Origin of the sequence: Oceanobacillus piezotolerans, from assembly GCF_003665065.1 — a bacterium.
Taxonomy (GTDB): Bacteria; Bacillota; Bacilli; order Bacillales; family Amphibacillaceae; genus Oceanobacillus; species Oceanobacillus piezotolerans.
This window is the reverse complement of sequence record NZ_RCHR01000003.1, coordinates 576,401-691,743: the sequence shown is the minus strand read 5'-3', so window position 1 is coordinate 691,743 and position 115,343 is coordinate 576,401. Positions and strand designations below refer to the sequence as shown.

Below are 115,343 nucleotides of genomic sequence, written 5' to 3'. Positions count from 1 at the left end.
GTTTTTTTCTTTTTGCTTTGTATAAAACAGAACAACAAAAAATAGCAGAAGTAAATTCATGTAGAATTCTTCTGCTATTATTATGGTAAATCATTATTATATTTGTATTGTAGAATAACCTTTTAAAAATATAAAAAGTAAATCACTGCCACTAGCACGATACGATAAATGGCAAATGGAATCAGTTTAATTCGATTAATCAATTTCAAGAAGAATCGAATCGATATCAGTGCAAAGATAAATGCACTAATAAATCCTACAATAAAGAAAGGCAAGGCATCTAATGTAAAGTACTGCCAGTTTTTAATAAGTGACAATCCACTTGCTCCGGCCATAATCGGAACAGCCATAATAAATGTAAAATCCGAAGCCGCACGGTGACTCATTCCAGTTAATACCCCACCTGAGATGGTAGCTCCTGAGCGAGAAAATCCTGGCCAAAGTGATAAGCACTGAATCAATCCCACTGTAAATGCCTGTTTATAACCGATTTGGTCAACCGACTCAATTCGTGGCGTTTTCGGACGAGCTAAATCAGCAAAGATCATAAACAGCGCGCCAATCAATAGTCCGATTAATACGGTTTTTGTTGTAAATAAATGCTCATCGATAAAATCCTCAAACAACAACCCAAGGACCCCTGCAGGAATCAATCCTACAATAACATGTGACAGTTTCAGATGGTTGTTTTTCTTCACGACATAGGTTCTTTTTTTACTAAGTCGATACAATCCCAGTAATTCTATAAATCTGTCTTTAAAAACAATAGTTACCGCAAGAATCGAACCAAGTTGTATCACAATTTTAAACGTGTTTGCTGTGTATTGTCCGAGAAATTCAGTGGATCTGAGCCACATATCGTCAACTAAAATCATATGACCAGTTGATGAAACTGGGGCAAATTCCGTTAAACCCTCAACCAGGCCAAGGATCACTGCTTTCAATAATTCAATAATTTCCATTCGTATACTCCCCATATAAAATCTTTTTACTTATATATCATATATGAAGGAAGCTGATTGGACAATCATAAATTCCGTCGAATCATATTAAACTTTCTTTTCAGAGCGACTTTCTATTTTGCTTTCTTTTTACATCTATTGCATATCTAATAGTCAAAACTAAAATGCTAGAGGCTGGAAAATGTGTTTGCTTTAAAGAAAAAAACGAAATAGCGGAGACACCCGCTACGGAAATATACTTCGCTTTCCACGGGCGGCTGCTGAGCCTCCTCGTGCTAACGCACTGCGGGGTCTCACCTAGGCCTATCCTCCCGTAGGACAAGGAATGCTTCGGCAGCAATACATCGCACGAAGAAAAAGTGTTTTTCTTTTTCGAGGAGTCTACGTATATTTCCTCCGCTAAATTAGTACATTGTTCATCTTTTGGTTAAGCATTTTAGTTATGTCTAACCCCCTAGCATTTCTAACATACCCTATACTTTTTGAGCATCATGGAGTAGAGCGTTGCGGATGGAGCGTGGGATAAACCTGCGAATTTGGTGTTCATTGTATCCTACTAGAAAATGCTTTTCATCATGAATAATTGGAAATTTTAATAGTGTCGGTTTCTTTAAGATAAAACGGTATAATTCCTTTAGACCAAGCTGTTCCAGGTCAACATCTATGCTTTGAAAAACTTTTGAATTCGTAGAAAGAATATCATCCGTACCATCATCCGATAGCCGTAAGATTTCTTTAAACTCCTTAAAAGTTAATATATCACTCGATACATTTCTTTCTATAAATGGAATATCATGTTCCAGAAACCAGCTTTTTGCTTTTTTGCAGGATGTACAGCCTGCTGTTACATATAGTATGACCATAATGATTTCCCTACGCTTTCTGCTCCATTTTTATTATTTAACAGAGTGTTGGTTTGCTGCAGCTACTAGCTGGTGGACTTTATTTTCTATGTTCTCATACGTCGTATCTAAAGATGTAGCTAATTCTTTAAATAATATCGATTGAATGGTAGTTAGAAGCTTGCGGTCCTGATCATAAAGACGTTTATTGGATGCTTTTGCCTCTGCCTCTCTTTGCATAAGGGTGCTCGCTACTTTGGAGATTTCTTTACGGTCTCCCGATTTAATTAATTGTTTATAATTTTTATTCCGTTTCTTAACATCTTCAATCCAAGCAATTCCTGGATCTTTGAAGGATTCCAATACAATAGTTGCTTCTTCTTCCGTCATCATCTTCAACATTAAGACCTTATCATTATCTACCGGCGTAGAAATCGTTAACCTCTCATCATTCATAGGATGCAACACGTAATAGGTTTTAGTCTCACCGTGATATGGTTTTTCACAAATATCGTCGATTTTACACAAACCATGAACCGAATAAATAATGGTATCACCAATATTAAACATGACATTACTCCTTTTATCATCGTCAACTAAGTTTACATTATAATTATACGCTTCAAAACAAAATTTGTCAACTTAGTTGACAATGGTGGAACGCTTATGTATAGTAGAGGCGACTTTATATTGGGAGTTGAAAAGATTGGATTCTGAATGGCGTGACTTAGATTTAATCGATCTTCTGAGTGAGAGACATCTTTACCTTCGTCGCATCGCTGAAAAAAAATGGAACGATAACAGTAATATCTATTTAGCCAATTCTGAGTGGTTTATCCTGGCAAGGGTTTATAAAAAGCAGCCTACCATTGCGCATGTAGCAAAGCAGGTTGATATTTCCAGACAGGCGACACATAAATTTATTAAACAACTGCAAGCAAAAGGATTGGTTGAAGTATTTAATGTAGAAAATAACAAAAAGCACAAGTACTTACGATTAACCAAATTCGGCGAAGAATGCTATGAGAAGAATATGTCATTAAAAGCCGAACTGGAGAATAAAATCATGGAACATATTGGAGAAGACAACGTAAAAAAAATAAAATCCGTCCTGCAAATGGATTGGGGAATATGACGTTATATGAAGTAGAATCATCTGCACCTGCTGTCTTGTAATTTATTTTTTGTGCATCTGTCATCCGTTGACACAAGCCAATTTTCTCCAGAGAGCACTCAATAAGGATAGCCGTACAGGAAAGGTCCTATTCCTCTTAATACTATAGAATATAGGAGGAAAAAAAGGAGGAAATGGAATGCATGAAGCATTTTACATGGCAGAATTAGTTGGAAGTCAAGAGGTTCCCCCAGTCCATACCAACGCTGAAGGTGTAGCATTATTCTATATAGAGAAGAACTCAGATAAAATGAGATACCGAATTGATCTCGAAGGAATAAGAAATATTACACAAGCAACCATACAGGTTGGCAGAAGGAATATTATTGGGCCAACCGTAGTGGAATTAATAAATAATCAAGAACTAACAGAAGATGGAAAAGAAGGGTTTATTACAAATGCTGATTTAGCTGGACCTTTAAAAGGAAAGACTATTTCGGAATTAACGGATTTGATGTTAACTGGTAAGGCTTATGTTAATATCCATACTAAGAATCACCCAAATGGAGAAATACGTGGAAAAATCAACTACTAAAGTAATTATTATCTTCCCTTCTTTATAAAGAAGGAATCAAATATAATGAAAAAGGTTAAAGTAGAGGGACAACCTCTCTTTAACCTTTTTTGATGAAAATTAGACCAGCAGTTCAAACTAAAATTACACTCTATTTACAAAAATATATAATTATAGATTAAAGTCTTTATATATTGCAATATAAAAGAGGTTGTTATAAGATATAGTTTGCGAATGCTTAACAGCACAATATTGGACTAACAGTATAGAGGGGGAAACAAAGTGAGTCATTCCATTGATCAGACCAATCGTCCACCATATGGCATTCTTGCTATATTGATGATTGGTGCTTTTATTTCATTTTTAAATAATACTTTATTGAACGTTGCTTTACCTTCCATCATGGCTGATTTACATGTTGACACGGCAACCGTTCAATGGCTGACAACAGGATTTATGCTGGTAAATGGAATTCTCATACCTACGACCGCATTTCTCATTCAGAAATTTTCTGTTCGTCGTTTATTTTTAGTTTCATTGGGATTATTTACGATCGGAACTATCCTGGCCGGATTTGCCCCTGCCTTTTCTATTTTATTAACAGGAAGAATGATTCAGGCATCCGGTTCAGCGATAATGATGCCGCTTTTAATGAACGTTATCCTTGTTGCCTTCCCTATCGCTAAGCGCGGAACAGCAATGGGGATGCTGGGACTGATCCTAATGTTCGCACCTGCAATTGGTCCGACATTGTCTGGCTGGATTATCGAGCATTATGACTGGAGAATGCTTTTCCACTTTATCGGTCCCGTTGCAGTGATTATCTTCTTCATCGGATTCTTCTTATTAAAAGATAAAAAAGAAAAAGTAAATATCCGTTTGGATAGCTTCTCTGTCGTATTATCAACGATTGGATTTGGTGGACTATTATATGGATTCAGTATGGCTGGTTCGGTCGGCTGGAGCAGTCCACAAGTATATTTAACAATTGTTATCGGTGCACTTTCAATATTTTGGTTTGTTCGCCGTCAATCTACATTACAGCAACCTATGCTGAACTTTAAAGTCTTTGGATATCCGATGTTTACACTGGCAGCGATTATTATGATTGTTATTAATATCGCAATGTTTTCAGGCTTTATGCTCCTGCCAATCTATGTCCAGACACTTTTAGGCATTTCTCCAATGAATGCAGGATTAATGCTTCTGCCAGGTGCCCTTGTCAATGCCGCTATGTCACCGATAACTGGGAAGCTGTTTGACAGATACGGTGGAAAAATCCTAGCTATAAGTGGACTGACGATTGTTCTTGTAACCACCTACTTACTTAGTAATTTAACCTTTGAAACAGGTTATTATTATTTAATGACGGTCCATGCTGTTCGTATGTTTGGTTTATCCATGGTTATGATGCCGGTTCAAACAAATGGCTTAAACCAATTGCCGGCAAGCTTCTATCCACATGGTACAGCAATGAACAATACATTAAACCAGGTTTCCGCAGCGATTGGTACGGCAGTTATTATTACGATCATGTCGACCCGCGAGAAACTGTACACAAATCAATTGATTGCAGAAGCGGGAGGACAACCTTCCGCTGAAATGCAGCAGCAAATCTCCATGGAAGCCTTACTTGGTGGGATAAATGATGCATTCCTGATTTCGACCTTTGTTATAGTCATTGCTCTTATTCTCGCTTTCTTTATGAAACGGGCGACCCCTTCAGATGATAACATTAAGATCGGAACAGGAAAGCCAATTAAATCAAAAAGCCTAGAGACTAGATAGAATAATTTATCTGGCCAGAAATACAGCACACTTATTTATGAAAAAACAAGACTTAGGAGGTTTCGTCTCTAAGTCTTGTTTTTTTCACTTTCATAAAATGCATTATCATTAGGAACATCTATTTCGGACCGATATGTACTTTATAAGTTCCTTATTACTGTTTTTTTCGGGATTTATAAGAATTTAATTATGGATGAGTTCTCTCCTATACCTCAGTGAAACTTGTTCTTCTCCTGTATGTACGGTTGTGACTTTTTTCTTTTCATATATAAATCCCCTTGATTCGTAAAAAGGGATCCCTCGCTGGTTACCTTCTTGAACCGATACCCATTGCTCCTTGGCACCTTTCTCCATCTGCTCTTCAGTAAGCGCATCTAGCAGTTTTCTCCCTACGCCATGATAACGGTGCTCCTCTTTCACATATAATACATATATCTCTCCAATGCCAGCTGTAGTAATCCCACCGCCAATGACACCAACCACCACATCATCTATCCTTGCAATATAGGTATAGGATTCCCTTTTAATGTCTTCCTTTACTTTCTGATTGCTATACCATTTTAAGATATTATCCGCTATATACGCTTCACTTAATACTCCTTCAACTGTTTGTCTCCACCCTGCTGCACAAATAGCTGCAATAGCCTCGGTGTGTGTTATATCCGGTTTTTCAATGTTTACTTTCAACCTTATCCCCCATTCTCCCTGTCTAACTTTGGCCATATTAAATTAATAGAGATAGCTTGGCATTTAATCTCCGTTTTTTCTATAGTCTAACATAAAGATTGAAAAATTTAAGAAATTATCTAATAATGAAATGGAGATGATAGATATATAGAGGAGGAAATAAGTTGAAGGATCTTACAAAAAAGCGTACTAAGGCTGTTATGATAGATGGCGTTGTGTCTGGTATTCTTTCTTTAGGTGTGGAATACTTCCTGCGCAAAAAGGTAAAAAACGAATTTGTACATACGGTAGTTACTCCTACAGTAGTAATGTGGTCGCTCGAGTATGCGCAGATGCGTACTTGTGGACAAACAGTAGGTTACAAGGCAATGGGACTTGCACTGGAAAGTAAGGATGGCAAAGATCTAAACTCTTGTCAAATTGTGAAAAGGATAGCATATCGTGATACACTAAGCACGTTGGATTATTTTAAGGATCGAGAAGCTTTTGAAGGTGAAAACGGCGCTGCTATGCCTCATGATCGCTATACAGGTACAGTTGTAAGAGAAAAATAAAGTCTAATTTGACTCAGTGGGGGAGTCTCCGCTCCCACTGAGTGTCTGTACTACAAGAAAAGAGCTCTAAAAATGGAATGGAAGCCAGGTCTTCCCCACTCCATCAGGATGTACTTTCCAATTTCTTAGACGATTTCTGTGAATTAACCGCTACATAAGCGATTTGCCTTTCCCCATTTTTTTCGAATATCTTATATTCTTGCATCCCTATTTTTTTTGCTACCTTCTGTGATGGGACATTATTTATGTTAGTATAAGAAAACACCTTGGGAAATTGTAAAACGTGAAAGGCATAATCCTTACATGCCAATGCAGCCTCTGTTGCATATCCTCTATTCCAATAGCTTTTAATAATATGAAAACCAATCTCTGGCACGGTTTCCCTATCTACAACTTGCATAGTTATACCACAATCCCCAATGAATATATCCCTATCTTTCAAAATAACTGCCCATAAGCCATGGTGATACCTTTTATAATGATCCATATTCAAATGAATCCATCTCTCTACCCTTTCCGAATCAAATGGTTCAGGATAATATTGCATGGATTCTGGATCGGAAAGCACTTTCGATAGCTCTTTTGCATCACTGAGTGCCAGTTCTCTTAAATATAATCTCTCTGTTTCTAGTATTTTCAGCATTTGCCACCCTCTTTTCCCATTTATGTAAAGAAGTGCTTCTTTTTTCTAAACTACCCTACGTGCATGTAAACATTTATTTATCCTAACATAGATCATCCCTTTTACAAAGCACTATTCGGAACAATCGGAATTTTCAGTTTCAATTAACCTCAAACAAGAAACTAGGTAAACAGGCTACATTTCCCATTCTCCTTAATACAATGTATGGAACTTAACAATAAGGTTAATTTTTATGAAAAGAGGTTTATAAAATGAGTGAAAACAACTATACGAATAAAGAATCTCAAGAGTATACTCAAATACCAGGGCATGAAATGAATTATACGAATGAACAATATCGCCAGTACCCCGTAATGCATGAGCAAGAAATGGAATCCATAGATGATGAAAGTTTACTTCGCAGGCCATTTTTCGGGCCGAGACCTTTCTTTGGAAGACCATTTTTTGGTAGACCCTTCTTTGGTAGACCCTTCTTTGGTGGTCCCTTCTTTGGTGGTCCCTTCTTTGGCGGCCCTTTTATTGGTGGGGTATTAGGAGGACTGCTAGGCAGTGCCTTATTATATCCAGCTCTTGGATATGGAGGTTATGGGTTTGGTTATCCAGGCTATGGGTTTGGTTATCCGGGCTATGGGTTTGGTTATCCAGGTTATGGGTTTGGCTTTGGAGGATTTTATTAATCATCATAAACAGCCTACTTACGGTAGGCTGTTTTTCATAAATCATTGGAGCAGTTATGCAAATGTTTCTTCAAGATTACCAGTGAGCTTAAAAACGATGATTCTTTCTCCTGTCTTAGTACTGATATCCGTATAAAAGCTGCACACTTCAAAATTCGTTAAGCTTAATATAATTTCCTTTAATTCATCGACACCTGACTCCACTAAACCGTTTCGATATTCTTTCACCGGAATCATTCCTTCTGTGTCTTTACATAGGGCATATTCTGCGGGGGTTAGGATTCCACGCAAGGAGACAATAATCATATCCCGTAAAATATCTGACTTAACGGAAAGCGAACCACGTCCGAGATAATTTTTCTCCCATTGTGTTAATGCCCGACTAACCTCCGCTTCTAACGCGCCTTTTGATTTGTCCATCTCGTACTCTCCTTCAATTTCTAACTACAACTGATATTTTACTCTTTTTTTCTATCCTCTGTAAAATGACATGATTTTAAGCAAGAAGTTAAGCTTGAGACGAGGACCATTCTATCCAATTTCCGTCTGCATCCATACTCACAAGGTGAATCCAGTTATTATCTACTTTTTTCCTAAATGCAGGATGATTGGATAACAAACGTTTTACGTAACTGGATGGTGCTTGGATTACAATGAGCAGGCGCAGTGGCTGATGGTATAAAGCACGATCTGACTCCATCACAGATTGCCATGGAAGACCGGTTAATAAATCACTTCCATTGCCTTGCATCACACCAATGCCAGAAGTAACGGATTGCGTTGTTTTGTTTCCACTTCCATAATAATGCGGAGCAACAGTCGATGCATAGTACTGAAGATTAATCCACTGTGTTACTGTTGCAGGACCGGAAATAATGCTATGAAGAATCGCCCCGTCTGTATCCTTTTGCCAATCATAATTATGCAAGAATACCCTGCCATGTAAGTTGGAATGTTTACTAATCGATCTGCTTCCAATAATAAAGGCCGCGTTTTTAGCTAACCCCCATTCAGGCCGTGTTTCACTCCAATCTTCTGCACGTCTCATGGTTTCCTTTATTGGATTCGAGGAAGTGATGCTTGGTAATTCCATTGTTCTTCTCATATTCACTTCTTCTCTGACATCTGGTAATATAGTTTGAATATTTTCAAACACAATCTTAGCTTTTCCAGAGAGTTCCGGTATATCCATAAACTTTAGCTCATCTGTTGTTGTGATATGCTCGGCAGCAATAAATACGGTTTCTTCTGGGATAACGATTCCTTCTTCACGCAAGACTGCTCTTACTTCAGGAAGATTACATAGGTTTGCAAGAACTCGTGCATTAAATCCACTCGATGCACCTCCACAAGCACCACAATCAAGTGAAGAGGCATACGGATTATTGGTACTATGACTAGCATGTCCGCAAATAACTACTAAACTGGAAAAATTCTCTGTTAGCCCCATTGTTTGTAACGCCTGGCGTGCATAGAATACCTTCTCTTCTTCGGTAAAACCAGTTGGAAGCTCTCCGTCTGCATAAGAAACGCGATCAAGTGAAAGCTTTGTCACTGGTTTGTTTGTCAAACGGCTCGCTACCTTTCGTATCCCAACGCCAGTTTTACTAGGCAGAAAGCTCCGTGCCATCGTCTTAAAAGCCAACCACGGTCCACTTATATCTGGCAGCATAACACTTGACATTAAGTTTAGCTTCATCGATTTGAAAGTATGATACGGCGAAAGGGCCGCTGCTAAACGACTCTGATAATCTTTTTGCGCTTCTTCTGCAGCCGTTTCTTTTATACGATACGATGGCTTGTTCATCACTGGTAAGGAAGGATGCGTTTTTGCTTCACCAAGCTTACAAGTTTCGATTGGAAGACCAAAAAAGCCTGCAGTACCAAACGTTTCAAATGGGCCAGCTTTTTCAAGTGCTCTCCGGAATGGTTCAGAACGTACATCAATACAAAATGCAAACTGTGCTTCTGGCATTGCTTCTTCTTTCTTCGTTCTGAAGCCTTTTTGTAAATGAGTCTTCAGTTTATCTGCATATGTCCTCTCCCATGCTTCTAACCAAATACTCTGTTTCGTTACTGAATCAAACGCATATGCAAGCTTTATCCGTTCCTGTTGTTCTTTTTCTGATAGAGCTAACCAATCATGAGAATTCAGCCAATTCTCCCACGAACGAACAATATTCTCCAATTCCGCGGTGTCATTGTCCTTTATTAAATCAATTGGAAGATATGGCATCATAAAGGCCACCTCGAGAGTAATCCGTACAGCTAGATACTCCTTCAATAAAGAAGCATCTTTAGCAGACTGCTCCGAACGCCATAGCATCATCCCAGACCAGCCAGGTAATGCCAATAAATGAGCTTCCAAGTAACCTTGTACCAGGTTTTGCGGGATTTCCAGAATTCTTATTGCTTCGTATAATGCCAATTCAGCTTCCTCGGGCAAATCCTTTAGTTGCATTTGGACGTACGCTGGAATATCCGGATCATGCACGATAAGCTGCTTCCACGCCTTATAAAAACCTTCTTCCTTTCCTGGAAGTCTCCATACAGCTTGTGAATCATCCAAATAGAGCTTAGACCATTTGATCATTTGCTTGTCCAGGTTTTTCGCTATCTTTCCTTTTCCTAGCCGTTCCAGCTGTTTGCTTGCCGTATTTACAACTGTCTCTTTCATAGAAGAAAGATAGGGTTTAAGCGTTTGTGTGAGTTCCTTCTGTATAGGTAATGCCTTTTCGCTTGAAGTGCTTCTATCCAACTGATGAAAGCAATAAGCCTGTTGAAGTTCGAAAGGCAAATCAATCTTCTGCTGCCTGATCCATAGATTAAGCAGCTTTTCTACATGTCCAGTATCAATATCACCACGTGCTAATGCATCCTGAATAACCGTCTCGCTGGGAAGTATATCCACATCCACTACTTCCTTAAAACGGCGTGCTACATTCGCAAATGTTTCTTCTTCTAATTTCTCCCAAGGATGGCGAGCAGCAAATGCAGTGATTGGTCCATAAGGCACGATAACTTTACTAGCCTCTTGGATCGTTTCATTTATTTCAAAAGGAACTTCCCTTGTCCAATATTGATGTATTAGAGCACTGCTCATCGATAATCCCCTCCTTTAGACAGTAATTGAGATAAATATTTTGGATGTTTTTCAATAGAAGCGGTTTTTGGCTCTCCTATTTTCACTAGCCAGAGATACATCATCCGATATACTTTAGATGATGTATGATTGGCGATATACCAACCAACAAGACTCCCTATAATTAAGACGAACAAAATAATAAATACAGAAAAGGATGATGGAGCATCAGCATGATACGTCTCTTCCAACAGCCATTGGAATCCATAATGAGTAATGATAAACAGGCTTGCTGATGCAATCATAATGATGGTGCTTAGAACGAATCCCATTTTTCCGTTTCGAATGGAGAATAACTGAGCAAAAGCAAGTGTAAATGACCAGCCGACAATTAGCGAACTCACTATGGAATAACCAGCTCCTGGTGATGTGAACCAAAAACCAAATCCAACGAGCATTCCGAGTGTCAGTGCCATTAGTTTACAAAGTGAGGAAGGTACCTCCTGTTTATGATTTGTACTCGCTTGTTTAATCGCAAACCCAGATTCTAAGAATAATGTTGCTTTAAATAATCCGTGAAGAATGGCATGCGTGATGGCAGCAACATAAGCTCCCAGAGCACATTGAACAAGCATAAATCCCATTTGCGCCATGGTGGAACCGACTAGCTGGCGCTTATAATCAACTTGGACAAGCATGATTCCTGTACCAATTAAAACGGAGACACTTGCAACCATTACTAACAGAAGCTGGACGACCCAGCCGTCAAACAGAGGTCCAAATCGGGTTAGCATCATTGCTCCCACATTGACAATTCCTGCATGCATGACAGCAGACACTGGAGTTGGTGTTACTACTGAATTTAACAGCCAACGTTGAAAAGGAACTTGAGCTGCAGGAATTAACATCGCAATAACGATGCATAGCGTTATCACTGTTTCCTCCCCACCTGTCAAATCTTCCTCCAGGATTGAAGTTAACTGCCAGTGTCCTGTTATTTCTGCTAAACCTATAAATGCGCCGACTAGCAGCAGCCAGCTTATCAAAAACATTCCACCTGTTAGAGCAGCGACATTTCTAGCAATCTGCCATTCTTTTCGCAACCGAATTAAGCCGATAAGTCCAACTATTGTTAACCCCCAGAACAAGGCAATTAATCGAATATTCTCACTAAACCATATAAAAGAATTTGCTATGGTTGTTAAGGATAGCAATGCGAAATACTTTCGATAAGCGTTATCGCCTAACATATAGTGAATGGAGAATTTCTGGACGATGACACCTACCGTGAGTACAAAGCAAGACAGTAACCACGATAAAGAATCCATACGAAACATCCCGTTTATGATTGGACCATGGTTAAACAACAATTCCAGGAAAGCTAATATTGGCGGAAACAACATAATAGCGACATGAATTGGAATATACTGCAAAGGCGTTTTCGGTAATATTAATAGAAATGCACTAATTACACTGATTCCTATTACGATAAAATATAAAGTTGGTAAAAGTCCTATACTAAAAAGATCTGCCATAAAAATTCCTCCAAACAACAAAAAACCGACAATTTAACAGCTTAGACATACTCTATGTCCAAGTCATGGAAAATTGTCGGTTTACGATTAACGCACCAAGAATGGGTTTTACTCGTCTACCTACCTATTATCTTAATCCGTTCGATATACATTTACTTTTTCATATAGTCAAATGCAAAGATTTAACTAGATGCTAAAGCAATCTATAACTCTTTTTTTATATGATACATAGCATTTTATTTTCTGTCAAGTGACGTTATCCATTTAATTTACAGTGCACCCTGTTTTCAGACTAGTCTAAATTTTACTGTAGAATAAATGGATTATATGGTAAAATGCAAGTAAAGATGTGCTGTTAGGTCCCTTTTCACTGTTTTTCTTTATCACCAAATGAAAAGGAGGTGGAAGAAAATGAAGAAAGGATGGATGCACGCCAGCAGGATATTCCTTGGAATTGTATTTTTTGTTGCAGGGATTAATGGGTATTTCGTTTACTTTGGTTTAGATCCCTTTATAGCAACAAGTCCAGAAGCAATGGCCTTATTTATATTTGATTATTTATTACTGGCAGAGAAAAGTTTAGAAGTAATTGGTGGAGTGTTACTGCTATGGAATCTTTTTATCCCATTAACTCTTGCTGTTCTTGCACCGATCATTGTTAATATCTTGCTGCTTCATGTGTTTGTTGATCATTCATTACTTCTTCTTGCTGTTCTAATGACCACTGCATACAGCTATTTAATCTATGGCTATTTCCATTATTACAAGGGATTGTTTGTCAAAAAGGCGAAGTGGAAAGAGTAAGGCAGATTTACAGGTTGGAACATAACTAAATGTACAATTCAAAGGCTTTGTTAAATAGTATTGTTGTTTTTCAGGCAAAAAATATGAGGCTGGGACATAACTAAACAGTTTGAATCAAAAGACGAATAATGTACTAAATTAGCGGAGGAAATACACGGAGACTCCTGCGGGATGAAAAGCCTAGGTGAGACCCCGCAGTGCGTAAGCACGAGGAGGCTCAGCAGCGCCCGCGGAAAGCGTAGTGTATTTCCGGAGCGGTGTTTCTCCGCTAGTTAAAGTTCGGGTTTTGCTTTTGAGAAAAACTATTGCCCCATCCTCGTTCTTATTCCGTTAAAGCACCTGTTAATAAAATAAAGTAATTTATTTCAGGATAATCTTACCAGTGTACTTGAAGTTTATTACCATTTGGGTCATAAAAGTGGAAAAAGGTATGACCATTATCTTCTTTTATATCCTCGACCTTAACTTGATTATCCATTAAGTGTTGATGGAATTTAGATAATTCTGGACTTGTAAAGCCAATGCTAAATTCTTGTCTATCATCAATTGTAAAATGTGCAAATGTTTCATCTTCGGTTGGAACTAAGATAAGTAAGAAAGGTCCTTCATTTACTTTTAAAATCGCAAGTTCCTCAGTATTGTTTAGTAACTCGAGCCCTAATACATCTCTATACCATTGTGTAGACAGTTCTAAATCTTTTACAGGAATTCTAATATAATGTACTTGTTCAATAAATGATTTACTCATATCCTTCTCCCCTTTATTTAATCCGGCATTTCAAATAGTTCCCTTTCTATATACCTTTTTCCTTTCGATTATGGAATTAACCTGCCCTTTAACGGAACAAAAGCTTCTTATTATCCAGAAAATTCGTGCATAACAATAACAATAACAATATTTACTTGAGCTATTTCTCCATTAGGCAACGTGCTGATTTATCTTTTGATTAAACACTTTTGTCCCAACCTCTTCCTTCTTCCCCAAGGTGTAGCAGTGCCATCAACCAATGTATTGCTTCAATAGCTCATTGAACTTTCCACGTTCTTCCCAGAACGGACCATGACCACTGTAATGAAATGGAACAAGCTGTGAATTTCTGATTTGTTGGTTAAGCTCCTCAGCCTGTGCAAACGGGATTACTCTATCGTGAACACCGTGAATGATTAAAGTTGGAGCAATGATATGCTGCAAATCCTGATAAAGTGTCTCATCTCTTAGCGTCTTGATTATTGCTGCTGTTGACCAACCCGCTGCTTGTAATCCCAGTTGCATAAACCAATTAGAAAATGGAGGTGTTATATATTGAAAGAAAAACGTTTCAGTTACTTCTCGCATCATCTTTGGACGGTCATTTAATGCAAGAGCAAGAAAACTAGTCGCCGTTTCTGCAGTAAATCCTACAGGAGCTGCAGCGTCTACAAGCACCAGTTTGGACACTCCGTAGCCGTTAAACTTTGACATATACCGAATTGCAATCGCCCCACCTGTTGAATGACCTACAAGAATAAAGTTATGTAATTGAAGTGCATGAACGATTACTCGAATATCTTCTGCTAATCGATCATAATTGTAGCCATCGATTGGTTTGTCAGACTTCCCAAAGCCTCTCCAGTCAATGCCGATACAACGATACCCCATTTCAGGGAGAACATCAAACTGATACTCAAATTGCTCATGGTTTAATGGCCAGCCATGTAAAAAGACAATTGCCTTTTTACCATTTGGATTTATATCTTCTACATATAAATGTACATCCAATTCCACCTTAACATAATAGCCCATCCCTATTCCCCCATATAAATATGACGTCTATAAGAATAAACATATTCACCTAAGGAAACAGAGATGAGTGTCTATTTATATTACAGTGAAAAAGGACCATTATCTTTTCTGTTTGTTATTGAAGAGGCAGCTTAGGACCTAGCCTTTAAGAAGTGGATAAGAAAAGACACTGGGACAAATGCGTTTGCTGAAAAGAAAAACCGAAGGAAATAGCAGAGACAACCGCTGCGGAAATATACTTCGCTAAATTAGCACATCGTTCGATTTTTTTGTTAAGCAGTTTAGATATGTCCCAGCCTCAATTACTTAAAGAGATGTCTATATATCTTTCATATCTCTGCATTTCGATGTTTAATTCATACACTCTAATAAAATTCACTTCAAAATGAGGATATGGTGTTAACTCTTTATCTGCTAATCTTTCCATTTCTTTTAGCTCTTTTTTAGAAAGACCAGTAGAAATGTTTCCGCCGTATTGTTCTTTCCCCAGAGTTAAGTGAGGTACAAAGGCTTCGAGTTCAAAATAATGTTCTATTAAGTCTTCTGACGGTGAAATCACTTGCACTATTTCTTGATGCAATTTGTGTAAATGATGTGAGACAACACTCAAATATAAAATGTGATCACCAAAATACTTTGGCTTATCTAACGAGACCTGGAATGGTTTGAAAGTATCACACACTTTTTGTACTTTGTCTATCCATTTTTTATCTGGAGTTAGTCCGCCTTGCGCCTTTAAAGTTATGTGAGGCTCTACACCTGATCGTTTAATCCATTTATTTTGAAAATGCTCAATTCGTTCTAAATATTCTTCAGGTGGGACAATTCCTATAAAATATTCCACTTTTATTCTTCTTCTCCCCTTTATTTTCAGTTTTAATCCTGAAAAATATCTTGAGGTGCGTTAAAAATTTTTCTTGACCCGTTTTGATAAGCGGCACGAATTCGACTATCTCTCTCCGATGTGGAGAATTTATGCGTTCATTTCTTGAAAGCATCTCATACTCTCCTCTATAAATACTTTTCTTTAAATTCCTGACTCAGTTCACTCCATACATCAAATAGGTTGCCATCTATATCCGAAAACACAAAATTTCTCCCTGCATGTCCTCTGTTTTCAATGTGGCCTACTACTACTTCTCTTGCTGATAATTCTCTATGTAAGCTTTCTAGCGCGTCTAAACCATTGACTTCAAATGTTAAGGAGAAGTGCTTTTCTCCATCTCTATCATAGAAATTTGCACTTTCTCCCTCTTTTGCTTTCACTAAAAAGAAACTTTGGTTTGCTAGGTTCATAATCGCTTTATCTTCATCCTTAAAACTTAATTTTGCTTCCAGTTTGGATTGATACCACTCAGAAGAACGTTCCACATTCGCTACTGGAATATATGTTGTACCTACTCTCCATAACTTTACCAAAATCCTCGCCACCTTATAATGTTTTTAATTTTCACTCTATTAGTATACGGCTATCTGCAAGCAAAAAGCAAGGAAGCATCTTAATCTCGATGCTTCCTTGCTTTTTTAATCCACTATTGTTACATTGACTGTGCGTCTTCCCCACTGATATGCTTCATCTTTCGTTGGAACATGAACATCTATTTTATTCCCACGAATAGCACCGCCGGTATCGCCTGCTACTGCATAGCCATAGCCTTCTACATATACTTTAGAGCCAAGCGGGATGACATTCGGATCCACAGCAATTAACTTCATATTAGGGTTTGCACGTAAATCAATTCCAGTCGCCGTAACACCTGAGCATCCAGCACAATGAGCGGTATAGGCTGTTGATTCGACAGCGATTGTTCTTCCCTCAGGTTCTGAATCTTGTGCTACAGTTTCTTTCGCCTCTTCCACTTCCTCAACCTCTTCTACCTTCTCCTCAGTCACAGCCACACTTTCTTCGGATGTATGTACTTCCTCATTCTCTGTAGCTTCTACCGATTGTGTTTCTAACTCTGCCGTATTTTCAACTGGAGTTGCACCATTTACAGTCAACTGTTGACCTACCACAATGAAATCTGAGGCTAAGTTATTCCATGCCATCAAATTCGAAACCGTCACGTTTCCCCCGTATTTTTTACTGATCTCGGACAATGTATCTCCTGGTTGAACTTTGTAATACGCTGCTTCCGCTGTTTCCACTGCTTCCTCTTTGGTAATCTTTAAAACTTGTTTCGGATAAATGGTTGTGGAATGCATGTCGTTTATATCCATCAACACCTCAACACTAGTGTTATTATTTCTGGCTATCGCCCAAAGGCTGTCTCCTTTTTTCACTTCGTAATCTGCAGCTGCTGAAACAGTCGTTGCAGAAACCCCAATAACAATGAAGCCTACAATCAATGTAACTAACTTTTTCATATTGTAGTTCCCCCTTATATTTACTGACAAGGAAAGTTTACCATATGAAAAGCCTTAGTGCGTTTACAGCATGTTTAAGAGTATATTTCCTATATTACAAATAAGATATAGTTAGGTGAATTGGTTCTACTTGGTCTATACTTTGCATAGTCATGTTTCTAGACGCTAAAAAATCAATATCTTGGAAATTAAAGTAAGTATAAAGAAACTCAAGTGGCTAACGTTGCTGTAATAGTTACTCTTAAACCAACTTTTCAAACCAATTGGATTGTATTATATAGGGCCTATTGGTATAGGGAGATAGTTTTATTCAGTCTATTATTTAAGAAGAAGACTTGATGAGTATGAATTCTATGTATGAAATGAAGATGACGCATTATGCAAAGTACGTTTACGAAAGAGAAAAAGAATAATTATAAAAAATGTCAAAGCTACACCAACGATTTATCGGTAAATGGAGGTGGATATTTTTTAAAGTTCTCCATTTACCGATAACTCTTTACTTATAACACGAGGCGATAACAACACTACTCATTATATTTCAATGATAATGGGTACGATCATTGGCTTTTTCTTATGCTTAGCTCCGATATATTCGCGAACTGCTTTTTTAATATTCTTTTTCATCGTGTTCCTTGATGTTCGGCTCGCCAATAATAGTTCATTTACCGTTTCTATTGTTATTTTGTTTACTTCTTTACGTATTCCCGAGAAGTCCCGGTCAATAAAGCCACGAGATATCGTTTCTGGCTCGGACAGCATCCTCTCGTCACTCTTGCTCAAGGTGACAATTATCATCAGCATACCATCCTCAGACAGTTTCTTACGATCACGTAAGACAAATTCCCCAATTCCAACGTCGCCATGATCTACGTAAGAGTCCCCAATCGGTATATTGCGTGTTTGACGTGCCATACCTTCTTCAATATCCACGATGTCACCGTTTTTCAAAATAAACGTATTCTCCCGTTCAACACCAACGGTTTCTGCCAACAATCGATGATGATGCAGCATTCGATATTCACCATGAATGGGAATAAAGTATTTCGGTTTCATTATTGTCAGCATAAACTTCAAATCTTCCTGGTATCCATGACCAGAAACATGCATTCCCGAAGTGCTTCCTGACCCGTAAATCACTTTTGCTCCCAGTGCATATAAATTGTCTACGATCGTGGTGACTGCTTTTTCATTTCCTGGTATTGGACCAGCAGCAAAAATAATCGTATCCCCGGGTAAAACTTCCACTCCGCGGAAATTCCCAGTTGACAGTCTAGCTAGTGCTGCCATTGGTTCTCCCTGACTACCTGTACACAGAATGACAACTTTTTCTGGAGGAAAATCATGGATCTCATCCCGGTCGATTAACATTCCATCTGGAACGGTAAGATAACCACGTTCCATTGCAATTCTAACGACATTGACCATGCTTCGTCCTAGCAGCGCCAGTTTTCGATTTGTTTTATATGCTGCATGTACCACCTGCTGAACACGACTTACATTGGAAGCAAAAGTAGAAATAATAATTTTCCGGTCTGCTTTCATAAACACCGCGTCCACATGCTCTCCAACTCTTTGTTCTGTTGGAGTCCACCCTGGCCGCTCCACATTAGTGGATTCAGATAACAGAAGCAAGACTCCCTCCGATCCAATTGAAGCCATCTTATGTATTTCTGAATGCTGGTTATTTACAGGGGTTAAATCAAATTTAAAATCTCCAGTATGCACAATATTCCCTTCCGGTGTCTGAAAGACGATTCCTAAACAATCTGGAATACTGTGAGTCACTTTGAAAAATTGAACACCAATAGCTCCAACTGAAAAATGCGACTCACTATTGATTTCAATGAGCTGACTTTCTCTCAGAATTCTATGCTCTTTTAATTTAAGTTCGATTAGACCTAACGTAAATCGTGTGGCATATACAGGGATTCTAAGCTGTTTTAATAAAAATGGAATTCCGCCAATGTGATCTTCATGACCATGCGTCACAATTAACGCTTTCACCTTTTCTTTGTTTTCGATTAAATAGGATATATCCGGGATAATTAAGTCAATTCCCAATAAGCTCTCATCTGGAAATTTATTCCCGCAATCGATGATGATCATATCCTCACCATATTCTATTACATACATATTTTTTCCAATTTCATTTAAGCCGCCTAAAGCGAAAATGGATAAATGGTTCGCCACGTTGGTATCCTCCTAGGGTTAAGTTAATGATATTATGTCCTGTGATCCTTATTTTTATTAGATATAAGGTTGTGTTGACTGGAAAAGGAGGAATCTGGACCCTTCATCTAGAATGGAAAAGAATAGGCAGGTAAAGTGAAACTTCACTGAGTTTTAACACCACAATGGGTTTGACTATGAGGCGAGTATTAGGCGTTTGACAAGAACCACTCCCCTACTCACTTTTCATCTATTCTAATCGGATTCTTCTCATTATGAGTCTTACAGCCAGCTAACCTGCAATAAAGGAAGGAGAATGTATATGTTTAAAATTGGCGGCATATTTATTCCTGTTACAAATGTAAAGAAGTCTATCGAATGGTATGAGAAGAACTTGGGTGCAAAGTTGATTGACAGCTGGGAAGATGGGGCAGGGTTTTACCTCCCAAATGGTTCTACACAACTTGCCCTTGTGGAAGTTGATACCAAGCAACCAACAGAGTTTGTCATTAAGGGTAATAAGAAAAATTCTTATTATAATTTTGTAGTGGATGACATTAACCTTGCATATAAGCACTTTCATGAAAATAATGTGACTACTACACCAATTAAAGACTTTGGGGGAATGAAGTACTTTGATTTCTACGATTTAGATCAGAACCCATTTAGTGTAGTAGATGAACAAGTGGATTCCCCGTTTCACTCTAATAATGTTAGAAAGCTTCAGAACATGGACTAAAGTGTCAGGGAGGAATCTTCTAACTAACAAAGCCTCCCTCTCCTAACTTCACTGAGCTGGAGATGCTTCGATGACATAAAGCATCCCCTTCCATTGCCGATCGACGTTGATAACGTTTATATTCGCTTTCTTAAGAAGGTTTAATATATCTCGATTACAATGGCATCCAGAGATTATCTTGTACAGCGGATCGATTGCATGTTGAGCCATTTTTAGAAAGGCATGGGGACTTATACCATGCTCCAGCAATAGAATCCTCCCGTCTTTCTTACACCAGTGACTAAATCGTTGAAGTGTCGAAACCGGATCTGGGTAGGCACATACTGTTAAACTGGAAACAATACAGTCAAAAGACTCGGCTTTAAAGTGTAGTTCATCGACATCTTTTTGGAGAAAAGTTGTCTGGAGATTATATTGGGCTGCTCTTCTTTTCGCCCGTTTTATCATTTCTATGCTCATGTCAACTGCTGTAATGTGTTCGGTCGCCTCTTGGTAAAAAGGAAAGTTAGCTCCTGCACCTACCCCTACTTCTAATACGCTGCCAGAAGCTTTCGCTAATAGTTTATTTCTCCATTTATGGAGGTACTCATTACGATGATTGTCATACATTCTGGCTTGTTTATCATACTTCTTTTGAAGCTTTTCTTTCTTCATCACTTCAACTCCTGTTTTTTTACTGCCTATTATTTGGCTCCCCGTTCTCATATGGCTTTAATAACCCATATAGCGTTTCAATGACAGGTAACTGTAAATCATGCTTTGCTGCCATTCGCAATGCTCCCCCATGTAAATGCTCTACTTCTATCGGTAAACCCTTTCGCAAATCCTGATGCATCGAGGAAGTCGCCTCTTTCGCAAGACCTCTCATGCTGGAAACGATTTTATCCACTTCTTCTTCTGAAAAAGAGATCCCCTCCTTACCGGCTAACTGGGACATCTCCAACACGACATTTCTTGCTACTCTATATGTTGCTTCTATATTTGCAATAAATCCTGCTGGGAGCTTTGTTGCCGAGGTCACACCAGAAAATGCTGTTATAAAAATGTACTTTTTCCACATATGTTTTAAAATATCATCTTCACGCAAAATAGCTGCCTGGATATCATGATTTATCTCTTCCAATTTTTCACAGATGCCGACTTGTGCCTCGTGAAGGGCTCCAAACTTGATGGCACTTCCTTTATTGGAATGGATTACATGGCCTTTGTCGTTCAATGTTGCAATAATCGATGCAAATCCGCCTAGCACCTTTTCGATACCAACCGCTTCCCTTAATTGCTGAATATGCTCCATGCCATTTAATAAAGGGAGGACAAATGCTCCTGTTCGCTGGGCAATCACTTTAATCTGTGGGATTGCCTGTTGGAGGTGATAGCCTTTAACTGCGAGAATGATCAGATCCATCTCTTCTATTTCCTCAGTGGAAGTATATAGCTTCACTTCTTTATTTTCATAATCACCTGCCGGACTATGAATCTTCAAACCTTCCTTCCGCAGTTGCTCTGCTCTTCTTTCCCTCACCAAATAGGAAACGTTATATCCAGCCTCTAGCATCCTGCCACCGAAATATCCCCCTAATGCACCTGCTCCATGAAATAATACTTTCATATAACCATCCCTTCTCACGTTACTTTTCTTAATGTTCTAACATATTTTATCATACTGCAAAAAGATGCCCAAGAAATCCCTTGAGCATCTTCTTATGTTTCGTATATTTTTAGTTTCCTGCTACATCACGTTTTGTAAACACACTCCATGCTGCCACAACAAAGACGATAAAGTAGATAATGAGCATCGTTACAGAGAATGAGAGACTCATCCCCTCAATCCAGGGTTCGGCTCCATTGGCATATTGGCTTAAATCTGTATTTGCAAACAGGATATACTTCGCCCATTCTTTATCGGCAAAGAAGGAAACAATCGAACTTCCTGCCATCATTAGAAATACGGCTAATCCAATAGCAAGTGCACTATTTCGGAAAATACTTGAGATCATAAACGCAAACGTAGCCATCATGACAAGATTGATTAGCTTGAAGCCATAGCCTGAAGCAACCTGCCCGAGAACAGATACATATTCTAATCCATTCGCACCTTCTATCACAATAGATGGATTAAGACCTTCAATGCCAAAGAAAAGAGCACCTATAATAAACGATAAAACAATAACGAAAACAAGGGTAACGAGCGCAAATAACAATACAGCGATGAACTTGGACAGTAAAATCTTAGACCTTGAAATCGGACGGATTAATAAAAGCTTTATCGTCCCCCAGCGGAATTCATTAGCAATAATTCCCCCAGCTACAACTATGGTAAATAAACTTACAATCGAAAGGAAAAGCTGATTCTCCATGACAAATTGCCATGCTCCATAACCTACAGGCTGAATGTCATTCTCTAAGTAGTAATTGTTCTTCGCGATCACCGAAGAATTATATCCTTGCATGAATTCATCTTGTTCCATTTCTTCTGTCAGCTTTTCATTTTCCGCTTGTAATTCCGTGCGCCAATTCTCTTCCGTATAATCCGTATAGTCTCCCATCGTATTACTAAGAATTCCTAAACCAATTAACAGTATCGCAAGGAGAATATACATCGCCCAGGTTGATTTCTGTATATAAATTTTAAAAATTTCATTGTACGTAAGCTTAAATAGATTACCCATTCACACTCTCTCCTATCACATCAAAGAACTTATCTTCCAGCGTAGATTTCGGAATTTCTACTTGATAAACGGAAACATCATGCTCGACAAATGTTTTAATGATGTTTGGTATTTGTTCCCTGCCAATTTGCAATGTTACAAGCCCGCGTGTTAGGGTTGCATCGATTTGATGATTTGTTTTTAATAGTTCAATGGCTTTATTTGCAGGTCGCACCTCTAATTGAACAGTAATGGCTTCCGGTTCCATTTGTTCATTATCATTTACCGATTGAATCGCAATGAGTTCCCCATTCTTAATGATTCCAATTCGGTCACACATGAGTTCCACTTCGGATAAAAGGTGGCTGGAAATAATAACCGCTACATTTTTTTCCGTGGCTAAACGGCGAACATAGTGACGAATTTCACGAATACCCGCTGGGTCCAGTCCATTTGTCGGTTCATCAAGGATTAATACAGATGGATGATGCAGGAGAGCTTGCGCGATACCCAATCGCTGTCTCATTCCTAAAGAGTACTTTCCAACCTTGTCATGAATCGCCTTTTCCAAATTGACTAAGGAAACAACCTCTTTGATGTTCTCCATCGTTACGCCTGGAATCATTCGAGCAAAATGCTTTAAATTCTGCATACCGGTCATAAAGGGATACATTTCCGGATTTTCTACAATTGCCCCGACCTCTTTGATTGCTTCTTTATAATCCTGTTTGATACTTTTACCAAGAATATGTACGTCTCCATCTGTTATTTTCATCAAACCTACCATCATTCGAATGGTTGTTGTTTTCCCCGCACCATTCGGTCCGATAAAACCAAATACTTCCCCTTTATGGATTTCAAAATCCAATCCCTTAATAATTTCCTTCTTTCCAATAGATTTCTTTAAATTGATAATTTTCATTGCGGCTTCTGACAAATAAATCTCCCCCTAAGGTATATAAAGTTCCACTCCAATTCATGTAGCCTTATCCTAGCTCTTTTTTGCCAACGGCACCAGACACTTGAACTGTAATCTGATCTAAGCCTAAAGACGTAGAGGAGTTATGTTACATGATTTCTTCTCTAAGTAATACGGAGGAATTCAAAAATGGTTTCACATAATTTTATTATTTTTCCAATATATGGGTATTTTGTTTAAAATTTTAGGTTTTGTAGTCTATTTACTATACCGTTCCTCTTTTACCTTCCTTTCACGTGGTAAGTCATCTTGCAAATAGATTGAAATGAGAGATAAAAGATGTTACTATTGCAAACAATATATAATTTTCGATTATAAATAGGAGGAGATATCATGAAGCGTAACGTGACATTAGAGAAGTTATTTATTCATCCGATTGTACAGAAATACGTTGGTCGTTCTGGTATGGCACATGCGATTTCTGTTGCAGAAATGGCATATGATATAGCTTTAAAAACAAATGTAAATCCTGATTTAGCAGCTAAAGCTGGATTTCTCCATGATATCGGTCACTATGAATGGTATTCTAAAGACGGAGAATGGAACTATGAGATGTACAAGGAAAATGATATTCATGCCATCAAAGGTGCTGCCAGAGCACATAAGCTCCTCGTTCGGTGTGGGGAGAATTTACATGATGCGAAAGAGATTGCCCTTGCAGTCCTGTTACACACAGATTCCTATCTTCCAGAAGGAAAGTTGCACTTGAACTCATTACAAACGGTCGTAGCAGAAGCAGATGAGAAGGACGAGGAGCCAGGCGGAGGCCATCATTACAGGGAAATTGATTATTTCTCTGCGCTTGAGCGGATTCAAGTTCTTGATGAAAGGATTCAGCAAACCTTACAATCTAATTCTTTAGAACAAACAAGTTAAAGATTCACTGCCAAAAAATCATTGAATCATGAAAATGAACAAAGGAGTTTTTCAAATTGGTTTCGTTCAAATCACACAATTATCCCCAGTAAAAATGCTCGTTATAACAAACGAGCTATTTTACTGGGGATATTTTGCCTATGCAGATTTGCTGTAACAATTAGTCTTTATATGCTTTCTATAACTCTGTAAGATTAAGTATCTTTATGTTAAGTTTTCCCTTGCAATCATGATCCAAACTCATTTTAAAGTGCGTTTTTATTCCATTTTCTCAGGTTCAGGAAAATTCTCGCCCTTTGTATCCACTTCAACTTTCTTCATCACCTGATCCTCTAACGGCTTGTCCATTCCATCTCGTTCAACGGAAACAATCTGATCGACCGTTTCCATTCCTTCTGTCACGCGTCCAAAAGCGGCATATTCTCCGTCTAAGTGAGGAGAGTCTTGATGCATAATAAAGAATTGAGAGCCGGCGGAATCAGGGTCCATGGAACGCGCCATCGAGATAACCCCTCTTTCATGTGCCAAGTCATTTTCAAAACCGTTAGAACTAAATTCCCCTTTTATCGCGTAACCCGGTCCACCTGTGCCATCTCCTTTTGGATCCCCACCTTGAATCATAAAGTCAGGGATAACTCTATGAAACGTTAAACCATCATAGTAACCCTCTTCCACTAGTGATACAAAGTTTGCTACCGTATTAGGCGCAACATCTGGATACAGTTCCAGCACAATTTGCTCATCATTTTCCATCGTTATTGTCACAACAGGATTTTCTCCAGTATGTTCTTCCGGTGAGGTATTTCCCTCGTTCTCTTGTCCGCATGCAGATAGGATAAAAATCATCATGATACCTAAAAATAAAAAAAGCCACTTTTTGTTCATTTTTTCACTCTTTCCTGTTTTTTCGATTATTATAGCATATAGTTCGTATTCATTTCTTTTTTCTATTGTATCTTATATACTTCAATCACAGTAGCAACAAGAGAGGTGCAAAAGAATGATTCAAGTATATAGCGATATGTTCACCTTTCGGGGGAATCATTATCAGTTTGGATATAAACAAGGGGAATGGCTTAGGACATCCCCTATTCTACCGAATCGCAGAAAGCAATCAGGCAGGAATAAAAAGAATTATACAATAGATGTCACAAAGGCAATGGATGCTTTTCAGACCTTTCATCCAAGTATATTAGAAGAGCTGGAAGGATTAGGTGATGCTCTGCAAATGCCTTGGGAAGAGGCCTTAAAAGAGTTTGGGGGATATTACTTAGAGTATGGCAGAAGTGGCTGCTCGATCATAACAACCTCTAATTCTCTCGTTCGCAATTATGATAATGCTCCAGAAACCTATGAAGGCAGATATATGCTTTACCAGCCAACTGATCAAGGCTATGCAAGTCTAGGGCCAACGATGCAAATCACTGGCAGAACCGATGGTTTGAATGAAAAAGGCCTTGTAGTGGGCTATAATTTTGTTCATCGAAAAAAAGGGATGGATGGATTTGTTTGTAATATGGTTGCTCGCCTTGTGTTAGAAACCTGTGCAACTATAGAAGAAGCAGTCCATTTATTAACAGAACTTCCCCACCGCCATTCCTTTAATTATGTCATAATGGATCAGACTGGAAAATCGATTATTGTAGAAGCGTCACCCAGAAGCGTTGTAACCCGAAGTGATAATGCCTGTACCAATCATTTTGATACATTAACAGATGAAAATCGTTATAAAATGGACGAATCCATTAGCCGCCTAAGTGTAATTAAACAACAGCAACAGGGAATCACTGATGGATATAGTGCCTATAGATTAATGAACGATACAGACAAGGGAGTATTCTCTAAAAAATACGGTGCATGGGCGGGAACCCTGCATACCTCTGCCTATTTCCCTCGTGAAATGAAGGCTTGGTATTCCCTTGGCGGAGACCGTCCTCCATTCATTATTGATTTACAAAAATGGCTTAAAGGAGAAGAACTGCGAGTGAAAAAAGTAAAAGGAGAGCTCGACACGAATTCCCCTTTTGTTAATATGTAGTATTTGTAAGTAAGACGTGTTTACCTTGCACGTCTTATTATATTATGTGCTGAACCGTGTTCATACTTCAGACTTTTATTTCACTAATGATTTATAAAATCCTGTCGCTTTTCCCTCAAAACCTTTATTGGTATAAAACCGGTGCGCATCTTCGCGTTCATTCCTATTCCCGCTATTTAAAACAAGGGTGATGGCATCGTGCTCTAATCCCCATTGCTCTGCTGCATCTAATAGCTGTGCACCTATACCTTGTTTACGGTAACTATTTTCGACGATGAGTGCAACGACTCTGACATAATTGGCATTCTTTTCATAATGCATACCAAGCATCATTCCAATCATCCCAACCACTTTTCCATCCCTTTCTGCCACTAATGTGTTATACCAGCCACTTCCTTCTATATTATAAAAGCGCCTGCTCATTTCTTTCTTCGTTGTCGGATAGCCTAATTCCCCCATAAGAAATGTGAGTGCATCCATATCTTCGGCTGTTGCTTTGCGTATCATTCTTTTTCCCCCTTCCCCCTCTACTTAATTTACCATATTTGGAAAATAAAGAAAATATATCTTAATAAAAAAACTCGCTGTATTAGCGAGTTTTTTAGTCTTATATATATTTAGAACCTTCTCGTACACTCAATGCAGCAAGTTGACTTTCATTTATAAAACAACGCACCGAGTTTGGATTGGTCTTTGAATATTCTCTTAGTGCCCAGCCTATTGCTTTTTGGATGAAAAATTCCTTACTGGTGTTATGGATGCCTATGTAACGATAGAGCAATGCTTCATCCGTGGTCTCTTTGTATTTTAATTGAAAGAGAATCGCTGTTCGATTAAGCCACATATTGCTGCTCGTTGCCCACTTTTCTATATAGTCTGGAATTACTTCTGGATTGGTTCCAGCAATATGGCCAATTGACTTTGAGGCTAAGGCATCTACAGTGTCCCACCAGGATTTAGTAGTAATGAGTTTCTCCATCAGCGGCATGTGGGTTGGTTCTAACTTCTTACGCATCCGATCCATGTAATCTAGAGCAGCTTGTTGATATTCCCGCTCCTCCAGTTCCCATAATGCCCATACAAATTCCGGGAGAAAGGCTTGTTTCAAAATATTGGTCTCTTTGTAAAATTGCCTCATGAGATTTCTTCTTTGTGGTGTTTTAATCCCTAAAAAGGGATAACGGTTGCGCATATATTTAGCCATCGGTACCGCATTTTCTTCGTTTCTATTTGACTCAAAGAGGGAAAGTATTATGTCAACGTAAGTTTCAGATATGGTCATCCACTTACTCCTCATCAAATAGATTCATACTTAAGTAGCGCTCTCCAGAATCAGGTGCCAAGCAAACTACCTTCTTGCCTTTTCCTAGCTTTCTTGCTACCTGTATCGCAGCAAACACAGCGGCAGCCCCTGAAGGTCCAATGAAAATGCCTTCTGTACGTGCGAGTTTACGCAGCATATCAATCGCATCTTCATCCGCAATTTGAATGATTTCATCGTATACATCCGTGTTTAGTATGTCAGGAACAAAGCCCGGACTCGTTCCAACAAGCATATGCTTTCCTGGTTTACCGCCAGATAATACTGGTGAACCCTTTGGTTCTACAACAGCTACATGCAGGTTTGGCAACTTCTCTTTCAGTGTTTCCCCCGTACCAGTAACTGTTCCACCCGTTCCAGCAGTACATACAAAGGCGTCTAAGTCATGATCCATTTGTTCCAAAATTTCTGGTGCTGTTGTCGTCCTGTGAATATCTGGATTCGCTTTATTTTCAAACTGCTGAGGAATAAAGCTGCCTGGAATTTGCTCTTGCAGCTGGAGTGCTTTTCTAATACATCCTGGCATCTTTTCCTCTGCTGGTGTAAGCACCACTTCCGCACCATATGCCTGTACAATATTTCTTCTTTCCATCGTGCTGTTATCTGGCATTACTAAAATCGCCTTATAGCCACGTGCTGCCGCATTCATCGCAAGTCCAATTCCCGTATTGCCACTTGTGGGTTCGATAATTGTCGCTCCTGGTTTTAATTCTCCTTGTTGCTCAGCTTCCAGAATCATATTAAATGCCGCACGGTCTTTCACACTTTTACTTGGATTAAACAGTTCCAGTTTTACATAGACCTCTGCTGCATCTTCCGGGACCACTTTATTCAGTTTCACGATCGGAGTTTCCCCAATTAAATCGGATATATTGTCTACAACTTTCATTCTTATACCTACTTTCTAACACATTCTCTGATTAATCATATAGAAATGCTATATCATTATCGCTTCTACTATTATACCCCTTTGATCATGATGTTTCTATTAATTAGAAGTACCCAGTCTATCGATGCGTTCCTGCAATTTCTGTCTATAAGTATCGCTGAGAATGTTGCTTGCTCCTCGGAAAATCTCCTCTGCATAATGTTTTGTTGGAGGTGTTTCTTGTGATTTTTCCACTCCTGTAAAAGTAATTACTCGTAACCTCTTTTCATCTTTCAGAGTTACTTCCACTACAATCGGACGATAACTTTGAAAGAATACTCCCTCTCTCTTGTATAAATAATCCAGTGCTTCCTTTGGAACATTGTAAATAACCCCTTCCACGATTTCCTTTGGAGATGAAATAATATCCGCTTTTCCTCCATCAAGCGATTCCCGTGAAAAACGAAATCCATAATCCCGCAGTATTCCTTTTCCAATAATGGATTGAAAATAAGCGTCTACACCATGTTCCTTAAAGCGTTCATGATCCATACAAGATCCATATGCAAAATAGTAGTAGGTACTCTTTTGTAAATATTTATATACACTCCAATTTCCATGAGGAATTTCTATTGTAGAATTCATTAACCGCTCTCCAGCGGCATAGATATAACAATCTATGTGATCATCTCTATCGTTATAAGCCGTTATTTTTATTCTTTCAAATAAATTATGGTCTCTGCCTTCCCTGTAATCTTCCAATTGATCTAATTCTTTTAGTATAGAACTGTCCACCTCGTAGACCTCTCCATAAGTAAATGTATCCTTATCGTAAACCCAAGCAGGATAGCCAAATCCTGTATCCAATAATTTCCCAAAAACATAAGCTTCACGATAGACACAGGTCGCCGACTTTAGCAAATGGTGATTCCGTTCCCCTTGCATTAATGTCCCATATACAAATACATGAATCATATGCTTCCCCCTTATCCTTTTTGTATCTGCAAAATAGTATATGGATGAAACAGGAAAAAGTCTAACCAAATACATAAATTTGCAGTTAAAAGCAATTCTAAAGACAACGAACAATAGGAGGCGAAAATTAGGTGAAAGCAGTAACTTACCAAGGAAAATACCAGGTAGAGGTTTCTAATGTAGCAGATCCAGTCATCAAAGCAGCAGATGATATCATTATAAAAATAACTTCAACAGCCATCTGCGGCTCTGATTTACATTTATACCAAGGAAATATGCCGATTCCAAAGGACTATATTATTGGACATGAGCCAATGGGCATTGTGGAGGAAGTTGGTCCCGATGTAACGAAGGTAAAAAAAGGCGACAGGGTCGTTATCCCATTTACTGTCGCTTGTGGCAACTGTCCGTATTGTCATAATCATATTGAAAGCCAATGCGATAATGCCAACCCTCACTATGACTCTGGAGGATACTTTGGCTATACAGAGAAGTTCGGAAATTACCCTGGAGGACAAGCAGAATACTTGCGGGTCCCATTTGGCAATTATACGCCATTTGTCATTCCAGAGGATTGTGAACTAGAGGATGAAAAGCTGTTATTTTTATCCGATGTACTGCCAACCGCTTATTGGAGTGTCGAACATGCGGGAGTAAAAGAAGGCGATACGGTTATCGTTTTAGGCTGTGGACCAGTAGGTTTGATGGCTCAGAAATTCGCCTGGCGAAAGGGAGCAGTACGTGTGATTGCCATCGATTATTTTGACTATCGATTAGAGCATGCCAGAAAGGTTAATCAATCTGAGGTTTATGATTTCACCAAATACGATGACATGGGGGAAACGTTAAAGGAATTGACCAAAGGTGGAGCTGATGTTGTTATTGATTGTGTAGGTATGGACGGGAAGAAGTCACCACTTGAATTCGTGGAGCAAAAGTTAAAACTTCAGGGAGGTACCATTGGACCTATTCAAATCGCAACCAAAGCCGTGAAAAAAGCTGGAACTGTACAAATTACTGGTGTTTACGGTGGCCTGTACAACATGTTTCCACTTGGTCCCTTTTTCGCTAGAAACATTACCCTGAAAATGGGACAAGCTCCAGCACGTGCTTACATGCCAGAGCTTTATCAGCAAATCGTTCAGGAGAAATTTGACCCGACAGATATTATTACACATACCTTACCACTTCATGAAGCGGAAAAAGGCTATAATCTATTTCAGAAGAAAAAGGATAACTGTATTAAAGTGGTCCTTAAACCGTAGTTCTTATCAATTTGGCGAGATGATTAAATTCCATCTCGTCAAATTTCTTTAATAGCTTCTCTTCATTATAATTCCAAAGAGCATCATCAATGGCACATTGAACAGGAACGTCGCATTTAATTTCAGCCAGAGTCCTCGACATATGGAGCATATCAAGATTATTTTTAATCTTCGTTTGTACTCCTTTTGGCAAGTTATCGAGGTTTTCAAGCAGCTGGTCAATGGACTCGTGCTCTTGAATAAGCTTAATAGCCGTCTTCTCCCCGATTCCTTTTACTCCAGGGTAATTATCAGCAGAGTCGCCCATTAAGCCTTTCACATCAATGACCTGTCTTGGAGTGATTCCTTTTTTCTCAAGGAAATTGTCTACTGTAAAGACATCATAATTCCCCGTGCCCTTTTTCATTATAGCAACCTTAATTCCATCATCCACAAGCTGAAGCATATCCTGATCACCTGTCAAGATAAGCACATCATGCTCTTCTCGGTAAGCTTTCGCCAATGTTCCAATGCAATCATCGGCTTCGAAATTCTCCAGACCAATATTCGGCATATCAAAGGCTTCGACTACTTCTTTAACCAGATCAAATTGTGGTATTAATTCGATAGGCGGTTCTCCTCTGTTCCCTTTATAATCCTGATAAAGTTCCGTACGAAATGTCTTGCTCCCCATATCCCAACAGCAAATCGTATGTGTTGGTTCAAAGGTTTCCACTGCATCTAAAAAGTAACGCATAAACTGATAGATTCCATTTGTCGGAACACCAGATTTTGTCAGCATAAAATTTCCACGAAAAGAAGTGGCAAAAAATCCTCTAAATAAAAGCGCCATTCCGTCTACCAGTAATACTCTATTTTTTTCCATAACTTACACTTCCTCTATTCCAAGCTCTCTTATTATAGAGCGAATCATTGTTTGCTTCTCAAGTAAAGCGCCCTTATCTAAATTCGTTCCCATCATTTCAATGTTGTTTGCTACCAGCTTATTAATCGCATTTGCCGAGAACCCTTTAAGTCCAGTAACTAAAGATTCCCATGCCTCGCCATATTCACTGGTAAAATGCACTCTGTTAGTTTCTATATATTCTTTTGCTAAAGGCTTCAGCGCCTCAAAGAACAACTCCTTTGTTTTTTCTTTTTCATTTTTCTCAAAGAAGGATTTTGTTCCTTTAAATGTCACCACAGCCTTGTCAAAAATCGAAAAATCAAGCTTATCAAATGCTCGTGCAACGTCAGGTGTCTGTATTTCAGGAGCACTCCAATTTGACAGTTCAAAAATTTCGTCGGTTTGCTTGCTTTCCGTAACAAACAGTTGATAAAAACGTTGCGCCTCCTCTTGCATAAACGTCTCGACGCGAATAGCAACAGCCTGTAATTCTTGCAGGAGCTCATAACCAATATAATCGGTTAATTCTTCCATCGCTTTTCTCACCTGGACCTTGCCCATTGAGCCGGATTCTGTAATAGTTGCAGGATTGAAAAAGTCCTTAAACATATCATGATATCGAATCGAAAGGCGTTCTAATACATAAAAGAGTTGCTTTTCTATTTTATCATGAATCCGGTCAAGAAAGATAGAGGATCTTGCAGTTTTAATAAACTCCTCCAATCTTCTCTGCTTCAGAAGCAGGTCCTGCTTTCTATCTTCTTTTGCCTTTTCATCGAGATTCAGAGATTCTATTAATCGTACCAATGCATGATAGGTTCGGCTTATATCCCACATCGCTGCTTGTTGTGTCAGTGCAATTAAGTCTTGATGGATAAATTGGTAAAAGCGATCTTCGAATGCCTGCATTTGTGCATTTAACGTACTGCTATCCAGTTTTTCTTGGAGAGACCGCTTACTGGATAATGGATACAGCCTTGGTAATCGAATACCAAGTTTCACTAATTGCTCCTGTACATAGGATACAACCAATTGAAGCTCTTCCTCATTTTTAGCCAAATCAGCTGCATTCACGATGAAGAACATTTTATCTAATTGAAAAGATTCCTTTACCCTTCCAAGCTGCGTAAGAAAGTCACGGTCCGCTCGTGATAAAGCATGATTGTAATAAGTAACATATAGAATCGCATCAGCGTGCTTAATATACTCAAAGGCAACATTCGTATGTCTCGCATTAACCGAATCCGCTCCAGGCGTATCCACTAGTGTAATTCCTTGCCTTGTTAACGCAGAATCGTAATATAAATCCATGGAAGCAATATAACAAGCCCTCGTTTCGTCGGTTACATACGTTGCAAAATCAGTTAATTCAATCGTGATGGATGCACCGATATGCTCTTCCATCACTGGATAACCAGTAATCATAGCTGTTAAATATGCGCGGTACATCTGATTAAGGGATTTCTCTCTTGTTAATTCCTGCTTCACGACCCAGTCTAGCAATCCTTTTAGATCAGCTTGTGGCGGAGAGAAATGCTTTGTGATCTGCATAACATCCTCTGCTAAAGACTTCTCATCCTTTAATGTAACAACCACTGTGCCATGTGGCTGTTTCTTAGTTACCGGACAAATACGATTCACGGTAGCTGTCGTAGGATTAGGTGATACAGGTAACACATTTTCTCCTATTAAAGCATTTGCAAAAGATGACTTTCCAGCACTAAATGCACCAAATAACGCAATCGTATAATTGCGGTTGGACAGGCGTGTTTTCTTCTCCTTTAAATCTTCTATTAAAGAATCAAACCCTAATAAGCCTTCTACTTCCTGGATCGTTTTATCGAGCACTTTCAGAGTTGATTCTGATGAAGTAGTTGCAGTGTTCTGTTGCTGTTCCGTCCATTCTTCCCGCTGTTGATTATTTTCTTTCTTGTCCCAGTTCAATGTGGAAACGTCGATCTCTTTGATTTTTGCATTCCTCTCGGCAATATGCTGCTGGATTTCGATTACACCAGTGTTATCAAAATCGCTTGAAATAAGAATTTCATTCATTTGTTCGATTTGCTGCTGTAAACGTTCATGGCCCTCATTTCTCTTTTGCTTTTCTGCCAGCTTCTCATGGAAGCTTTCTTTTAACCTCATATACTCCTGCTTTTTACCCGCGTTTTCTTTATTTATTGCCTGTAGTAATTCATCCACAATCTTTCTAGCTTCCCGCTTAAACTGCAGCTTAATATCGTTTGCAATTTCATCGGTGTAATGTAAGACATAGTCTCCATTAAGGTTTGCACCGGGTTTTACTAATTTCAGCAGCTGCTCTTTCGTATAGCGGATTTCCAATTCTTGAATGTGCTGCTTTGATGCTTCATCTTTTATTTCATATTTTTCAGCGACTTCTGCCAGCCTTTCACGTAACTTCCATTGAACGGTTGACTCAATACTTTCTTGGAGAGGCGTCAAAAATGCCTCTATTCGTCTATCTATTTCTTCCTCCGTCTTTTTCTTTGCCCCCAATAATCCGACCTTAAAGCCTTTTTGCTGTGATTCTAAGAACTGTTCTGCTCTCTCCCGTAATGCTGCAGGCATAAGATAAGCATTCCTTAGGGTCTGATTGAGCTCCTGAAGGAATTCCTCTTCCAATAATCTCGGCAGCTGCTCCAGCCGTTCTAATTCGGAAGCAATATCATGGTATTCGTTATCGATAGCTGCAGATTCATCACTGTCATCGGTTTCTCCGAATTGTTCTTGGTATTGCTGGATAAGATAGTGCTTATGTTCTTTCATCACCTGATGTAAAGGGGTGGCAATCTCTACCTCTCGCACGCCAGTCATCAAAGATTTCAGTTTACTCTTTACTTTTTCCAGCTGATTGTGAGCGATATTCGGGTCCTTCAAGGAAGTATAATAAATCTTTTCAGGTTGAATGTTCCACTGCTCAAAGGTTCGGTTAATACTTGACTCGAACGCCTCAAAGGATAATTCATTCTCATCATGTTTATCCATTTGATTGATAATTATTGCATACGGAATCGCTTTCTCCTGAACCGCACGCAAGAATTGCAGATTGACTTCAGACTGGACATGATTATAATCCATAATGTAAAAAAGATAATCTACCGTATGCAGTGCCCCTTCTGTCATAATGCGGTCGGCATCATCCGCTGCATCGATTCCTGGAGTATCCATTAATGCGTAACCGGCGGGAATAAGTGGTTTACTTGTATTTAATTCAATCCTTTTAATGGCATCTTTATCTTTTGAATACGCTTTAATAATTTCCATATCATATGGCTCATGAAATTCAATGGTTTCCCCAGTTGTTAAATAGGCACGCGCCAGTCCTTTACCTGAATTAATCTTCACTACATTCGCACTAGTAGGAATTGGACTTTTTGGTAATATTTCTTCCCCCAGCACAGCATTAATCATCGAAGATTTCCCGGCTGAGAAATGTCCCGCAAAGCTGATGACAAATTCATTTTTATGTAATTTTTCATATAGATCAATCAGTTTCAATGCATTTTTATTATGATGTTGCTTCATAAGTTGATACATTGCTGCTATTTGCTCTTTTGTTACTGCCTTATTGATTGTTTTTTGTGTCATTCCCTATTCTCCTAATTCCCCAATTTAAACCTATTATACGTAAATTGGCGGCATAATTCTATACATTCATTAAAATTAAGAAAATACACCATGACTGTAGTTAACATAATATAATTATTGTACATTAAAAAACCTCAACGAGTAACGTCAAGGTTTAAACAGGATAAACACCATGCTTTCTTTCCGTGAAGGTAATGTTTTTCATTTCGTAAGCGGCATATCGCTTCACCAATTGTTCTCTCAGTTGATCTGGGTCAATAATATCATCGACAATCATCTCGGAGGCCAAACGATATATATCGATTTCCTCCTGATATTCACGGTGCTTTTCTTCGATAAATCGAATTCTCTCATCCTCTGGCAGTGCAGCTATTCTATTGGCATAGACAGCATTTACCGCAGCCTCCGGTCCCATTACAGCAATCTGTGCATTCGGAAATGCTAATACACAATCTGGCTCAAATGCTGGTCCAGCCATCGCATAAAGCCCTGCACCATAAGCTTTCCTAACAATAACGGAAATCTTCGGAACAGTTGCTTCTGTCATCGCTGAAAGCATCTTGGCTCCATGACGAATGATTCCTTGCCTTTCCACTTTGGTTCCAATCATAAAACCTGGTACATCGGTTAGGAACAACAGCGGGATATGGAAAGCATCACACAACTGAATAAACTTAGCCGCTTTATCAGCGGAATCTGTGAATAAAACTCCGCCTTTTACCAGTGGCTGATTGGCAATGATCCCAATCACCTTTCCATCGATCCGTGCAAGCCCTGTAATCAACTCCTGGGCAAAGTATTTCTTAATTTCGCAAAAAGAATTTTCATCAATCACCTTATCAATTAATGCATACATATTAAAAGGAGTATTCGGACTTTCAGGAATGATTTCCCGAATGGTTCGCCCACTTGCTTTTACCGCTTTCGAAGCTTGTGCAGGAGCTTTACCACGGAAATTAGCTGGAAAATAACTTAAGTAGTGCTGGGCATAAGATATTGCTTCCTGTTCGTTATTTGCCAATACATCCCCCACACCTGAGACGCTGCAATGCATCTTAGCTCCACCCATTTCTTCTAAACTAACCTTTTCGCCAATCACCTTCTCCGCCATTCTTGGTGAACCCAAGTACATGGAGGCATTGCCTTCCACCATGATGACTACATCGCAAAATGCCGGAATATAAGCCCCACCTGCGGCAGATGGACCGAATAGCAGGCAGACTTGCGGTACGCGACCAGACATTTTAATCTGATTATAGAAGATCCTTCCTGCCCCGCGGCGATTAGGAAACATCTCAATCTGGTCCGTAATCCTTGCACCTGCCGAATCAACAAGATAGATAAAAGGCACTTCCAGCTTTATAGCAGTCTCTTGGATCCGTAATATTTTCTCTACCGTTCGTTTCCCCCATGATCCAGCCTTCACTGTAGAATCATTGGCCATCACGCAAACGGTTTGACCATTGATTTTTCCAATCCCTGTCACAACACCATCTGCCGGTAAATCCTCTGCCATACAGTTGGCAAAAAAAGCATCCTCTACGTCTACACCATCATCCAATAATAGTTGAAGACGCTCCCGAACAAATAACTTGCCCTTTGATTTATTACTTTCATGATATTTTTCTTGGCCACCTTGTTTAATTTTATCTACTCTATTCTGAAAAACATCCCTAAAAGTCATGTCATCCACCTCTACATTCCCTTATACGTTGGTTTTCGCTTTTCACTAAATGCCAGTAACCCCTCAGTACGGTCTTTTGTAGAAATCGTTTCCTTATATGCCTGATGCTCGACTAATAGCCCTGCTGCTAGATTCATATCACTTCCTTTGTTAATTGCTAGCTTTGCTTGTCTCAAAGCTAATGGGCCATTACCTGCAATCTTCTCTGCAACAGAAAGAGCTCTTTCTACAAGATGCTCTTGTTCCACTAAGACTTCTACTAGCCCAATCGCGTAAGCTTCCTCTGCGGTAATTGGCTGGGCTGTATAAATGAGCCGTTTTGCCTGTCCTGCCCCAATAAGACGTGGGAGCCGCTGTGTGCCTCCTGCCCCTGGTATAATTGCTAGCGACGTTTCCGTTAATCCTAACATGGCTGTTCGGGAAGCAATTCGCATATCACACGCAAGAGCAAGCTCTAATCCTCCTCCAAATGCTGCTCCATTGATGGCAGCAATCACTGGAATCTCTAATTTTTCTATACTATCCACCGTATTTCCAATATATTGAACCGCTCGTATTACTTCCTTATCACTCATTCTTTTACGTTCCTTAAGGTCGGCACCAGCACAAAATGCCTTTACTCCTTCACCATGTATAATTGCACAATAAAAGGAAGGATCTTGCTTAATGATAAGAATCTTATCATTGAGTTGTTCCAGTAATGCTTGGGACATGGCATTTGCTTTCTCCTCACGACATAACTTCAGAATAGCAATATGATCTTTTACTCGCTGTAAAGTAACCAATTCTGCCATGGTATCCCCTCCTTACTAGGTTAGTGATTAGCTGCTAATGTTTAGGTCTATTCTATGGTTACAAGCAAATCCCCTTCATCAATAAAGTCACCAGCTGCCACATGTAGTGCTTTTATACGGCCAGCTTTTTCTGTCAAAATGGGGATTTCCATTTTCATCGATTCGATAACTACAACCTCTTGGTCTATCTCTACTGTATCCCCGACCTTCACCTCTACTCGCCATACACTGCCCGCCATTGTTGCTCTAACTTCATGCATGTAAGAAGCCCTCCTTTTATAAAGAATAGTTTAGGAGAATAACAAATAAAGTCGTTGTTACTTTTTTCAATTGGCATCAATACTTTTATTTCCACGAAAATCGAACTAAGTTTTTTAACAGCCTAAATGCCTTGCTATAACAAGTCTTTGAATCTCTGATGTCCCTTCCCCAATTTCAAGTAATTTGGCATCCCGTAAATACCGCTCTACCTCATATTCCTGCATATAGCCATAGCCACCGTGAATCTGAATGGCCTGATTTGCAGATCGAAATGCTGTCTCTGTGGCAAAAAGCTTCGCAAAAGCCGCTTCCTTTCCAAATGGTTTCCTCTGGTCCTTTAACCATGCAGCTTTATACACCATATTTCTAGCAAGCTCTACTTCCATTGCCATGTCTGCCAGCTTAAATTGTATGGCCTGAAAATTGGAAATGGATTTGCCAAACTGATTTCTTTCTTTTGCATAATTTAATGCTTTATCCAAAGCGGCTTGAGCGATGCCAACACCTAAGGCAGCAATGGAAATTCTCCCGCCATCTAAAGTTTTTAGGAATTGCTTGAAACCCTTATTTGGGCTTCCTAATATATTTTCCTTAGGCACCCTCACATCTTGAAAAATAATTTCGGCTGTGTTTGAAGCACGTACTCCCATCTTTTCATAAGGCTCCGTGATTTTTAGCCCTTTCGTGTCAGCAGGAACAATAATAGAAGAAATGGTATTTCTGCCCTTGGCATCTTTGCCCGTTACTGCTGTGACAATTAACACCTTCGCATAGCTCGCGTTCGTAATAAAACACTTTTCTCCATTGATAACGTATTCATTTCCTTCCAGGACGGCAGTTGTCTTTGTTCCTCCGGCATCTGAACCAGCATTCGGTTCGGTTAAGCAAAATGCGGCAAGCTCCCTTCCTTCTGCAAGCGGAAGCAGATAGGATTGTTTCTGCTCTTCTGTTCCAAAATAGTAGAATGGGCTTGCCCCCAATGAGACAGCTGCTGCATAACTAAGGCCGGTCCCTCCGCATGCACGGCCTATTTCCATAACAGCAATAGCATAAGCTACTGTGTCTCCACCTGAACCTCCATATTGCTCTGGGAATGGAATGCCAAGGAAGCCGAGCTTACCCATTTGTTCAAATATATCTGCTGGAAATATAGCCTCTTTATCTAGTTCTATCGCTCTTGGCTTAATTTCTTGCTCTGCAAAATCATGAACCAAAGTTTGTACCATCTGCTGTTCTTTCGTTAATTCAAAGTTCATAATTTGCACCTCTCTCGGGTTTGTATACAGAATATTCGGAATAAAATCCGCATGAAGGAGGGGCTCCATTATATGGAAAGCCCCAGTTTTATGGAAATAAATTCCCTCTCTATATCCTATTACATAGTTATTCATTCTATTCATCAAATGGTTTTTTATATTCCGCTTCTTTCCAAACCACTTCTACTTCGCCATGCGTATCGGTATCGACTACAAATGAGCCATTGCTGTACCGATCGCTATGTTTTAACTCTAATGGAAAGACATGCTCCGTGGTTCCATCAGCAGTTCGTAAATAAATGCTCTCATTTTTTTGTAAAGCAAAGAAACCTTTCACTTCATGACTTTTCGATTTGAGCTCACGCAGCATGACAAGTCCACGTTTTGCGCGTGAAGTCTTTTCAAATTCTCTTAATTTCATTCGTTTCACAGCTCCGCGCTGGGTTACCAGAACGAGGGAAGGATCGGTTAAATCATCAAAAATCTGCCCGCTAATTACCTGTTCCCCATCCTTCAATTGGATCGATTTCACCCCAGCCGCGCGCTGACCTACTACATTCACTTCTGATTCATGATACCATAATCCATAACCCTTATCTGTTGCAATAAACACATCAGAATGTCCATTGGTTAAATGGACATTAACAACTTCATCGTCGTCCTTTAGATTCAAAGCAATCATCAGTTTGGCATGTCGACTAGCATCATATAACTTCAGTTCACTGCGTTTTACCATTCCATTCTTAGTAAAGAACAGAAGATAGCTGTCTTCTGGGAATTCACGAATTGGTAAACATTCTACAACGTGCTCTTCTTTTTCCAAGTTAGCAATGTTACTTAGATGCTGGCCAATATCTTTCCAGCGAATATCTGGCAGTTCATGAACAGGGATGACAACATAACGGCCCTTATTGGTAAAGATTAACATCTTATCCGTTGTGTTCATTTCAGCAAGAATGACTAGGTGATCTTCTTCTTTTAAAGCGAGATCTTCTCCATTCGAAGCGGTATAGGAACGCAGGCTTGTGCGCTTCACATAACCTTCCTTAGAAATAGACACTAATACGTCTTCACTAGGAATAACCACTTCAATATCGATTTTCAGTTCTTGAATTTCTTCCTCAATTTTCGTTCTGCGCTCATCAGCGAACTTTTTCTTCATTTGCCTTAAATCATTCTTAATCGTTTGCAGTAACTTTTTCTCACTGCCAAGGATGGATTCTAATTCTTCAATATGTTTTCGTAATTCTTCCGCTTCTTTCTTCAAATCGGTAATATCTGTATTAGTCAATCGATATAATTGCAGCATAACAATTGCTTCTGCCTGTGCCTCGGTAAAAGCATATTTATCAATAATTTGTCTTTTTGCATCTGATTTATCTTTTGATGCACGAATCGTAGCAATTAATTCATCAAGAATCGAAATGGCTTTAATAAGACCCTCTACAATATGAGACCTGTCTTTCGCCTTTTTCAAATCGTATGTCGTCGATCGTGTTACGACATCCTTCTGATGCTGAATATAGGAATCAAGCATTTCTGGTAAGGAGAGGAGCTTTGGTGCCCTGTCTTGAATGGCCACCATATTGAAATGATAGGTAACTTGCAGATCGGTATTTTTAAATAAATAATTCAACACACCTTCTGCATTTATATCCTTCTTCAACTCGATTACGATCCGTAATCCTGTCCGATCCGTTTCGTCTCGAACTTCGAGGATTCCCTCGACTTTACGGTCAAGACGCAGTTCATCGATTTTCTTGACCATATTGGCCTTATTCACTTCATACGGAATTTCATCTACGATAATCTGCTGACGATTTCCGCCACGAACTGTTTCAATGCTAGTTTTTGAACGGACGATAATTTTACCTTTTCCTGTTTCATAGGCTTTCCGAATTCCTTCTACACCCTGAATAATCCCACCAGTTGGAAAATCTGGTCCTTTAATAACCTGCATTAGCTCATCAACGGTTATACCTGGTTTATCAATTTTCTTAATAACCGCATCAATGACCTCACCTAAATGATGTGGTGGAATATCTGTTGCATACCCAGCAGAAATACCTGTTGAGCCATTCACTAGCAAATTCGGAAACTTCGCTGGAAGTACAGTTGGTTCCATTGCCGTTTCGTCAAAGTTAGGCATTAAATCAACGGTTTCTTTATCAATATCACGCAGTAGTTCTGCAGAAATTGGTGAGAGACGTGCTTCCGTATACCGCATTGCTGCAGCTGGGTCGCCGTCAATGCTCCCGTTGTTACCATGCATCTCTATTAATACATTACGAATCTTCCAGTCTTGGCTTAATCGTACCATCGCTTCATAAACAGATGAATCCCCATGTGGATGATAATTCCCGATTACGTTACCAACCGTTTTCGCTGATTTACGAAAACCTTTTTCATGGGTGTTTCTCTCCACATGCATAGCGAACAGAATGCGTCGTTGAACTGGCTTTAATCCATCTCTAGCATCAGGTAGTGCTCTGTCTTGTATAATGTATTTACTGTACCTTCCAAATCGGTCACCAATGACCTCTTCTAATGGAAGGTCGAGAAACTGTTCCGGTTGTGCCATTTCAACTCCCCCTTATTTCTTTGAGATCTTATCGTTATCTAAAATCGTGTCATCTTCTTCTAAGCCAAATTCAACATGGGATTCAATCCATTTACGGCGTGGCTCTACTTTATCGCCCATTAGCGTCGTAATTCTGCGCTCCGCACGGGTTAAATCATCGATTGAAACACGTACCAATGTGCGTGTTTCTGGATCCATCGTTGTTTCCCATAATTGATCTGCATTCATCTCACCGAGACCTTTATAGCGCTGAACGATATAACCATTCTTAAATTTTTGGACAGCCTTTTTCATTTCTTCTTCGTTCCAGGCATATTCAATCTTCTCCGATTTACCTTTCCCTTTGGAAATCTTGAATAATGGCGGCATTGCTAAATATACCTTACCTGCCTCAATTAAAGGTCTCATATAGCGATAGAAGAAGGTTAAGAGCAGTACCTGAATATGGGCACCGTCTGTATCGGCATCTGTCATTATAATCACTTTATCGTATTGGGAATCCTCTACGTTAAATTCCGCACCGACACCCGCCCCAATGGTATATATAATAGTGGATATTTCTTCATTCTTCATAATATCCTGAAGCTTGGCTTTCTCGGTATTAATAACTTTTCCTCGAAGTGGCAGAATAGCTTGGAAGCGACGATCTCTCCCTTGCTTCGCTGAACCGCCCGCAGAATCTCCCTCCACAAGATATAATTCGTTCTTCTTTGGATTCTTTGATTGAGCAGGTGTAAGCTTTCCGCTAAGAAGGGTTTCTTTTCTTCGCCTCTTCTTACCTGTACGTGCTTCTTCTCTAGCTTTTCGCGCCGCTTCTCGCGCTTCCTTCGCACGAATGGACTTCTTAATCAGCATGGTAGCAACTTCTGCATTCTCTTCAATAAAGTATGCTAAGTGTTCGGATACAACAGCATCTACTACCGTTCTCGCTTCAATTGTTCCTAATTTCCCTTTGGTCTGTCCTTCGAATTGTAATTTATCCTCTGGGACACGCACAGATAAAACAGCAGTCATTCCTTCACGAATATCCGAACCGTCTAGATTTTTGTCTTTTTCTTTTAATAGTGCCATTTTTCTTGCATACTCATTCATTGTTCTTGTAATTGCGGTACGTGCTCCAGACTCATGCGTTCCACCGTCTCTTGTCCGCACGTGATTGACAAAAGAGAGCATATTTTCTGCGTAAGCATCATTAAATTGAAAAGCAAACTCCACCTCAATACCTTGTTGTTCTCCTTCAAAAGAAATAACAGGATGAAGTGTGTCTTTCTCTTCATTTAAATAATCAACGAATGATTCGATTCCATTTGGATATTGAAATGTTTCCTCTTGTTCTGAGCGCTCATCTCTCACGTGGATCGTTAATCCTTTTAATAAAAACGCTGATTCACGCAAGCGCTCAGCGATAATCTCATAATCATAAACCGTCGTAGAGAAAATCGACGGATCTGGTTTAAAATGAATGGTGGTCCCAGTTTTTCTCGTTTTACCTCTTGTCTCTAATGTACTGGCGGGCTTACCACCATGATGGAACTTTTGATAATAGATGTTTCCATCGCGATGGATAGTTACCTCAAGCCACTCAGATAAAGCATTAACTACAGAGGACCCCACTCCATGTAATCCGCCACTCGACTTATATCCGCCTTGGCCAAATTTCCCGCCAGCGTGAAGGACGGTAAAGATTACTTCTGTAGTTGGCACTCCTGTTTTATGCATACCGGTAGGGATTCCTCTGCCCTTATCTTCAACTGAAATACTATTGTCTTTATGTATCGTTACATTGATTTCATTTCCAAAGCCAGAGAGCGCTTCATCCACCGCATTATCGACAATCTCAAATACTAAGTGATGTAAGCCTTTGCTGTCTGTACTTCCAATATACATACCAGGTCTTTTTCTAACCGCTTCTAGACCTTCTAATACTTGAATGGAGTCGTCTGTGTACTGTGTAGATTGCTTCGTCAAGTTGTTCTCCCCTCTCTAAAAGTACACCTAGATCGTACTTAATTTATAGAGAAACCGAATTCCTCTTCCTTATAACAGAGGCTGGTTTTTCTTGTACTTGTACTTTTATATCTTACAATGTCACAATTTTCCTTTTCTAGCAATTTATATTTAATAATATAGAACAAATGTTTGATATTGTAAATGATGACAGTAAACGAAAATTTGTTCTGAATAGAGCCGATTATTAGTATACTATACTTTTTCAAGCTCTGCATAGCCTGATTTCATGCGGTTTGTATAAATACGGTACTTTTTCTCTCTTTTAGAATGGTTATATTTCTTCCGTAAGTATCTCTTCATATATAAAGGGATGACCTGTTGTCATCCCCTCGGTAGAACCTTTATTATTTTACTAAAACGGCATGTACAACCTTAATGCATAAATCCATGATTACTGTAAAGTCTCGTTCCTTTAAATAATGATATGCTTGTTCATTGACAATTCCCTGTTGAGCCCAGAAGATACGTGCATTCGTCTTTGCTGCTTCTTCTGCAATCTCCGGTAAATATTCCGGACGACGGAAGACGTTTATGATATCAATTTGATCTGGAACAGCTGTTAATGAAGGGTATGCTTTCTCCCCTAATACCTCATCAACAGTCGGGTTAACCGGAATAATGCGGTAGCCTTCCTGCTGCATAATCTTAGAAATTTGATAGGATGTACGAGCTGGGTTATCGGATAATCCGACAACAGCGATGGTTTTAGAAGTCTCCAATATTTCTTTTAATTCTTCTTTTGAAGGATTTTCCCAAGTCATAAGTTTGTACTCCTTTCTGTTATTTAGATAAAAATGAAGAAAATGCTTGTTTTCATGGGCACATTGATATATCTTAATAGTTGTTAACTACTACTATAGCATAGATACTTATTTCCTTAAAAAAGAATTAACTTTTATGATTTATAGCTAATAGCCAATATTTATAGAAAGAAGGATAGTATATGGAATATGCAATATTTGCTATTATTGCCTATTTGTTAGGATCCATTCCCTCAGCACTGGTTGTAGGAAAAGCGGGATATAATATAGATGTACGGGAGCATGGGAGTGGCAATCTAGGAGCGACCAATGCTTTTCGAGTTTTAGGTAAGAAAGCAGGTATTATTGTTACTTTATCTGATATTTTAAAAGGAACGTTAGCTGTCATTCTGCCACTGTTGTTTGATGCAGAGGTAAACCGGTTAATCATCGGTTTATTCGCGGTTCTCGGGCATACATATCCATTATTTGCTAAGTTTAAAGGCGGAAAGGCAGTGGCGACATCTGGTGGGATTATCTTGGGAATTTATCCCCTGCTATTTGTCATCATGATCACCACTTTCTTGCTAACTTTAAAACTAACTAAATATGTATCCCTATCATCTATGATTACTGGAGTCATCTCTATTCTTATATCCTTATTCTATCGAGATGTTGGTCTGCTTATTGTTATTTCCTTGCTAACGTTGTTTGTTTTTTATCGTCACAAAGAAAATATTAAACGAATTCGGAATGGCACAGAACCAAAAATCAAGTGGATGTAAGGTTTAATAAAGTAAGGGGAAGAGAATGAAATATCTATTTATAGGTTTAATTAAATTCTACCAGAATGCAATCAGCCCTTATACACCTGCAACGTGTCGATTTTATCCCACCTGCTCTCAGTATAGCTTAGAAGCTTTTAAACGCTTCGGTGTTTTTAAAGGTGCATATTTAAGTATCAAGCGAATCAGTAAATGCCACCCTTTTCATCCTGGTGGTGTTGATTATGTCCCAGAAAAAAAAGAGTAAAAAGGCGGATCCATTCCGCCTTTTTTGCTTAGGAAATTTATTGATGAGTTGTGTTTAATTCTATGTATAGAAAGGCTACTCCAGCTCTAGCGCCAGCGACTAGTGAGACTTTCCTCACCTCTGTATGATAACAAGTCGAACTACCTCTATCTATTACGGAAGGAGAAGTTCGAGGTCATGTGGTGCGAGTCCGTACGTCGCTAAACGGGCGCTTGCGATTAAGTTCATAATTTAAACTTACGTATTTGCTCCCATCTTCCCTCTTCCATTAATACTCTCTTCTGCTGCTCCCCGAATAAATCAAAATGCGGATGCACTGGATCTCGATGAATCCATTCAGGAGAGAGGCCATATTTCCTGCCCCATTGCTTAAGCTTTTCTATATCATTACAGCCTACCTTTGTAACGGTCTTACTACCAGGAAAGCGTTCATCCAACCAAAAATGGGTAAGAATATCAATTTGACCATTCTCAACATTTTGCTTCCATTTCTTCAGTTCATCACGCTTAAGTCCAAATGCCATATTATTCTCCTTCTAGCTGCTTTAGATATGCTTGATGCCAATCTGGAAATGAGCGTCTTAACGATAATGGGCGGAATGTTTCCTTGTTTACAATCACATGCTTAGAGGAACCTGTAACTGCTGTGTCTCCATTCTCATCAATTACCTCATAACCATAAACCGTGCGAATTCCATCATATTCTATTAGCCATGTTTCTACATGTGCATCCTCCCCATATCGGATCGGTTTTTTATAAGATATATTTAAATCTATAACTGGTGAGACGACATTACTTTTTTCCATTTCCGCATAGCTAAGTCCCAAATGCTCAATGAATTTAGTTCTTCCGATTTCAAACCAAACGAGATAATTTGCATGATAAACAACGCCCATTTGATCTGTTTCCTGATATCTTACTTCGATTGGTGTACGTACCCTATTCAATTTCTCTACCTCCTGCTCTCCAATCTATTCTACCAGAAATAATGATGGAATGAAAAAGACTTCTCATTTCATCAAATAAGAAGTCTTTGTCCATTTACTGGTGATATTCGTCTTTTATTTCTTTACGCATGGCCTCAATAGATTCTTCCCTGCGTTCATTTTTGGCTATAATCTTTTCACGATCCAACCCATCTGAATGTTCCAATGTTTCTTCCGCTTTTTCGATATTCTGGATCGTGTCTTGTACCATGCTCTGTAACTTTTCTACATTATCACTACGGTCATCTGGGTTTGGTTTATTTTGATCTTTTGTCAATGATATTGCTCCTTTCATCACAAACTACCCTTATTCTTTCAAAAAAACGGCTTACTATTCATGAAAACCTTTGTACAAATAAAAAAATACCTCTTTCCTTTGAAAAAGGTATTCCTCTTATAAGCGCAGTTTTTCTGACTGTATCCCCCACTTCAAAAAAAATTTGTGAGAATACAAAAAATAATAATTGGGGTAACTAACAGAAAGCCAAACGCCCGGTTCGTTCAAGGGCATGCCTATACCCTTGGGTACTAACACTCAGTGGGGGTTGTTAAAGTTTCCCACTGAGTGAAGTTTCACTTTATCTAGCTTTCTTAACAGAACTGTTCATTTTCATTTCTAAATTCTGTTCTATTTTATCAAGTAATGCACGATCTTCTAGAATTTGCTTTCTATTTTCCTGAACTAGTTCTTCAAACGACATCTTCTTCTTCAAAGAAATGGTAGTTCACTCCCTTTTTCTAGCAGGTAAGGGAATCACATACCTGCATCAGTCCAACTAAGACTGTTACCTGTTTGACCTGGTGTGAGCCTTAGTTGTTTATATGAAGTATAGCCATTTCTTTAAAATTTTATAATTATTATATTAATTTAATGCTTCGACCATTTCTTCCATAAATTCATAGTCCATCGGCCCTAGCTTTCTGGCCTGCTGGACGACACCATCTGTTCCTATAAAGTATGTAGTTGGGACGGTAATGACACTATATGCACTGGCAACTGTGCCTTCTTTATCCATTGGAATGGGATAGGTATATCCGTATTGAGAAATATAGTCAGGAACATCTTGCAGATTATTCTCTGTATCGCTTAAATTAACTGCTACTACTTCCACTTCATCTTTATGCTCATCATAGAACTTCTGCATTTCCGGCATTTCTTCCCTGCAGGGCGGACACCATGTTGCCCAGAAATTTAAGATCACCTTTTTCCCTCTTAAATCTGTTAAAGAAAAGGTTTCTCCATCTACTGTTTCTAATTCTATATTTGGTGCTGTTTCACCAACTTCAATACCGGTTGTATCTCCAGAACTTATCATTGCTCCTTGGGCACCGGTATCACCTGTTACGTCATATAGATTGCTTTCCTCTTCTTCTACCTTTTGCTGATCGATATAATTGGTAATCATTAGAGCGATTAGCACGATTAAAACACCGAATCCTATTACCTTTTTATACATAAAACCTCTCCTCTAGGCAGTAATCCATTATGTCTCTATTTAAATCGTAAGAATAATTCCCACTATTGTAAAGGGTTTAATGGAAAAATTCGTTAAAAAGTCATTTATTTGATTATAAGAGGGTGGAGTATATTATTGTTTTTAATAAGAATAAATATAGCCCTGGTCATATTTATTAAAAGGAAACAGCCATGGAAATATACGAATGATTTCCGCTGCGGGCAGTACGCTTTCCGCGGGCAACGTCTCAGCCTCCTCGGAAGAAGACCACTTCCTGCGGGGTCTTCGCTTGTTGCTTTTCCCGCAGGAGTCGACTGCCCTCCGCTACAATCCCATCATATGTGGAGTTGTTTTTCCCTTTATAGCACCATACCAGCGGAGGAAATACACGGAGACTCCTGCGGGATGAAAAGCCTAGTTGAGACCCCACAGAGACGTTAGTCTCGAGGAGGCACAACAGCGCCCGCGGAAAGCGTAGTGTATTTCCGTAGCGCATCCATCCACTATTAGTCAATTAAGCCGCAGTTTCTATCCTCGAAAAAACAAAAAAACGCATTTGCACAATTTGTGCAAACGCGTTTTTTCGTTAGTGGAATTACGCTCCAACTGAAACTTTGCTGCGTAATACCATTTGAAGGATACCACCATGACGATAGTAGTCAATTTCTACTTCACTATCGAAGCGAACAATAGCGTTGAATACAGTTGCTTTTCCATTTTCTTCATCAACTGCAGTTACTTTCACTACATCATGCGGTTTCACTGATTCATCAATTTCGACAGTAAATGATTCTTTACCTGTTAGGCCAAGTGTTTCTGCGCTTTCGCCTTTTTGGAATTGAAGCGGAAGCACACCCATCATCACAAGGTTAGAACGGTGAATACGCTCGAAGCTTTCCGCGATAACCGTTTTAATTCCTAATAGGTTCGTACCTTTGGCAGCCCAGTCACGAGATGAACCCATTCCATAGTCTTTTCCTGCTAAGATAGCAAGTCCTGTACCATCTTCCTGATATTTCATCGCCGCATCATAGATAGGCATTACTTCACCAGTTGGCCAATAAGTTGTATAACCGCCCTCTGTACCAGGAGCTAATTGGTTACGAATTCGAATATTCGCAAATGTACCACGCATCATTACTTCATGGTTACCACGACGAGAACCATAAGAGTTAAAGTTACGAGGAGAAACTCCTTTATCCTGCAAATATTTACCTGCTGGCATATCTTTTGCAATTGCTCCGGCTGGAGAAATATGGTCTGTTGTAACAGAATCACCAAATTTACCAATTGCACGAAGGCTAGTTAAAGGCTTCACTGTACCTGGATCTTTAGATAATCCTTCAAAGAATGGTGGGTTTTGAATATAAGTTGACTCATCATCCCATTTGAACAATGGCTCATCTGTCGTATCGATTGCATTCCATTTTTCATTCGAATCAAAAACATTTTCGTATTCTTTACGGAAGATTTCTGGTGTAACCACTCTTTGAACTTCTGATTTGATTTCATCCATGGTTGGCCAGATATCGTTCATGTAAACCGGGTTTCCGTTTGAATCCTTACCTAATGCATCTTTCGACAGATCAATATCCACAGTTCCTGCCAACGCATAAGCCACTACCAATGGTGGAGATGCCAAGTAGTTTGCACGAACTAATGGGTGAATCCGCCCTTCAAAGTTACGGTTACCAGATAGAACAGAAGCTGCTACTAAATCACTGTCTTGAATTGCCTGCTCGATTTCTTCCAGTAATGGACCAGAGTTACCGATACAAGTTGTACAACCATACCCAACTAAGTTAAAGCCTAACTTGTCAAGATAGGTTTGAAGTCCAGCGTCCTCAAGATAACGAGTTACAACCTTTGATCCTGGTGCTAAGGAAGTCTTCACAAAATCAGGCACTTTTAAGCCTTTTTCAACAGCTTTTTTCGCTACTAAACCAGCACCAAGCATAACATAAGGATTGGATGTGTTTGTACAAGAGGTAATTGCAGCAATGGCAATAGAACCCGTACGCATGGTTGCAGTTCTTCCATCCTTAAAGTTTACCGTTACTTCTTTATCAAATTCAGATTTATTTAAACCAAAGCCTTGGTTTCCTTCTGGAGCAGTAATAGCCTTGTTAAACTCGTCCTTCATTTGTGATAAAGGAATCAAATCTTGTGGGCGTTTTGGTCCTGAAAGGTTTGGCTCAAGCTCTGATAAATTAATTTCTACCACTTCAGTGTATTCAGGATCTGGCTGATCAGAAGAATACCAAAGATTGTTTTCTTTACAATATCTTTCAACTAAATCAATTTGCTCCTCGCTGCGGCCTGTTAAGCGCAGATAGTTGAGTGATTCCGCATCAACAGGGAAGAAACCACAAGTTGCTCCATATTCAGGTGCCATGTTGGAAATCGTAGCGCGATCTGCAAGTGGCATATCCTTTAAACCAGGTCCGAAATATTCAACGAATTTACCAACTACATTCTTCGCACGCAATACTTGTGTTACTTTAAGAGCTAAGTCTGTAGCAGTAGTTCCATTCGGGAAGCTTCCGGTAAACTTCACACCAATTACTTCAGGCTGCATCATATATGAAGGCTGACCCAGCATACCTGCTTCTGCTTCGATACCGCCTACACCCCATCCAAGGACACCGAGACCATTAATCATTGTTGTATGAGAATCGGTACCAACTAGTGTATCCGGGAATGCGTTGTACTCCCCATTTTCTGTTTCAATTGCATGAACAACATTTGCAATATACTCCAAGTTCACCTGGTGAACAATACCTGTAGCAGGTGGAACTGCACGATAGTTATCAAATGCTTTTTGAGCCCAGTTTAAAAATTCATAGCGCTCTGCATTACGTTTAAATTCCAGGTCCATATTGGCACGTAACGCATTCGCTGTTCCATACTGATCCACTTGTACGGAGTGGTCGATTACTAAATCTACTGGAACTTCTGGATTAATTTCCTCCGGTTTTCCTCCTAGGTCAACCATTGCTTTACGTAAGGAAGCTAAGTCTACTACAGCCGGCACTCCTGTAAAGTCCTGCAGGATAACACGAGACGGCTTAAACGGTACATCTACACCTTTTCCATCACTGGATCCCCATTTGGCAAGTGCTTTAACATGCTCATCTTTAATTTGTCGGCCATCATGCTGACGTAAAACAGATTCTAATAAAACCCTTACAGAAAAAGGCAAACGCGCAACCTGACCTAGTCCAGCATCTTCTAATGCTTTTAGGTCATAATAGTTATACGTTTTCCCATTCAGATCAAATTGCTTTTTCGCTTTAAAAACATTGTTATTCCCCATCATACTGCCCCTTTCATGCCTTTTTGACTTTATTCATTGATGAAAGACAAAAACTGCATTACAAATTTTCCGAATCTCTGAAAATAGAAAAATAATAACCTACAATTCTATAATATAGGAATTGTAGGTATAAAACAATAAATTAATGATTGTCAACATATATTAAAATATTATGTATTCCGATAAGTAATACTTATACAAAACCTAAAAAATAGTAAGTAAATGATTGCATCTGTATATTATTTTGGAAACAACAGCTTAAAAGTACTACCTTTCGTGGCATTTCTTTCAATTATTAATGACCCGTGATGCGCTTCAAGTATTCGTTTCGTTATCATGATGCCTAATCCAGTCCCATTTTGTTTTGTTGTAAAAAATGGCTCACCCAATTTATGAATGATTTCCTCCGGGACACCTGGCCCTTCATCACAAACACATAATTCGGTATGATATTCAGTGTTTTCAATATAAATCGTAATTTGCCCAGCTTCATCCATGGCTTCAATGGCATTCTTTACTATGTTGATCAAAACTTGTTTTATTTGAGATTTATCACAGTAAATAGTTTCATGTATAGAAGGATCTACTATAATATCAATATTTTTCAACTTTGCTTCAGGACTTAATAAACTCACAATATCATAAACCATCTCTGATATTGCTTCTCTGCCTTTATGATCAGTTAATGGCTTTGAAATAAATAATAACTCAGTTGTAATTTTTTCCATCTTTTCAATCTCATCTATCATGATTTTAAAATATTCTTCTTTGCGATTCACACCAGCTTGCAATAATTGAAGAAATCCTTTAATAGACGTCAATGGGTTCCTTATTTCATGAGCAATACCTGCTGCCAACTGACCAGCAACAGACATTTTCTCAGAGCGAACGAGAACTTCTTCCGCCTCCTTAAGGGACGTGTTATCCTTCAATAGTGCAAGATAAAATATTTGGCTCGTTTCTTCAACGTGCAGCTTAGTTAGGGTACAACCAATCGGAACGTATTCCCTATACTTACCTAGCATCCGAACGGTGAAATTCTGTTTAATTTCTTTTGATTTACGATAAGCATTCGTTATATATATACCGTCTTCTTCGGATATCAGTTCATTCCAGCTCCTACCAATTAATTCGGAAGACTCGTATCTTAACAACCTTTCAACAGATTTGGTGACAAATAAGACCTTCCCCTGCTCACTTAAGACACAGAAGATGTTATCGATATGTTCTTCCATCCACTCTAGCATAAATGAAGGAAGCATTGAAAGATTTGAATTGGGTTCAACGTCTATTATATCCGCTTCTTCTCCATGTATGGCATTTCCATTGTTGTGATTTCCTTTTCCGTCAAAATTATTTGATTGACCTTCAAGTTCCAACACATCCTCCCCCTTTTTTTAATAGATTCATACTTGTCTTTTCTTTTTCTATCTATATGATGGATTTGTATCGAATATGATACTTGTTTGTCCGATAATTAAATATTATAATAGCATTAACTTCAGTAATACCTTTTATTAAGTAATCATACTACAAAAAGTAACAAAAATAAATGAAATATGTGACATTGCATGAATTTTCATAACTATTACATAAAGGGAAATGATAATAAATGGAGATTGTTTTGGTGCTCTGGGGGCTTCTGCTTATAAGTCTATTAGCTATTGGCGGGTACTTTATGTTTCGTAAATTTTTGAAACAAATTCCTAAAGCGGATGGAAAATCAGTCATGGATTGGGAGATTTATTATGTTGAAAAATCGAAGCATATGTGGGGGAACAAAGAGCGTGAATTTCTTGAAGAGCTAGTAAGTCCTGTACCAGAGCTCTTCCGTGATGTTGCCAGACAAAAGATAGCAAGTAAAATAGGTGAACGGACTTTAAGCAAGAAACAAAAAACGATTACCGAAGAAACGATTATTGAAGGATATATTTTAGCAACACCAAAACGAGATCATAAATTTCTTAGAAAAAAACTGAAAGAAAAGAATATTGAAGTAGCACCATATGAGCATCTCTTCAACCAATCCAGATCAGATTACGAAGAAGACTGGGAACAGAAATATCGTAAAGAACAGAAAAAAGCGTCTCAAACCTAATGGATAGAGACGCTTTTTTAAACGGTATTTCTTAAGTTCAAAAATTTATAAAGCATCGCAATTCGCCACGAAACAATCATTCCTAAAGCCAATATAAAGAACATTCCAGTGGTTTCTCCTAAAGAAATATGACTTCCAATGATAAGCTTAATAATTATTCGTATCACCAACAAGCTTAATAGAATAATAGGAAAAGCTTTAGAAGGCTTTAGAAATATGTCTTCCCCCCGCTTTTCAAACTTCGAGGTTTTAATTAGAAACACAGAAAATACGACACCTACTAAAAATGCTTCTAACACTTGAACCCATCCGATCTGAAAAACAGGAAATACAAACATGAAAGCACCTGTACTCATCATTATAGGAGGTAAGACTATTTTTTTAATAGAAGCAGGCTTACTGGCTGCTCTCATTCGAATAAAAATCATCCCAATGGCCATACAAGCAAATACTACTGAACTCGCGATTAAATAAAACATTTCTACCACTCTTTCACCATGAACGCTAGGATATGCAAACTCTTATTTATTGCAAAATATACTCAATCGTTTTTAAGACACGTTGTTCATCAAAGGGCTTGACGATGAAATCTTTTGCACCTGCCTCAATTGCCTCTACTATTACTTTTTGTTGCCCCATTGCAGAACAAACAATAACTTTTGCACTTGGATCCATCTCCATGATCGTTTTTAGTGCATCCACACCATTCATCACAGGCATGGTAATATCCATCGTTACAATATCAGGAGATAATTGCTTATATAGGAGGATAGCCTCTTCGCCATTTATTGCTTCCCCAATGACTTCATGATTCTCCTTTTCCAACATGGAAGCAAGCGTTACTCTCATGAATTTTGCATCATCTACGATTAGAATTCTCGCCATTTTAAACCTCCTATAGTACTTCAGTTGATTAAAATTAGTTACTAATAGTTAGAACAGCAACGAATATGATCTACCTATTTGTAGCTACATGAACTCTTACAATATAGGCCGCAAGGAATCGCCTGTTAAGATCTTGTTAACGGATTCAATTCCAATCAGATAAACCATTAGAGAATGAAAACGTCATTATCATTTTAATTTTGAAAGGTCTCACATCTTCTCATATAAAATTTTTCAATATAAGATAATGTTTCATATCAAGTATAGCATGCATGATATGCCTTTAAAAGCCGTAAAACCCAAACCAGCCAGCTAGAAAAGCAGTTAACTTAGTCATCCAATCGAAGAATAATGCAATCCCCATAAAGATCATGACATAACCCCCGATTTTCACCATTAGCGCACTATGTTTTTTAAACCATGTAATCTTCCCAATGAAAAAAGCAAGTAATAGAAAAGGAATAGAAAATCCTAATATGTAGCTAATCATCATGACCATACCGATATTTGGCTGTGTTGCTGCCAGTGACAACACAATTGCTAAAATAGGCCCTGTACAAGGAGTCCAACCTAACGAAAAGGCCATCCCAATAATAAACGAGCCAAAAAAGCCAGATGGGCGATTTTTAAAATGAATTTTTCTATCCTTCATTAAAAACTCAAAGTTAAATACCCCGACAATTACTAACCCGAAGAATACGATTAAAATTGCCCCAATTTGTCTTATGATATCTTGATATGTTAGCAAGAAATCAGAAATAAAAGTTGTAGTAAAGCCAATCATAACAAAAATACTAGAAAACCCAATTAAGAAAAAGATAGTATGTAAAAGCGCCTTTTTATTTAATTTTGTATTTTCTTCTTTAATTTCGCTTACACTCATCCCAGTTATGTAAGATAAAAATACTGGATATAGTGGTAACACACAAGGCGAAATAAAAGATAAGAAACCTGCACCGAATGCAAGAAATATATTGATCTCAGACATGCTTATCCCCCTTTGCTATATTGTACCAGATGACCATAGAAATGGTAGTTGTTGAATTTGACAAAGTTGGAAACATTCGTTTCGTGAAATTATATCCGCTTGTTATAGTTATACTTTCCAACGTGTAAAAAGAAACTCCTAATAATTAGGAGTTTCTTTTTACACATTTCAAAAATCAACATAATTGCTATTTTTTATCCATTTGACTATTCATTGCACGCATCATTTGATTGATTTTCTTTTGCGATGGCTTTTGCCCCATTTGCATCAAAACCTTGATATATAAGGGTTTATCCATCTTTCCGAACCACTTTTTCTCTTAAGAAGAATATACCATATTATTCTATCACTGTCTATTATATTTTAATAGTGGTTAATTTTTTCCTTCTATTATATATATTGTGTGCTGATATAATAGCAAGACCTCTCTCTTAACCGAATATGTTCACTTCCGTAAAGAAATCATACTTCTTTACCATCTGTTTATATGTTCCTTTATCCTTCACATCGTAGTCAACCAATGTATAACAACTTAAATGTATTAAGGTATTGCCAAGAGCAACTTTAGAATCAGTAAAGTATCATTCTCCTTCCTTACTCCAAAATAAAAAGACACCTGATACATTAATCAGATGTCTTTTATTAAATTTAGTTATCTATTATAAAACAGTAAGTATTCAAATATCATCTCAATAAAGTCAGCATTTAGTACAGGAGTTTGCGCATTATTAAACTGTACACTATAATAACCATCTTTTGTATAAACTATACTTACAGAAACTATTACACTAGATTGATTTTCTTTAGGATGCTTATCAAAAACTAATAACCCTAGAGTGCTTAACTTGTAAGTAATAGAACAATCTGGGAAAATTAGAGTTTTATCACCTATCTGTACTTGCTCAATGCCCTCTGATGCCAGTTCGTCATTAATTTTTTGAATAACGTCATTAATTAATGTTTCTATTTCTTCTAAATTAAAATGTTCTTCTTTTTGTTTTTGAGCGTACCTTTTTACCCAACTATCCATTCTCTCACCCCCTTTGTATCCATGATAATACAAAAAAGAGTAAAATTTGCTAATTATCGTTCTAATTAATTAATCCAAAATAAAAAACACCTTAACTAAATCTGATGCCCTATGCTTTACTTATTATTCAGTAATCTTAGCAGCGTTTAATTGCATTTCCTACTGGACAAGTTAAAATAACTACAGTTATGTGTTTGTAAAATAAAACTATATATTTATTAATTTTTGATATCTTTCATACGCCTCTTCATCATTTACCATTTTTAGGAATTCTAATTCCTTTTCTTCTGTTAACGTTTGATATTTCACATGAGCTTCTTGTGAAATTGGTATTTGTGAAGAAATAGACTTCCTCAATAGCTCAGTTAGTGGCTCTCCGATTGCAATTTTAAAATTAAATCCTAATAATTGTAAGATGTTAAAAGTTTCTTTGGATAGTATACCTTCAATAGCTTTTAAGTTTTCTTTGTTTTTCTCCGCATTTTTATCTTCTGAGCTTTCTAATACTCCTTCTAACAATGGGACAATCTTATCTGTAATGTAGTCAATGTCTTTTTCAGAGATTCTTTGAGCTATTAACTTCTCTTCATAAGATTGTGTCAGCTGAACCAATTGACTTCTTTCATCAATAAGATCATTGATAATTTCTTGAAGCTCATTTATAACTTCTTTATCTTTTTTTGATGTTTTTAAAACATCTATTCTGTTCGAAATTGTTTGTGCACTACTTTTAACTATTTGAGTTGCAAGACCAGTACCCACTTTTATTAACTCCGGATCCATATCCATAATAAATACACCTCCCTTATTCCTACTCAATCCGACATATAGAAAGTGAATCCTTCTTTTTCCCTTGAAATAGCAAAATGATAAAAAACTCTCGACTGGAAGTCTTATCTTAATAATTCAATTGTAACTTTTTCAATTTGGCCGAGATCATATGGATACTGTTCTTTGATGTGATCAAAAACATCTTCATACGTATAATTTGTCACCACTGGTAAATCAATTGGATTTTTACCCCTGTGTTTGATAGTAACTAAATAGTCAGAAGCAGCCACTTTTTCTTCTAAATCTTTATGATTTATCATTATTGCTTTTCTCGATATGTTCCCCCCCCTTGTATCTATAATAATACAAAAAAGGTAAAGTTTCCCAGTATAAAAAGACACCCTATTGGATGCCTTAGCAATGTTTAATATTTATTTAGTGGCTGATTGGGCAATTTTTTATTTATTTCCTTTAAACTCTTATCAATACTTAGCAATAAGTCACTATAATTTATTATTACTGGCTTATTATATGAAAGATTTTGCGCTTGCACAAAATCATTTATAGCCCTTGTATGTTCTTCTAAAGCATTAATTAAATCTTTGTTATAATCAGGCATTGTATTCACCTCCTTGCCTACTTAATTCAACAAGTGGTGAATACTATCCTGTAAATTTTTTCCTATTTCTCAAATACAGAACTAAAGGCAGAATCTATATAAATATCCATCAATTCTTCACTTAATTCTAATCCAAACTTAGAACTGTTAAAATATCCATCCTCCATATACAATTTATCAGTTTCTTCCCTTCCACCACTTGTATATCTAATTATTATTGTCACTAAAGTATTGTCTTTCTTCATATCTAAAAGTGTTTAATAATCTCATAAGCTAACTCCTATTTAAGACAAATAAAAAACACTCCAAGCGGAGTGTCATTTTAATCTAATAATAATTCTACGGAAACTAACTCTTTACCATTTCTATTTAATGTTTTACCAGAACGATCATCATTTATTATAATTGGACTATTATTATCTTTAATAGCCTGAAATACATCAAACAAGTCATCTTCAGATCTTTCTCTTGGTAAATCGCTAAAATTTTCTACTGTTGCCTGAAGGCCATCAGTAAATTTAAACTTTACTCTCAATTTTCCCCACCTCCTTATGCCTACTCAATTCAACATAATTCAGTGAATATCCTGCTTATCTACAAACTATCGTAATAAACTCCAGTCCAGAACTGTGTCATTGCATCATCGAATTTTTTTCTATTTTCTTTTCTAGTTGAGTAGGATATATGTATTTTAATTTTATTGTCAGATATATCTGTTAAGTAGACTTTTTCGCCTTCAGTTCTAGCCTCGTACAATCTATTGTTGAATATTACTTTACCTTCCCATTTAAATCCCTCCATTATCCAGTTAAAACAAATTATAAAGGATAAATACAAAGGCAATTTATGGAGATTCCAACTCCTTAATTAAAACAAAAAACCACCCTAGTATGTTGGAGAAAAATTAACCAAAAACCGTTTAAAAACACGAAAAAACCACTCCTTCTGCTTTATTTTTCAACAGAAAAAGTGGCTTTAAGAAAAATTAACCAATTAAAGTTAAAAGTGCTAAGAAAAATTAATCAAACACACTTTTTAGCAATGAACACGTCTATGTAAAAACGCTGTAAACCTTGATGTATCAACTATTTTTTATCCATTTGACTATTCATTGCACGCATCATTTGATTGATTTTCTTTTGCGATGGCTTCTGCCCCATTTGCATCATCATCGTACGGAGCATTTGCTCATTAATAGGAGGATTCTTTTTCAAGTAATCCATCATATACTTTCTTGCAAGGAAAAAACCAAGAGCAACACCAGCAATTAACGCTGCTATAGCAATTAGTACGACCCAGATTATGTCCATTTCTAGCTTCCTCCTTCGTGTTGTCTCCTTTTTCAGTGTGTGTTCAAAAGGAGGATAAAAATGACCGAGGCCGGCTAAGTTCCAGGCGTCCTGGGTTGCGATTAATCGCCCCACCAAAACATTAAAATGGTTGCCGACCAGCACATCCAGTGCGTTGAAGCTCTAGGCGGCGCATCTCCCGTAGCAAAAAGTATGCCATTTGATACGGGAGTACATGGTTTGCATAGTATGTGCTGACTTCTGAGTTCCCCACAGAATGCGGGCGTTCTCAGCAGAAGTCCCCCTAGCGCCAACGAAGAAATTCGAAGTGTCAATTTTTACCGGACTTTTGAACATCCTATTACAGTATATTAAATCACTGCCAGGAATACAATACTTGTTTCTCTCGTTTCACAGAAGAAAGTTTTAAAGGTGAGATCCAGCCATAGTTATTTATCGTATTGCCAATAACAAATAAATAAAGTTGATATCGCCTCAATATCGGAAATAGTAATTCTTCTGCTTCTTGAATAGAACCACTACGAAATTTTAATCTTTTTTCTCCAATATGTAAAGCAATACACTGTTTAGTAGTAGAAATTTCAATAAACGAATCTTTCATACGATAAGAGTAAATGTTTTTAAGATGGCTTCTTAGATGGGAGATCAGGATGTCAATAGAGAAGCGGTTCGTAATATAATTATACTGCTTTCGTAAGTCAACTCTATTTGGATTATTTTCATATTCAACTAAAAAACGATATAGAATGTCACTTTTGTGAAAATAGTTTCTAGCAACTTCTTCATTTATCCAATATATCGAGTACTCTTCCATTAAAATCTACCTCCCTCTCCTATCTATTATAATGATAAATGTTAAGAAACCTGTCACATCATATTGCGAAAAACTACTAGTTTTGTCGAAGGAAAATGGAAATAGTCTGCTTAGCATTATTTAGCGGAAATTTTGAAGAATACACCTCTCGTCTTTATCTCTGTTCAATGTAAAATGCGCAAAAAAAAGATGGCTCCCTTGAGGGGAACCATCTTCATTATTATTATTTAACTAAAGATTCAACATGCTTAACTACATTTTCAACAGTAAATCCGTATTCAGCCATTACTTTTTCTCCTGGTGCAGAAGCGCCGAATGTATCAATTCCGAGAACTACTCCATTATCACCAGCGTAACGATGCCATCCAAGTGTAGATGCCATTTCAATTGCTACACGGTTTTTCACTGCTTTAGGAAGAACAGATTCTTTGTATGCTTCGTCTTGTTGATTGAAACGATCCCATGAAGGCATACTTACAACACTTACATCAATATTGTTCTCTTTAAGTGCTTTTTGTGCTGCAACAGCAAGCTGTACCTCAGAACCAGTTGCTAGAAGCAATGCATCTGGAGTTTCTTTGTCAGATTTGCTTACTACATAAGCACCTTTCTTCACACCTTCATATGCATTTTCTTTTGTTCCTTCTAGTGTGTCAAGGTTTTGTCTAGTAAGAACTAATGCAGTTGGTGTATCTGTAGATTCTACAGCAAGTCTCCATGCAGCTGCCGTTTCATTTCCGTCAGCTGGACGAATAACAGATAATCCAGGGATGGCACGTAATCCAGCCAATTGTTCAATTGGTTCGTGTGTTGGACCATCTTCACCTACTGCGATTGAGTCATGTGTAAATACATAAGTTACAGGCATTCCCATAATAGATGCTAAGCGAATTGATGGTTTTAGGTAGTCACTGAATACAAAGAATGTACCACCGTATACGTTTAATCCACCATGAAGGGCCATACCATTTAGTGCAGCACCCATTGCATGTTCACGTACACCAAACCAAATATTGCGGCCAGCATAGTCATTGCGGGAGAAATCTGATTCATCATTCATCGTTGTTTTGTTGGAACCAGCTAAGTCAGCACTTCCACCGAAGAAGTTTGGCACAGATTTTGCAATAGCATTTAGAACTTCACCAGAAGATGCACGAGAAGCTAAAGAACTTCCTGTCTCATATACAGGCAGGTCTTTTTCCCATCCTTCAGGTAATTTCCCTTCGATTGCAAGCTGTAATTCTTCTGCAAGTTCTGGATATTTTTCTTTATAGGAAGCAAATAAAGTATTCCATTCTTCTTCTTTAGCTTGACCGTTTTTCACGATCTTATCGTTAAAGTCAGCATAAACCTCATCTGGTACATGGAAATCTTCATGTTCCCAAGTATAGAATTCTTTTGTCAGCTTCACTTCATCTGCTCCAAGTGGGGCACCATGTGATGCAGCAGAAGCTGATTTATTTGGAGAACCATATCCAATAATGGTACGAACTTCAATTAAAGTTGGTTGCTCTGTATTAGCTTGCGCTTCTTTAATTGCTTTACGAATTTCTTCTACATTATTTCCATCCTCAACACGGATTACTTGCCAGCCATAGGCTTTAAAGCGTTGCTCTGTATTTTCAGAGAAGGATTTGTTTAAGTCACCATCTAATGAGATATCATTAGAATCGTAAAGTGCAATTAATTTACCTAATTTCAAATGACCTGCTAGGGATGCTGCCTCATGTGAGATTCCTTCCATTAAGTCCCCATCACTTACAAGTGCATAAGTGTAGTGGTCTACTACGGATAAGTCATCTTTGTTGTATTTTGCAGAAAGGTGAGCTTCAGCCATTGCCATTCCTACAGACATAGCAATACCTTGTCCAAGAGGTCCAGTAGTAGCTTCTACCCCATCTGTATGATGTACTTCAGGGTGTCCAGGAGTTTTAGAACCCCATTGACGGAACTCTTTTAGATCTTCAATAGATACGTTGTATCCAGATAGATGCAATAAGCTATATAATAGCATTGACCCGTGACCTGCTGATAAGACAAAACGGTCGCGGTTAAACCATTTCGAGTTTTTAGGATTGTGGTTCATAAAGTCAGTCCATAATGTGTAAGCCATTGGTGCAGCCCCCATTGGTAGACCTGGATGACCAGAATTCGCTTTCTCAATTGCATCAATAGAAAGCGTACGAATTGAATTAATAGATAATTGTTCTACTTTGTTTGACATTTGATTACTCCTTTCTCTATGTAAGGATAATTATATCCTTTTCTTATTCTATACGGAAACTCGATTTGCTACAAGTAAATTTGTTTGATGATTAAACTAATAGAAAATTGAATTTTTATCTAACTTTAGTGTTTTTTATTTCTATTCTGATATTGTCTTAATTTCTCAGGTGTTACATCATTACCGCGCGGGTCTATTACCGTCATCGACTTTAGATGATTCTTAAAGGATTTTCTTACATTTTTTAAATATTCTTCCCGCAATTCTTTCTGTTCCACTTTTTCTTCTTCGGTAAGACTACCCGCTTTAGATTTTCTCGCTAACTCATTAATTCGATTCAATCTATCCTTTGAAAGCATGCTTATTATCCTTCCTAAAAAGTATTCTATACAATTTAAAAGCAAGAACTTAAAGTCTGTTCTTGCTTTTAAATGTTACTATTGTATGTAAAACAATTCAAGTATTTCGGTACTCTTGATAACGCCTGTGAACAGTAGCCTTTGATACGGGATACCCCATCCCATTTAAGATCTTTGTAATTTCCTCAAAGGTTAGTTTATTCTCCCTTAGCCGCACTACTTCATCAATGGGAAAATCAACTCGTTCTCTTCCTGGCGCTTGCTGCTGATTGGAAAGGTTCTTGCTTGGGTCAAACCCCTTTTCAACCGCTCGCTTCATTCCCCTTTTTATTTTCGCATTGTGAATCTTGCGCTGATATTCTTCCACAATCCCTACTATTTGTAATACCATTGAATCCGATTCAGAAAGCTCCAGCTTCCCATCATGAATGACAGTGTAAATCGGAATACCTAATTTATGTAACTGATGAAACAAAGCTATCTTTGTGTTTCCTCTTCCCAGCCTTGTTTCATCTTGGATAAGTAAACAATCTGCTTTCTTCTCTGCAAAGATGGCAAGCATATCGAATATACCATCGCGATCAATTTCATATCCGCTTGCCTGTTCTTCTATCGTCTCTATTATAGATATATGATGTCTTCTTGCTAACGCCTCTAATTCTTCCCTTTGCCGCTTTAAGGAAGATTCCTGCGCCGTTTTATCTGTACTTACTCTGCAGTAAATAATTGCTTTCAATGTAAAACTCCCTATCTGTTAACCACTAATAATCATAGAAAAATATAAAAATGCTAAAGTGAGTCCAAATGTCACTAAATAAAACATATCCGTTTTTGTTAACTTCCCAAACATGCAAAGCCCTCCCTTTCCCAATAACAGAACCTCTGTTCGATTGAATCCAGTATCTCACGAACATATGGTCTTGTCAAGTGATTTTCAGAACGAATGTTTGCTTCTCTTTCAATAAAATGGTAAACTATCATTAATAAATCCTATGCGCGAGGTGTTTAATAGATGACAAAGCTTTCAAATAGACAACAAATGATACTAGATTTTATAAAAGATGAAGTAAAAACTAAAGGCTATCCACCTTCCGTTCGTGAAATTGCTTTAGCAGTTGGACTTGCATCCAGTTCTACGGTACACGGTCATCTGGAAAGGCTGGAAAATAAAGGATATATCCGCAGGGACCCCACTAAGCCAAGAGCAATTGAAATATTAGATATGGATGGGGAGAGCAATATTCCAAAAGATGAAGCACGCTATGCGCCAGTGATAGGGAAAGTAACAGCTGGTATCCCTATTACAGCTGTTGAGAATATTGAAGAATATGTACCAGTTCCAAGCTCACATGCTGGCACTGATGATAACTTGTTTGTGTTGGTTATTGATGGAGAAAGTATGATAGAAGCAGGAATACTAGATAAGGATATGGTAATCGTAAAACAACAGAACACTGCAAATAACGGGGATATCGTTGTCGCGATGACAGAAGACAATGAAGCAACCGTAAAACGTTTCTTTAAAGAAAAGGGACATATTAGATTACAGCCGGAAAACGCAACAATGGAACCCCTTATCTATCAAAATGTAATGATACTCGGAAAAGTAATAGGTTTATATCGAAATATTCATTAAAAATGGAGGCTATCGCTTTAGCCTCCATTTTTATATAGATAATAATAGGAGTAAAAGCGTTGGCTTTTACTCCTATTATTATTATTAATATATAGACATATATTGCTCTCTTTCCCAGGGGTGAACTTGGGTTCTAAACATATCCCATTCAATTTCTTTTGCTTCTATGAAATGCTCGAATAAATGCTCACCAAGCGCATTAATAATGACTTCATCCTGCTTCAATAGTTCTAAGGCAGTTGCGAGAGTTGCTGGCAAGTCCTTAATACCTTCTTCTTCTCGCTCTTCTTTCGTCATGACATAAATATTTCTGTCCACTGCTGCTGGCGGGGTTAGTTTATTCTCGATCCCATCTAGTCCTGCAGCCAAGATGACAGCTAAAGCCATATATGGATTTGCAGTCGGATCTACGCTTCGAGCTTCCAATCGAGTACCTAATCCTCTAGAATTCGGAATACGCATTAATGGACTTCTGTTGGAAGCAGACCAGGCAACATAAGAAGGTGCTTCATAGCCAGGTACCAAACGCTTATATGAGTTGACGGTTGGGTTGGTCACAGCAGTAAAGTTAGTTGAATGTTTCATTACCCCAGCAAGGAATTGATAAGCAGTTTCACTTAATTGCAAGTCCCCATTTGGATCAAAAAAGGCATTCTCTCCTCTACTGAATAAAGACATATTCACGTGCATTCCTGAACCATTTACACCGAAAAGTGGTTTTGGCATGAATGTTGCGTGTAAGTTATGTTTTCTGGCAATCGTTTTTACAACTAGTTTAAATGTTTGAATATCATCTGCATGCTTTAATGCGTTCGAATATTTAAAGTCAATCTCATGTTGACCAGGAGCAACCTCATGATGAGAAGCTTCAATTTCAAAGCCCATCTCTTCTAATTCAAGCACGATATCTCTACGGCAATTTTCACCGAGATCTGTTGGCGCTAAATCAAAGTATCCACCTTGGTCATTTAGTTCTAAAGAGGGAGCTCCATTTTCATCTAATTTGAATAGGAAAAATTCTGGCTCCGCCCCAATATTAAACGTATCAAAACCAAGCTCTTCCATTCTTTGAAGATTTCTCTTAAGGATATAACGCGGATCACCTTCGAACGGATTTCCATCTGGCATGTAAATATCACAAATAAAACGTGCTACTTTTCCTTTTTCAGACGTCCATGGAAAAACCACAAAACTGTCTAAATCCGGATATAAGTACATGTCTGATTCTTCAATACGTACAAATCCTTCAATAGAAGAACCGTCAAACATCATTTTATTGTCTAAGGCTTTGTCTAACTGACTAACCGGGATTTCCACATTCTTAATCGTTCCCAACATATCAGTAAATTGCAAACGAATAAATTTAACATTGTTTTCCTTGATTTGTTCTACCACTTCTTCTCTGGTATATTTCGGCATTAACTTTCCTCCTAAAAGATTAAAAATAAATAAAGAGTATACATGGTCTACATATACCCTTTAATGCTTCACAAAAAACCTAGACAGCTCCCCTTGCCTAAGATTCGCTTGTCCGTGCCTCGTAGGATGACTTAATTCGTTTCTTAGGATCGTTCTTAATTCTTTGTCCGTTAATGGGGATGATGTCTTCTTTTCTTCGCTTTTTTCTTTAGCTTTTTCCTTTGATTCTTCTAACAAAAGTTTAATCCCAGCTAAATTCAATCCTTTATCCAAATAATCCTTAATTTCTAGTAACCTATCAACATCATTAAAAGAAAACAATCGCTGGTTGCCAGAAGTGCGTTCAGGAAAAACTAAACCGTGCTCTTCATAATACCTAATTTGTCTTGCAGTTAGTTCTGTTAATTTAATTACTATCCCTATAGAGAATAAGGGCATCGAACGACGTTCTTTATCAGTCAAAAAGATAACCCCCTAAGTAATTACAAATTTATTATATTTTATGTAAGGTTTCATGTCAAATAAATGTTAGGTTTCCTAACATTTATTTTTCTAGGGCCAGTAAACCCTTTTGCTGCAACGATTTCACAGATTCTATGAGCGCAATTTTCACATGAGCATACGTCAATCCACCTTGAACAAATGCTGTATAGGGACTGCGAATTGGTCCATCTGCAGATAACTCAATACTCGACCCTTGAATAAATGTACCTGCAGCCATAATAACTTTGTCTTCATAACCAGGCATTTCACTTGGGTATGGTGTAACATATGAATTCACTGGTGAATATCTCTGAACAGCTTGACAAAAGGCAACCATCTGATCTGCCTCTTGGAATGTAACAGATTGTATCAAATCCGTTCTCTTTGCTTGATAATGCGGTTTTGTTTGAAATCCTACTAGTTCTAGAAAACGAGCAGTAAACACAGCACCCTTCAGCGCCTCTCCTACTACATGGGGTGCAAGGAAAAATCCTTGAAACATTTCCTGAAGCATATTGAATGTTGCTCCCGTTTCTTTTCCAAGTCCTGGAGCAGTCAGACGGTTGGCACACATAGCTATAAGATCTCTTCTACCTGCAATGTAGCCACCAGCACGAACGATTCCACCACCAGGATTTTTAATTAATGACCCAGCAATAATATCCGCTCCTATATGAAGTGGTTCTTGCTCTTCTACAAATTCACCATAACAGTTATCAACAAAAATAATCATATCTGGAAAGTTTTGTTTAATGCTAGCTATCACTTCACGTAATTCATTAATAGTAATAGAAGGCCGATCATCATAGCCCTTGGAACGCTGGATGCCAATAACCTTCGTTTTCGTTGAGACACTTTGAAGTACTTTGTTTATATCAATGGTACCTTTTTCAGTTAATTCGACTTGTTTATATGAAACATGATAATCCGCTAGTGATCCCTCACTGTCCCCTCTTATCCCGATTACTTCCTCCAAAGTATCATAAGGTTTGCCAGTAATATACATTAGTTCATCTTCAGGTCGCAGCAATCCGAAAAGTGCAGTCGTAATCGCATGTGTACCTGATACAATTTGCGGTCTTACTAGCGCGTCTTCCCCACCAAATACCTCTGCATATACAGCCTCTAAAGTTTCACGTCCTAAATCATCGTAGCCATACCCACTGGTGGATTGAAAATGACTGTCACTCACCCTGTTGTGTATAAATGCTTCTAGAACACGTTTTTGGTTCCGCTCCACGATCGTATTGATTTTCTGATGTATTTCTCTACTGTCTGCTTCTGCTTTAATTATCAATTCTTCTAACATGATTCTCTATACTCCCTTAAGCTCTACATAGCTGTTCTTTGTTTTTTTAAATACTATTTTAGTAAATAGGATAAAGGATGCTCATCCTTCATGTAACCTGCAACAATGTATTGATTGGACTCTTCATCAAATGATTTTTCTTTTATTATCGTACCGTGTTCCAGACGAGAAAGAATCCCTCCTTGATCTGCATCAAGTTTTATTCTATACTTCTGCCATTCTTCCTTTAAAATCTCTTCCACTTTTTCCAATAGTCTTATAAGATCACTCTCATCATAAGCACTTATCACAATATAAGGGTGGCTCATTGGAATAAACTTCTCATCCATTAAATCTGCTTTATTATAAACGGTTAACATTGGTATTGTATCTGCATTCAATTCTTCCAGAAGCTTCAATACCGTCTTCTGCTGTTCAATCTGATCTTCGTCAGAACCGTCTACTACATGTAATAAGAAGTCTGCCTCTGCGACTTCTTCCAGAGTGGAACGGAAAGCAGCAATTAACGATGTAGGAAGCTGTTGCAAGAATCCAACCGTATCTGTTAACAGTCCATGAAACCCAGAGGGGAAACTTACCTTCCTCGTCAATGGATCAAGCGTTGCAAATAGTTGATTCTCTTCCAATGAATCACTGTCAGTTAAACGGTTAAATATCGTCGATTTGCCAGCATTTGTATACCCAGTAAGTGCTATCTGAAACACTTCATTTGTTTTCCTGCGCTTTCGATATTGTTCACGTTGCTTGATAACACCTTGCAGCTTTCGCTTGATATCCAGCATTCGATTACGGATATGTCGCCTATCACTTTCTAATTTTGTCTCACCCGGTCCTCTGGTTCCTATTCCAGCGCCCAATCGAGACATCTCCAAACCTTGCCCGACTAGTCGAGGCAGCATGTACTCTAATTGAGCCAGCTCTACTTGTAATTTTCCTTCTTTTGTTTTTGCACGCATTGCAAAAATATCTAGAATAAGCTGACTTCGATCTATGATTCGTACACCTAGCACGCCGGTTAAATTTCTTAATTGACTTGGGGATAGTTCGTCATTGGCAATTACTAAGTCAATCTCATCATCGATGGCAGCTTGTCTGATTTCTTCGAGCTTACCCTCTCCAACGTAAGTTGCAGGATGGACTTTATTACGATTTTGGGTAATGACATTTATTACTTCACCACCCGCTGTCTTTCCTAAGGAAACGAGCTCTGATAGAGAAGTTGTGAAACGATCCTCTTGTTGATTTGCTTTTTTTACAGCTATTACTAAAATTCTTTCTTGGGGCATGTACTAACCTCTTTCCAATATTTCTCCAGCAATAATGGTTTGCTGGAGAGATCATTCTTCTTATTATTGTCCACTAATTCGCGTTAATTGATCAATCTGAAGATCTTGAGCTGTTAACTGAATTAAATCTTCTGTATGATATCGATTGCGTTCCAAAAGCCTCACTGCTTGCATACGAATCGCATGCTCAATCACATTGCGAACATATCTGGCATTGGCAAAATTTCTTGATCCTTCCTGTACCTGCTTAAATAAATGGTTTCTTAATTCCCATTCCGCTTCCTTCGTTAAGTTATATTCTTTTTCAGAAGCCATTTGTTTGGCGATTTCCATTAATTCATCCACCTCATAATCATCAAAATTAAGGATGAATGGAAAACGAGATTTTAATCCGGGATTTAATTGAAGGAACCGTTCCATTTCATAGGGATAACCGGCAAGAATAAGAACAAAGTCACTATGATGGTCTTCCATTTGCTTCACCAAGGTATCAATTGCTTCTTTTCCAAAATCTTTCTCTCCACCACGTGCTAGTGAATAAGCTTCATCAATAAATAGAACACCGCCCAATGCCTTCTGAATTATGGCCCTTGTCTTCTGTGCGGTTTGACCGATGTATTCCCCAACTAAATCTGCTCTTTCTGCTTCAATAAAATGACCTTTAGATAATAAATTCATGTCAAAATAAAGCTTCGCAAGTTTCCTGGCTACTGTCGTCTTTCCTGTTCCTGGATTTCCTTTAAAAAGCATATGAAGTACTTGATTACCGGCTTTTAAACCAGATTCTTTTCTTTTCTGACTAATGATAGCAGTAGCATATATCTCTTGTATCGTTTTTTTGAATTTGTTCATTCCAACAAATGCGGAAAAATGACTATCAATCTCTTTGAATGGATTGTGTTCCATGTAATGAACCTTTTTTTTATTATGTGCAGCTACTCTTTTATTATCATTTAAAACTATGTTGATCTGTCCGCTTTTCGGTCGGTTCCTTTGCGCCTCCACACCATCACCCCTTCAGTCATGGATAGTATACGCAAAAGGGATAATTCTTGTGACAAACGCCTAGAAGCCAGACGAAAATCTTTCAATGCGGATTAACCATATTCAAATAGTGGGTAACACCGCTGCGGAAATACACTACGCTTTCCGCGGGCGCTGCTGACCGTGTATTTCCTCCGCTAAATTGCGCTTCATAATCTTAACAATGTATAGAGGAAACACAACTCCCCTTACGAAGTGATTGGAGCGGAGGGCAGTCGACTCCTCGAAAAAGAAAACCACTTTTTCTTCGTGCGATGTATCGCTGCCGCAGCCTTCCTTGTCCTGCGGGAAAAGCAACAAGCGAAGACCCCGCAGGAAGTGCGAAGGAACAAAGGCTAAGAGCGCCACGTCCTTATGTCTTCGCCTTTATGACCAACATCCTGTTGGCCCGAGGCTGAGACGTTGCCCGCGGAAAGCGTACTGTCCGCATCGGAAATCAAGCACATAATTCTATAGTGTTTCCGGGGTATGATCCAAATACTGAATTTTACACATGAAGTGTCTATCTTTTATTTACAACAGTTATTTGGAACACCATTTTCACCATGAAAAAACGGACGAAAAACGTCCGTTTTTTTTATTCTTTTTCTTTTTCAAGCGTTATATTTTTAGAAGGTGCGAAAGTTGAAATAGCATGCTTGAAGATAAGCTGCTGCTTCCCTTCCGTTTCTAATAGTACCGTAAAGTTATCAAAGGCCTTCACTAGACCTCTTATTTGAAATCCATTTGTTAAAAATACCGTAACGGAGATATGATTCTTTCTTAACTGGTTCAAGTATTGGTCCTGAATGTTCACATTTTGTGCCATATTGCTTCCTCCTCTTTTCTATCTATACATAATACATTCTATTTATTTTCCAAAATTCCTGCTAAATCGTCTAAAATCATCTGGAACTTTTTCTCTAGTGTCTCTGGCGTAACCTCATACCAGTCAATGGCCATTTTATTTCTAAACCAAGTGTACTGCCGTTTTGCAAAGCGTCTGGAGTTGCGTTTCAATATATCTATCGATTCTTCCAGTGATTGAGTCCCCTCAAAATAAGGTATAAATTCTTTGTATCCAATTCCTCTCATGGATTGACACCTGCTGTACCCTTGTTCGTATAAGGATTTCACTTCGTCTAATAAACCCTGGTCCATCATGTCATTAACACGCTTGTTTATACGCTTATATAGTAGCTCTCTTTCCATTTCTAACCCAATAAGGATCAGATGATAAGGTGACTCTAAAGCCTGATCCTCTTGATATTCTGTCATCGTCTTTCCAGTTGTTTCATAGATTTCCATGGCACGTATAACACGTCTATGGTTATTTGGATGGATTTTCTCCGCCTGAACTGGATCAATCTCCTTCAACCGATTATACAGAGGCATGATTCCTTCAACCTCTACTTGCTCCTGTAGTCTGTTCGTGATGCTGTTATCTCTTTCCGTATCCGAAAAATGATAATCGAAAAGTGCAGCTTGTATGTATAGTCCACTGCCGCCAACTAAGATCGGCAGTTTGTTACGACTTGTAATTTCATCAATACTGGACTTCACATGGCTTTGGAAAGCAGCGACAGAAAAAGGTTCATCCGGTTCTGCTATATCAATCATATGATGTGGAATTCCCTCTGTTTCTTCCTTCTTAATCTTAGCCGTGCCAATATCCAGTCCTTTATATACCTGCATGGAATCGCCGCTGATAACCTCTCCATTAAAACGCTTTGCTATTTCAATACTAAGCTTGGTTTTGCCGACTGCAGTTGGGCCCATAATTGCAATGACGGTTTTTTTCATAAGTATTCCCCTAAATCAATAAATTATTCATAAGCTTGGTAGCTTGTTAGCATCCAAACATGTTTTTCTAGCTTACCTTGGATTCCAATTAACAAATCTATCGTTGGTTCATCATGATGCGCTTCACCAAGTGGAATTCCTGTTGATTTAATCTCATCGATTACTTGCTTGAAGTCCTTTATTAACTGAGCAATGATTTCCGTTTCTTTATCGTCTGCATTCGCTTCTACTAATGTGGCTTCCTTTAAATATTTAGACATAGTAGCTAGTGGTTTCCCATCAATAGATAGGATACGCTCTGCAATTTCATCCAAGTCGCTAGCCGTCATTTCATACAATTCCTGAAACTTTTCATGAAGCGTAAAGAAATGTCTGCCCTGAACGAACCAATGATAACGATGCAGCTTTACATATAGAACGAAATAGTTAGACAACAATTGATTTAAAAAGTTAATCAGTCTTTGGTTTTCCTTTTCCATATTATGCACTCCTTTATCACTCTTCATTTAGCTTTTCCTTGGATGTAAGAATTATTCTGGCCTACATGACTCGCTTGAACATTTTCTCTAATTCATAGGTCGAAAAATGCACGATAATTGGTCTGCCATGCGGACATGTGAATGGATCCGTTGTATGGCGTAGATCTTCAAGCAGGCGGAACATTTCATCTTGATTAAGATAATGATTGGCCTTGATTGACCGCTTGCATGACATTAATATCGCTGCATCCTCACGAATAGATTCAATATCGACCTGTTCTTCATGCATAACTTGTTCAACCATTTCACGAATGACTTCTTCTTCAAACCCATTTGGAAACCAATTAGGATGAGAACGAATGATATACGTGTTATTCCCAAATTGATCAAAGAACAAACCAACCTTACCCAGCTCTTCTTTGTACTGCTCGATAAAAATCGCTTCCTGCTTCGAGAACTCAAATGTCATCGGAATTAATAATTCCTGTGCTTCATTTGTTGGTTTTCCTAGCTTCGCCTTGAAAAACTCATACTTAACCCTCTCCTGTGCAGCATGCTGGTCGATCATGTACAACCCATTCTCATTTTGCGCCAGAATATAAGTACCTTGCAATTGACCAATTGGATACATTTGCGGAATTCGATCATTTTGTGGTACTTTATGCTCGTCCACCTGGTCTATTATTTTCTCAGTATCTACTTGAATTTCCTCTTCTACCTCTGCTTCTTGTGTTTGCTTCACTTCATCAGAAGGATGACTTGGAAGCTTTTCGTTTATCACTTGCTGTTGATTCAGCGTACTTACAGGTGTTTCTAAAACCTTATATTGAGGGATAGGTGTATATTCCTCGGCTTTTTTTGTATCGAATTGCATGCTTTCCTGATACGTCTTTTCCTTTTTAACAGGCTTTTGCACCATCTCCGGAATAAGCGTAATCTCACGGAATTTATCACGAATTAACCCTTCTATAGTGGAGAATAATTCCTTATCCTTACTAAATCTTACTTCTAGCTTCGTCGGATGCACATTCACATCGACTAAAATAGGATCCATCGTAATAGACAATACGACAATCGGAGATCTTCCGATTGGTAATAACGTATGATAGCCACGAATAATCGATTGAGTTAATGGAATGCTTCTTATATAACGTCCATTGATCATCGTGGATATATAAGAACGGGTAGCTCTCGTAACTTCTGGTTTGGCAATGTAGCCTTCTATTTTAAAATCCAATGTTTCTTTATTAACAGGCAGCATTTTTTTAGCTACATTCATCCCATAAATCTGCGATATTACGTGCAAAACATCCCCACTACCTGAAGTTCTAAATAACCCTCTTCCGTTATGAGTTGCTTCAAAACGAATTTCTGGATGTGATAATGCTAGTCGATTCAATAGATCTGTGATGTGTCCCAACTCGGTATGAATGGTTTTCATATATTTTAAACGTGCTGGTGTATTAAAAAATAAATCTTCAATGGTTATTTCTGTACCTTTACGAGCATCGCTTTTTTGTTTTTCTACTAGAGTTCCACCATTTATTCGCAGCAACGTACCAGCAGAATCACCTTCTGATGTTTTAATTGTTAATTTACTTACTGAAGCAATACTCGCTAAAGCCTCCCCACGAAAGCCAAGTGTCCGAACGTGGAATAAATCATTTTCATCTCTGATTTTACTAGTAGCATGACGTAAGAAAGCATTCTCCGCATCATCATGCGCCATTCCATCTCCATCATCAGACACTTTAATACACTCTAGGCCCGCTTCCTTGAGTTCAATTTTGACCCATGTACTGTTTGCATCGATACTGTTCTCCACTAATTCCTTCACTACCGATGCAGGTCGTTCCACCACTTCACCAGCAGCTATCTTATTAGCTAAGATATCCGGCATTTGTATAATCTTCATGCAAACAATCCTTTCCTTCACTCATTATATAAAATAACTGTTCAAATACTGGGTGATGAATTACATCATTCCCTTAGTAAGAAAGTATTAACTTAAAGAGGCTGTGCTTTAGTAAACTCGAGTATTAGCACTACAACCTTTAATCTCTATTACACAACATAACTCTTCCACTATTATAAAATCTTATTTCCGTACACTTTTTTGTAACTTATGCAATGCATTCATGGCATCTAATGGTGTCATATCAAATAAATCAAGGTTTTTTAATTCACTAATTACCTTATGTTCACCTTTACTCTGTTTTTCAGTAATGGCTTCACTGCTAGAATCGATAAAGAAAGAAAGCTGACTATTTTGCTCTTCTTTGATGGAGTGCTCTTCATGAACATTCTGATGCTGCATCTTACCAGCTTCTCCACCTTCTAGCTCCTTCAAAATCGTACTAGCTCGATCAATTAACGGTGCAGGCAGACTAGCAAGCTTTGCTACTTGAATTCCATAACTTTTATCTGCTGCGCCTTCTTTAATTTGGTGTAGGAATACGACATTACCGTTATCTTCTTCTGCACGAACATGAATATTCTTAAGGTGAGATAATGATTCTTCCAAAGCAGTCAATTCATGATAGTGTGTAGAAAAGAGCGTTTTTGCTTGAATATGGTCATGAATATATTCTACGATAGCTTGTGCTAATGCCATACCATCATAGGTGCTTGTCCCGCGTCCGATTTCATCTAACAAGATCAAGCTGCGATCCGTTGCATGTGAAATCGCATGGTTAGCTTCTAGCATCTCCACCATAAATGTACTTTGACCTGAGACTAAATCATCTGCTGCACCAATACGCGTAAATATTTGGTCAAAAATAAAAAGTTCCGCTTCCTCACATGGAACAAAGCAACCTATTTGCCCCATTATTGCCGTGAGAGCAAGCTGACGCATATACGTGCTTTTCCCGGACATGTTCGGTCCTGTAATAAGAAGAATATGCTTCTCTTCGTTTAGTGAAATATCATTTGGAACAAAGGCACCATCCTTCATTACCTTTTCCACAACTGGGTGCCGTCCATTTTTAATATGGAGCTTGTTATCTACAAAGGATGGACGTTTGTAATTATTCGTTTCACTTACGGTAGCAAAGGCTTGAAGTACGTCTATTGTGCTTACAACTTCTGCCAGATGCTGTAATTCCGGGATATGCTCCTTCATCAATTCTCGAATCTCAATAAACAATTGGTATTCTAAATCGACACTTTTTTCTTCTGCTTCAAGAATTAACTGTTCCTTTTCCTTTAATTCTGGGGTAATGAATCGTTCTGCATTTGCTAAGGTCTGTTTTCGCTCGTATCTGCCTTCGGGAATGAGATGCAGATTTGATTTTGTTATTTCAATATAATAACCAAAAACCCGATTAAATCGTATTTTTAATGATTTAATGCCGGTTTCCTCTTTTTCTTTCCGTTCGAGCTCTGCAATCCACTGCTTTCCATTTCTCGAAGCATCGCGGTATTTATCGAGCTGCTCATGATATCCATCATTAATAATAGAACCTTCCTTGATAGAAATAGGTGGTTCTTCCACAATGGCTGCTTCCAGTTTATCTAATAGAAATTCGGGATATACTAGGGCATCTGCTAACTCTGTCATTTCTTGTTTACTAAATTGATATAATGCTGCCTTTAATTCTGGTATTTTCTCAAGAGACTTTTTCAATTGCATCAAATCCCTAGCATTCACATTGCCGAATGCAATTCTCCCTGCCAATCTCTCAATATCATATACTGATTTCAAAGCCTCACGCACTGTATCTCTTTCCATAAATCCATGATAAAAGCTTTCTACAATGTCGAGCCTTTTCTCAATCCGAGTCTTACTTAATAATGGACGCTCAAGCCATTTTTTTAAAAGACGCGAACCCATAGCAGTTACCGTTTGGTCCAAAACCCACAGTAAACTTCCATGCTTGCCTTTTTTAATAATGGTTTCGGTTAACTCTAGGTTTCTCTTAGAATACATATCAAGAGAAAGATAATCTTTCAGCTCAATAACCTCAGCCTTTTGCAAATGATCTAAGGAGCGTTTCTGTGTAAACTGAATATAGTTTAATAAACGGCTAAAAGCCTTCATTAAACGTTCATCATTATTGATGTTCTCACTCAAATTACGGTACTCCGCATTAAAATTAACTTCATCCTGATAAGACAGAGTTACATTTAAACGATCTTTTAATTGGGTTTGAAGCTGCTCTGGTAAATTAGAAGAAACCACGATTTCCTTAATGGGCTGGCTATATAACTCATGAATTACCGCATCCCAGCCATCTGTTATAAGCGCAATCCGAGTTTCTCCTGTTGATAAATCATTATATACAACAGCAAAAGAGCCATCCGTGAAGTGGGATAAACTGGCAAGATAATTATTCTCCCCTTCTTTTAACATGCTGCTTTCCATAACTGTTCCAGGTGTTATCAGTTGAATAACTTCACGTTTCACAACACCCTTTGCCGTTTTTGGATCCTCAACCTGTTCACAGATGGCTACTTTATAACCTTTATCAATTAATATCTTTATATAATTCTCTGCAGAATGGTATGGAACCCCACACATTGGTATTCCTTCTGAACTTCCATTATTACGTTTCGTTAGGGTTATTTCTAATTCTCTTGCTGCCATGACAGCATCATCATAGAATAATTCATAGAAATCACCTAGCCTGTAAAATAAAAAAGCATCCTGATGCTGTGCTTTTATTTTTGAATATTGCTCCATCATGGGTGTCTGCTTTGCCATGTTTCATCCTCCAAAACGCCGTAGATTCTTTCATCATTATAGCATAAATTCCACCCGAACGACGACCGAATCCCTTTAAAACCAAAAGCATTGCTATATTAGAGTTTATTTGTTAAATCATTTCAATTATAAAAAGTGCTATTTACAAATATAGATAGGCGTGAACTTATTTATTTGAAAATAGTGCATGGAAACCGCTCCGGAAATACACTACGCTTTCCGCGGGCGCTGCTGAGCCTCCTCGTGCTTACGCACTGCGGGGTCTCATCTAGGCTTTTCCTCCCGCAGGAGTCTCCGTGTATTTCCTCCGCTGGTTTGTGCTTTTAAACAATGTATAAGGAAATACTATTAAACATGAAGTGATTGGAGTGGAGGGCAGTCGACTCCTGCGGGAAAAGCAACAAGCGAAGACCCCGCAGGAAGTGGTCTTCTTCCGAGGAGGCTGAGACGTTGCCCGCGGAAAGCGTACTGCCCGTAGCGGAAATCACGAGCACAACCTTCCATTGTATTTCTGTAGCGGCGTTACCCACAATTCTGAATTAAGTTACTGCGCATTTCCCATCAGCTAAGTAAGATTAAAACTTAAAACACGCAAAAAAAACACGAGAGAATATGATTCTCTCGCATTTTGTTAGTCTTTTTTCCCTAGAAAGTCAGGTTTTACACTTTCCAATTCTTCATCCGTTACTTTATAATCCCAACCTTCATCATCATCATCGTCATCGAAATTGCTCTTTTCTACTTTTACATATACCTTCGTTTCACCAATAACTTGCACAACAAATTCACGTTCAATCTCTACTACGATTTTATGGCCATTATTTGTAATCTTACATTCCAAGCAGTTTGGTTGTTGAACTACTTTTGCAAATACATCATATTCATCGCTAATCGTGTTCTCATCTTTCACCGCTAATGGGATGACATCCGTATAGGTTACTCTTTCTGTTACAACCTCAGTCTTTGTATTGTCGTTATACGAATACCATACGTTTATGTCATAGCTTCCATTGATTTCAACGGTATCTTCTGATTTCCGTTTAGCATTATATAAGTGATTGATGACCCAACATCCCAAAATACTGGATGGTCGATGCGATGGGGATATTGAATGAGAATCCTGTGTAAATTTGCGGCCTTTTCCACAGACAGCTTTTGTAATGATTTCTCTATATTCTTTATCAAGAAAAGTCATAATTACTTTTACCTCCTCTTTTTTCATAGTCATTTTATGCAAGACAAATACCTAAAGTGCATAGAGTGTGAAAATGAAAAAAGAAAGGTAACGAAATTGCCTATTTAGGCACATAGGTAGCAGCATGATTTTCCATTTATTAAAATATGGACGTAAAGAAAACTCTTTGATCCACCTTTATACTGGATAATTGGCCTGAGTGGAGTTTCCCTTTATTCGTAACTATTTATTGCTCTCCGCATGGATTCTCATTTCTTCAGCTCTTTTTTGTTTCGCCAATTTCCCCGCTCTTACTTGTTTAACCCAGAACCCGCCATGGATTCGTTTAGGTTCGTAAGAGATAATAAACGCTTTCGGATCTATGTCCTTAATGGTTTCATAAAGTCTTAATTCGTACCTTCTTGGCGTTAAAATTTGCATGGATAAGCGGTCCCCATCCATACCATAAGAGGTAAAGCTTGTGACTCCATATCCCTTTTCCCTCAGTTGTTCTGTAAATTTCAAATCCGGATTAGTAGAAACGACATTGACAGTAATATAACCTAATGCCAATTTCTCCTCAATAATAGATCCAATAATTAAACCTGTAGCAAAACCAACAGCATAGGCTATTAGATTTTGAATTTCAGAAAGATTTTCTAATACTAGACCAAGAGCATACACGTTTAATATAACTTCTATCGTACTAACAGCTGCGGCTACATATGTACGGCCCTTTAATGTCAAGATCATACGTGCTGTACTGAATGAGACATAAACAACATTCACAATAAATATAATTGCTGCCATGATGATTGCATTACTTAACAATGTGAACCCTCCATTATCATTTCTTTCTTAAATAGACTTTTTTGATTCAGCTGAAATAAACTACCTTGTCCCCTTACATCGCATGCTTATCCAGTTTCTAAGCAGCCGAATTAGCTAAAAAGACGAGGAAACAGAAAGATATTCTTTCCAGCCGGTAAAGAATTTTACCATTAACGCAGATATTCCCTAAATCCCTTTGTCCCAAACGGACATAAATGTACCTATATCGATAGCTAAATTACTAAAGTTCTATATAAAGTAAGTAATGTTAATTTGGAGTAGAAGTTTGAAGGATCAGCTAATCCGAGGCAAGCAAAAATACGAAGGCATCCGATCAGAATAATAAAACAACGAACAACTAAATCTGTTTTTTAATTGAACATAAAAAGTACAAACTAAAAATTAATGATGGATAGGTATATTCCCTAGCTGCACATTCAGAAGCAAAAAATAAATGAACAGTCAAAAAAGGTTCCAATCATTTACAAATGATCGGAACCTTTTTTAGTTAGAATAACTCTTTAATGGCAGCCCAGTTTATTTTTTGCTTTCGATCCTGTTTCCCCAGATAATAGGTCACCACCAGTTGATTCAATCACTTTGTTGGTTACTTCTCTGGCAATGGTACCAGAAACCAACTGAAGCACGTCATTGACTACAATTTGAATTTCCTTAAATTCCTGTACAACTGGAATTTCGTCAATTTCATTTTGAAGACGATCAATTTCTTCCTCTACTTTTTTCAATGCTTCTTGTTTGCCATAAGCCTGAAGATTAACTGCCGACTTTTGCAAGGTTTTAATCTTTTGGATTAATTGCTGTACCTTTTTGTTCTCATTAAGTTTTGCTTCAACTAGCTTAAATCGTTCAATTTCATCTGTGCTCGCAATCATATCAGCAAGCCTTCTAGCCTCATCAAGCACTTCTTTACGTGTATATTCCGCCATGTCCATTCACCTCAACTGTGTTTTCTGCCAAGACACCATCTAAAGACCATGTTTTTGCTTTCGTTATTCTTACATTTACTATTTTACCGATGGCTGATTTTGGTGCTTTAAAGTTAACTAACTTATTCTTTTCTGTATATCCAGCCAATACGTTAGGATCCTTTTTACTTTCACCCTCGACTAGTACTTTAACTACTTTGTCTTCATAGGTTTTCATCGATTCAGCTGCCTGCTTATTCACTAATTCATTTAAACGGTACAGCCGCTGTTTCTTCACTTCTTCTGGAACATCATCCCTTTTACGCGCTGCTGGTGTTCCTTCTCTTGGAGAATAAATAAATGTATAAGCAGCTTCGAATCCTACTTCTTCTACAAGTGACATGGTTTCCTCAAATTGTTCTTCCGTTTCATTCGGAAAGCCAACTATAATATCAGTTGTTAAAGTCACATTAGGAATTGCTTTTCTAATTTTAGCTACTAGCTCTAAATATTCTTCTCTTGTATACTTACGATTCATTTTCTTCAAAATTTCATTACTTCCAGATTGTACTGGTAAATGTATGTGATCAAGCAAATTCCCGCCTTGAGCAAGCACTTCAATTAAATGATCATCAAAATCACGTGGATGGGAAGTCGTAAAACGAACCCTCGGAATATCAATCTTATGGATATCATTCATTAAATCACCAAAGGTATAATCTAAATCCTCAAAATCTTTTCCATACGCATTTACATTCTGGCCAAGAAGTGTGATTTCCTGATATCCATCTGCAACAAGGCGACGAACCTCCTGGATAATATCTTGAGGACGACGACTTCGTTCTTTCCCTCGAGTCATTGGGACAATACAATAGGTACAGAATTTATCACAGCCATACATAATATTAACCCATGCTTTAATTTTCCCTTTACGTGCCTTAGGAAGATTTTCAATAATGTCTCCCTCTTTTGACCATACTTCAACAACTTGCTCTTTACCAAACATCGCATCTTTCACAAGATGCGGCAGCCGGTGAATATTATGTGTGCCGAACACTAAATCAATATGTGGATGCTTCTTCATAATTCGGTCAACAACAGATTCCTCTTGAGACATACATCCACAAACACCAAGAATTAAATCCGGTTTTTCTGTTTTGAGCGGCTTTAAATGTCCGATTTCACCAAATACCTTATTTTCTGCATTTTCTCGGATTGCACATGTATTCAGTAAAATGATATCGGCTTCATTAGTATCTGTTGTAGATTCATAGCCCATTTCCCCTAAGATACCTGCCATTACTTCGGTATCATGCTCATTCATTTGACAACCATATGTACGTATTAAAAATTTCTTCCCTTTGCCAATTTCATTGATTGATTTTGGAATTGAAAAATCATAATGAAACTGAACTTGTTCCTTATAGCGTTTTCTTGCTTTTTTAATATCAGGAGCTTGATAGTTTGTTTGAAAATACTTAGCAATCATTTCTTCACTAGAGGTACTTCTAATTCGATCCATATTATCTTTAGCCGGATGAGAATCATCGGTAGCGACTGGATTAATTTGCGCTTGTTGCATCCGTTGTTCTTCGTTCATGGCGATACTCCTCTCTACACACTAAAAAAGATAGGGGTTACAATAATACAGTATACATCCAAAGTTAAAATTTAACAATATTTCCAAATAGGTAAATAAAAACCTTCCTTTTAAAAATAGGAAGGTTTCATTAACAGAATTAATTTATCTAGGTTCTACAATTAACTTTATTGCAGTTCTTTCTTCGTTATCGATCATAATATCTGTAAAGGCCGGAATACAAATTAAATCTACCCCACTCGGTGCAACAAATCCTCTAGCAATAGCTACAGCTTTAACGGCTTGGTTTAATGCACCTGCTCCAATCGCCTGAATCTCCGCTGATCCACGTTCACGTAGAACATTCGCAAGTGCACCGGCTACTGAATTTGGACTTGATTTAGCTGAAACTTTTAATACATCCATTACTAGTACCTCCTTCATTTACTATTGTAGTTCTATTGCTACTATATTCTTGGAGAGGTTAGCTTATTCCCTATTATGCATCAAATGTTTGCAAGATTCAAATCATTAACTAAAAAATGGGTGGTCATCATTAATCTGAATTCGCTCTATTTTCGTAGCCTTTCCTGTATTGGGATCAATCGTAACAAGACATCCGCTCAATTGATCTCTGCCATCTTTCACTACTTCAAAACGCACTGGAAGGTTTGTTAAAAACTTCTTAATAACAGCATCTCGTTCTACCCCAAGTATGCCATCATATGGTCCAGTCATTCCCACATCGGTAATGTAAGCCATTCCCTGTGGCAAAATACGTTCGTCTGCTGTTTGGGTATGGGTATGTGTCCCAACTACAGCACTTGCCCTTCCATCCACGTACCAACCTAGTGCCTGTTTTTCACTGGTTACTTCAGCATGGAAATCAATGAAAATAATGTTTGTTCGCTTTTTGGCTTGTGCTATTAATTCATCTGCTTTTCTAAATGGATCATCAATTGCAGGTAAAAAAGTGCGCCCTTGTAAATTAATGACAGCAATTTCTTTTCCATTTATATTAATATAAACAATACCCTTTCCAGGTGTCCCTTCTGGAAAGTTAGCGGGGCGAACCATATATTTGGCATCATCTATGAATTCAAATATTTCTTTTTTATCCCAAGTATGATTGCCCATCGTAACTACTTGAGCACCCCACTCAAGGAACTGCTTATAAATTTTCTCATTGATCCCTTTACCGGCTGCTGCGTTTTCCCCATTGATAATGGTGGCATTTGGTCTATACTTTTCTTTTAACTTAGGTAAGTAATTCCTTACCATCTCTCTTCCCGGTGAGCCAACGACATCACCAATAAATAAAATTTTCAACTTTATCATCCTATCTACTATACTATCGAAATTGCATTCACTTGTTTTTGAACAAACTTTATTTAAAATTTGCCCAGTTATTATGCATATCTTCCAACGGTATTGGAATTATATCTATATACTGCATAACTTGTTCCATAGAATTTTCACTACTTCTATAAATAGAATAAAAAACGGTCCAATGACCGTTTTTTATTTGGCGTATTCAACTGCTCTTGTTTCTCTAATAACAGTAACTTTGATATGACCCGGATAATCCAGTTCACTTTCAATTCGTTTGCGTATTTCTCTTGCAACACGAACAGATTCTAAGTCATCTATTTCATCCGGCTTCACCATGATTCGAATCTCTCGTCCCGCTTGGATAGCAAAGGATTTTTCTACTCCTTCAAACGACTCAGAGATTTCTTCGAGTTTTTCTAAACGTTTAATGTAGTTTTCTAATGTTTCACTTCTAGCACCAGGTCTAGCAGCAGATAATGCATCCGCAGCTGCCACGAGTACAGCGATGATAGAAGTTGGTTCCTCATCACCATGATGGGAAGCAATCGAATTAATTACTACACCATGTTCTTTATACTTGATTGCTAATTCTTTTCCAATTTCAACGTGACTGCCTTCTACTTCATGATCAATTGCTTTGCCAATATCATGTAATAGACCAGCTCTTCTTGCCAACGTTACATCTTCGCCTAATTCGGCAGCAAGTAAACCAGAAAGGTATGCAACCTCTGTGGAATGCTTTAACACATTCTGACCATAACTTGTACGATATTTTAAACGTCCGAGAATCTTCACTAAATCTGGATGTAGACCATGTACACCAACCTCAAATGTTGTTTCTTCTCCAACTTCCCGTATATATTCATCAACTTCACGTCTAGCTTTCTCCACCATCTCTTCAATGCGAGCTGGATGGATTCTGCCATCTTGTACTAGCTTTTCTAATGCCATACGAGCTATTTCTCGTCTAATTGGATCAAAACCAGATAAAACAACTGCTTCAGGAGTATCATCAATGATGAGGTCAATTCCAGTTAAGGTTTCTAACGTACGAATGTTTCTACCTTCACGACCAATGATACGACCCTTCATTTCATCATTCGGCAAGTTTACAACAGAAACGGTTGTTTCAGCAACGTGGTCTGCAGCACAGCGTTGTAAAGCAAGTGAAAGAAGATTTTTCGCCTTTTTATCCGCTTCTTCTTTCGCACGATTCTCTGCTTCTTTAATCATTACAGCAGAATCATGTTTTACTTCTTTTTCGATCCGCTCTAAAATAATTTGTTTTGCTTGGTCCGTTGTATACCCAGAAATGCGCTCAAGCTCAGCTTGCTGCTCATTTTTCATAGCTTCCACTTTGCTTTCCATTTCTTCAATTTGTTGTTGTTTTTCTGCTAGTGATTGTTCTTTGTTCTCTAACAGTAATTCACGCTTGTCCAATGTTTCACTTTTTCTGTCTAGAGTTTCTTCTTTTTGCATCAGACGGTTTTCTTGTTTCTGTACATCCATTCTGCGTTCGCGCAATTCTTCTTCCGTATCTTGGCGAAGTCGATGATTCTCGTCCCTCGCTTCAAGAAGCGCCTCTTTTTTAGAGGCCTCTGCATTTCGATGTGCTTCTTCCACAATTTGTTTTGCTAATGTTTCTGCACTAGAAATTTTTGCTTCTGCAATAGATTTACGTATCAGATAACCAACAACAATACCGACGATTAGAGCAAGCAAAATGGAGATGATGACAAATAGTATTTCCATAGTTTCACCTCCTATTGCTATAGGATTTGTACAATATTGTCGGCTTGTAACATTTGTAAGTGCATAATCAATTAATATCAAAATAAATGATAAAATTATACATTATTAATTGTAAGACTCGTGCTTCTAAAAGTCAAGAAAACGTCACAGATTTTTAATATGTTTATTGGAAAACTTTCCCATAAACCAAACCTATAGGCAATGCCTTCGTTGTACTGATGCAGTTTAGAAAGCAATGCTTTTCAGTATGTAAAAAATCCCTCACACTAATCGTAAGGGATTTATCATATTACATATCAAAACTTTCTTGTTCTAGTTCCTTTTCTTCAGCATTATCTTTTTTATCTTTTTTATCGCTTTTAACTACATCTAATTCATAATGCTCACGAATAGCTGAATAGATTTCTTCCATGACATCTGCATTTTCTCTTAAAAATTGCTTCGCATTCTCTCTACCCTGACCAAGTCTTTCCCCTTGATAAGAATACCAAGCACCACTTTTCTCCACGATGTCTAATTCAGCACCGATATCAATAATTTCTCCTTCTAACGATATACCTTCACCGTACATGATATCGACTTCTGCTTGCTTAAACGGAGGTGCTACTTTGTTTTTAACAACCTTAACTCTAGCTTTACTTCCAACAATCTCATTACCTTGCTTCAGTTGCTCCGCACGGCGTACCTCTAACCGAATGGAAGAATAGAATTTCAATGCACGACCACCCGTAGTTGTTTCTGGGTTACCAAACATAACACCAATTTTCTCACGTACTTGGTTAATGAAAATCGCTGTAGTATTTGATTTATTAATCGCACCTGATAACTTTCTTAATGCTTGAGACATTAATCGAGCTTGCAGACCCATATGAGAGTCTCCCATTTCTCCCTCTATTTCCGCTTTTGGAACAAGTGCTGCAACAGAGTCTACTACAACAATATCCACTGCTCCACTACGTACAAGTGCTTCCGTAATTTCTAATGCTTGCTCACCTGTATCCGGTTGAGATAATAGTAATTCATCTGTATTAACACCTAATGCTTTTGCATATATAGGATCAAGCGCATGCTCTGCATCAATAAACGCAGCTTGTCCACCTTGCTTCTGTGCTTCTGCAATCGCATGAAGGGCAAAAGTCGTTTTACCTGAAGATTCCGGTCCATATATTTCTATTACTCTACCTTTCGGATAACCACCTACACCTAAGGCTACATCCACTGCTAAAGATCCACTAGAGATGGTAGATATTTTCTGTTGTTCATTTTCACCAAGTTTCATTATAGAACCTTTACCGTATTGTTTCTCTATTTGTCTTAAAGCCATATCTAAAGCTTGTTTTCTATCACTCACAGGAAAACCTCCTTAATTAACTATTATCATCATACAATGTTTTATGGGATTTGCCAAGCAAAAAACGAATAAACGTTCTTATATTTTACTTATAATCAACTATCGAGAATCGGATTATCTTTGAAAAAGTGAACTTCTTTATGCAAAAATGCATTCTTCTATTACCTTATTAGACTGTTTTTAAGTATTGGAAAAGTATTTCTAATCCCTTCAGTGTGGCACGATGGCGAATGGTCGACCGGTCTCCCATAAATTCATAATGAAAAACCTGTTTTTTGCCTGAAATGGTATGAAGAGCAATATAAACAGTTCCAACTGGATTTCCTTCTTCTTCATTCGGACCTGCTACACCAGTAAAACTAATCCCAATATCGGCATCCAGCTTTTCTCTTACCTTAGCTGCCATTTCCGAAGCACATGCCTTACTTACCGTTCCTTCTTTTTCTATCGTTTCTTTAGAAACTCCTAGCACCTTTTGCTTCACGTTAGCGTGGTAGCTAACGATCCCACCTTGCACTACATTGGAGGCACCACTGACAGAGATAAGTTTACTAGCAAACATTCCACCAGTAAGACTTTCCGCCGCAGCAATTGTCAGCTGCTTTTCTTTTAATAATTGTATAACCTGCTGTTCAAGGGTATCATCGTTTTCACCGTAATAATAGATACCAACCCGCTCTAATATTTTTTCTTTAGCAGCCTTTAATAACGTATTAGCACGCTCATCTGAATCAGCCTTTACTGTTAACCGTATAACAACACCATCATTTTGCGCTAAGGGAGCAATCGTTGGATTAGATTGCGCCTGAATAAGATCCTGAATAGCATCCTCTAAAGCTGACTCGCCTATCCCAATAAACTTCAATACAAGGGACTGAATTTTATCCTTTTTTCCTGTTTGCTGCTGCAGGTACGGAAAAACTCCATCCGTAGCAAGCCGCTTCATTTCCCGAGGCACACCAGGCAAGAAAATCCAAATTTTTTCATTGTAATGAACGATCATTCCAGGTGCCATACCTGCCTGATTATTTAAAACATGCGACCCTTTAAATACTCGTGCCTGTTTGCGATTATTAGGCGTCATTTTTGTCTTGCTTCTTTCAAAGTAAGACTCGATTTTTTTCATTGCAGGACTATACTCTTCCATTTCCAGATGACTGATTCGTTGGAATGCTTCCCTAGTTAAGTCGTCATCCGTTGGGCCCAGTCCTCCAGTTACCAATACAATATCAGATCGTCTTTCAGCCTGCCTGAATGCCTGCTCTACTCTTTCCAGATTATCTCCTACTACAACATGTGTGTATACGTGGATACCTAATAAAGCAAGCTTTTCAGACAGCCACTTTGCATTTGTGTTAGCAATTTGTCCTAATAGAAGTTCTGTGCCAACTGCAATAATTTCAGCGCTGAATGATTTTGTCATTTGGAATCCCTCATGACATGCCAGTTTTTCACGAAATAGTCGACGCCAGATAGAACAGTAAAGAACAATGAAATATACAGCATAATAGTAGCTACCGGAATTCCTAAATAAGAGAATGGAAAATTATGTAATAACAAGAGAGCAATTGCCACCATCTGGGTAGCTGTCTTAATCTTGCCAAGCTGACCTGCAGCTAATACAATTCCTTCACCTGCTGCTACAAGACGTAATCCAGTAACCGCAAATTCTCTGCTAATGATCAAAATAACGACCCAAGCTGGAGCTAAGCCTAACTCAACCAATAAAATCAGTGCAGCTGAAACGAGAAGCTTATCAGCAAGCGGATCAAGAAACTTTCCAAGATTTGTTACTAAATTATATTTCCTTGCAATATAACCGTCAATCCAATCGGTTGAAGAAGCAATAATAAACAGAAGTGCTGCAACAAAATGCGCAACCGGAAGATTATTCTCTCCAATATTCCATGTGCCCCAGTTAAACGGAACACTTAAAAGTATGATAAAGATAGGAATTAATAAAATACGTGAAATGGTTAATTTATTTGGTAAATTCATTACTAAAATCCTCCTACATTATGAATTAAGATAACCCTTCCCATCAATAGGGAAGGGTTTCAATACGTTGTTATCTAACTTACCGGCATTCACAACATCAATAATGCTTACTCTGCTTCATTATTGATGTTAATTGTTAATCGTTGATGCACCTTACTAATATCTGCAGGATACTCTAATTCTACTCCATTAATATAGATGGTTAAAGCAGGAGCGTTTCCGACATTAAAGTAGAGCTGTTCTGAGCCGCTTGCATCAATTTCATGTGGCGACATCTCAGCATTAAACTGATTACTAAATAGAGAACTGCCGCTTGCATCCTGTATGTCTAGCCAAGTGTAACCCTCATTCGCTTCGAGCGTAATGATAACCTCCTCACCTGCATTATTTAAGGTAAGAGTGGAATGTGGAGATGAGCCCGAACCTTCTTCGTCTACTACGAATTCAGCTTGTGTCTCTTCTTCTGGTTCTTCTTCTTCAGCCGGGGCTTCTTCCCCTTCTTGCGCAGTCTCATTTTGCTCCGCTTCACTTCCAGTGCCATCGTCTTCATCAGCTTTACCATCTGCTACATCATCTGGATTGTTAATAATAACTGTATCATTTTCACCTTGCTCATTCTCCGAAGCGCCATCGTTGCCAGATCCTTGGCTAATAAAATACCAAAGCACAAAAATAATACCAATAACTAATAGAATGACAATAATCGTTGGAAAAATGGAAAAAAGCTTTGTGCTTTTCTCTGAATTACTCTGTTTTTTAGCCCGATCCATCCGGCTATATTGAACCGTGCTTTCCTCTTCAGACTTTGGAATTTCTTCCTTATGCTCTTCTAGCAATTCACTTGAATCAATACCAACTGCATTTGCATATTCTTTGATAAATGCTCGTGCATAAAATTTACCTGGAAGAATTTCAAATCGACCTTCTTCAATTGCAACCAGATAACGCTTTTGGATTTTCGTCATATCCTGCAATTCTTCCAATGATAGACCTTTAGCGAGACGTTCCTCTTTTAACCTTGCGCCAATATCCATAGATCAAAACACCTTCCATTTTAGAAATCAAACATAGAAAAACCATTTCCCTCACTAAATTGCTGGTTTTCCACCGTTTCATATGTGATTTCTTCTTCATCATGACTTCGTAATTCTATAATGTAATCGAAATCCTTAATATTATATTCCGTAGATTGGACAAATATATCCGGATGTTCGACTACTTTTACCGCTGGCATCTGCATAATCTCTCTGACTAACTGCCAATGCTTCTCGTTTGCACGTTTAGTTGATACAATCCCGTCAATAATAAAAATATTATTGGAATCGTATTCTCCTTGGATTAAACTATTTCGCACCGTTTGCTTTAACATCGTACTAGATACAAATAGCCAGCGCTTATTCGCACAGACACTTGCAGCTACTACAGATTCTGTCTTGCCTACTCGCGGCATGCCGCGAATGCCAATAAGCTTATGGCCATCTTGCTTATAAAGTTCTGCCATGAAATCCACTAGTAATCCCAATTCATCTCTAACAAAGCGAAATGTTTTACGGTCATCTGCATCTGTATGTATATATTTGCCATGGCGTACAGCCATTTTATCTTTTAGTTTTGGTTTCCGTAATTTCGTAACATTTATCGTTTCCATTGTATGTAAAATGGATTTTAATCTTAATATATTCTCATCAAATTCAGAGAGGAGCAACATACCTCTTCTGCCATTTTCCACTCCATTAATGGTGACAATGTTAATCGAAAGCATTCCTAATAATGAAGCAATGTCCCCTAACAAACCAGGCCGATTCTTGTGTATCTCGTACTCAAGATACCATTCTGTTTTCCCCATAATGAACCCCTTTAAACACATTCTTCACTTATAGTAAACAATTTGGCTAATAATTGCAATCTTATGCTCTTTATTTTATGATAAACGGTTTTTGGGTTGTTGAAAAGGATTATTATCATTTATTAATTCAAAATAGTGCTTGGAACCGCTACGGAAATACACTACGCTTTCCGCGGGCGCTGTTGAGCCTCCTCGAGACTATCGTCTCTGCGGGGTCTCAACTAGGCTTTTCCTCCCGCAGGAGTCTCCGTGTATTTCCTCCGCTAAGTTGGAGCTTCTCAACTTTCCTATATATTAAAAATATAGATATGTGAAACGTCATTTACAGTACTTACACCACACATAAAGCAGAAAATCTCTATTAGCGTAGGCAGAATACGTAGACTCCTACGGGAATAGCACGTGTTCGAAGACCCCGCAGCGGTGGTTTTTCCGCGAGGAGGCTGAGGCCGTGCCCGTGGAAAGCGGAGTATTCTGCCGGAGCGAGTCCATGCACATAACAACCATTAGGATAAGCGAGAGTGTCTCAATAGTTAGTTCGTAGTTTCTAACAAACAAAGCAAAAGAAGAAGCTGTTATGGATATGCAGCTTCTTCTCTCATATTACATACTATGATTTTTGAACCAACTTCATCATTGTGCTAGCTAATGCTTGTTGCTCTTGCTCTGAAGCTGCATTCCATAGTTCTTTGAGGACGGCTTCTTCTTTGTTCTTTGCATCTACATGTTGTGCTAAGTAATCGCCTACTTCAGCAGCAATACTATTCATCGTTTGCTGGTCCATTCCTTGTTGTTGTGCTTGCTGCAAACGATTAGCTAAAAAACCTTTCCATGTCTCAAAATTATCAAGAACTGACATATCTCTGCCTCCTTGGAAGTATTTCAAGGATAGTATTTGATATCTGAGCGCATTTATACATGATTGCGAAAAAATTACCAGCCACCATCTATGTTTATTATTTCTCCCTGGATATAACTCGAGCGCTCGTCTAAAAGAAAACTGACAGCATGTGCGACTTCACTGGGATATCCTGGTCGGTTCATCGGAATTTCACTATAAATGGATGCTTTCTCGCCTTCTGTAAGATGCTGATTCATCTTCGTTTCGATAAAACCTGGACTGACCGCATTAACGGAGACTCCACTTGGGGCTACTTCTTTTGCCAGAGCCTTTACAAAACTATTCTGTGCGCCCTTAACAGATGAGTAAACCACCTCAAAGCTCGCACCAACTCTCCCCCAAATAGAGGAGATAAAAATAATCTTTCCATATTTTTTATTAATCATGGATGGTAAGAAATGCTTTGTAATTAACCATGGTGCCTTTACATGTAAATTCAGCATCTCATCCATCACTTTCTCAGATGTTTCTTGAAACAACCCATAATGAGCCGTCCCGCTTGCAAATACAATACAATCTACTGGATAAACAAGTTGTTGTAAAGCTGCTTTTAATTCTGTCCCATCAGCTAAATCAGCTTGGAAGACGGTTAGAATCCTTGACTCCTCAATTGTTTCCATTAATTCGAATATCGTTTGCCTGTTTTTATTATAATGAAGGATCAGCTGATATCCTTCGCTGGCTAGGCGGCTTGCGATATGCTTACCAATCTCTCCGCTAGCACCGATCACTAAAACATTCTTCCCCATATTGTCCTACTCCGGTGCAATCGTACAGACAGACAATCTGTCTTCTTCGATCCAAGATGCTGCGAACTGGTTTAAGTCGTCTAACGTTAGCGCTTGTATGGTTGGGATAATATCAAACAAGTTAATGCCTGCAATTTGATAATGGATAAACTTATTCGCAATAAACTCTAATGAATTCATCGCACGAAGTAAATTACCAACTTTTTTACGCTTCATCCGATTAAATGTCTCTTCATCGAACGTGATGGTATTCGTAGAGAGTAATAATTCTTTTACTTTTTTTGCAAATTGTTCCGGCTGCTCTGTATTACTGCCAATCAAGGAATAACCAAAATTCTTATCTAAGGTCGATTCAAAATAAAAGCTATCATCAATTAAATTTTGTTGATACAACTCTTGATAAAATGCTCCGCCCTTTGAGAAGAAATAATCAATTAGCATATGTTGTAACAAATCTTTCTTTAAAAACGCATCACCAGAAAGCTCCTCAAATGATTCCTTTATGCCAACTGTGCATTTAGGGACCGATAACGGCATGTTTATCGTATGATTTTTCACAGCTACTTCCCTTGGCTCTTCTGGATATTCCCGTCGTAATTCTTCCATCTTATCAAACGATTTTGCAGCTTGATTATTTTTAATAAACTCCATCATTTTTTCAGGCTGGAAATTACCAGCAATAAATAAAATCATATTTTCTGGATGATAGAAAGTATTGTAGCAAGTATATAAATCATCCTTCGTAATTTTACTAATGGATTCTACTGTACCAGCAATATCCATATTTACTGGATGAGTTTTAAAGAGTCCTTTAATCGTTCCCATAAACGACTGCCAATCTGGTTGATCATCATACATTTTGATTTCTTGGCCAATAATCCCTTTCTCTTTTTCAACGGATTTCTCTGAAAAATAGGGTTCTTGCACAAAGTTAATCAATGTCTCTACATTTTTTTCAATTTGATTTGTCGCTGAGAACAGATATGCTGTTTTAGTAAAGGACGTAAAAGCGTTGGCGGATGCACCCTGTTTCCCAAAATCGGAGAACACATCGTGATCCTCCTTTTCAAACAGTTTATGCTCCAGGAAATGTGCAATACCCTCTGGTACAGTGATTTTCTCTTCTTTCCCAATAGGGATAAACGTTTGGTCAATCGATCCATAATCGGTAGAGAAAATACCATATGTTTTAGCCATTTCTGGTTTAGGCAGTAAAAATACGGATAATCCATTATCCAGCTTTTCTGAGTAAATCGTTTCATCGATATAATCATAAGTTTGCTTATTCATTAGCCTGACCTCCCTTACTCGTCAATAAATAAACGGTATCTTCTTGAACTTTATTGGCTACTCCAATAACGTCTTCTTTGTTAACCAGTTTAATATTTTCGATTAACTGATCAGGTGTTAATTCCTTATCACCTATCACCTGCTGATAAAGTAATTCAATTAATCCTTGGGGGTGGTCCATGGTTTCCAATAACTGATTTACAATTTGCTCCTTCGTTTCTGCCAGCATCTCCTCTGAAAAGTCGCCTTCTTTCATAGCAGTCAATTGTTCACGGATAATGTCTCTTGCTTTTTCAAAATCCTCTGGGGCAATTCCACTAAACACAAATAAAAGTCCTTTTAGACTTTCCATTCTTGAAGATGCATAGTAGGCCAAACTATTCTTCTCACGTACATTTATAAATAGCTTGGAACTTGGAAATCCTCCGTACATGCCATTGAACACCTGTAGTGCAGGGTAGTCATCATCTTTAAAAAATACGTTGGTACGGTAACCGATATGAAGTTTAGCTTGCTGCAAATTTTGCTTTTCAATTACTTCCTTAGGCTCTGTTACATTAAATGTCTGCACTTCATTTTGGTAAACATGTGAGTTTTCCCTTTTTAGTTCATTCGAAAGCTTGGATAGCATATCTTCTTCATCAAAATCTCCAAGCACATAGACATCAAGCTGATCCTCTTGAATGATACTTAGATAATACGAATATAAATCCTTTGAAGAAATATTTGCTAAATCTTCTTCATAGCCTTGGACATGCAGACCATAAGGTTCATCTTTACACATCTCATCAATTAATCGCTGGTTAGCGTATTTCATTTTATCATCTTTGATTGCATTCATTTTTTGCTTTAATGTATCCACTTCTCGTTCGAAAACCATCGTATCAAAGGCATCATTTTGAACATTTGGCTGAAAGAGGAATTCACTGAATAAAGAAATACCTTCACCAAGCACAGGGGTAGCCTCGGGGATATATTTCGCATTAGCCAGCTCCATACGAAAAGTAATAATATGATTCTCGCCTTTTTTACCTCCCTGGATAGAAAAGACGGCTCCATACAATTCATCTAACTTGAGTTGTAAAGCCTCCGTGGTTGGAAAGCTTTTCGTTCCTTGCTTTAATATATAAGGAAGTAATGCCCTTTTCGTTAGAGTATCTTTATGTAATGGCGACCGAAGCTTTGCCACCAGGTTTACGGTTTTATATTTCTTGCTTTGAATGAAATGAAAGATTATCCCATCTTTTTCGATACGTCTTTCTTTTATTGGTTGCATATATGAACCTCCTAATCCATACAGATTTCTTCCATATTCTGCACATATTTTCCATTTATCATCCATTATACGTGAAAAAAAACAGACTTGCTACTTATGGCAAGTCTGTTTCTATTGAATACTCTTATTATCTTCCACCTTTAATATATGGAACACCATTAGCCTTAGGAGCTTCCGCGCGTCCAATAAATCCTGCAAGTGCAAGAATGGTCAATACATAAGGTGCAATTAGTAAGAATACCTGTGGAATATCACTTAATACAGGAATGCCCGCACCAACAACACTTAAGGATTGTGCTAAGCCAAAGAAGATGGCAGCACCCATTGCTCCCAAGGGATGCCATTTACCGAAAATAACAGCTGCGAGAGCCATGAATCCTTGGCCCACAATGGTAGATTGGGAAAAGTTAGATACAATAGTCAATGCAAAAACAGAACCACCTAACCCTCCTAATGCACCAGAAAGAATAACAGCAATGTAACGGATTTTATACACATTCACACCATTGGTATCTGCCGCCATTGGATGCTCTCCAACGGAACGCAAACGCAAACCAAACGGGGTGCGATATAATACATACCAAGCAATAATTGCAAATAAAATGGCAATATATGAAGTAATATATATTCCTTCAAAGAAAATTGGACCAATAACGGGGATCTCTGATAAAACAGGAATATCAGTCGTATAGAATGGCTGACTAACCATATCTGTTTGTCCCTTATCGTACCAAACCTTTGTCAAATATACCCCAATTCCTAATGCTAACATATTAATTGCTACTCCACTTACAGTTTGATCTGCCCGAAATGATACAGACGCCACAGCATGGATCACAGAAAATAACGCACCAGCAAAAGTGGCTACAATAATGGAAATCCAAGGAGTTGATGCACCCAGAACATCCGCAAAGGTAAGGTTAAATACGATACCTATAAAAGCTCCCATTACCATAAGCCCTTCTAAACCAATGTTAATTACCCCTGAACGTTCACTAAATACCCCGCCTAAAGCCGTAAAGATAAGAGGTGCTGAATAGAATAGTGCTGTTGGAACGATTGATTGCAATATTTCAATCATTTATTTCTCCTCCTTTTTAAAGCGAAGTATAGCCCAGCGAATAATATAACCAGATGCTACAAATAAAATAATAAGAGCGATAATAATATCAACTAGCTCGGTTGGTACGCCTGCACTGGTCGGCATTTCTCCGGCGCCTTCTTTTAACGTTCCGAAGAGAATAGCAGCAAGTACAACACCAAGCGGATTATTAGCTCCAAGCAGAGCAACGGCAATTCCATCAAAACCTAAATTAGTAAAACCGCCCATTACAGAGATATTTCCATATGTTCCTAATCCCTCCATAACTCCGGCTAAACCAGCAAAGGATCCAGATATAACAAGTGATAAGACAATATTTCGATTAACATTCATCCCTGCATATTTCGAAGCATGCGGATTGAATCCTACCGACTTTAGCTCATAACCAATGGAAGTCCGATCAATAATAAACCACATAAGAACAGCAGCAAATAAGGCAATTAAAAATCCATAGTGAATACGAGAATAGAACGTGATTGATTGCAGCCACTCGGATGCCAACGATGCAGTAGGTGCTATTGTTGCGGAGGTTGTCTCTCCATCTGTCAATACTGTTCGAATAATTTCATTCACGCTATAAAGTGCAATATAGTTCATCATAATCGTTACAATTACTTCATGCACACCTAGTTTTGCTTTTAGAATACCAGGAACAAAAGCCCATAGTGCACCAGCAAGCGCACCGGCTATGATAGCTAATGGTAAATGAATATACATAGGGGCATCAATATAAAGCCCTACACATACAGCTGCTAACCAGCCAACGATTACTTGTCCCTCTGCACCGATGTTAAATAAACCTGTTCTGAAAGCAAAAGCAATCGCAAGCCCTGTTAACATAAGTGGAGTAATTCTTCGTACGGTTTCCCCTATGGTATAGGAGTCACCAAATGCTCCATTCCACAATGCAGCATATCCTGAAATCGGATTATGTCCAGATAGAAGCATAATAATTGCTCCAGCTATAAGACCAAGGATGACGGATATAACCGGGACTATGATATTAAATACTTTATTACTCATTCCTTGTCACCCGCCTTCTCAGTCTTACTACCAGCCATTAATAATCCTAGTTCTTGTTCATTTGTTTCTTCAGGAGTTCGACTAGCTACAATCTTTCCGTCAAACATAACTGCAATTCGATCACTGACATTCATAATTTCATCTAGTTCAAAGGAAACAAGCAATACTGCTTTTCCTTTGTCTCGCTCTTCAATTAGTTTTTTATGAATAAATTCAATGGCTCCTACGTCTAATCCACGCGTTGGTTGAACAGCAATTAACAAATCTGGTGAACGATCTACTTCCCGTCCAATAATTGCCTTTTGCTGGTTACCACCGGAAAGCGCACGTGCTTTCGTATGCACACTTGGTGTGCGGACATCGTACTCTTTAATTAATTTTTCCGCCTTTTGGAAAATCTCTTTATAATTTAAAACTTTCGCTTTGGAATAGGGCTTTTTATAATATGTTTGCAGTACGATATTTTCGCCAATAGAATAATCTAATACTAGTCCATGCTTGTGTCGATCTTGCGGTATATGTCCTACTCCCGCTTCTGTTACTTTACGTGGAGAATGGTTGGTAATATCTTTGGAATTGAGCATCACTTTACCTTCTCGTACTTTTCTAAGTCCTGTAATCGCCTCAATTAACTCTGTTTGCCCATTGCCATCTACTCCAGCAATACCAACAATTTCACCTGCACGTACATTTAAATCTAATCCCTTTACTAAATCTACTTTTCTTGAATCTCTAACATAGAGATTATTAATCTCTAAAATAGATTGTTTGGGAGTGGCTTTTGTTTTTTCTGTTTTAAAACTAACTTCTCTTCCTACCATTAATGAAGCAAGTTCATTAGCATCCGTCTCAGCAACATCAACTGTACCTATTCCTTTCCCTTTACGAATAACCGTACAGCGATGGCATGTTTCCAGAATTTCCTTTAACTTATGTGTAATTAGAATGATAGACTTTCCTTCTTTTGTTAAAGAACGCATTATTTCCATAAGCTCTGTAATTTCCTGCGGTGTTAGCACAGCTGTCGGTTCATCGAAAATAAGTACATCTGCTCCGCGATATAGTGTTTTTAGGATTTCTACACGCTGCTGCATACCAACAGAAATATCACTGATTTTGGCATCAGGATCGACTTTCAAACCATATCGATCTGATAGTTCTTGAATTTCTTTTCGAGCTCTTGCAATATCAATTTTCCCAAATTTGTTCGTTGGTTCTTTGCCTAAGACAATATTTTGGGTAACAGTAAAAGGTTCCACTAACATGAAATGCTGATGGACCATCCCAATTCCTAAATCATTTGCTACATTTGGGTCTGTGATTTTTACTGCTTTTCCATTTACTCGAATTTCGCCTTTCTCCGGCTGATATAAACCGAATAAGACGTTCATTAGTGTAGATTTTCCTGCACCGTTTTCTCCTAATAATGCATGTATTTCACCTTTTTTTAATTGAACGGTAATGTTATCATTGGCAACAATACCAGGGAATTCTTTACGAATATTTAACATTTCAACTACGTACTCCACAGAACCTTCACCTCTTTTTATCTTGAGTTGTATATGTAATTTTAGTTGCTGATTAATTAAAATCACCAACGAAAAGGAGGATGTGGATACATCCGATTCCCTTTAGTTGAAGATTTTAAAAGGCATTAGATAGGAGAAGACAAATGTCTTCTCCAATCCAATTAAAGTGATTCTAAGAATGTTTCTAACTCATCAGGTGTAGCAGGAGCTTCTACTTCCCCATTTAGAATTTTCGCTTCCCATTCTTCCACAGCAGAAATAATATCTTCTGTCATCGCTTCTTCATTAGTAGAAGCAATTGTGATAGCATCTTCTTCAATTCCGTATACAAGCTGTTCTCCACCAGGGAATTCACCATTGACTCCTCTGTTGATCACGTCTTGTACCGCAACGTCTACACGTTTAACCATGGAAGTAAGTGTTACATTATGATTACCAATCGCACCTTCATCATATTGGTCACGGTCTACCCCAATTACAAAGATTTCGCGCTCAGGATCGTTTTGTTTCACATCCTTTGCTTGGTTAAATACTCCATTACCAGTACCGCCTGAAGCATGATAAATAATATCTACTCCATTATCATACATATTGGCAGCAATTAATTTCCCTTTAGCAGGATCAGCGAATGATTCTGCATATTGCACATCCACTTCAATATCAGGATTTACCGATTTAACACCAGCAACAAATCCAGATTCAAATTTATCAATTAGTGGAGAGCGCATTCCTCCAACGAAGCCAACTTTGTTTGTATTTGTCTTCATTGCTGCAGCAACCCCCACTAAGAAGGATCCTTGTTCCTCTCTAAATGTAATGCTCGCTGCATTTGGTGCATCTACAATATCGTCTACTAAAGCAAAGTTAGTATCTGGATACTGTTCAGCTGCCGTTTGAAGATCTTCTTTTAATTCAAACCCAATTCCCAGAATAAGGTTATATTCATCACGAACAAAGCGAGTTAGGTTAGGCATATAATCTGCTTTTTCAGTAGATTGAGCATAGTCATAGTTCACACCTTTTTCTAACCCATTCTCTTCTCCCCAAGCTTGGATACCTTCCCAAGAGGATTGGTTAAAAGATTTATCATCAACCCCACCATAATCCGTTACCATTGCAACTTTATAATCCGCAGCATTCCCTGCTTCTGACGTTGTTTCGTCATTCTTTTCGGTATTTGTTTCATTACCTTCTTCTTCTGTAGCACCACCACAAGCTGCTAAGAACAAGCCTAGACCTAAAATGAAAGCAACTAGTAATAGTTTTTTACTTTTCATTTTATTGACCCTCCTCTATGTTGTTTTTGGATTCAATTAAAATAGACTATATAAATCTACTTTAAAAGTTGCTCTGCAAAGAATTCCCACTTCTCAGGAACCTCAACTATTAATGAAATGTGTTATTCACAATTGAATCTATTATACTCTTTTCGCGAAATAGCACAAAATATGTAACTAGTAAAATTCACCTAAGAAAATGGCTATTTTTCCTTTGCAATGGATATATAATATCATTATTAACATAGAAAATAAATAGTTATTTTAAAATTTCTTTTAAAAAAACGAATAAAATCATCAAAAAGTGGCTAAAAGAAACAAAATCTCGAATAAATTCCAATTATAATAGAATAAATTTACGTTATCATTCGGATTTTGGCTTTCACTAGTATTAGACCTATCTCTATGTACACTATAAAACTAAAAGTATATTCCTTGAAACTCCCTAACTTAGGGTTAGAGGGATAACTGAAATAGTAAGCAGGTGTTTCAGAGCATAAGGAAAGACTTATACAGCTTTTAATCGAGGGGTGGCTAGAGGGATCTTAAAACATTTAACATAAGTTAAGAGAAGGCAAATTTGCCTTCTCTTACTTATTAAAGAGATTCTAGATATGAATCTAATTCTTCACCTGTTGTTGGAACCTCAACTTCACCATTTAGGATTTTAGCTTCCCATTCTTCAACAGCAGTAATAATTTCATCTGTCATTGCTTCTTCATTTGTCGTTGCAATGGAAATTCCGTCCTCTTCAATGCCGTAAACTAGCTGTTCTCCTCCTGGGAATTTACCATCTACACCTTGGTTAATCACGTCCTGAACGGCAACGTCCACTCGTTTAACCATCGAAGTAAGGGTTACGTTATGTTCTCCTATTGCTCCTTCATCATGTTGATCGCGGTCTACACCGATAACCCAAATCTCGCTATCGTCATTATTTTGCTTCATGTCTTTCGCTTGGTTAAATACACCATTACCAGTTGCACCAGATGCATGATAAATAATATCTACATTATTATCATACATATTTGCTGCAATTAACTTTCCTTTCGCCGGATCCGCAAACGATTCTGCATATTGAACATCTACTTCAATATCAGGATTTATAGACTTTGCACCCGCAATATAACCGGATTCAAATTTTTTAATAAGTGGTGAATCTACTCCACCGACAAATCCAATCTTATCTGTATTCGTTTTCAAAGCAGCTGCTACACCAACTAAAAAGGAACCTTGTTCTTCTTTAAATGTAATACTTGCTGCATTTGGAGCATCAACTATATCATCTACTAGAGCAAAGTTCGTATCTGGGTATTGCTCAGCAGCAGTTTGCACGTCTTCTTTTAACTCAAATCCTATTCCAAAAATCAGGTTGTATTCATCACGAACGAAACGAGTTAGATTAGGCATGTAATCTGCTTTCTCATTTGATTGAGCATAATCAAATCCAGCCCCTTTTTCTAAGCCATTCTCTTCACCCCATGCTTGAATTCCTTCCCATGAAGATTGGTTAAAAGATTTATCATCGACCCCACCGATATCTGTCACCATCGCTACTTGGTAATCAGATGTGTCTGATGCATCTGAAGCCTCTTCTGAACCAGCTTCCCCGTTTGTATCGCTTTCTGTTGTTGTAGGCTCTTCGGCTTGTCCACAAGCAGCTAAGAATAATCCTAATCCCAAAATCAAAGTAATAAGCCATAAACTGCGGTTGTTCATTTTCACCCTCCTATTTTGTTTTTTGGAATTTTTGGTTTCAAGACTTATTTCTCTAGTCTCTTCCAACCTATTACAAGAAAGAAGCTTGTTTACACACATCCCCCATTTATTCTAAATCAATTGTGTGATTTATCTGTGATGTTGTCGCTTTCTTGCAATAATTTCCAAGATAAATAATACCATGATTAATTGTATTAATAAATAGCAAATGTAAAATTTTCTTAATAAACTGTAATGTAATTATAATAAAAAAACGACAGTCCACGTAAAAATCGGGACTGTCGCTTTCCTTACGACATCTTTTCTTCCTTTGGCTGTGACACAAGGACAGTTCTCGGCTTACTTCCTTCATATGGTCCGACAATACTTCTTGCCTCCATCGCGTCAATGAGCCGAGCTGCTCTCGTATAACCGATCCGAAATCTTCTTTGAAGCATGGAAACACTCGCACTTTGCATTTCTGTGACAAGCTGTACCGCATCTTCAAATAACTCATCATCTACTTCTTCCAACTCTTCCTCATTATCATCTGGTATCATCTCTTCTTGATAAGATGCTTTTTGCTGTTCAATACAGTGGTCAACAATCCGTTCCACTTCCTCGTCGGATAAGAAGGCACCCTGAACTCGTTTAGGTTTTGATGCTCCAACAGGAAGAAACAGCATATCACCTTTTCCTAAGAGCTTCTCCGCTCCACCTGAATCTAGAATTGTTCGTGAATCAGTTTGAGAAGATACACTAAATGCAATCCTTGAAGGTATATTTGCTTTAATGACCCCAGTAATAACATCTACTGATGGACGTTGTGTTGCAATAATCAGATGGATACCTGCTGCTCTTGCCATTTGAGCTAATCTGGTGATAGCATCTTCCACATCACTTGATGCAACCATCATTAAGTCCGCTAACTCATCGACAATGACGACTATATAAGGCAGATGCGGCTGCTCCTCTTCAGAAGATAAATTATACTTTCGAATATACTCATTGTAACCCTCGATATTTCTAGTTCCAGTATCGGAAAACAAATCATATCGTCTTTCCATTTCAGCTACAACCTTTTTTAATGCTCTTGAAGCTTTTTTAGGGTCTGTAACTACTGGAGCAAGTAAATGAGGAATGCCATTGTAGACATTCAGCTCTACCTTTTTCGGGTCTATCATCATTAATTTGACCTCATGTGGTTTTGCTCGCATCAATATTGAAGTAATAATACCATTTACACTCACACTCTTCCCGCTACCTGTAGCGCCTGCAATTAATAAGTGAGGCATTTTGTTCAGTTCTGCTAAGACAGCATCTCCTGAAATATCTCTACCTAGGGCAACTAATAATTTAGAGGACTTATTATTCCATGTACTATCAAGCACCTCTTTTAATGAAACCATTGCAACTTCTTGGTTCGGCACTTCAATACCGACTGCAGACTTACCAGGAATAGGTGCTTCAATACGAAGTTCCTTGGCAGCTAAAGCTAGTGCAAGGTCATCATGCAAGCTTACTATTTTACTAACTTTCACTCCTGGCTCAGGTGATACTTCATATTTAGTAACAGCCGGTCCGACATGTACCTTAGTGATCCGAGCTCTTACACCAAAACTCTTAAACGTACGTTCCAATTTTCGAACCGTTGCTTGTATGTGGGACTTTTCCTGATGTTGTGGATTATGCGCTGGCTCTGCAAGCAGTTCAGGAGAAGGCAATTGATAGTCTGTGTTCTCCGGTTCTGTCATAGGCATGGCATAATCAATGTCTTCTTCTTTTTCTTTAACTTCTCTTTCCTTTATTTCTGGAACCTCTTCATGCTGTAGTTGAGCCCCTTGGTACGCAATATCCGTAAAATCATTAATTACAGGCTCTTCCTCAACACGATGATCCATTGCATCCATTTCAACATCCTGCTGCTCTTTTTCCTCTCTGTTTTTACGATTTTCCTTCCATTTCTCTGTAAGAGATTCAAATGTCTTTTTTCCGTTTTCATAAACTTTTGAGAAAAGTTCTCCCAGTGAAAATTCTGTAGCGAAAACAATACCTGTAATCATAGAAAATACAGCTACAATCTTTGCTCCGACTAAAGAGAACAAATAGTTTGTAAAGGTAAAAAGAAGCGCGCCAATCATTCCCCCACCTGTTTGAGCAGGTGTCCCTTGTCCATTTATATAGGAGAGAAAGTGATCCCAAGTAGATGCAATAATTGAAACCTCTTGCACTAATAATCTCTCAAAAGTTTGTATATGCGTTAAAAGCAAGACACCACCAAAGAAAATATAAAAACCTACCAGCTTTTTATGCCCAAAATTAGGATATCTTCTTTTTATAAGGAGAACGATACCAGTCACAAGTAAAAATACGGAAGCAACAAAATACCAAATCCCCAAGAAGAAGCGGAAAAAGTGCTCTAATCCCCCAGGTATAGCACCATCGCTAATTGCACTAGCACCACTTCCAAAAATAGCTAAAAATACAAATAGTAGTCCCGTTAATTCATATTTTAATAGTTTCTTCTGTTTCGTGCTTTTTCTTTTCTTTCGTTTGACTTTCCTCGCCATTGTTTTCACCTCTCTTGCGTCCTAGCGATTTAGAATAATCAGCTTATGTATGTTATGGATCTAAAGAATAGTAAACCCTTGCCAATGCCTTGACAAGGGTTAGCTAACATTTATCTAATTATATCATAAAGCATTTCATACAGGCTAATAATCATTAACTTGAAACTTACGGGTGTATAGCGGAGTGAGTCAGGGCAGTGATTCGTTTTGGATTCAGCTTCTGCTGCTGGATTAGGATAAAATATTACCTGGTGTAAAGCGTTCCTCTAAAAAATCATATGGATTTGTAGATAACAACTGAACCATTTGATATCCCCCATCACTTGTTCGATCTGCTAACATAAGTCGGCCTTCATGGGTAATACAATGGCGATTTGTATAATCATCACTTGAAGGTGGGAAAATGTCTGATTGTGCTAATGGTGTATACAAAATCATTGAATCACCCGGCTTTCTTCCATCATGCTGCTATTCTGTTCAATTAATTCATTAATCTTCTTCATTGCATCACTAACGCCACCAACTTCATCTATTAATCCGTACTTAACCGCATCCACTCCAATGACATTTGTCCCAATATCCCTTGTTAAATTCCCTTTCGCAAACATTAAATCTTTAAATTTCTCTTCCTTAATGTTGGAATGTTGAATAACAAATTGAATAACTCTTTCCTGCATTTTGTCTAAGTATTCAAATGTTTGAGGAACACCAATAACTAACCCTGTTAATCGAACAGGATGGATGGTCATCGTTGCCGTTGGGACAATAAAGGAATAATTTGTTGAAACCGCAATGGGAACTCCAATCGAATGTCCCCCACCTAAAACAATCGAGACAGTTGGCTTCGATATAGAAGCAATCATTTCGGATAATGCAAGCCCAGCTTCCACATCTCCGCCTACTGTATTTAACAGAATAATAACGCCTTGAATCTTCGGGTTCTGCTCTATTGCAATTAACTGGGGCAGCAAATGTTCATACTTGGTTGTTTTATTTTGTGGCGGAAGCTGAACATGTCCCTCCACTTGTCCAATAATAGATAGTACATGGATGTTCGTATCGGGAGCTTGTGGTACATTCACCTGACCGAGTTGTTGTATCTTTTCAACTAAAGAAGATGAACTAGACTGCTCATCCTTTTTCTCTGGTTCCTTTTCCATCATAACCACTCCTTTACACTTTTTCATTCCTCTTTTAGTATGAACGAAAAAAACAAATCCAATGCGGAAAAAGAAAAGCTGGGAGAAAAGCTTGGGCAGAAAAAGTTTTTATAACAAAGGCGCAAGCGCCCGTTTAGCAACGTACAAACTGCGCCCCACAGGACGTGGGGTGGTTCGACGCGCCACGTGATGTGGCGTTCTTAGTCGAACTTCTCTTACCACAATGTGATAAAGGAAACATCCCCCTTTATGGGGTACGCCGACGTTGGCGAAAGCCGGTTTTAGTCGGCGCAACCTATGACTTGATTAATGAAGTTCAACTATGTTGAACGTTATCGTAGTGGAGGAGTGTGAAGTTTGGGACTGCGCAATGCTCGTCCCACCAAAAGATCTGCTAGTTGCTGGGCGCTGGAGCCGGACGTGGCTTTTCTTCATGATAAGAAATATCCACAGGTCGTTCATTTTATAATTTCCTAGACAAAAAAACCGGCTTATTTCAGCCGGTCCCTTTTAGAATATTGAATAATGACTCTTTTTCTTCCTTTGTTAGTTCTACTAATGGTAAACGTACACCACCGACATCTATCCCAAAGATTTCTAAAGCAGTTTTAACTGGCGCTGGGGATGGCTGTGAAAAAAGAGCTTGGAAGATTGGAAGTTGATCACGATGAATCGCCGCTGCTTCTGTAACATTACCATTTATATAAAGATCAATCATCTTTTTTATTTCATTCCCGATAATATGTGATGCAACAGATACCACACCATGCACGCCAATGGATAGAAGAGGCAAGGTCAGATTATCATTCCCACTATATACAGAGAATTGCTGATCTACCTTTTTCAGGATTTCTGCTACTTGATCTAAATTCTTTCCTGCTTCTTTAAGCGATACAATATTATCTATCTGGCTTAGCTTGACTACGGTGTCTACTTCCAAATTGACAACAGATCGCCCTGGAATATTATATAACATAATAGGAAGATTCGTTTCCTTAGCAATTGCCTTAAAGTGTTCATACAATCCCTGTTGACTGGGCTTATTATAATATGGTGCAACAAGTAACACACCATCCATCCCCAATCTCTCTGCTTCCTTTGTTAAAAGAATGGAGGATTTAGTTGAATTGTCACCTGTACCTGCAAGTATCGGTACCCTATTATCTACAACCTTTTGAACATGTTCAAATAACTTTAGCTTTTCTTCCAATAAAAGGGTTGGCGACTCCCCTGTCGTACCAGATACCACCAGGCCATCCGTGCCGTTCGCTAATAAATGTTCAATTAATTCTGTCGTCTTATTATAATCAACGAATCCATCCTTATCAAATGGTGTTACCATAGCTGTTATCACTCGACCAAAATCCATTTGATTCACCTTCTTAAAATAGATTCCAAAAACATAAAAATGAAGCAAGTAATTATATTATTGTTCTAAACAAAACACATCATGTAGGGCATTAACTGCTGCCTCAATATCTTTCTCGTAAACAAGAACCCATATAGTCGTATAGCTGTCTGCAGATTGTAATATTTGAATCCCTTTATCTGTCAACGCTTGCACGATTTTAGAGGCTACACCTGGAACACCCGACATTCCTGCCCCCACCGTTGATATTTTGGCGCAATTTTCGGTTTTTTCCGGGTGAAAACCTAATGATTCTAAAACTCTCACCGCTTTATCAGCAACTAAATCGGGAACTGTATAAATAACACCGGTGGGCGAGATATTGATAAAGTCTACTGATATCCCAGACTCAGCCATCGCCTTAAATATGTCAGATTGCGTTCGATAAGCAGCTTCTTTTGTCTGTACTTTAAGTTGGCTGATAGATGTTAAATGAGCGATTCCTGTTACAATTCTATCTTTTATATCTGTCCCTTCTTCAGTCCGGGAAGAAGTAACTAATGTACCAAGCTCCTTTGAACAAGTAGAACGCACTCGCATCGGAATTCTAGCCTGCATGGCAATTTCTACTGCTCTTGGATGGACCACTTTTGCACCTTGATATGCTAAATTGCAGATTTCTGTGTACGTAACAACTTCTAACGACTTTGCTGTTTTAACCAGCTTAGGATCAGCTGTCATAATTCCATTAACATCTGTGAAAATATCGATATACTCTGATTGGAGTGCTGCACCTAAAGCCGCTGCAGTTGTATCACTGCCTCCACGTCCAATGGTAGTGATCTCGCCTTTTATTGTCTGTCCTTGAAATCCTGCTACCACCACTACATCATGTTGCTGTAATTCATATAATATCCTGGTTGGATTTATTGTCTTGATTTTAGCTTGAGTAAAATCATCTGTAGTAATTAAGCCCGCCTGTGGACCGGTTAGCGTTGTTGCTTTAATATGATTTTTTTGAAGCTCATTGGATAGTACCACTGCTGAGATAATTTCACCGCAGGACATGAGGAGATCTAATTCTCGATTTGAATTGTTGTTGGAGGGGAAGTGAACTAAGTTAAGGAGTGAATCTGTTGCATATGGATCAGGACTTCTACCTAACGCTGACACAACAACAACTAGTTTATAATCCTTTAGTAAGGCATTTTCAATATGTTTAATAACATGCTTTCTGTACTCCTCCGATTGGACAGAAGTACCACCAAATTTCTGAACTAATAACCGCAATTCTAACACCTCTGTTATTATCACCTTGTATAAGAGATTCAAAACAACTGGGTAAAAAAGATGGTTATTATCTTTTTTACCCAATTAAAATCAACAGTTATAACCAGTTATTGCGGATTAATGCTTGTGCAATTTGAACTGTATTCCAGGCAGCACCCTTTAACAGATTATCGGAAACGATCCATAAATGAAATCCTTTATCATTATCTAAATCTTTTCTAATTCTTCCAACAAACACTTCCTCTTTATTAGCGGCACTTAATGGAGTTGGATACACTTGATTCGAGGGATCATCCTGTAATTCAATCCCATCAAAGCCCGCTAATTCAGCTTGAATATCCTGAACCGTTACACCTTCCTTTTCCACTTCAATATACACACTCTCGGCGTGAGAAGTGAAGAATGGAAGACGAACACAAGTTGCAGCTACTGGTAATTCTGGTAAGTGCATGATTTTCTTCGTTTCATTTATCATTTTCATTTCTTCAAAGGTATATCCATTCTCCTGGAACACATCAATTTGCGGCAATGCATTAAAAGCAATTGGATAGTGTTTCTTATCCCCTTTAACTGGTAATAAATTTGCTTCCATTTCTTGTTTATTCAAATACTGCTTGGATTGTTCCTCTAATTCAATAACAGCATTTGCACCTGCACCAGAAACAGCTTGATAAGTAGAAACGATAACACGACCTAATCCATATTTATCAAGGATAGGTTTTAATGCAACCACCATTTGAATCGTAGAACAATTCGGGTTTGCAATAATTCCGTTATGTTTTTGAATATCCTCTGGGTTGACCTCTGGTACAACCAATGGTACATTCTCATCCATACGAAAAGCACTAGTATTATCAACAACTACCGCACCGCGCTTGACAGCTTCTGGCGCTAACTCTTTAGAAATAGAGCCACCTGCCGAGAATAATGCAATATCGATTCCTTCAAAGCTTTCCGGTGTTGCTTCCTCTACCGTAACAGATTGTCCCTTAAAGGATAATGTCTTACCTGCCGAACGCTTGGAGGATAACAATTTTAATGTATCTACTGGAAGATTCTTATCCTCTAATAGTTTTACTATTTTTCCTCCTACTGCTCCTGTTGCACCTACTACTGCTATATTAACTGTTTGTTTAGTCGACATGTCTATTACTCCTTCCAAAATAGTATCAATTATCTCTTAATTTGTTATTCTATCATAGTTTTACGTAAAAGGTACGATAACTGGCTGAATTTGTTTCCCGTTAATTGCATTTTCTACGGTATCTTCCAAGTAGTCAAGCTTTGCTACTAGTGAATTAGGCTTACTTTTAGGATTATCCTGCCCGAAAGGAATAAAATAAATATGTTTACTGTTCAGCAATTTCATTAGATTCATTCCATTCATTCCTAATGCGTCATTCGTAGTTATCCCCAATACGACAGGATTTTGATTACGAATAGTGGACTTAGCAGCCATTAGCACAGGATTATCCGTAATACCATTAGCAAATTTAGCCATAGAATTACCAGTCATTGGAGCAATAACCATACAATCCAATGGAGTGTCAGGTCCAAATGGCTCCGCTTCAGGCATGGTTTTAGTTACCTTCTTTCCGGTTAGTTCCTCCAATTTCCTTACATGATCTTCCGCTTTTCCAAACTTCGTATCTGTTGTTAGAACCGTAAACGAAACCATTGGGAATATTTCCACTTGCTTGCTCATCAAATTCTCAATTATTGGAAATACATGCTGGAACGTATGATGGGATCCGGTTAAACCGAATCCTATCCGTTTTCCCGCGAGTGTCATTCCTCATTCCCCCTATCATTAAGAATCTGTGTAATCACATCCGCGAGTATTTTCCCCGCTGTTCGTGGGGCTACGATGCTCGGAAGGCTGCCTGTCAGAATCGCTTTAATACCACGCTTCTCTGCAAAGTCAAAGTCTGTGCCGCCTGGTTTAGATGCTAAATCAATAATAATTGCATTAGGTGGAAACTCTGCAATTACCCTCTTATCTACGACGAGAGCCGGAACTGTATTAATAAGAATATCACAACTACCAGTATGTTCATGAAGCTTCTCTATAGGAATAGGTGTTAATCCCATTTCTGTAATTCGAGCTAGTTCCTTTATCGAATTTGCACTAACGGATACTTTTGCCCCTAAGGCTTGAAATTTATTAGCTACAGTATGACCGACTCTGCCAAATCCTGTAACAATAATATTGGACGAATGAATCGTATAATCAGTGTGCTCAATGGCCATCATAATGGCCCCTTCTGCAGTTGGTATGGAATTATAGATGGCAACATCATCTCTGTCCATTAAAGGAATAATTTGAAGGCGTTCCTGCTTTGCCCTCTCGTTTAAGTATTCATTTGTAATCCCTGTAAATAGAATCGTATTTTTATTTAATTGTTGAAACCAAGATTCTGTAAGTTTAATTTCCTGATCAGAAAATACGGCTTCTACTCTTCCGTCACTATCCGTACCGGTTATTGGCATAATGATGACATCTAATGTTTGAAGCTCCAGATCATGGAAATCGACCTGTTTTAACCCTGTGAACCCTTGCTCTAATTTGTCAAATCCCACTAATATGATCGTTGTTTCAGGCAGCATTTGTAATTGTCTAATTAATTCTAGATATCTTGCATCGCCACCAATGACAGCAATTAATCGATCCATTATTGTTTAACCCTCCAGACATACTGCTCGTAATCAAACTGTTCCATATAGCTTATGTCTTAGACTCCTGTTAGTGATTAAAAAAAGAAAGCCCAGGCTAAAATCTTTTCAGCAATAAGCTCTTTATCATACCTCCTGTTAATTCGGATCCTGCGTAGTTGATAGAAAATGTTGATTAACTTAATTCAAAATAGTGGGTAACACCGCTACAGAAATACACTACGCTTTCCGCGGGCGCTGCTGAGCCTCCTCGTGCTAACGCACTGCGGGGTCTCAGCTAGGCTTTTTATCCCGCAGGAGTCTCCGTGTATTTCCTCCGCTAAGATGCGCTATTAATCTTTAAACAATGCATAGAGGAAACACCTCCGTATTATATAAAGTGATTGGAGCGGAGGGCAGTCGACTCCTGCGGGAAAAGCAACAGCCGAAGACCCCGCAGGAAGTGGTTTTCTTCCGAGGAGGCTGAGGCGTTGCCCGCGGAAAGCGTACTGCCCGCAGCGGAAATCACCCGCGCATATTTACAGTGTGTTTCCTGGGTAATGCACTATCTAATGAATTAAATTAGTTCGTAGTCTATCTATTTCTCGTACTAAAGACCACTTTTAAAAATCGGCATTAAAAAAGCTTCAGCTATCCTTTTACTAAGGATGCTGAAGCATTTATAAGATGTACATTAGAGAAACTGATCAGATTCTACCATTATCATATCTTCGCCTATTTTCTTTATGGAATTCCAGCGAATTTTCAATTCAGTTCCTTCTTTTTTTAATCCAAACCATTTGTAATTAGGAATGATAAAAGCATCAATTTGACCGGTTCTCTCATCGATTTCCAAATCTGTCTGTCCTAAGATTCCCAACCTTGTACCTTCATTTAAATTGACAATTTCTTTACCGCTTATTTCTTTGAACCGCATATGCATACGCCCCTATATATGGTATTACAACATATATATTCAAGTTCATTATTAGTATGCTTACGATTTCTTTGGTGCAATGATTGCAGTTGACGCTGGTTGTCCGAAAGTGGATTCAATGACTCTTTGAATCGATTCATGTGTTACCGCATCAATTTCAGAAATTAACTCATCTAATGTTCTATGTTTTTTTAATAGTAACTCATTTTTCCCGTTGCGGCTCATTCTGCTGTTCGAGCTTTCTAAACCTAATAATAAGCTTCCTTTAAGTTGCTCTTTACTATTATGCAGTTCTTTATCTGATAAGCCTTTCTTCACTAGGTTATCTACCGTTTGATTAATTGTATCCATTAATAAAGGTAATTGTTCTTTTCCAGTACCGGCATATATAGTTAGAAGTCCATTATCTAAGAATGAAGAGTGATAAGAGAAGACTGAATACGCTAGTCCACGTTTTTCTCTTACATCCTGGAATAAACGTGAGCTCATACTGCCGCCAAGCACATTATTCATAACTACTAAGCTATACGTATTTTTATCCCCTACAGGAAGTCCATTATACCCTAAACAAAGATGAGCCTGTTCTGTTTCTTTATTACGCTCTACTGTATTTGCTAAGAAATCGGGCTTGCCAATGCTTTGGGCAGTTTGTTTAGATTGATAAGTACCAAAACGAGAATCAATCTCTTTAAGGAAAGCTTCATCTACATTCCCAGCAATGGATAGAACAACATTATCTGGAATATAGCTTTCTTTTATATAATTCCTTAAATCATCTGGTGTAAAGGATTTCAAATGCTCCTCTGTACCTAGGATTGGATATCCTAATGGATGATCTCCATATGAGGCCCTCGCTAACAAATCATGTACAATATCATCTGGAGTGTCCTCATACATTTTTATCTCTTCATAAACAACCTTTTTCTCGCGCTCCATCTCTTCTTCATCAAATGCAGAATCGAAGAACATATCTGCCAGAATCTCTAAAGCATATTCTTTATGGGTATCCAATACTTTAGCATAATAGCACGTATACTCTTTGGACGTAAATGCATTGATTTGTCCACCAATCGCATCAAATGCTTCGGCAATTTCTTGCGCAGACCTCGTTTTCGTTCCTTTAAAAAACATGTGCTCTAAGAAGTGTGAAATTCCATTGTTCTTGTCTGTCTCATTTCTGGAACCGGTTAATACCCAAATCCCGATAGTTACTGACCTTACTGTAGGAATATTTTCTAATACTACCCGTACACCATTTTTACATGTATGTCTTTGAATCATGATTCTTCCTCCTAACTATAGAACAACGCTTGCTATGTTACCTTTCTTCACTTAATAATTTGTCTATTGTTCCGATTCGGTAACCGCTATCTTTTAAAATTTGAATTAACTCATCCAAACCATTTGCGATCACTTCAGTTGGATGCATTAAAATTGTTGCCCCGTTGTGAACTTTATCATTTACCCGGTCTATCATAACATTAATAGAGGGATTCTTCCAATCAATTGTATCAACTGTCCAGAGTATAGTTTCCATATCTAAATGGTGTGCGGTTTGAACAACTTGGTCATTAAAACTTCCGCTTGGAGGAGCAAACCATTTTGGCTTTTCTCCTGTTATTGCAGATAAAATATCATTTGTTTGTGTTATTTGCTCCATTATATTTTGATTTGATATTCTTGCCATGTCAGGATGATTATATGCATGATTGCCAATCACATGTCCTTGCTCCTTAATCATCATCACTAACTCCGCATTTTCCTTTGCCCATTTACCCTCAATAAAAAAGCTTGCTTTAACTTTATGCTCATTTAATATCTTTAAGATATCCGGAATATATTCTGTCCCCCAAGAAACATTGATTAATAATGCGACCATTTCTTTTTCTGGATGACCACGATATATTGGAGCAGCTGGAAGGTCACTCATTTTTATATCTGGTGCTACCTGTTTAAATTCAAGCAATGCGGCATCAAATGTTTTTTGCTCTTTCATATTTTCATATGATTTTTCCAAATCCACTTCTAACCCATTTCGACCAGGCGTTTTTTTCCAAATCTTATCAATATAAGCATCCTGGGGAAGCTCTTCAAATTCTTTCTTTTTACTCTCTATCTCCTGATATAATGCATCTTCCCGTTTTACTGCTTCTGACAAAGTAGCAGTTACCTTTTGATCCACCATGAATGGATAGTATTCCATTTGAAATGAAATGGATACGATTATTATAAATACTAGGATATTTACGTATTTTTGATAATGCTTCACACCTACCCCTCCTCCTGACCATTTTATGCAGGAGATGGACAAGGTATGATTGTCGGCTTACAGATTAAAGAACTGCTGCCCTAGGTAACTTGGTTGAAATTAGAGCTCGCAGTTTTATCTTTTTATGGCCTTTTAATCAATTAAAATGGCCATAAAAAAAGAAACTGCATTTACAGCTTCTTTCTCTTGCAGTATTCTATTACTGCTTTGCCTTTTCAGCCTTTTCCTTTTCTTCAAGTAATACTGCTTTTCTAGAAAGATTCACTCTGCCTTGTTTATCAATTTCTTTCACTTTTACTAGAATTTGATCTCCAATAGAGACTACATCTTCCACTTTATTCGTGCGTTCCTCTGCTAACTCAGAAATATGAACTAAACCATCTTTTCCTTTAAAGATTTCCACAAACGCACCAAATTTCTCAATACGTTTTACTGTACCTAAGTACATTTGGCCAACCTCTACCTCGCGAACAATATCTTCAATTATTTGTTTTGCTTTCTTGTTCATTTCGGTATCGGTAGATGAAATAAAGATGCTGCCATCTTGCTCGATGTCAATTTTAACACCAGTTTCATCAATAATTTGATTGATTTGTTTTCCACTTGGCCCAATAACATCGCGAATCTTGTCAGGCTTAATCGACATGGTCAAGATTTTCGGCGCATAATTAGATAGGTCTTCTCTAGGCTTATCGATGGTTTGCAACATGGAATCGAGAATTTGCATACGCCCGCTTTTTGCTTGTGTTAATGCTTCTTCTAAAATTTCTCTTGATAAACCATCAATCTTAATATCCATTTGAAGTGCAGTTACTCCTTTTTCTGTACCTGCCACTTTAAAGTCCATATCTCCTAAAGCGTCTTCCATACCTTGAATATCAGTAAGAATGGTGTAATGCTCACCTGATTTAACAAGTCCCATTGCAATACCTGCAACCGGTGCTTTAATAGGGACCCCAGCATCCATCATGGCTAAAGTACTTGCACAAATACTCGCCTGAGATGTAGAACCATTAGACTCTAATACTTCTGATACTAAACGGATCGTATATGGAAAATCTTTCTCAGATGGGATAACTTGTTCAAGTGCACGCTCACCTAAGGCTCCATGTCCAATTTCACGACGGCCAGGTCCTCTAATCGGCCCAGTTTCCCCAACACTAAATTGCGGGAAGTTGTAATGATGCATAAAGCGTTTAGATTCTTCTAAATCTAATCCATCAAGAATTTGAACATCACCTAAGGCTCCTAATGTACATACACTTAATGCTTGGGTTTGTCCACGAGTAAATAAACCAGAACCATGTGTTCTAGGCAACACACTAACACGTGAAGATAATGGACGAATCTCATCAATTTTTCTTCCGTCTGGACGAACTTTCTCGACAGTAATTAATCTTCTTACTTCCGCTTTCACCATTTTATCTAAAATGGTTTTAACTTGATTAATCACTTCAGGCTCTTCTTCTTCATATCCTGCTAAGACGCCATCTTTAACTTCTTTTATCGCATCTTCTCTGGCATGCTTTTCCTTTACTTGAATTGCAGCAATCAATTTATCTTTTGCTTCCGATTCTACTTTCTCTTCTAACTCTGCATCAACTTCAAATAATTTTACTTCCATTTTTTCTACATGAAGTGCATTGATAATTTCTTCCTGGAATGCAACCAAACGTTTTATTTCTTCACGCCCAAACATAATTGCTTCTAACATCGTTTCTTCAGGAACTTCCTCTGCGCCTGCCTCTACCATGTTAATCGCGTCTTTTGTACCAGCAACAGTCAGTTCAATATCACTTTTCTCATGCTGCTCGACAGTCGGATTAATAATAAATTCTCCATCAACTCGTCCTACATGCACACCTGCAATTGGTTGTTCAAAAGGAATGTCGGAAGTACTTAATGCGATAGATGAACCAATCATTGCTGCAATCTCTGATGAGCAATCCTGATCCACACTCATTACCATACTAATAACTTGTACTTCATTACGGAATCCATCTGGAAACATTGGTCGAATTGGACGGTCAATTAAACGAGAAGATAAAATCGCTTTTTCACTTGGTCGTCCTTCACGCTTAATAAATCCTCCAGGTATTTTACCTACAGCATATAATCTTTCTTCATAGTTAACAGTTAGAGGAAAGAACGGTAAATCTTTCGGCTCTTTTGATGCAGTTGCAACAGCGAGTACGGATGTATCACCATAATGCACCATACAAGCACCATTAGCTTGCTTTGCTAGTTCTCCAACTTCAACTGTAAATTTCTTCCCAGAGATTTCGGTGGAGAATACTTGTTTTTCGTCTGCCATTCGATATAGTGCTCCTTTCATTACT

General features: G+C 38.2%; 110 protein-coding genes and 2 pseudogenes. 14 read left to right on the top strand and 98 right to left on the bottom strand.

Annotated elements, in window-relative coordinates; translation table 11 throughout:
- Window positions 1-122: 122 nt before the first annotated feature.
- The 3 genes from D8M04_RS11480 to D8M04_RS11470 all read right to left on the bottom strand — a co-directional run bounded on the left by D8M04_RS11480 (window position 123) and on the right by D8M04_RS11470 (window position 2,374).
- Window positions 123-962, bottom strand: coding sequence for an undecaprenyl-diphosphate phosphatase (locus D8M04_RS11480; protein ID WP_121523049.1), 840 nt, complete (start codon window positions 960-962; stop codon window positions 123-125).
- Window positions 963-1,435: 473 nt separating this feature from the next.
- Window positions 1,436-1,825 (bottom strand): transcriptional regulator Spx, encoded by a 390-nt coding sequence (gene spx / locus D8M04_RS11475; protein WP_121523048.1) that lies wholly within the window; start codon window positions 1,823-1,825, stop codon window positions 1,436-1,438.
- A gap of 33 nt (window positions 1,826-1,858) precedes the next feature.
- Entirely contained in the window at window positions 1,859-2,374 is a 516-nt protein-coding gene (locus D8M04_RS11470) for a CarD family transcriptional regulator (RefSeq protein ID WP_121523047.1), read from the bottom strand.
- A 136-nt stretch (window positions 2,375-2,510) separates the two neighbouring features.
- On the opposite strand from D8M04_RS11470, the gene D8M04_RS11465 reads away from it, so the two are divergent.
- From D8M04_RS11465 to D8M04_RS11455, 3 genes are all read left to right on the top strand, one after another.
- Window positions 2,511-2,939: a MarR family winged helix-turn-helix transcriptional regulator gene (locus D8M04_RS11465; RefSeq protein ID WP_121523046.1), complete on the top strand. Its 429-nt coding sequence runs from the start codon at window positions 2,511-2,513 to the stop codon at window positions 2,937-2,939.
- A 178-nt stretch (window positions 2,940-3,117) separates the two neighbouring features.
- Window positions 3,118-3,513 (top strand): CHRD domain-containing protein, encoded by a 396-nt coding sequence (locus D8M04_RS11460; protein WP_121523045.1) that lies wholly within the window; start codon window positions 3,118-3,120, stop codon window positions 3,511-3,513.
- Between the two features lie 261 nt (window positions 3,514-3,774).
- Window positions 3,775-5,280 carry a DHA2 family efflux MFS transporter permease subunit gene (locus D8M04_RS11455; protein ID WP_246001188.1) on the top strand — a complete coding sequence of 502 codons (1,506 nt, stop codon included), beginning with the start codon at window positions 3,775-3,777 and terminating at the stop codon, window positions 5,278-5,280.
- A gap of 183 nt (window positions 5,281-5,463) precedes the next feature.
- Here the strand turns inward: D8M04_RS11455 and D8M04_RS11450 are convergent, their stop codons facing one another.
- Window positions 5,464-5,967: a GNAT family N-acetyltransferase gene (locus tag D8M04_RS11450; protein ID WP_121523044.1), complete on the bottom strand. Its 504-nt coding sequence runs from the start codon at window positions 5,965-5,967 to the stop codon at window positions 5,464-5,466.
- Window positions 5,968-6,131: 164 nt separating this feature from the next.
- Here D8M04_RS11450 and D8M04_RS11445 point away from each other — a divergent pair, with 164 nt between their 5' ends.
- On the top strand, window positions 6,132-6,521 hold the full coding sequence (locus D8M04_RS11445) for an RDD family protein (protein WP_121523043.1): 390 nt from the start codon (window positions 6,132-6,134) through the stop codon (window positions 6,519-6,521).
- A gap of 103 nt (window positions 6,522-6,624) precedes the next feature.
- Here D8M04_RS11445 and D8M04_RS11440 read toward each other — a convergent pair whose 3' ends face one another.
- Window positions 6,625-7,164, bottom strand: coding sequence for a GNAT family N-acetyltransferase (locus D8M04_RS11440; RefSeq protein ID WP_342772643.1), 540 nt, complete (start codon window positions 7,162-7,164; stop codon window positions 6,625-6,627).
- A gap of 251 nt (window positions 7,165-7,415) precedes the next feature.
- On the opposite strand from D8M04_RS11440, the gene D8M04_RS11435 reads away from it, so the two are divergent.
- On the top strand, window positions 7,416-7,841 hold the full coding sequence (locus D8M04_RS11435) for a hypothetical protein (RefSeq protein WP_187695438.1): 426 nt from the start codon (window positions 7,416-7,418) through the stop codon (window positions 7,839-7,841).
- Window positions 7,842-7,895: 54 nt separating this feature from the next.
- On the opposite strand, the gene D8M04_RS11430 is transcribed toward D8M04_RS11435, so the two are convergent.
- From D8M04_RS11430 to D8M04_RS11420, 3 genes are all read right to left on the bottom strand, one after another.
- On the bottom strand, window positions 7,896-8,261 hold the full coding sequence (locus D8M04_RS11430; protein ID WP_121523042.1) for a Na-translocating system protein MpsC family protein: 366 nt from the start codon (window positions 8,259-8,261) through the stop codon (window positions 7,896-7,898).
- Window positions 8,262-8,349: 88 nt separating this feature from the next.
- Window positions 8,350-10,944 carry a DUF2309 domain-containing protein gene (locus tag D8M04_RS11425; protein ID WP_121523041.1) on the bottom strand — a complete coding sequence of 865 codons (2,595 nt, stop codon included), beginning with the start codon at window positions 10,942-10,944 and terminating at the stop codon, window positions 8,350-8,352.
- Window positions 10,941-12,458, bottom strand: a complete 1,518-nt coding sequence (locus tag D8M04_RS11420; RefSeq protein WP_121523040.1) for an NADH dehydrogenase subunit 5 — start codon at window positions 12,456-12,458, stop codon at window positions 10,941-10,943. The genes D8M04_RS11425 and D8M04_RS11420 overlap by 4 nt, the downstream gene beginning before the upstream one ends.
- A 411-nt stretch (window positions 12,459-12,869) precedes the next feature.
- Here D8M04_RS11420 and D8M04_RS11415 point away from each other — a divergent pair, with 411 nt between their 5' ends.
- Window positions 12,870-13,262: a hypothetical protein gene (locus D8M04_RS11415; protein WP_121523039.1), complete on the top strand. Its 393-nt coding sequence runs from the start codon at window positions 12,870-12,872 to the stop codon at window positions 13,260-13,262.
- A 376-nt stretch (window positions 13,263-13,638) separates the two neighbouring features.
- Here the strand turns inward: D8M04_RS11415 and D8M04_RS11410 are convergent, their stop codons facing one another.
- The 7 genes and pseudogenes from D8M04_RS11410 to D8M04_RS11380 form a co-directional block, all read right to left on the bottom strand.
- Window positions 13,639-14,010, bottom strand: coding sequence for a VOC family protein (locus tag D8M04_RS11410; protein ID WP_121523038.1), 372 nt, complete (start codon window positions 14,008-14,010; stop codon window positions 13,639-13,641).
- A gap of 252 nt (window positions 14,011-14,262) precedes the next feature.
- The gene (locus tag D8M04_RS11405; RefSeq protein ID WP_121523037.1) at window positions 14,263-15,045 is read right to left on the bottom strand and encodes an alpha/beta fold hydrolase; all 783 of its coding nucleotides are present in this window, start codon (window positions 15,043-15,045) and stop codon (window positions 14,263-14,265) included.
- Window positions 15,046-15,343: 298 nt separating this feature from the next.
- Window positions 15,344-15,895 carry a 2'-5' RNA ligase family protein gene (locus D8M04_RS11400; protein WP_121523036.1) on the bottom strand — a complete coding sequence of 184 codons (552 nt, stop codon included), beginning with the start codon at window positions 15,893-15,895 and terminating at the stop codon, window positions 15,344-15,346.
- 26 nt (window positions 15,896-15,921) lie between these two features.
- Window positions 15,922-16,002 (bottom strand): annotated as a pseudogene (locus D8M04_RS20725) (aminoglycoside 6-adenylyltransferase); the annotation flags it as partial.
- Between the two features lie 54 nt (window positions 16,003-16,056).
- The gene (locus D8M04_RS11390) at window positions 16,057-16,467 is read right to left on the bottom strand and encodes a VOC family protein (RefSeq protein WP_121523162.1); all 411 of its coding nucleotides are present in this window, start codon (window positions 16,465-16,467) and stop codon (window positions 16,057-16,059) included.
- A gap of 102 nt (window positions 16,468-16,569) precedes the next feature.
- Window positions 16,570-17,412: a 3D domain-containing protein gene (locus tag D8M04_RS11385; protein ID WP_121523035.1), complete on the bottom strand. Its 843-nt coding sequence runs from the start codon at window positions 17,410-17,412 to the stop codon at window positions 16,570-16,572.
- A gap of 534 nt (window positions 17,413-17,946) precedes the next feature.
- A complete protein-coding gene (locus D8M04_RS11380) occupies window positions 17,947-19,548 on the bottom strand; it encodes a ribonuclease J (RefSeq protein WP_246001215.1) in 1,602 nt (533 codons plus the stop codon).
- Window positions 19,549-19,906: 358 nt separating this feature from the next.
- On the opposite strand from D8M04_RS11380, the gene D8M04_RS11375 reads away from it, so the two are divergent.
- Window positions 19,907-20,323, top strand: a complete 417-nt coding sequence (locus D8M04_RS11375; RefSeq protein WP_121523033.1) for a VOC family protein — start codon at window positions 19,907-19,909, stop codon at window positions 20,321-20,323.
- Window positions 20,324-20,371: 48 nt separating this feature from the next.
- On the opposite strand, the gene D8M04_RS11370 is transcribed toward D8M04_RS11375, so the two are convergent.
- The 4 genes from D8M04_RS11370 to D8M04_RS11355 all read right to left on the bottom strand — a co-directional run bounded on the left by D8M04_RS11370 (window position 20,372) and on the right by D8M04_RS11355 (window position 23,908).
- Entirely contained in the window at window positions 20,372-20,977 is a 606-nt protein-coding gene (locus tag D8M04_RS11370; RefSeq protein WP_121523032.1) for a class I SAM-dependent methyltransferase, read from the bottom strand.
- 19 nt (window positions 20,978-20,996) lie between these two features.
- Window positions 20,997-21,932: a ketopantoate reductase family protein gene (locus tag D8M04_RS11365; protein ID WP_121523031.1), complete on the bottom strand. Its 936-nt coding sequence runs from the start codon at window positions 21,930-21,932 to the stop codon at window positions 20,997-20,999.
- A gap of 109 nt (window positions 21,933-22,041) precedes the next feature.
- Complete coding sequence (locus D8M04_RS11360; protein WP_121523030.1) at window positions 22,042-22,992, bottom strand: ABC transporter permease; 951 nt, start codon at window positions 22,990-22,992, stop codon at window positions 22,042-22,044.
- On the bottom strand, window positions 22,985-23,908 hold the full coding sequence (locus D8M04_RS11355; protein ID WP_121523029.1) for an ABC transporter ATP-binding protein: 924 nt from the start codon (window positions 23,906-23,908) through the stop codon (window positions 22,985-22,987). Before D8M04_RS11355 ends, D8M04_RS11360 begins: the two co-directional genes overlap by 8 nt.
- Before the next feature lie 375 nt (window positions 23,909-24,283).
- On the opposite strand from D8M04_RS11355, the gene D8M04_RS11350 reads away from it, so the two are divergent.
- Window positions 24,284-24,826 (top strand): HD domain-containing protein, encoded by a 543-nt coding sequence (locus tag D8M04_RS11350; RefSeq protein ID WP_121523028.1) that lies wholly within the window; start codon window positions 24,284-24,286, stop codon window positions 24,824-24,826.
- A gap of 258 nt (window positions 24,827-25,084) precedes the next feature.
- On the opposite strand, the gene D8M04_RS11345 is transcribed toward D8M04_RS11350, so the two are convergent.
- A complete protein-coding gene (locus D8M04_RS11345) occupies window positions 25,085-25,711 on the bottom strand; it encodes a peptidylprolyl isomerase (RefSeq protein ID WP_121523027.1) in 627 nt (208 codons plus the stop codon).
- A 115-nt stretch (window positions 25,712-25,826) separates the two neighbouring features.
- Between D8M04_RS11345 and D8M04_RS11340 the strand changes: the two genes are divergently transcribed.
- On the top strand, window positions 25,827-26,864 hold the full coding sequence (locus D8M04_RS11340) for a C45 family autoproteolytic acyltransferase/hydrolase (protein WP_121523026.1): 1,038 nt from the start codon (window positions 25,827-25,829) through the stop codon (window positions 26,862-26,864).
- 75 nt (window positions 26,865-26,939) lie between these two features.
- Here D8M04_RS11340 and D8M04_RS11335 read toward each other — a convergent pair whose 3' ends face one another.
- The 4 genes from D8M04_RS11335 to D8M04_RS11320 form a co-directional block, all read right to left on the bottom strand.
- Entirely contained in the window at window positions 26,940-27,371 is a 432-nt protein-coding gene (locus tag D8M04_RS11335) for a GNAT family N-acetyltransferase (RefSeq protein WP_121523025.1), read from the bottom strand.
- Between the two features lie 100 nt (window positions 27,372-27,471).
- Complete coding sequence (locus D8M04_RS11330; RefSeq protein WP_121523024.1) at window positions 27,472-28,146, bottom strand: DNA alkylation repair protein; 675 nt, start codon at window positions 28,144-28,146, stop codon at window positions 27,472-27,474.
- Window positions 28,147-28,150: 4 nt separating this feature from the next.
- Complete coding sequence (gene cysK / locus D8M04_RS11325; RefSeq protein ID WP_121523023.1) at window positions 28,151-29,074, bottom strand: cysteine synthase A; 924 nt, start codon at window positions 29,072-29,074, stop codon at window positions 28,151-28,153.
- A gap of 99 nt (window positions 29,075-29,173) precedes the next feature.
- Window positions 29,174-30,028 carry a gamma-glutamylcyclotransferase family protein gene (locus tag D8M04_RS11320; RefSeq protein WP_158595112.1) on the bottom strand — a complete coding sequence of 285 codons (855 nt, stop codon included), beginning with the start codon at window positions 30,026-30,028 and terminating at the stop codon, window positions 29,174-29,176.
- 131 nt (window positions 30,029-30,159) lie between these two features.
- On the opposite strand from D8M04_RS11320, the gene D8M04_RS11315 reads away from it, so the two are divergent.
- Window positions 30,160-31,293 carry a zinc-dependent alcohol dehydrogenase gene (locus D8M04_RS11315; RefSeq protein ID WP_121523021.1) on the top strand — a complete coding sequence of 378 codons (1,134 nt, stop codon included), beginning with the start codon at window positions 30,160-30,162 and terminating at the stop codon, window positions 31,291-31,293.
- On the opposite strand, the gene D8M04_RS11310 is transcribed toward D8M04_RS11315, so the two are convergent.
- The 9 genes from D8M04_RS11310 to D8M04_RS11270 all read right to left on the bottom strand — a co-directional run bounded on the left by D8M04_RS11310 (window position 31,283) and on the right by D8M04_RS11270 (window position 45,132).
- Window positions 31,283-32,158, bottom strand: coding sequence for a 5'-3' exonuclease (locus tag D8M04_RS11310; RefSeq protein ID WP_121523020.1), 876 nt, complete (start codon window positions 32,156-32,158; stop codon window positions 31,283-31,285). The genes D8M04_RS11315 and D8M04_RS11310 overlap by 11 nt on opposite strands.
- Window positions 32,159-32,161: 3 nt before the next feature.
- Complete coding sequence (locus D8M04_RS11305; RefSeq protein WP_121523019.1) at window positions 32,162-35,785, bottom strand: dynamin family protein; 3,624 nt, start codon at window positions 35,783-35,785, stop codon at window positions 32,162-32,164.
- A 154-nt stretch (window positions 35,786-35,939) separates the two neighbouring features.
- Window positions 35,940-37,469: an acyl-CoA carboxylase subunit beta gene (locus D8M04_RS11300; RefSeq protein ID WP_121523018.1), complete on the bottom strand. Its 1,530-nt coding sequence runs from the start codon at window positions 37,467-37,469 to the stop codon at window positions 35,940-35,942.
- Between the two features lie 11 nt (window positions 37,470-37,480).
- Entirely contained in the window at window positions 37,481-38,263 is a 783-nt protein-coding gene (locus D8M04_RS11295) for an enoyl-CoA hydratase-related protein (protein WP_121523017.1), read from the bottom strand.
- Window positions 38,264-38,310: 47 nt separating this feature from the next.
- Window positions 38,311-38,523, bottom strand: a complete 213-nt coding sequence (locus D8M04_RS11290; RefSeq protein ID WP_121523016.1) for an acetyl-CoA carboxylase biotin carboxyl carrier protein subunit — start codon at window positions 38,521-38,523, stop codon at window positions 38,311-38,313.
- Between the two features lie 114 nt (window positions 38,524-38,637).
- A complete protein-coding gene (locus tag D8M04_RS11285) occupies window positions 38,638-39,780 on the bottom strand; it encodes an acyl-CoA dehydrogenase family protein (protein WP_121523160.1) in 1,143 nt (380 codons plus the stop codon).
- Between the two features lie 136 nt (window positions 39,781-39,916).
- Window positions 39,917-42,361 (bottom strand): DNA topoisomerase IV subunit A, encoded by a 2,445-nt coding sequence (parC, locus tag D8M04_RS11280; protein ID WP_121523015.1) that lies wholly within the window; start codon window positions 42,359-42,361, stop codon window positions 39,917-39,919.
- Window positions 42,362-42,373: 12 nt separating this feature from the next.
- Window positions 42,374-44,329 (bottom strand): DNA topoisomerase IV subunit B, encoded by a 1,956-nt coding sequence (parE, locus tag D8M04_RS11275; protein ID WP_121523014.1) that lies wholly within the window; start codon window positions 44,327-44,329, stop codon window positions 42,374-42,376.
- Between the two features lie 386 nt (window positions 44,330-44,715).
- A complete protein-coding gene (locus tag D8M04_RS11270; protein WP_121523013.1) occupies window positions 44,716-45,132 on the bottom strand; it encodes a CoA-binding protein in 417 nt (138 codons plus the stop codon).
- Between the two features lie 182 nt (window positions 45,133-45,314).
- Between D8M04_RS11270 and plsY the strand changes: the two genes are divergently transcribed.
- Window positions 45,315-45,896: a glycerol-3-phosphate 1-O-acyltransferase PlsY gene (plsY, locus tag D8M04_RS11265; protein ID WP_121523012.1), complete on the top strand. Its 582-nt coding sequence runs from the start codon at window positions 45,315-45,317 to the stop codon at window positions 45,894-45,896.
- A gap of 25 nt (window positions 45,897-45,921) precedes the next feature.
- Entirely contained in the window at window positions 45,922-46,143 is a 222-nt protein-coding gene (gene yidD / locus D8M04_RS11260) for a membrane protein insertion efficiency factor YidD (RefSeq protein WP_121523011.1), read from the top strand.
- 224 nt (window positions 46,144-46,367) lie between these two features.
- On the opposite strand, the gene D8M04_RS11255 is transcribed toward yidD, so the two are convergent.
- The 7 genes from D8M04_RS11255 to D8M04_RS11225 all read right to left on the bottom strand — a co-directional run bounded on the left by D8M04_RS11255 (window position 46,368) and on the right by D8M04_RS11225 (window position 53,282).
- Window positions 46,368-46,667 carry a hypothetical protein gene (locus tag D8M04_RS11255; protein WP_121523010.1) on the bottom strand — a complete coding sequence of 100 codons (300 nt, stop codon included), beginning with the start codon at window positions 46,665-46,667 and terminating at the stop codon, window positions 46,368-46,370.
- Between the two features lies 1 nt (window position 46,668).
- Complete coding sequence (locus D8M04_RS11250; RefSeq protein ID WP_121523009.1) at window positions 46,669-47,091, bottom strand: acyl-CoA thioesterase; 423 nt, start codon at window positions 47,089-47,091, stop codon at window positions 46,669-46,671.
- A gap of 94 nt (window positions 47,092-47,185) precedes the next feature.
- Window positions 47,186-47,407 carry a small acid-soluble spore protein Tlp gene (gene tlp / locus D8M04_RS11245; RefSeq protein WP_246001186.1) on the bottom strand — a complete coding sequence of 74 codons (222 nt, stop codon included), beginning with the start codon at window positions 47,405-47,407 and terminating at the stop codon, window positions 47,186-47,188.
- 301 nt (window positions 47,408-47,708) lie between these two features.
- Window positions 47,709-47,843 (bottom strand): FbpB family small basic protein, encoded by a 135-nt coding sequence (locus tag D8M04_RS11240; protein ID WP_342772642.1) that lies wholly within the window; start codon window positions 47,841-47,843, stop codon window positions 47,709-47,711.
- A gap of 150 nt (window positions 47,844-47,993) precedes the next feature.
- Entirely contained in the window at window positions 47,994-48,587 is a 594-nt protein-coding gene (locus D8M04_RS11235; RefSeq protein ID WP_121523006.1) for a TlpA family protein disulfide reductase, read from the bottom strand.
- Window positions 48,588-49,182: 595 nt separating this feature from the next.
- Window positions 49,183-51,903 (bottom strand): aconitate hydratase AcnA, encoded by a 2,721-nt coding sequence (gene acnA / locus D8M04_RS11230; RefSeq protein ID WP_121523005.1) that lies wholly within the window; start codon window positions 51,901-51,903, stop codon window positions 49,183-49,185.
- A 239-nt stretch (window positions 51,904-52,142) separates the two neighbouring features.
- The gene (locus tag D8M04_RS11225; RefSeq protein ID WP_246001184.1) at window positions 52,143-53,282 is read right to left on the bottom strand and encodes an ATP-binding protein; all 1,140 of its coding nucleotides are present in this window, start codon (window positions 53,280-53,282) and stop codon (window positions 52,143-52,145) included.
- A gap of 233 nt (window positions 53,283-53,515) precedes the next feature.
- On the opposite strand from D8M04_RS11225, the gene D8M04_RS11220 reads away from it, so the two are divergent.
- The gene (locus D8M04_RS11220) at window positions 53,516-54,001 is read left to right on the top strand and encodes a DUF2621 family protein (protein WP_121523004.1); all 486 of its coding nucleotides are present in this window, start codon (window positions 53,516-53,518) and stop codon (window positions 53,999-54,001) included.
- Between the two features lie 17 nt (window positions 54,002-54,018).
- Here D8M04_RS11220 and D8M04_RS11215 read toward each other — a convergent pair whose 3' ends face one another.
- From D8M04_RS11215 to D8M04_RS11140, 15 genes and pseudogenes are all read right to left on the bottom strand, one after another.
- Window positions 54,019-54,480 carry a CcdC family protein gene (locus D8M04_RS11215; RefSeq protein WP_121523003.1) on the bottom strand — a complete coding sequence of 154 codons (462 nt, stop codon included), beginning with the start codon at window positions 54,478-54,480 and terminating at the stop codon, window positions 54,019-54,021.
- 46 nt (window positions 54,481-54,526) lie between these two features.
- Window positions 54,527-54,886, bottom strand: coding sequence for a response regulator (locus tag D8M04_RS11210; protein ID WP_121523002.1), 360 nt, complete (start codon window positions 54,884-54,886; stop codon window positions 54,527-54,529).
- Between the two features lie 283 nt (window positions 54,887-55,169).
- Complete coding sequence (locus D8M04_RS11205; protein ID WP_121523001.1) at window positions 55,170-55,874, bottom strand: cytochrome c biogenesis CcdA family protein; 705 nt, start codon at window positions 55,872-55,874, stop codon at window positions 55,170-55,172.
- A 187-nt stretch (window positions 55,875-56,061) separates the two neighbouring features.
- A pseudogene (locus D8M04_RS11200) lies at window positions 56,062-56,148 on the bottom strand (YneF family protein); the annotation flags it as partial.
- 378 nt (window positions 56,149-56,526) lie between these two features.
- Window positions 56,527-56,904 (bottom strand): hypothetical protein, encoded by a 378-nt coding sequence (locus D8M04_RS11195; protein WP_121522999.1) that lies wholly within the window; start codon window positions 56,902-56,904, stop codon window positions 56,527-56,529.
- 207 nt (window positions 56,905-57,111) lie between these two features.
- Window positions 57,112-57,693, bottom strand: coding sequence for a hypothetical protein (locus D8M04_RS11190; RefSeq protein WP_121522998.1), 582 nt, complete (start codon window positions 57,691-57,693; stop codon window positions 57,112-57,114).
- 104 nt (window positions 57,694-57,797) lie between these two features.
- On the bottom strand, window positions 57,798-57,995 hold the full coding sequence (locus D8M04_RS11185; protein ID WP_121522997.1) for a hypothetical protein: 198 nt from the start codon (window positions 57,993-57,995) through the stop codon (window positions 57,798-57,800).
- 104 nt (window positions 57,996-58,099) lie between these two features.
- Window positions 58,100-58,294 (bottom strand): hypothetical protein, encoded by a 195-nt coding sequence (locus D8M04_RS11180; RefSeq protein ID WP_121522996.1) that lies wholly within the window; start codon window positions 58,292-58,294, stop codon window positions 58,100-58,102.
- Window positions 58,295-58,356: 62 nt separating this feature from the next.
- Window positions 58,357-58,518, bottom strand: a complete 162-nt coding sequence (locus tag D8M04_RS20015) for a hypothetical protein (RefSeq protein ID WP_158595111.1) — start codon at window positions 58,516-58,518, stop codon at window positions 58,357-58,359.
- Between the two features lie 98 nt (window positions 58,519-58,616).
- A complete protein-coding gene (locus D8M04_RS11170; protein WP_121522994.1) occupies window positions 58,617-58,829 on the bottom strand; it encodes a hypothetical protein in 213 nt (70 codons plus the stop codon).
- Window positions 58,830-59,379: 550 nt separating this feature from the next.
- Complete coding sequence (locus tag D8M04_RS11160; protein ID WP_121522992.1) at window positions 59,380-59,604, bottom strand: YneF family protein; 225 nt, start codon at window positions 59,602-59,604, stop codon at window positions 59,380-59,382.
- A gap of 355 nt (window positions 59,605-59,959) precedes the next feature.
- Complete coding sequence (sirA, locus tag D8M04_RS11155; RefSeq protein WP_121522991.1) at window positions 59,960-60,418, bottom strand: sporulation inhibitor of replication protein SirA; 459 nt, start codon at window positions 60,416-60,418, stop codon at window positions 59,960-59,962.
- A 223-nt stretch (window positions 60,419-60,641) separates the two neighbouring features.
- Window positions 60,642-62,642 carry a transketolase gene (tkt, locus tag D8M04_RS11150; protein ID WP_121522990.1) on the bottom strand — a complete coding sequence of 667 codons (2,001 nt, stop codon included), beginning with the start codon at window positions 62,640-62,642 and terminating at the stop codon, window positions 60,642-60,644.
- Window positions 62,643-62,767: 125 nt separating this feature from the next.
- Window positions 62,768-63,001 carry a DUF896 domain-containing protein gene (locus D8M04_RS11145; protein WP_121522989.1) on the bottom strand — a complete coding sequence of 78 codons (234 nt, stop codon included), beginning with the start codon at window positions 62,999-63,001 and terminating at the stop codon, window positions 62,768-62,770.
- 97 nt (window positions 63,002-63,098) lie between these two features.
- Window positions 63,099-63,737, bottom strand: coding sequence for a YneB family resolvase-like protein (locus tag D8M04_RS11140; protein ID WP_121522988.1), 639 nt, complete (start codon window positions 63,735-63,737; stop codon window positions 63,099-63,101).
- A gap of 276 nt (window positions 63,738-64,013) precedes the next feature.
- On the opposite strand from D8M04_RS11140, the gene lexA reads away from it, so the two are divergent.
- Entirely contained in the window at window positions 64,014-64,637 is a 624-nt protein-coding gene (lexA, locus tag D8M04_RS11135; RefSeq protein ID WP_121522987.1) for a transcriptional repressor LexA, read from the top strand.
- A gap of 84 nt (window positions 64,638-64,721) precedes the next feature.
- Here the strand turns inward: lexA and glnA are convergent, their stop codons facing one another.
- The 43 genes from glnA to D8M04_RS10920 all read right to left on the bottom strand — a co-directional run bounded on the left by glnA (window position 64,722) and on the right by D8M04_RS10920 (window position 115,318).
- On the bottom strand, window positions 64,722-66,056 hold the full coding sequence (gene glnA / locus D8M04_RS11130) for a type I glutamate--ammonia ligase (RefSeq protein ID WP_121522986.1): 1,335 nt from the start codon (window positions 66,054-66,056) through the stop codon (window positions 64,722-64,724).
- 60 nt (window positions 66,057-66,116) lie between these two features.
- Window positions 66,117-66,518 carry a MerR family transcriptional regulator gene (locus D8M04_RS11125; RefSeq protein WP_121522985.1) on the bottom strand — a complete coding sequence of 134 codons (402 nt, stop codon included), beginning with the start codon at window positions 66,516-66,518 and terminating at the stop codon, window positions 66,117-66,119.
- A gap of 82 nt (window positions 66,519-66,600) precedes the next feature.
- Window positions 66,601-67,848, bottom strand: a complete 1,248-nt coding sequence (locus D8M04_RS11120; protein WP_121522984.1) for a methionine gamma-lyase family protein — start codon at window positions 67,846-67,848, stop codon at window positions 66,601-66,603.
- 53 nt (window positions 67,849-67,901) lie between these two features.
- A complete protein-coding gene (hflX, locus tag D8M04_RS11115; protein WP_121522983.1) occupies window positions 67,902-69,134 on the bottom strand; it encodes a GTPase HflX in 1,233 nt (410 codons plus the stop codon).
- A 63-nt stretch (window positions 69,135-69,197) separates the two neighbouring features.
- Window positions 69,198-70,139 (bottom strand): stage V sporulation protein K, encoded by a 942-nt coding sequence (gene spoVK, locus D8M04_RS11110; RefSeq protein ID WP_246001183.1) that lies wholly within the window; start codon window positions 70,137-70,139, stop codon window positions 69,198-69,200.
- A 616-nt stretch (window positions 70,140-70,755) separates the two neighbouring features.
- Entirely contained in the window at window positions 70,756-70,986 is a 231-nt protein-coding gene (gene hfq, locus D8M04_RS11105) for an RNA chaperone Hfq (RefSeq protein WP_121522982.1), read from the bottom strand.
- A 38-nt stretch (window positions 70,987-71,024) separates the two neighbouring features.
- The gene (miaA, locus tag D8M04_RS11100; RefSeq protein WP_121522981.1) at window positions 71,025-71,960 is read right to left on the bottom strand and encodes a tRNA (adenosine(37)-N6)-dimethylallyltransferase MiaA; all 936 of its coding nucleotides are present in this window, start codon (window positions 71,958-71,960) and stop codon (window positions 71,025-71,027) included.
- A gap of 23 nt (window positions 71,961-71,983) precedes the next feature.
- Complete coding sequence (locus tag D8M04_RS11095; protein WP_121522980.1) at window positions 71,984-72,439, bottom strand: Dps family protein; 456 nt, start codon at window positions 72,437-72,439, stop codon at window positions 71,984-71,986.
- A 61-nt stretch (window positions 72,440-72,500) separates the two neighbouring features.
- Window positions 72,501-74,354 (bottom strand): DNA mismatch repair endonuclease MutL, encoded by a 1,854-nt coding sequence (mutL, locus tag D8M04_RS11090; RefSeq protein ID WP_121522979.1) that lies wholly within the window; start codon window positions 74,352-74,354, stop codon window positions 72,501-72,503.
- Window positions 74,355-74,537: 183 nt separating this feature from the next.
- Window positions 74,538-77,144 carry a DNA mismatch repair protein MutS gene (mutS, locus tag D8M04_RS11085; protein WP_121522978.1) on the bottom strand — a complete coding sequence of 869 codons (2,607 nt, stop codon included), beginning with the start codon at window positions 77,142-77,144 and terminating at the stop codon, window positions 74,538-74,540.
- Between the two features lie 631 nt (window positions 77,145-77,775).
- Window positions 77,776-78,339 (bottom strand): outer spore coat protein CotE, encoded by a 564-nt coding sequence (locus D8M04_RS11080; protein WP_121522977.1) that lies wholly within the window; start codon window positions 78,337-78,339, stop codon window positions 77,776-77,778.
- Window positions 78,340-78,561: 222 nt separating this feature from the next.
- The gene (locus D8M04_RS11075) at window positions 78,562-79,149 is read right to left on the bottom strand and encodes a DUF2179 domain-containing protein (protein ID WP_121522976.1); all 588 of its coding nucleotides are present in this window, start codon (window positions 79,147-79,149) and stop codon (window positions 78,562-78,564) included.
- A 521-nt stretch (window positions 79,150-79,670) separates the two neighbouring features.
- Complete coding sequence (locus D8M04_RS11070; RefSeq protein ID WP_121522975.1) at window positions 79,671-80,096, bottom strand: YlbF/YmcA family competence regulator; 426 nt, start codon at window positions 80,094-80,096, stop codon at window positions 79,671-79,673.
- Window positions 80,077-81,675, bottom strand: a complete 1,599-nt coding sequence (gene miaB, locus D8M04_RS11065) for a tRNA (N6-isopentenyl adenosine(37)-C2)-methylthiotransferase MiaB (RefSeq protein ID WP_121522974.1) — start codon at window positions 81,673-81,675, stop codon at window positions 80,077-80,079. The genes D8M04_RS11070 and miaB overlap by 20 nt, the downstream gene beginning before the upstream one ends.
- 144 nt (window positions 81,676-81,819) lie before the next feature.
- Window positions 81,820-82,080 (bottom strand): stage V sporulation protein S, encoded by a 261-nt coding sequence (locus tag D8M04_RS11060; protein ID WP_121522973.1) that lies wholly within the window; start codon window positions 82,078-82,080, stop codon window positions 81,820-81,822.
- A 105-nt stretch (window positions 82,081-82,185) separates the two neighbouring features.
- A complete protein-coding gene (locus D8M04_RS11055; RefSeq protein WP_121522972.1) occupies window positions 82,186-82,983 on the bottom strand; it encodes a TIGR00282 family metallophosphoesterase in 798 nt (265 codons plus the stop codon).
- A 192-nt stretch (window positions 82,984-83,175) separates the two neighbouring features.
- A complete protein-coding gene (gene rny / locus D8M04_RS11050; protein ID WP_121522971.1) occupies window positions 83,176-84,738 on the bottom strand; it encodes a ribonuclease Y in 1,563 nt (520 codons plus the stop codon).
- Between the two features lie 289 nt (window positions 84,739-85,027).
- A complete protein-coding gene (gene recA / locus D8M04_RS11045) occupies window positions 85,028-86,089 on the bottom strand; it encodes a recombinase RecA (protein ID WP_121522970.1) in 1,062 nt (353 codons plus the stop codon).
- Between the two features lie 169 nt (window positions 86,090-86,258).
- A complete protein-coding gene (locus D8M04_RS11040) occupies window positions 86,259-87,512 on the bottom strand; it encodes a competence/damage-inducible protein A (RefSeq protein WP_121522969.1) in 1,254 nt (417 codons plus the stop codon).
- Window positions 87,509-88,087 (bottom strand): CDP-diacylglycerol--glycerol-3-phosphate 3-phosphatidyltransferase, encoded by a 579-nt coding sequence (gene pgsA, locus D8M04_RS11035; RefSeq protein ID WP_121522968.1) that lies wholly within the window; start codon window positions 88,085-88,087, stop codon window positions 87,509-87,511. The genes D8M04_RS11040 and pgsA overlap by 4 nt, the downstream gene beginning before the upstream one ends.
- Before the next feature lie 107 nt (window positions 88,088-88,194).
- Window positions 88,195-89,121, bottom strand: a complete 927-nt coding sequence (locus D8M04_RS11030; RefSeq protein WP_121522967.1) for a helix-turn-helix domain-containing protein — start codon at window positions 89,119-89,121, stop codon at window positions 88,195-88,197.
- A gap of 20 nt (window positions 89,122-89,141) precedes the next feature.
- Complete coding sequence (locus tag D8M04_RS11025; protein WP_121522966.1) at window positions 89,142-89,933, bottom strand: YmfK family protein; 792 nt, start codon at window positions 89,931-89,933, stop codon at window positions 89,142-89,144.
- Window positions 89,934-90,543: 610 nt separating this feature from the next.
- Window positions 90,544-90,792 carry a DUF3243 domain-containing protein gene (locus D8M04_RS11020; protein WP_121522965.1) on the bottom strand — a complete coding sequence of 83 codons (249 nt, stop codon included), beginning with the start codon at window positions 90,790-90,792 and terminating at the stop codon, window positions 90,544-90,546.
- A gap of 74 nt (window positions 90,793-90,866) precedes the next feature.
- Complete coding sequence (gene ymfI, locus D8M04_RS11015) at window positions 90,867-91,583, bottom strand: elongation factor P 5-aminopentanone reductase (protein WP_121522964.1); 717 nt, start codon at window positions 91,581-91,583, stop codon at window positions 90,867-90,869.
- Between the two features lie 6 nt (window positions 91,584-91,589).
- Window positions 91,590-92,873, bottom strand: coding sequence for an EF-P 5-aminopentanol modification-associated protein YfmH (gene yfmH / locus D8M04_RS11010; protein WP_121522963.1), 1,284 nt, complete (start codon window positions 92,871-92,873; stop codon window positions 91,590-91,592).
- Window positions 92,866-94,149: an EF-P 5-aminopentanol modification-associated protein YfmF gene (gene yfmF, locus D8M04_RS11005; RefSeq protein ID WP_121522962.1), complete on the bottom strand. Its 1,284-nt coding sequence runs from the start codon at window positions 94,147-94,149 to the stop codon at window positions 92,866-92,868. Before yfmF ends, yfmH begins: the two co-directional genes overlap by 8 nt.
- 127 nt (window positions 94,150-94,276) lie before the next feature.
- Window positions 94,277-95,230: an ABC transporter permease gene (locus tag D8M04_RS11000; protein WP_121522961.1), complete on the bottom strand. Its 954-nt coding sequence runs from the start codon at window positions 95,228-95,230 to the stop codon at window positions 94,277-94,279.
- Complete coding sequence (locus tag D8M04_RS10995) at window positions 95,231-96,274, bottom strand: ABC transporter permease (protein WP_121522960.1); 1,044 nt, start codon at window positions 96,272-96,274, stop codon at window positions 95,231-95,233. It abuts the gene before it with no gap.
- On the bottom strand, window positions 96,271-97,803 hold the full coding sequence (locus tag D8M04_RS10990) for an ABC transporter ATP-binding protein (RefSeq protein WP_121522959.1): 1,533 nt from the start codon (window positions 97,801-97,803) through the stop codon (window positions 96,271-96,273). Before D8M04_RS10990 ends, D8M04_RS10995 begins: the two co-directional genes overlap by 4 nt.
- A gap of 161 nt (window positions 97,804-97,964) precedes the next feature.
- The gene (locus D8M04_RS10985) at window positions 97,965-99,080 is read right to left on the bottom strand and encodes a BMP family lipoprotein (protein ID WP_121522958.1); all 1,116 of its coding nucleotides are present in this window, start codon (window positions 99,078-99,080) and stop codon (window positions 97,965-97,967) included.
- A gap of 597 nt (window positions 99,081-99,677) precedes the next feature.
- Window positions 99,678-100,799, bottom strand: a complete 1,122-nt coding sequence (locus tag D8M04_RS10980) for a BMP family lipoprotein (protein WP_121522957.1) — start codon at window positions 100,797-100,799, stop codon at window positions 99,678-99,680.
- 290 nt (window positions 100,800-101,089) lie between these two features.
- Window positions 101,090-103,348: an FtsK/SpoIIIE family DNA translocase gene (locus D8M04_RS10975; RefSeq protein ID WP_121522956.1), complete on the bottom strand. Its 2,259-nt coding sequence runs from the start codon at window positions 103,346-103,348 to the stop codon at window positions 101,090-101,092.
- A 231-nt stretch (window positions 103,349-103,579) separates the two neighbouring features.
- A complete protein-coding gene (locus D8M04_RS10970; RefSeq protein WP_121522955.1) occupies window positions 103,580-103,786 on the bottom strand; it encodes a YlzJ-like family protein in 207 nt (68 codons plus the stop codon).
- The gene (locus tag D8M04_RS10965; protein ID WP_121522954.1) at window positions 103,783-104,535 is read right to left on the bottom strand and encodes a ClpP family protease; all 753 of its coding nucleotides are present in this window, start codon (window positions 104,533-104,535) and stop codon (window positions 103,783-103,785) included. The genes D8M04_RS10970 and D8M04_RS10965 overlap by 4 nt, the downstream gene beginning before the upstream one ends.
- Window positions 104,536-105,004: 469 nt before the next feature.
- Window positions 105,005-105,877, bottom strand: a complete 873-nt coding sequence (dapA, locus tag D8M04_RS10960; protein WP_121522953.1) for a 4-hydroxy-tetrahydrodipicolinate synthase — start codon at window positions 105,875-105,877, stop codon at window positions 105,005-105,007.
- A gap of 57 nt (window positions 105,878-105,934) precedes the next feature.
- Window positions 105,935-107,146, bottom strand: a complete 1,212-nt coding sequence (dapG, locus tag D8M04_RS10955; RefSeq protein WP_121523154.1) for an aspartate kinase — start codon at window positions 107,144-107,146, stop codon at window positions 105,935-105,937.
- 97 nt (window positions 107,147-107,243) lie between these two features.
- Window positions 107,244-108,290, bottom strand: a complete 1,047-nt coding sequence (gene asd / locus D8M04_RS10950; protein WP_121522952.1) for an aspartate-semialdehyde dehydrogenase — start codon at window positions 108,288-108,290, stop codon at window positions 107,244-107,246.
- 60 nt (window positions 108,291-108,350) lie between these two features.
- The gene (dpaB, locus tag D8M04_RS10945) at window positions 108,351-108,938 is read right to left on the bottom strand and encodes a dipicolinate synthase subunit B (RefSeq protein ID WP_121522951.1); all 588 of its coding nucleotides are present in this window, start codon (window positions 108,936-108,938) and stop codon (window positions 108,351-108,353) included.
- Entirely contained in the window at window positions 108,935-109,819 is an 885-nt protein-coding gene (dpaA, locus tag D8M04_RS10940) for a dipicolinic acid synthetase subunit A (protein ID WP_121522950.1), read from the bottom strand. The genes dpaB and dpaA overlap by 4 nt, the downstream gene beginning before the upstream one ends.
- Before the next feature lie 673 nt (window positions 109,820-110,492).
- On the bottom strand, window positions 110,493-110,735 hold the full coding sequence (locus D8M04_RS10935; protein ID WP_121522949.1) for a YlmC/YmxH family sporulation protein: 243 nt from the start codon (window positions 110,733-110,735) through the stop codon (window positions 110,493-110,495).
- A gap of 60 nt (window positions 110,736-110,795) precedes the next feature.
- A complete protein-coding gene (locus D8M04_RS10930; RefSeq protein ID WP_121522948.1) occupies window positions 110,796-112,016 on the bottom strand; it encodes a M16 family metallopeptidase in 1,221 nt (406 codons plus the stop codon).
- A gap of 37 nt (window positions 112,017-112,053) precedes the next feature.
- Window positions 112,054-113,004 carry a polysaccharide deacetylase family protein gene (locus tag D8M04_RS10925; protein ID WP_121522947.1) on the bottom strand — a complete coding sequence of 317 codons (951 nt, stop codon included), beginning with the start codon at window positions 113,002-113,004 and terminating at the stop codon, window positions 112,054-112,056.
- A 199-nt stretch (window positions 113,005-113,203) separates the two neighbouring features.
- Window positions 113,204-115,318 (bottom strand): polyribonucleotide nucleotidyltransferase, encoded by a 2,115-nt coding sequence (locus tag D8M04_RS10920; RefSeq protein WP_121522946.1) that lies wholly within the window; start codon window positions 115,316-115,318, stop codon window positions 113,204-113,206.
- Window positions 115,319-115,343 lie beyond the last annotated feature (25 nt).

Coding starts and splice junctions, on each gene's coding strand:
- D8M04_RS11415 (WP_121523039.1), top strand. CDS start 12,870: ATGAAGAAAGGATGGATGCACGCCAGCAGGATATTCCTTGGAATTGTA.
- D8M04_RS11025 (WP_121522966.1), bottom strand. CDS start 89,933: ATGGGGAAAACAGAATGGTATCTTGAGTACGAGATACACAAGAATCGG.
- yfmH (WP_121522963.1), bottom strand. CDS start 92,873: ATGAATAAGCAAACTTATGATTATATCGATGAAACGATTTACTCAGAA.
- cysK (WP_121523023.1), bottom strand. CDS start 29,074: ATGAAAGTTGTAGACAATATATCCGATTTAATTGGGGAAACTCCGATC.
- glnA (WP_121522986.1), bottom strand. CDS start 66,056: ATGCCGAAATATACCAGAGAAGAAGTGGTAGAACAAATCAAGGAAAAC.
- D8M04_RS11340 (WP_121523026.1), top strand. CDS start 25,827: ATGATTCAAGTATATAGCGATATGTTCACCTTTCGGGGGAATCATTAT.
- D8M04_RS10995 (WP_121522960.1), bottom strand. CDS start 96,274: ATGAGTAATAAAGTATTTAATATCATAGTCCCGGTTATATCCGTCATC.
- parC (WP_121523015.1), bottom strand. CDS start 42,361: ATGGCACAACCGGAACAGTTTCTCGACCTTCCATTAGAAGAGGTCATT.
- lexA (WP_121522987.1), top strand. CDS start 64,014: ATGACAAAGCTTTCAAATAGACAACAAATGATACTAGATTTTATAAAA.
- D8M04_RS11320 (WP_158595112.1), bottom strand. CDS start 30,028: ATGATTCATGTATTTGTATATGGGACATTAATGCAAGGGGAACGGAAT.
- D8M04_RS11210 (WP_121523002.1), bottom strand. CDS start 54,886: ATGGCGAGAATTCTAATCGTAGATGATGCAAAATTCATGAGAGTAACG.
- D8M04_RS11235 (WP_121523006.1), bottom strand. CDS start 48,587: ATGTATAAAAAGGTAATAGGATTCGGTGTTTTAATCGTGCTAATCGCT.
- D8M04_RS11215 (WP_121523003.1), bottom strand. CDS start 54,480: ATGTTTTATTTAATCGCGAGTTCAGTAGTATTTGCTTGTATGGCCATT.
- D8M04_RS11380 (WP_246001215.1), bottom strand. CDS start 19,548: ATGTATGTAATAGAATATGGTGAGGATATGATCATCATCGATTGCGGG.
- hflX (WP_121522983.1), bottom strand. CDS start 69,134: ATGCCCCAAGAAAGAATTTTAGTAATAGCTGTAAAAAAAGCAAATCAA.
- D8M04_RS11160 (WP_121522992.1), bottom strand. CDS start 59,604: ATGGACATAATCTGGGTCGTACTAATTGCTATAGCAGCGTTAATTGCT.
- D8M04_RS10965 (WP_121522954.1), bottom strand. CDS start 104,535: ATGAAAAAGTGTAAAGGAGTGGTTATGATGGAAAAGGAACCAGAGAAA.
- D8M04_RS11470 (WP_121523047.1), bottom strand. CDS start 2,374: ATGTTTAATATTGGTGATACCATTATTTATTCGGTTCATGGTTTGTGT.
- D8M04_RS11435 (WP_187695438.1), top strand. CDS start 7,416: ATGAGTGAAAACAACTATACGAATAAAGAATCTCAAGAGTATACTCAA.
- D8M04_RS11290 (WP_121523016.1), bottom strand. CDS start 38,523: ATGCATGAAGTTAGAGCAACAATGGCGGGCAGTGTATGGCGAGTAGAG.
- D8M04_RS11295 (WP_121523017.1), bottom strand. CDS start 38,263: ATGGCAGAATTGGTTACTTTACAGCGAGTAAAAGATCATATTGCTATT.
- D8M04_RS10975 (WP_121522956.1), bottom strand. CDS start 103,348: ATGGCGAGGAAAGTCAAACGAAAGAAAAGAAAAAGCACGAAACAGAAG.
- D8M04_RS11365 (WP_121523031.1), bottom strand. CDS start 21,932: ATGAAAGTATTATTTCATGGAGCAGGTGCATTAGGGGGATATTTCGGT.
- D8M04_RS11310 (WP_121523020.1), bottom strand. CDS start 32,158: ATGGAAAAAAATAGAGTATTACTGGTAGACGGAATGGCGCTTTTATTT.
- D8M04_RS11360 (WP_121523030.1), bottom strand. CDS start 22,992: ATGGGTAATCTATTTAAGCTTACGTACAATGAAATTTTTAAAATTTAT.
- D8M04_RS11335 (WP_121523025.1), bottom strand. CDS start 27,371: ATGATACGCAAAGCAACAGCCGAAGATATGGATGCACTCACATTTCTT.
- acnA (WP_121523005.1), bottom strand. CDS start 51,903: ATGGGGAATAACAATGTTTTTAAAGCGAAAAAGCAATTTGATCTGAAT.
- mutS (WP_121522978.1), bottom strand. CDS start 77,144: ATGGCAAAGCAGACACCCATGATGGAGCAATATTCAAAAATAAAAGCA.
- D8M04_RS10935 (WP_121522949.1), bottom strand. CDS start 110,735: ATGCGGTTCAAAGAAATAAGCGGTAAAGAAATTGTCAATTTAAATGAA.
- D8M04_RS11425 (WP_121523041.1), bottom strand. CDS start 10,944: ATGAGCAGTGCTCTAATACATCAATATTGGACAAGGGAAGTTCCTTTT.
- D8M04_RS10980 (WP_121522957.1), bottom strand. CDS start 100,799: ATGAACAACCGCAGTTTATGGCTTATTACTTTGATTTTGGGATTAGGA.
- sirA (WP_121522991.1), bottom strand. CDS start 60,418: ATGGAAGAGTACTCGATATATTGGATAAATGAAGAAGTTGCTAGAAAC.
- dapA (WP_121522953.1), bottom strand. CDS start 105,877: ATGGATTTTGGTCGAGTGATAACAGCTATGGTAACACCATTTGATAAG.
- D8M04_RS11120 (WP_121522984.1), bottom strand. CDS start 67,848: ATGTTAGAAGAATTGATAATTAAAGCAGAAGCAGACAGTAGAGAAATA.
- D8M04_RS11185 (WP_121522997.1), bottom strand. CDS start 57,995: ATGATAAATCATAAAGATTTAGAAGAAAAAGTGGCTGCTTCTGACTAT.
- D8M04_RS11180 (WP_121522996.1), bottom strand. CDS start 58,294: ATGCCTGATTATAACAAAGATTTAATTAATGCTTTAGAAGAACATACA.
- D8M04_RS11405 (WP_121523037.1), bottom strand. CDS start 15,045: ATGGGCTATTATGTTAAGGTGGAATTGGATGTACATTTATATGTAGAA.
- D8M04_RS11095 (WP_121522980.1), bottom strand. CDS start 72,439: ATGGAAAAGGAAAACCAAAGACTGATTAACTTTTTAAATCAATTGTTG.
- D8M04_RS11385 (WP_121523035.1), bottom strand. CDS start 17,412: ATGAAAAAGTTAGTTACATTGATTGTAGGCTTCATTGTTATTGGGGTT.
- D8M04_RS11430 (WP_121523042.1), bottom strand. CDS start 8,261: ATGGACAAATCAAAAGGCGCGTTAGAAGCGGAGGTTAGTCGGGCATTA.
- D8M04_RS11205 (WP_121523001.1), bottom strand. CDS start 55,874: ATGTCTGAGATCAATATATTTCTTGCATTCGGTGCAGGTTTCTTATCT.
- ymfI (WP_121522964.1), bottom strand. CDS start 91,583: ATGGGGAAGAATGTTTTAGTGATCGGTGCTAGCGGAGAGATTGGTAAG.
- rny (WP_121522971.1), bottom strand. CDS start 84,738: ATGGAAATACTATTTGTCATCATCTCCATTTTGCTTGCTCTAATCGTC.
- miaB (WP_121522974.1), bottom strand. CDS start 81,675: ATGAACGAAGAACAACGGATGCAACAAGCGCAAATTAATCCAGTCGCT.
- D8M04_RS11285 (WP_121523160.1), bottom strand. CDS start 39,780: ATGAACTTTGAATTAACGAAAGAACAGCAGATGGTACAAACTTTGGTT.
- asd (WP_121522952.1), bottom strand. CDS start 108,290: ATGTCGACTAAACAAACAGTTAATATAGCAGTAGTAGGTGCAACAGGA.
- tkt (WP_121522990.1), bottom strand. CDS start 62,642: ATGTCAAACAAAGTAGAACAATTATCTATTAATTCAATTCGTACGCTT.
- dpaA (WP_121522950.1), bottom strand. CDS start 109,819: ATGGATCGATTAATTGCTGTCATTGGTGGCGATGCAAGATATCTAGAA.
- D8M04_RS11060 (WP_121522973.1), bottom strand. CDS start 82,080: ATGGATGTATTAAAAGTTTCAGCTAAATCAAGTCCAAATTCAGTAGCC.
- D8M04_RS11460 (WP_121523045.1), top strand. CDS start 3,118: ATGCATGAAGCATTTTACATGGCAGAATTAGTTGGAAGTCAAGAGGTT.
- D8M04_RS11030 (WP_121522967.1), bottom strand. CDS start 89,121: ATGGATATTGGCGCAAGGTTAAAAGAGGAACGTCTCGCTAAAGGTCTA.
- plsY (WP_121523012.1), top strand. CDS start 45,315: ATGGAATATGCAATATTTGCTATTATTGCCTATTTGTTAGGATCCATT.
- mutL (WP_121522979.1), bottom strand. CDS start 74,354: ATGAAGATTATACAAATGCCGGATATCTTAGCTAATAAGATAGCTGCT.
- D8M04_RS11270 (WP_121523013.1), bottom strand. CDS start 45,132: ATGACTTGGGAAAATCCTTCAAAAGAAGAATTAAAAGAAATATTGGAG.
- D8M04_RS11370 (WP_121523032.1), bottom strand. CDS start 20,977: ATGAAGAAAGAAAAGCTTCAAAAGAAGTATGATAAACAAGCCAGAATG.
- D8M04_RS11345 (WP_121523027.1), bottom strand. CDS start 25,711: ATGAACAAAAAGTGGCTTTTTTTATTTTTAGGTATCATGATGATTTTT.
- spx (WP_121523048.1), bottom strand. CDS start 1,825: ATGGTCATACTATATGTAACAGCAGGCTGTACATCCTGCAAAAAAGCA.
- D8M04_RS11195 (WP_121522999.1), bottom strand. CDS start 56,904: ATGGATAGTTGGGTAAAAAGGTACGCTCAAAAACAAAAAGAAGAACAT.
- D8M04_RS11000 (WP_121522961.1), bottom strand. CDS start 95,230: ATGATTGAAATATTGCAATCAATCGTTCCAACAGCACTATTCTATTCA.
- D8M04_RS10970 (WP_121522955.1), bottom strand. CDS start 103,786: ATGATTTTGTATACACCATTAGCACAATCAGACATTTTCCCACCTTCA.
- D8M04_RS11330 (WP_121523024.1), bottom strand. CDS start 28,146: ATGACCATATCTGAAACTTACGTTGACATAATACTTTCCCTCTTTGAG.
- D8M04_RS10920 (WP_121522946.1), bottom strand. CDS start 115,318: ATGGCAGACGAAAAACAAGTATTCTCCACCGAAATCTCTGGGAAGAAA.
- D8M04_RS11480 (WP_121523049.1), bottom strand. CDS start 962: ATGGAAATTATTGAATTATTGAAAGCAGTGATCCTTGGCCTGGTTGAG.
- hfq (WP_121522982.1), bottom strand. CDS start 70,986: ATGGCACAAAATGTGAACATTCAGGACCAATACTTGAACCAGTTAAGA.
- D8M04_RS11305 (WP_121523019.1), bottom strand. CDS start 35,785: ATGACACAAAAAACAATCAATAAGGCAGTAACAAAAGAGCAAATAGCA.
- D8M04_RS11020 (WP_121522965.1), bottom strand. CDS start 90,792: ATGTCAGTTCTTGATAATTTTGAGACATGGAAAGGTTTTTTAGCTAAT.
- yfmF (WP_121522962.1), bottom strand. CDS start 94,149: ATGCAACCAATAAAAGAAAGACGTATCGAAAAAGATGGGATAATCTTT.
- D8M04_RS11300 (WP_121523018.1), bottom strand. CDS start 37,469: ATGACTTTTAGGGATGTTTTTCAGAATAGAGTAGATAAAATTAAACAA.
- D8M04_RS11145 (WP_121522989.1), bottom strand. CDS start 63,001: ATGCTTTCAAAGGATAGATTGAATCGAATTAATGAGTTAGCGAGAAAA.
- D8M04_RS11040 (WP_121522969.1), bottom strand. CDS start 87,512: ATGACAAAATCATTCAGCGCTGAAATTATTGCAGTTGGCACAGAACTT.
- yidD (WP_121523011.1), top strand. CDS start 45,922: ATGAAATATCTATTTATAGGTTTAATTAAATTCTACCAGAATGCAATC.
- D8M04_RS11375 (WP_121523033.1), top strand. CDS start 19,907: ATGTTTAAAATTGGCGGCATATTTATTCCTGTTACAAATGTAAAGAAG.
- D8M04_RS10930 (WP_121522948.1), bottom strand. CDS start 112,016: ATGATTCAAAGACATACATGTAAAAATGGTGTACGGGTAGTATTAGAA.
- D8M04_RS10985 (WP_121522958.1), bottom strand. CDS start 99,080: ATGAAAAGTAAAAAACTATTACTAGTTGCTTTCATTTTAGGTCTAGGC.
- D8M04_RS11080 (WP_121522977.1), bottom strand. CDS start 78,339: ATGACTTTTCTTGATAAAGAATATAGAGAAATCATTACAAAAGCTGTC.
- D8M04_RS11220 (WP_121523004.1), top strand. CDS start 53,516: ATGGAGATTGTTTTGGTGCTCTGGGGGCTTCTGCTTATAAGTCTATTA.
- D8M04_RS11255 (WP_121523010.1), bottom strand. CDS start 46,667: ATGGCATTTGGACTTAAGCGTGATGAACTGAAGAAATGGAAGCAAAAT.
- D8M04_RS11070 (WP_121522975.1), bottom strand. CDS start 80,096: ATGGCGGAATATACACGTAAAGAAGTGCTTGATGAGGCTAGAAGGCTT.
- D8M04_RS11420 (WP_121523040.1), bottom strand. CDS start 12,458: ATGGCAGATCTTTTTAGTATAGGACTTTTACCAACTTTATATTTTATC.
- D8M04_RS11190 (WP_121522998.1), bottom strand. CDS start 57,693: ATGGATATGGATCCGGAGTTAATAAAAGTGGGTACTGGTCTTGCAACT.
- miaA (WP_121522981.1), bottom strand. CDS start 71,960: ATGAAAAAAACCGTCATTGCAATTATGGGCCCAACTGCAGTCGGCAAA.
- D8M04_RS11350 (WP_121523028.1), top strand. CDS start 24,284: ATGAAGCGTAACGTGACATTAGAGAAGTTATTTATTCATCCGATTGTA.
- pgsA (WP_121522968.1), bottom strand. CDS start 88,087: ATGAATTTACCAAATAAATTAACCATTTCACGTATTTTATTAATTCCT.
- D8M04_RS11410 (WP_121523038.1), bottom strand. CDS start 14,010: ATGAGTAAATCATTTATTGAACAAGTACATTATATTAGAATTCCTGTA.
- D8M04_RS11440 (WP_342772643.1), bottom strand. CDS start 7,164: ATGCTGAAAATACTAGAAACAGAGAGATTATATTTAAGAGAACTGGCA.
- dpaB (WP_121522951.1), bottom strand. CDS start 108,938: ATGACACTCGCGGGAAAACGGATAGGATTCGGTTTAACCGGATCCCAT.